The sequence below is a fragment of the Paralteromonas sediminis genome (genome assembly GCF_003820355.1).
Taxonomy (GTDB): domain Bacteria; phylum Pseudomonadota; class Gammaproteobacteria; order Enterobacterales; family Alteromonadaceae; genus Alteromonas_F; species Alteromonas_F sediminis.
Map to the genome: position 1 here is coordinate 749,730 of NZ_RPOK01000002.1, position 103,420 is coordinate 853,149.

A 103,420-nucleotide genomic window follows, 5' to 3' on the forward strand; every position below is an offset into this window, starting at 1 on the left:
CTTCTTCAGCACAAACCGCAGCATCGCCATTTAGACGACATAAGTCGCCGACTGTATCGAACAAGTCCACCGTTTGTGTTGGATCTTCATCGATAGTAGCAATGTCGTTTGTCGGTAACATGTGGAAGTGCGTCATACCTGCTTCAACAAGCTTTTCAAGATGCATGACCGGCGCTGTGCCTTGTTCGGTGAAGGCCAGATATTTACCTCTATTTGCTTCAGACGTACTCTCATCTCTGGCACTAAAGTCGCGGATATGACCTTCATAAATGATGGCATCTTCCCAATTCGCCACTGTCGGGATGGAATGTGAATCCCAGCCTGCTGGTTTAAGATCTTCATCAGCCAGGTTCACAAAACGTGAAAAGCGGCCATTGGTAGACGTTGAGACCGAGTAAGGATCGGTGACCAATAGTGTCTCAACATTACCTGTAACTGGATGGAAAACCGTTACTTCATAACGGTAAAGTGTTCTGTCCAGTGACATATCGCCATTGTAGGACCATATCCCCGTTGCTGGGTCTTCAGTCATGGTGTACGCCGCAGCTTGAGTCTTGTTACTGTTGTAGGTCAACAAGCGCACATTCTGTGCAGTTGGTGCCCACACTGCAGCAGTAATACCGTTGTCTGTGTACACTCCACCCAAATCGGCTTCGTTGGCATCATCGTCACCTAGCGTGTAGAGCGCATCCAGCATTAATGGCATTTGAATGCCGGTCGCAGCAACCAGCGTACCATCAGCATCGTAACCACCTAATACAGCCTGTGCTTTTGCCACAGCTTTGGCATCATTTTCTGACCAGCTTCCCTCAAACGCAGTAAGATTGGCCAGGTGTGGTGCCCGTGCAATCTGTGCGTCAGACAAACTCGTAGACATCAAGTCCACCGCGGTACCGTTAAGACCATTTTCCAGTGTCGCTTCCAAATCACCATCCGCTGAATAGTGTAACTTGACCGATTCAACACCGTCCGGCGCATCCCATAACAATGTAGATGCATCTAACCAGTGCGCGGAAAAACCTTCTATTTTAACCGGTTGAGGCCCTAACGACAGCAGAGGAAATTCAAAGACAGTGGGCTCCCCACTTAGCGTGAAGTTCATACGCGCAAATTTTGGATCGTCCTGATCGAGCTTGCCTTTGAAGTCAGCGCCGCCCATCTCTTTACCCGAATCTTCTGTACCAATATGGATAATGAAATTATGGCAAGAACCGGCTGTACCAGCATACCCAGGTTTTAAATCCAGAATCCAATACGCGCCATAATTTGGATCGACACCATTGTGTATACGGCCATTAGCCCAATCGGTGTCACCATCTGCGTATGCATCGCAGGCATCATTACTCCAGGTGTGCAACCTCCAACCTTCATAGCTGGGGTCATTTGGCGAGTTATCAGCGCCTACCCCTGCGCGGTTGTAGTACAACACGGCCTGATCTTCACTTGGGAAAACAATGGGGTCAGGTAAAGTAGGATCTGCACCCACTACGCAAGCGTCGTTGGTCGCATTAGGCACGGTAGGCGGCGTACACTGAATAGGCGGTGGTGGAACACAACTTGTTCCTGAAGCGTCAGGCACGTTGGGGGCATTACAGGTGAGCAGATCGTTGGTTCCGCTTTCAATGCTAGAACCTCCGCATCCTGCAATCACCAGTGCAGTCAACATCAAGGCAAACAAACTTGATGCACGAGTACGATTAAACATAGGTAAATGCTCCAATGTTATTCTTAAATGGGGTATCAATGTGTTGTGTAAATGACGTTTTTTCATAATGAATACGTTAACCCCAGGAAGTACTGTGTTCCGAAGAACTGAATGGTTCCGGTTTGCTCTTTTGAGCTAAAGAAACTCTTTGTTGGTTCATCCGTTACATTATTGATTTGGAAAAGCACGCTCATATTTTCATTGATTTCATAAGAAGCCTGATAATCAATGACTGTCTCTGAATCAAAGTTCACAGTTTGATCATTAACCGCCACTTGCTCAGAAACAAATTGGTCTCTGTAACGCGCGCTAACCCGTGTTTCAAAACCCTCGTATTCCCAGAACACTGTGAGCTGTGCCACATTTTCAGATAGACCAGGCAAAGCGTCGGCAAAAACGCCGTTACCCAATGTGCGTTGAATTTCACTCTCTGTGAAGGAGTAGCTGGCATTCACGCCCAATCCAGACCACAAACCAGGTAGGTTGCTGTAGATCTCGGTATACGCAATTTCGATACCGCGAATGTAGCCCCCTTCCGCGTTGTTGATCGCGGTTTCATAATTGCCATTTTCGGTCGGTACTGTAACAAAAACAGGCATGCCATCGGCATCGAGCACCAGCTCAGGTTCTTGCCCCGGGAAGTCCTGTTCATAAAATACAGGTACCGCTATCTCGTCAGGCACAATGAAGCCATTACCTTCAAAATCATAAGGGTCTGTACCAATGTTTTCGATGAACGACTCGATATTTTTGTAGAAACCAGCAATGACAAAAGCACCATCAGTCTCGGTGAAATAGTGCTCATATGAAATGTCATACTGAGTTGCATAAAACGGTTCTAAGTAAGGGCTGTTTCTCGAGGAGCCACTGATCTTAGCCGTTTGGCTCGACAGGGTTACCTCGCCGCTGTCTCTGTTTTGGCTGGCCGTTACCGTCTCTACGGATGTCGACGCATTAGCAGCAAATCGGTTGATGGGTGCTCTTCCCATCACTTTTGCCGCCGCTAAGCGCAACTGAGAACTGTCTGTTAAACCAATATTGATATTGATACTGGGTAAAGTGTCAGTATATTCATGGGAAATGATGTCTGGTCTGTAGAAATTATTGATAAGGCCAGCTTCATCCATAATGTTTTGCGCGCCAAGTGTCGGATCACTCACTTCAACCTGCGTACCCGTCACTGGATCTTCAACAAAACGCGTGGCTCTTTGTAGCGTTGTAGATGCCTGTTTGGTCTCAACATAACGTACACCAAAGTTACCGGTTACCGCAAAACCGGCCACTTCTGTGTCGATATTGGCCATAAGATATGCGGCACTGACTGTTTCAAATACGTCGCCACTTTCTTGTACAGACCATGCAGTAGACGGTCCAATACCAGGACCGTTGATAACACCAGCCGCACCCGGTCCCCAAGTTTGTTGAGGCTGCGGGATACCGCCAGGGAACCATGCCGTCAGCGCCTTATCCAAATCAATCGCTAGGTAGTTAGGGAAATAACCAAACTCTCCAGACCAATTGACGATTTCCACCATGTCCTGCGTGAGACGAAGTGGAGGCTGGCTAACGGAAAATGCTGAGTCATTACCAAACTCAAACACTGACCGGTCATTACTGTATTCACGGTCCGAATAACGCCCACCAAATTCAATGCTTGAAATGTAGTCGTTGTCGAGCAAATACTGGAAGTCTAGGCGATAAGCATCTAATTCATCGTCATTCTGGAAAGGATAAATGCCATACTTGCTGACCATTACCCTGTCCAGGTCGGTAAATAAATCAGCCTGATTGAACGCCAAATCGGGTAAATTCAAACCGTTTAATTGATAAGAAATCGAAATATTTTCATCGAATCTAGGGCTGGCAGCATTAGCATCTTCACCCACCAAAGACCACAGCAAACCATTTCTAAAGTCACTTTCTGCTTTGGAAAGTGCAATATCGAACTGAACCGATAGATTATCAGAAATTGCCCAGTCGGCATTAATGCCGTAACTTTCTACTTGGTCAAAGTCCTGGTTGTCATCATTCACCAGTTCAACCCGAGTGAAGCTATCGGCAGTTCGGGTAAAGGTTCCACCAATCACACTACGATTTACAGTTACAGGATTGGTGATAGAGGCATTTACCCCGCCTAATTTAACCCTAAAGCCACGTGCAAACGCCTCTGAGTCAAACTTAGACACAAAGGCATCAGCTTTCAGCGTAAAATTATCAGTAGGAATCCACTCGATGGCAGCCAAATAACCATCGCGGGTTTCTTCCCCTCCTTTATGCTGCATTTCAAACCCTTCACTTATGAGTTCGCACTCAGGGTTGTCCACACATTCTGAGGTAGGAATTTCGCCGTCAACGTCAACTTCACCATTGTATGCCAAACCGATAAACTGGGTCGCAACACTGGGCTGGTAAAGTCTTGCATAACCTAATGCAACGCCTAGGGTGTCATCCATAAACTTACCTTGGTAGGAAAAGCTTATGCGATGACCAAATTCTTCACCGTCGGGTATTTCAGACGCGCGGTCGTTATACATTCCGCGCAAATTTGCATTAAAGGTATGCTGCTTGTCATTTGCCAGCGGGCTGGCAGTTTGCAGTTCTACCGTCCCCGCAACACCGCCTTCGATTAACGATGCTTTTGGTGATTTGTATACCGCGGCTGACGAAATCAGCTCGGAAGGATACTGGTCAAACTCTATGGAGCGTGTACCTGACGTAGAAACCTGCTCGCGACCATTCAAGGTAGAAAAGACAAACCCACCGCTGAGACCCCGAATGTTAATCTCTGCGGCCTGACCACCGGTTCTAACCGCTGAAATCCCCGGAAGCCTGGTAAGCGCATCGGCCATGGAGACATCGGGTAACCCGCCTAAATCATCGGCTGATATCTGCTCGGATACCGTGTCGCTAAATCTTTTTTGGTTCAGTGACTGTATAAGACTAGTACTGAAACCTTTTACCTCAATGCGCTCAATAGCTTGCTCATCAGGCGTCGGTGTCGCATCTGGCTCCTCAGCGTTTTCTTGTGCCAAGACTGGATAGCTACTCAATGCCATTCCACTTGCCAGCAAGGCTGCGTAAATGCTGCTGGGTTTGAATGTTTTCATATGTGTTACATTCCCTCTTATGGCGGCAACATGTCATTAACAAATGCACGACGCCTATTTTGATTTCTACTGTAATAGTAGCGAGGGACAGGAATTAACCACAATCGACTGCATACGTATTCAATAACAAAATGCTACATTTTCTTTACATCTAAAGCCTTTTTATACACATGTAAAACCAACAGAAACTATCACTCATAATTAAATTTAATAAACAATTCATACGGTTAGCTAAAAAATGCTAGTTAAAAGTAAATGAGTTTTTAATAAACTGATGCGGCCAACAGTAAGACTGTTTATAGAATAGTCACTGCAAATCAAATTCAAAAAATTTACACTTTATTTTGTAATTTCAGTTAGTTAGGGAAGTTTAGTATTGATTATCCACCCTGCAAAATGTAAACAATTTGTTTACCAGAAGTGCTGAATACGTATGCAGAAAGTTGTTTAAGCAACTATCCTGAAGTTAGTATCGGCGGCAGTCAGAAGAAGAGTCCAACGCCCTCTTATAGCGGTGAATGGACCTTAGTACTGGTAACCCAAACAGGAAAAACACACATGTCACAATTCAAGAAAAACGTGCTGGCCTTTTCAGTATCAGCCGCACTCACTGGGCTAGGCACAACAGTAGCCATAGCACAAGATAATGCAGATGCTGCGGCAGAAGTCACTGAAGTCATACAAGTCACAGGTATTCGCGGTGCCTTACAACGCGCGCAGGCGATAAAAATGGAACAGACTTCTATTGTTGAGGCGCTTTCAGCAGAGGATATCGGTAAATTGCCAGACACCTCTGTTGCCGAATCGCTGGCGCGGTTACCCGGTCTAGCCGGTGAGCGTCGCAACGGACGTACTAGTGGCTTGTCAGTACGCGGTTTTAATGAAAACTACGTAGCGACCTCATTGAATGGTCGTGAATTGTTGGGCATGGGTGACAACCGTGGAGTGGAGTTTGACCTTTACCCCACAGAAATCGTATCGAATATTCTCGTATATAAAACTTCAGAAGCAGGTTTGTTGGCACAAGGTATTGGCGGCACAATTGATTTGCAGACCGTCAAACCGCTAAATGCAGAGTCTTCGTTTACCGTTAATGGCAATATTGAAAAGAACCAAAGAGACGCAGGCAACCCGGATTACGATAATCAAGGGCACCGTGTTTCTCTTAATTTTGTCGACCAGTTTGCTGATGATCAACTGGGTCTTGCGCTAACCGTGGCGTCCATGGAGTCACCAAGACAAGAGCAGCAGTTTCGTGCCTGGGGTGATGGAGACTGGGCACAAGATGGCGATGGCAATTACATTCTAGGTGGTCACGACTCTTTTACCCGCTCAGCAATGATGGAACGTGATTCTGTTGCCGCAGTTGTTCAATACTCACCTCGTGAAGATCTGATGATCCAGCTTGACGCCCTTTACATCGATTACGTAGAAAACGATGCACGCCGTGGCCTGGAAGAAGGCCTCGCATGGGGTGGCCCAACTACAACAGTCGCTGTTGAAGATGGCTTTGTGACTGAAGGTTATACCGATGGTTTCTATTCAGTTATTCGTAACGATATTCGCAGCCAAGAGTCAGAACTCACTACAGTTGCACTGAATGTTGAATACAATATCAATGATTACTGGTCAGCGATTTTCGACTACTCATCGGGTAAAGTAGATAAAACAATCACCGATGTGGAAAGTTACTCGGGTACCGGCCGTGCAGGCATTGATGGTCGCCCGCTGCCAGCGCGTTCATGGACAATGAACGGTGGTTTGCCTACGTTTGGTCCTCACCCGAATGCGTCGGCATTTCCGGCGGTTGATTTAACCGACCCGTCAATTATTTCTCTGGCCGGTCCTCAGCCGTGGGGGGCTTCACTCGCTCCTGTCGCTCAGTTCCAGGGCAACCCAAATTTTGGTCCTGAAACAGCACAAGACGGTTTTGTAAACCAACCGATATTTGATGAAGAACTGAATACTACAAGGCTAGAATTAGAAGGTTTAGTTGAGTGGGGTATATTCTCCAAGTTAAATGTGGGTGTTAATTACTCTGACCGCTCAAAAACGAAAATTAATGGTGGTGCATACCTAACATCACCTAAATGGCCGGATGCAGATGGTATTCCTAATGTATTGGGTGTTGCAGACCTCAGTTGGCTTGGTCTTGAGGGCGTACTTGCCTATGATAGCCTCGCGTTATACAACAGCGGCTACTACATTTCTACCGATGCACAAGACCTTGAAACTGGCAGATTAGCTGATACTTACACCATTGAGGAAGAGCTGTTAACTGTCTTTGCCAAGTTGGAAATTGACACGGAAATCGGTGACATGTTTGTCCGTGGTAATGTAGGTGTCCAGTTTATAGATTCAGAGCAAAAAGCATCAGGCTTCAGCGTAGTAACTGCAGAAAGCTTGTATGTTGACGCTACCCCGGTCACTGACGGTGATGATTACACAGATATTCTGCCCTCTTTGAACTTGTCTTTTGAAGTGGTTGAGAATCAATTCCTACGTGTTGGTGCTTCAAAAATATTGAGCCGTCCTAGAATGGATGACATGAAGCCCAATAACAATGCGTCATTTAACTTTGCCGCCGGTTCTCAATTCCTTTGGTCTGGTGATGCTGGAAATGCGCGCTTGAAGCCACTAGAAGCCACACAATATGACCTTTCTTATGAAAACTACTTCTCTGACGACGGCTATATTGCGATCAGCTACTTCTACAAAAAGCTGACTAACTGGCACGGTGATGGCAAAACACTTACCAACTTTGAAGATCTCTATATTCCCGGTTATCACGGCATTCGCGATACCAACGGTGACCTTATCCCACTGACATCTCCTGAGCAGTTCTTGGGTGAAATTTCATTCAAGGAAGACGGTGCAAAAGGTTCAGTCGAAGGTTTAGAAATTCAGGGTAGCCTACAACTTAGTGAAATTCATGATGTTCTTGAAGGGTTTGGTGTTTTCGCAAGCGCTACCTTCTTAGACGGTGAACTGGAATTTTCAGATGGCGGAACAGGCTTCGTACCAGGGCTTTCTGAAGAAACCTATTCTGTGACGTTCTACTATGAGAATGCAGGTTGGGAATTCAGAGTAGCGGGCACCAAGCGTGACGAATTCTCTACTGAAACCCGTGGTTTGAGCTTAGCACTGGCTGAAACAAGAGGCGCTGGCGCAACATTGGTTGATGCCCAAATTGGTTACGATTTCAGCGAATCTAATATCGAGTGGCTGGAAGGCTTGCGTGTTACGCTACAGGGTCAAAACTTAACAGACGAAGAAGACGTCACGTTTGCGAATGGCGACCCACGTCAAATCGTGACCTCGCAAACCTTTGGCAGAAACTTCCTGTTAGGCTTTAACTACTCGTTTTAGGGCACCACCAAACATGAATAGCCGCTAACGAATTTGACGTTACAGGCTATTCAGCGTTACAACTAAAGTCCCGATACTTGTGGTATTGGGACTTTTTTATATCGGCAATTAGGAACGTGAATGAACGACACTATCAAGAAAGTCGTGGTAGTAGGCGGCGGAACAGCAGGCTGGCTTTCAGCAGCATTGTTAAAAAAAGTGCTGGGGCAAACGGTCGAGCTTGAGTTAGTTGAATCTGAGTCAATTGGTACCGTCGGTGTAGGTGAAGCTACTATCCCGCCAATTCGTATGCTTAATAACGTATTGGGACTGAATGAAGCAGATGTTATCCGAGAGACTAAAGCCACTATCAAACTGGCCATCAAGTTTGAAAATTGGCGGGTAAAGGGTGAAGGCTACTTTCACACATTTGGTTCACCAGGACGAAGTTATGCGTTTTGTCACTTTCATCATTTCCTAAACCGGGCCCGACAACAGTTGGGGGAAAGCTCTTCAATCTGGGATTATGACCTCAACTATTTAAGTGCCATTGAAGGTCGGTTTGCCAAGATGGATGTCACCGACCCTATACTGGATATGCCTTTCGCCTATCACTTTGATGCATCACTTTATGCAAAATTTTTACGCAAAGTCGCAGAACAAGCCGGAGCAGTGCGAACAGAAGGTACCATTGTAGACGTTACTCAGCACCCAGGATCAGGCTATATTCAGGGTGTCCGTTTAGCTAATGGGCGAGAAGTTACAGGCGACCTCTTTATTGACTGCTCAGGGTTTAGAGGCCTTTTGATTCAGCAACAGTTGAACACCGGATACATTGACTGGAGTCACTGGCTACCTTGTGACAGAGCAATTGCTATCCCTTCTGAACGTCATGAACATACCCTGCCCTATACCCGCTCTATTGCACATACTGCAGGGTGGCAATGGCGGATACCGCTACAACACAGAAATGGTAATGGGCATGTATACTGCAGTAACTATATGTCTGATGACGAAGCCCTGGCTGTACTGAAGAACAATCTGGATACAGCGCCTTTGGCTGATCCTAATTTTATAAAGTTTAAGACCGGAAGACGGCGAAAACAGTGGAATAAAAATGTGATTGCGATAGGGCTCTCCAGTGGCTTCCTGGAACCACTCGAATCGACCAGTATTCACCTTATCCAGTCAGCGATAGTGCGTTTGCTGCACCTCTTTCCTCATCAAGGTATCAACGACAGTATTATGTCAGAGTACAATGCTCAGTCAGCGCTTGAGTTCGAACAAATCAGAGATTTCATTATCTTGCACTATCATGTAAACGAACGCGATGACAGCCAATTCTGGCGTGATGTTAGAAACATGGACGTTCCTGAAAGACTAAGACATAAAATAGACCTATTTAGACAGAATGGGCGTTTATTTAATGAACACAATGATCTTTTCCTAGATGCTTCTTGGCTGCAGGTTATGCAAGGCCAGGGCATAACGCCCCAAGATTACCATCCGATGGCGAAGAGTATTCCCCAAGATAAGCTCATTGACATGTTAAAAACCATTCGCAAGATCAAGCAAGATCCCGTCGCACAACTGCCTACTCACGACGAATTTCTGGCAAAGGTTTGTGGCAATTGATATGAGTACACCGTTACATGTTGTCATTGCAGGTGGTGGCACAGCAGGTTGGATGGCAGCAAACCTATTTGCAGCCCTGTGCCCGAAAGAGCGTGTTAGAGTCACCTTGGTTGAATCACCGGATATTGGCATTATTGGCGTTGGAGAAGGTTCTACGCCTACCCTGAAGCGCTTTTTTGAGATTATAAAAGTACCTGAACAGGTTTGGATGCCAACATGTAACGCTACCTATAAAGTGGGGATTAAGTTTAACGACTGGAGCCCAAAATCAGGTATCCATAGTTACCGTCACCCTTTCATTTCGCAAACGGACATTTTTACGCAACGTGCGTTTGAGGTGAATTGTCATACCCGAAGACTGGGGTTAGACACCCACACTAGGCCAGAAGATTTTTTGATTAATGGCGTATTGGCAAAAAAGAACTTGGGGCCACTCACGCCAGCACATTTCCCGTTTACGATCCAATATGGCTACCATTTTGACAGTGCATTACTGGGCCAGTTTTTGTCAGAACACGCGCAAAAACAAGGTGTTACTCATATTAAAAAAGGGATATTGGCCGTAAAGACCCACCCGGATACGAGCATAGCCAGCCTTTTATGTGATGATGATACAGAAATTTCGGGTGACTTTTTTATCGACTGTACTGGGTTTAGGAGCCTATTACTCCAACAGACGTTAGGCGTGCAGTTCAAAAGTTATAAAAGCAATCTGTTTAATGACTCTGCAGTAGTGTTACCAACAAGTATTAGTAACACTATCCCATCTGAAACTGAGGCGACGGCCCTTTCTGCGGGATGGTGCTGGCGTATTCCATTACAAAACCGCTTTGGTAATGGTTATGTTTATAGTGCTGAGTATCTATCTCCAGACAGCGCAGAAGAAGAATTTAGACGTCACTTGGGTATACTCGACAGCGACGACTCATGTCGCCATTTATCCATGAAAGTAGGTCAGGTTGAACAGCATTGGAAAAAAAATTGCCTGGCATTGGGGTTATCACAGGGTTTTATTGAACCCTTGGAGGCCACTGCGCTTCACCTGGTTCAAATCTGTGCAGAGATGTTCATTTCCAAATGGCAACAGGGCGACTATTCATCAACGCATCAACAAGCGTTTAATGCTTTTGCAAAAGAGCGTTTTGATAGAGTCCGAGACTATATTGTCGCGCACTACAAGCTAAATACACGTGAAGACAGTGAATACTGGCGGGACAACAGAGAAAACGACGCCATTTCATCGTCACTTGCCAACATTATCAATTGCTGGTTTCAACGCAAGGACCTAACACAGGAGATTAAACGTCAAGACATAGGTATGCATTGGGATCCAATTTCCTGGCATTGTTTGTTTTCAGGTTATGGCGCCTATCCCCCACTCGCACCAGACCAACCGGGAAAAGGTGATCACTTTGCAGAAAAAAACATCGACACCTTTGTGCAAGGCTGCGCCCTTAACTTTGAATCGCATAATGCTAATTTGGCATCCTTGCTTGAGTAAAGTGAACACAAGCCTCTAGTCCAAATACCCTTAGGCTGTGTACAGTCTATGATTGTCTTGCGCACTGGTACAGAAATTGGGCGCTCACTCAACAACTTGGCTGAAGAGATAAATCGGGTGACACCATTTCAGATTCGTTTTTATGCTCAGGCACATTCACTTTGCCACAAGCGATCACTTCGCCTTCTTGCCACAACTTCCATTCTCCGCGTTCATAGATATCCCATTGCTCGTCATTCGTGAGTGGTTCTGTTGCAATTATGCTCACTACGTCTTGAGGGGTAGTTTCAGCGGCAAAATCAATTTCAACTTCTATATCTTTAAGACAAGCAGGACCAAAAGGGGCCCGCCGAGTAATACTAGCAAGTTTGGTACTACAAAACGTAAATAACCAATCACCGTTGCTTAGTAGACAATTAAAAACCCCTTGCTGGGCATAATTTTGAGCCAATGCGACTAGTGTTTGTGTAAGCGGCTCTGACGTGGCATCACGTATGAGGGACTGCCTTACATTATTCATAATGTCGCAAAATAGCGCTTCACTATCGGTGTCACCGACCGCCTGATATTCACCACTACTGGGCAAAAACTGAGGAAGCTGCCCGTTGTGCGCAAAAACCCAATATCGCCCCCATAACTCACGTGCAAAAGGATGAGTATTGGCAAGATTGATATTGCCAACGTTGGCCTGCCTGATATGACAAATGGCGTTTTTGCTCTTAATGGGCAAGGTAGACACAAAGTCTGCGATCGGTGATGTAGCACAAGGCTCAGGATCGTGAAACATACGCACCCCCTTACCTTCATAAAATGCTACGCCCCACCCGTCTTTATGAGGCCCTGTTTCACCACCCCTACGTGTTAAACCAGTGAAGCTAAAACACAAATCCGTAGGGGTATTGGCACTCATTCCTAAAAGTTCACACACGGCTTGTTCTACCTTTATGTCAGCTAATACTTGATAGTTTCCTGAGCATACGCAAAGTACGTGTATTAAATCAATTAGACGCTGAAAATCTTCTCAAGTGATGATCCTGCAAGGAAGATGATTCACAACGTTATCAAATATGTTAGTGAGAAAAGAGCTCGAGAATGACTACTTAAAAACTTCTTTGTATCTCCAATCAGAATAAAACGAACAAGCACTAATCGCTTGGGAAACTGCGAATAAGTCCTACAGTATAGGTAACAAGCGAGACTTTTTGCTGGCATCTTAAATTTTAAACGCTCAATTTTCAATTTTGGCCAATATACTGCCGTTTTAGGCCGGGTTTCGACCTAATTCCGGGCTATTCCCGGATTTCAGACAGATCTTGGCTGTCGTCGTAACATCTGGTCCACTTTAAACAGGTTCGCCAAGGTGAATAGCATGGCAAACTGTGAGTCATTTTTCGTCAGTCCTTTATAGCGTGCTTTGATAAAGCCGAACTGACATTTGATGAGCCGGAATGGGTGCTCAACTTTTGCCCGGATGCTGGCTTTTAAATATTCGATGTTGATGATAGTTTTGTTTTTACGGGGATGCTTTTTCAGTGCCCGAACTTTTCCGGGACGCTCAGCAATCAGCCATTCCACATCCTTTTCTTTAAGTTCTTCACGCTTTTCCGCGCCTTGATATCCAGCATCGCCAGAGATGAACTCTTCATCGCCATGCAACAGGTTCTTCATCTGATTCAGGTCATGTTCGTTGGCGGCGGTGGTCACCAGCGTATGGGTCAGGCCACTCTTGGCATCCACACCAATATGGGCATTCATACCGAAGTGCCAATCATTGCCTTTTTTAGTCTGATGCATGTCCGGGTCACGTTCACTCTTTTTATTTTTCGTGGAGCTGGGGGCTTCAATAATCGTGGCATCGACCAATGTACCCTGCGTCATCATCACACCGCACTCCGACAACCATTGGTTGACCGTTTTGAATAATTTGCGAGTCAGCCTGTGCTTTTCCAGCAAGTGACGGAAGTTCATAATGGTAGTGCGGTCAGGAATAGCTTTATCCAGTGACAGTTGCGCAAACTGACGCATCGAAGCTATTTCATATAACGCATCTTCCATCGCTTCATCACCGAGGCTATACCATTGCTGCATACAATGAATGCGAAACATGGTCTCAAGCGCATATGGACGTCTGCCGTTACCTGCTTTAGGATAAAAGGGTTCAATCACTTGCAGCAGTTGAGACCATGGCAGCAGGTTATCCATTCTGGTTAAGAAAATCTCTTTTCTCGTCTGGCGGCGTTTGCTAGAAAACTCACTATCGGCAAAAGTTAACTGTCGGCTCATGGGTGGTAATAGCTGTGATTTACTATGCTGCTATGATCTCACATCGGGGACTTATTCACATCTTCCTTAGAAATAGAGTATATTCGCCGAAATTAGGAAGATTCCTACAGCAAGATCCGATGCGTTTTAGAGCTGGTGATCTCAACATGTATCGATATGCAAGTAATCGTTATTTGAACTTTACTGATCCTCTTGGTCTTCAATGTGGTCCAAGATGGATGGGTGATAGTATGAATTCAATCGGAAGATTTAACGCAAAAGAAGCGTGTCGAGCGCATGACGATATATATGATGATGGCATACTTGACGGAGATGATCCTAACTATCCATTAGACCCTAACTTAATACACGATGGTTGGTATTTTCCTGAAGGTAATGGTGAGAGATATGGACCCGCTTACCGTTTAGGAGACGAGCTACCTAGAAGTGAGGCGGATACCATGTTCCTTGATACTATGAGAGCGAATAACCCAGGTATATGGGGGCAAACATTCTCGTTCTTCTACTACTCTTTGGTTTATTTCTTCGGCTGGTTGTTTTGGTATGAATAAGATAGTTAGGAAACTTACTGTTAAGTTATCGTTTAGCGCTCTAGCACTGATTACTTCCATATCCTATTCTGAGGAGCTAGATCCGACAATAAACAAGCTTAATGAAGTAACCTTACCCGGCAATGGCGCCATTAGCTATGGTGGCGCCTATCCTCGAGAAAGAGGCTTTTTTGTTAATGTTCATATCCGTAATAAAGACAAGACCCTGACAGCGAAAGAGGAAAATAGTACTAAAAGAGGTTATTTTATTGAAACACTTTCGTCTGAGCTGAAGTTTTCACTCAAGGAATATGAAGGTAGGGAAATTCAGCTTACAGACTATAAAACGAAGAAGCCTTACTCAGCTTTTTTAAAGTATCAAGAGCAAGGCCAAAAGAAGTTTATTAACCATTTAGGAGAACAGTTAGAGCTTCCGTACACATCATCGAACTATTTCACAACCTCACCTAGTGGATTAATAAACTATTTATACACACAAGATGAGGGCCACGTAAAGGTAATGCATGCAACAACGGGGGAAGTAATTAATTCGATAGACCTGAAGGTTAGATATCCTAAACTTTACCCAAATAGGCTTAACCTTCAAATCATCAACAACCAGCCATACTTGACCGGCCAAGGCACTGTTATAAAGATTAACAACCAACTTGGTGAAAACGCATCAACAGAAGTAACGTTTAGTGACACAGATTACTCAAGTCTTGTGGTATTGGATGATGAACTATATCTAGCCTACAAGCCGTATTGTATTCTGTATTTATGTCCCGGTTGGTTATCTACATATACCCCAAAGTCAAAGCTACAATTAGATAAAGTTGGCATTGATTTTCGCCTCTCAGGTTTATCTCATGCTAAAGGTGATAACGGAGTATTGATACACGCTTCGGCGATGAGATCAGAGTACGATCGGCTATTAATATATATCGGAAGAAATGGAAAGATATACACGCTAGATAGTGAAGATATAGTCGGCATATTTGCATACAATTCAAAATCAAAAACGTTCTTAGTAAGACTGAAAGCAAAAGACAAATACTCAATTAGGCTAGGTATAATTGAAATAGACCTTTAATGAATTATCAGTATCTGTTTGAAGGAAATGAAAGGTTAACGCTTTGGTTTTCTAACCCAAAATGAAGCTGGGCTTTTTATAGCTTGCATTATTCCTTTTCTTTGGCGCTTTACTGAACGTAACTTAACAAAAGTATCGTTTTTTTTACTAGGGAAACTGCGAATAAGTCCCTGAAAATAGTTTATTAAACTTTCTCATTTTAAGATCCTTTTATTTATTTACAAATCTTCCTAATACAATACTCTCTTTAACAGTCATGTCTTTATTTTCCCTTACATTTTGCACAGTGCTCACAGATAAGGAGTGATGTTGTTCGCAAGTAACTGACATATTGACTTGGGCATCATAACAAAATTGCTCAATCGATATGTCAAATTCTGAAGCCAGTGCTTCAATCAAGTTTACAAGATTTTGCCCTCTAACTCCCCTGAGCACATTATTTTCAATCTCCCAAGTACGTATAAATCCGCTTATGTCAGGCAATGAATCACTTGGAATGATGTTATTAGGTTCATAAAAACAAGCTTCGCTCTTAATAAGATTTTTAGGGAGTGCAAACTCTTTAAAAGAGCCGTTAAAATCCATCCAGTCCTGAATTGTCCGTTGTCCTTCTTTGCATTCATTAGCAAAAACAGAGAAACAGAAACAGAAACAGAACAGAAAAAGAGAAATTAGTGAACTAGAAGTTGCATTTTTCATACATAATATCCTTATTAGTAATGACCGCAGTTCCAATTTAGCAGTTCAAAATAGTTTTTCAAGCAAAAATCAGTTATTCCTAAATTTTCTATTCCATCCTGATTAAAAAAAAGGAATATAAAAATAAAGCTCAATGAGTATGAGAAAGGAACCTAAGTTTAAAAAGCTGCCACTGAGGGGTTCTAGGGAAGATGCGAATAAGTCCTGCAATTTAGAGCTTTAGCGAGGCTCTGCGCTCGCCGTCTAATTTTTGAACGCTAAAATTCCAATTTCGACCGATATACTGCCGTTTTAGGCCAGATTTCGGCCCTGTTACGGGCTAATCCCGGATTTCAGACAGATCTTGGCTGCCGTCGTAACATCTGGTCTCCTTTGAACAGATTCGCCAAGGTGAATAGCATGGCTAACTGGGAGTCATTTTTCACCAGTCCTTTGTAGCGAGCTTTGATAAACCCGAACTGACATTTGATGATACGAAACGGGTGCTCTACTTTTGCCCGGATGCTGGCTTTCAGGTATTCGATATTGATGGCTGTTTTGTTCTTGCGTGGATGCTTCTTCAGTGCACGGACTTTGCCGGGACGCTCGGCAATCAGCCATTCAACATCCGTATCTTGAAGCTCTTCCCGCTTCTCTGCGCCCTGATATCCGGCATCGCTAGAGATGAACTCCTCGTCGCCGTGCAACTGGTTCAGGTCATGCTCGTTGGCGGCGGTGGTCACCAGCGTATGGGTGAGACCGCTCTTAGCATCTACACCAATATGGGCTTTCATGCCGAAGTCCATTCATTGCCTTTCTTGGTCTGATGCATATCCGGATCACGTTTATTCTTTTTGTTTTTAGTGGAGCTGGGGGCTTCAATAATCGTGGCATCCACCAGTAAACCCTGTGTCATCATCACACCGCAGTCCGACAGCCACTGGTTGACGGTTTTGAATAATTTGCGAGTAAGCTTATATTTTTTCCAGCAAGTGCCGAAAGTTCATGATGGTGGTGCGGTCTGGAATGGCTTTATCCAGCGACAATTTTGCGAACTGACGCATTGACGCAATTTCATATAATGCGTCTTCCATTGCTTCATCCCCAAGGCTTTACCAATGCTGCATACAGTGAATGCGAAACATGGATTCTAATGAATAGGGGCGGCGACCATTACCCGCCTTGGGATAGAAAGGCTCTATCACGTCCGGCAGTTGAGACCACGGCAGCAGGTTGTCCATCCGGGATAAAAATATCTCTTTACGGGTCTGGCGGCGCTTGCTGGAAAACTCACTATCGGCGATAAATTATTGGCTCATGGACACTAGTGGTTGTGATTTGCTGTACCGCTATGATCTCACATCAGGGACTTATTCGCATCTTCCCTAAAATACTCTACGCATTTATCACTTCGCTCAATTTCGATTTTAATCGAGACAGGTGTTTTAAGTGAGGTGTCGTAAACTCTGTCACAATCGTCAAATTCTGGAACACGTTGACGCAATCTAGATTACAAAAAATATTACTGCTATAAGTTAGACACTAACGCTTTTAACACCACTATCTATAATTTCTCACACCTTATTCAAAGACGCTGATACTTTTTCTAACCTGTCCCCCCCTATTACCCTTTCCACCGAAATATTTAATTCATTAAGTATTTGAGAAATGAAACTACTTGCCTGTTCGGAGTTTTCGTTGGCTCGAGAGTCAATGTCTTAGCAACAATATCACTGTGTTTTTTGTTTCATGATAGACTTTGACGCTAATTCCTCAATTAAGCAGCATTCAATTATGGATCAGCAGCCTAACAACCCTTTACACGGGCTAACCTTAGAAAAGATAGTGACTCAATTACAGGAACACTATGGTTGGGAAGGTTTACATTATCGTATAAGAATAAATTGCTTCAACAATGATCCATCAGTTAAGTCAACGCTAAAATTTTTGAGAAAAACACAATGGGCGAGAGAAAAAGTAGAGCAATTATATATACAAACATTCTCTTAATAGTGATTAGACGTGGTGCACGTCATGGTTTAACCAACGGCTAAATACTTGGTTTTTTCTAAATGTCGAAAGTGCATTTAGCATTCATAAAAAAACCGCTACCCGATAAAAAGTAGCGGTTTTTAATTTTTGTTTTAGCAGGTTAGCTTACCAACCTGTCGCTTCGCGAAGTGCCTTGCCGATATCAGCCAATGAACGTACTGTTTTCACACCCGCTGCCTCTAGCGCTGCAAATTTCTCATCAGCAGTGCCTTTACCGCCAGCGATAATTGCACCAGCGTGGCCCATACGCTTACCTGGAGGTGCAGTGACACCTGCAATGTAAGATACGACAGGCTTAGTTACGTTTTCTTTAATAAACGCAGCCGCTTCTTCTTCAGCTGTTCCACCGATTTCACCAATCATCACAATCGCTTCTGTGCCATCGTCTTCCTGGAACAATTTCAAGATATCGATAAAGTTTGAACCTGGGATGGGATCACCACCGATACCTACACACGTAGACTGTCCAAAACCTTCATCAGTAGTTTGTTTTACCGCTTCGTACGTAAGTGTACCAGAGCGAGAAACAATACCCACTTTACCAGGCTTGTGAATATGGCCAGGCATGATACCAATTTTACACTCTCCAGGTGTGATAACACCCGGGCAGTTTGGACCGATCATTCGTACGCCCTTTGCTTCAACGTATTCTTTAACGTAAAGCATATCCAAAGTAGGAATACCTTCAGTAATACAAACGATAAGTTCGATGCCCGCATCAGCCGCTTCAACAATTGAATCCTTACAGAAAGGTGCTGGAACATAGATAACCGTTGCCGTTGCGCCAGTCGCTTCTACTGCCTCGCGTACTGTATTAAATACAGGCAAACCTAGGTGCTCAGTGCCGCCTTTGCCCGGCGTCACACCGCCAACCATTTGCGTACCGTACTCAATCGCTTGCTCTGAGTGGAACGTGCCTTGCCCACCAGTAAAACCCTGGCAGATAACCTTAGTGTCTTTATTGATCAAAACTGACATTATTTGCCCTCCGCTGCTTTAACAACTTGCTGAGCGGCGTCTGTTAGACTGCTTGCAGCAATAATATCAAGGTCAGAATTAGCAAGTACTTCACGACCTAGTTCAGCATTTGTACCTTCTAAACGCACAACTACAGGCACGTTTACGCCAACTTCCTTCACAGCACCGATAATGCCTTCAGCAATCATGTCACAACGAACAATACCACCGAAAATATTGACCAATACCGCTTTCACATTGTCATCTGACAAAATGATTTTAAATGCTTCGGCAACACGTTCTTTTGTCGCACCGCCGCCAACATCGAGGAAGTTAGCAGGCTGACCGCCGTGCAAATTAACGATATCCATCGTTCCCATAGCAAGACCCGCACCGTTAACCATGCAGCCTACGTTGCCATCAAGTGCAACATAGTTAAGCTCCCACTGTGCAGCATGTGCTTCACGCGCGTCTTCTTGCGAAGGATCGTGCATATCTTTTAGCTTAGGCTGACGATATAGCGCATTGCTGTCGATACCAACTTTCGCATCTAGGCAGTGCAAGTTGCCGTCATCTTTAATAACAAGCGGGTTGATTTCAATAAGTGCTACATCCAGCTCTTCAAACATTTTCGCCAAACCTAAGAAGATTTGTACGAATTGCTTAATTTGAACACCTGACAAACCAAGTTTGAACGCCATTTCACGTGCTTGATAAGGCTGAGGACCAACGATAGGGTCGATTTCAGCCTTAAGGATTTTTTCAGGCGTCTCTTCAGCTACGGTTTCAATCTCAACACCACCTTCAGTAGAGGCCATGAAGACAACACGACGTGTTGTGCGGTCAACCACTGCACCCAAGTACAGTTCGTTGGCGATGTCTGTGCAAGATTCGACCAAGATTTTGCTTACTGGTTGCCCTTTCTCGTCGGTTTGGAAAGTAACCAAGTTTTTACCCAACCAGCTTTCCGCAAAAGCACGAATCTCGTCTTTATTTTTAACTAGCTTAACGCCGCCCGCTTTTCCGCGTCCGCCGGCGTGTACCTGACACTTGACAACCCACTCAGAGCCGCCAATGCGGTCTGCTGCTTCTACTGCCCCTTGAGGCGTATCTGCTGCGTACCCTTCAGAAACAGGTAGACCGTATTCTTTGAATAACTGTTTACCCTGATATTCATGCAAATTCATGGTGTTTCTTTCCGATTTTCATTAACAGAACAGTCGCTTTTGCGACCTATTTAAGAGAACGAAAAAATGCGGTAAATACCGCATCTTTTCACGTTACTCATATTTACGTACTACACGTCCAATAATAGGCGAGTAGGATCTTCTAGCATTTCTTTTACTGTCACCAAGAAGCCAACAGACTCTTTACCATCGATAATACGGTGGTCATAGGACAGTGCCAGATACATCATTGGTAGAATTTCAACTTTACCATTCACCGCCATAGGACGATCCTGAATTTTATGCATACCCAGGATTGCACTTTGAGGCGGGTTGATAATAGGTGTAGACATTAAAGAACCAAACACACCACCATTAGTAATGGTAAAGTTACCGCCTTGCAGCTCTGCCATAGAAAGCTTGCCGTCACGGCCTTTAAGTGCCAATTCTTTAATGCCTTTTTCTACTCCCGCCATGCCCAGTGCGTCCGTGTCTTTAAGAACCGGCGTCACTAAGCCGCGAGGCGTAGATACAGCAATAGAAATGTCAAAATAGTTGTGATAGACGATATCGTCGCCGTCTATTGATGCATTCACTTCTGGGAAGCGTTTTAATGCTTCTGTTACAGCTTTAACGTAAAACGACATGAAGCCCAAACGAATACCGTGGCGCTTCTCAAAGCTTTCCTGATACTGTTTGCGAAGATCCATGATAGGTTTCATGTTCACTTCGTTAAATGTAGTGAGCATTGCTGTTGAGTTTTTCGCTTCAAGAAGTCGATTGGCAATGGTTTTGCGCAAACGTGTCATTGGCACGCGTTTCTGACTTCTTTCACCTGCGGCTACTGCAACTTCAGGAGCGGCGGCAGCAGGAGCAGACGATGCTGGCGCGGCTTTAAGGTGTTTTTCAACATCTTCTTTAGTAATACGGCCGCCCTTTCCAGAGCCCTTAATATTAGAAGGGTCAATGCCTTTTTCAGCAAGCAAACGTCGCACAGATGGGCTAAGTACATCAGCATCGCTGTCGTCAGATTCAGCAGCGGGGGCAGAATCTGCTTTCGCAGCCCCAGACGCGCCTTCTACAAACTTGCCAATCACTTCTTCTGCGGTAACAGTAGCGCCCTCTTCAGCTAGAATTTCAGCCAAGACACCATCACCAGGCGACACCACCTCAAGAACTACTTTGTCAGTTTCAACATCAACCAGATTTTGATCACGACTCACTGACTCACCGGCTTGTACGTGCCAAGTTGCGATGGTGGCATCAGCAACCGATTCGGGTAACACTGGTACGCGAATCTCAACTTCTTTTCCGCTTGCGGCAGGGGCATCATCAGAGGCTTCTTGTTTATCGTCTGAAGCTGGCGCTGCTGCGGCACCACCTTCTTCCAACGATGCTATCACTTGTTCACCAAGCACCGTAGCGCCTTCTTCATTCATTATCTCACCGATCACACCGTCAGCCGGTGCAACGACTTCTAGCACGACTTTGTCGGTTTCTATATCTACAAGGTTTTGGTCGCGCTTAACGCTGTCGCCTGCTTTTACATGCCAGGTTGCGATGGTGGCATCTGCAACTGACTCAGGTAGCACTGGAACCTTTATTTCTATTGCCATTGTTGTTCCTTATTTGATCGTGAGTGCGTCTTCAACCAACGCTTTTTGTTGTTGGTTGTGAACAGATACATACCCTACAGCAGGTGATGCCGAAGCTTCGCGTCCTGCGTAGGTCAGTGTGGCACCTTCCGGTATAGCCTGCCAGAAATGGTGTTGGCTACAATACCAGGCGCCCTGATTTTGCGGTTCTTCTTGACACCACACCCAATCCTTCACATGAGAATATTGTGCTACCACTTTAGCACATTCTTCCTGCGGGAATGGATACAGTTGTTCAAGTCGGATGATCGCAACATCCGTTTGTTCGTTCTTGCGTCTTTGTTCGAGTAAATCATAGTAAACTTTGCCCGAACACATCACCACGCGCTTAACTTTTTTCGCATCCAGGTCGTCAACCTCACCAATTACGTTGTGAAACACACCTTCAGACAATTCTTCCAATGAAGATACTGCCAATGGATGTCTCAATAATGACTTTGGTGACATAACGACAAGCGGCTTTCTCATGGGCCTAACAATTTGGCGCCTAATCATGTTAAACACCTGGGCTGGTGTAGACGGAATACAGACCTGCCAATTGTGATCAGCACATAACTGAAGGAAGCGTTCCAAGCGCGCCGAGCTATGCTCCGGACCCTGCCCTTCATAACCATGAGGTAATAGCACAGCGAGACCACATAACCGCCCCCACTTAGCCTCACCAGAGCTCAAAAACTGGTCAAATACAACCTGCGCACCATTGGCAAAATCACCAAACTGCGCTTCCCATATTGTGAGACATGAAGGTTCCGCGGTGGCATAGCCATATTCAAAGGCCATAACAGCTTCTTCAGACAACACGGAATCATAAATTTCCATCGTGCCCTGATTGTCACTGATATGTTGCAGCGGCATATAGGTACTGCCATCTGTCTGGTTATGAATAACGGCGTGACGATGGAAGAAGGTGCCACGCCCAGAATCCTGACCGACCAAGCGGATTGGATTGCCTCCGTTTACCACGGTTGCATAGGCCAGATTCTCGGCCATTCCCCAGTCGAGCGGCTTTTCGCCTTCAATCATGGCCTTACGGTCTTGGTACAGCTTGTTTACACGAGACTGTAACTTAACATCTTCAGGGAAGGTGACGAGTTTCCGGCCCAGCCCCTTTAATTCAGTTACACTGATGCTGCCATCGTAGGGCACATCCCAGTCATGGCCAAGATATGGACGCCAATCGACAGAGTGCTCTGTCATTGGGCGCCATTCCTCTACAACACATGCTCCGTGGTCCAGGGCCGCACGATACTCATCGACATACTTGTCGACTTCACGATCGGAAATCACACCTTCAGCAATAAGCTGGTCTGCATATAGCGCTCGTGGCACAGGGTGCTTTTTAATTTTTTGGTACATCAGCGGCTGAGTCGCGTTCGGTTCGTCCGCTTCATTGTGACCGTGGCGACGGTAACAGACCAAGTCAATGACCACATCACGCTTAAATTTGTTGCGGTATTCCAAAGCCAACTTGGTCACAAACAACACTGCTTCTGGATCATCAGAATTAACGTGGAAGATAGGTGCCTGAACCATCTTCGCGATATCTGTACAGTATTGCGTAGAGCGGGTATCTTCTGTTTTAGAGGTAGTAAAACCAACCTGGTTATTAACCACAATACGCACTGTTCCGCCCACTGCAAAGCCACGTGTTTGAGACATATTGAATGTCTCCTGCACCACGCCCTGACCTGCAATAGCAGAATCACCGTGAATGGTAATAGGCAAAACATTGCCAGAGTTGTATTCACGACGCGCCATTCGCGCTCTAACCGAACCCATAACGACAGGGTTAACGATTTCCAAGTGTGATGGGTTAAATGCCAATGCTAAATGCACATTGCCACCAGCCGTAGCGAAGTCAGACGAAAACCCGGCGTGGTACTTCACATCACCTGCGCCTAAAGACTCGTCGTGTTTACCAGAGAACTCGTCGAACAATACAGACGGATTTTTACCTAAAACATTAACCAGCACATTCAAACGACCACGGTGAGCCATTCCGATAACAACTTCTTTAGTGCCAACTTCACCTGCTTCGTGAATAAGACCTTTAAGCATGGGAATTAATGAATCGCCGCCCTCTAGCGAGAAGCGCTTCGCGCCAGGGAACTTAGACCCCAGATATTTTTCCATGCCATCTGCCGCGATCAAGCCTTTCAGGATTGCGACCTTCTTCTCTTTCGAAATTTCTGGTTTGGCTTCTACTGACTCAATTTTTTGTTGTAACCAACGTTTCTGCTCTGTGTCGGTTATGTGCATGTACTCAGCGCCTACAGAGCCACAGTAAGTGCGGTTAAGTGATTTGAACAAATCGCCTAATGGCATTGACTCTTTGCCGATAGCATAAGAACCCACGTTAAAAACGCTGTCAAACTCGCTCTCAGAAAGGTTATGGTGTGAAAGCTCTAAATCTCTGACCCTTTCCTGTTGCCATAAGCCAAGAGGATCCAGATTTGCATGCTGGTGACCGCGAAATCGGTAGGCATTAATGAGCTGAAGAACCTTTACCTGCTTCTCATCAGAGTGTGTGTTAGAACCTGCACTACTTGCTGAAACTCCCACTCTTGAAAGTGGGCCCATAGCGGCTAAAGTCCTGAATTTATCCTTGATAAGCGTATGATTAGTATCCAGTTCGACACCATCAACCTTTGGTAACTTATCGAATACTTCACGCCACTCTTGAGACACACCTTGCGGATCATCCAGATAGGCTTCGTACATCTCTTCAATGTACGGTGCGTTGGCACCCGCCATATGTGACGAATCCCACCATGCTTGCATAACACTTTCTTGCATTCTTTTGCCTTGGTTTGCCAATTTAGGGTCCGGGAATTAATTCCCTTATTTTAATCATTTATGTGGGTTTAACCCAACATTAAATACAGGTTTTTCCTGCTTTTTAAACAAAAATGGCCATCCTAACGGGACGGCCATTTAATACTTACGTCTTGTTTGTTGATAAAACAAACAATGTTGACTACACGGCCCTTTGTAGCAACATAGATTTTATGTGACCGATTGCCTTGGTAGGATTTAATCCTTTAGGACAAACACTGACACAATTCATAATACCGTGACAACGGAACACACTGAACGCATCATCCAGGTCATTCAAACGCTCATCGGTCGCGGTATCACGACTGTCAATTAGGAACCGGTATGCATGTAAAAGACCCGCCGGCCCAATAAACTTATCAGGGTTCCACCAAAAAGATGGACATGAGGTAGAGCAACATGCACACAAGATACACTCGTACAGGCCATCAAGCTTAGCACGCTCTTCAGGTGACTGAAGGTGTTCTCTCGCTGGCGGTTGCTTACTGTCATTAATTAAAAACGGCTTAATCTTTTCATACTGGGTGTAAAACTGTGTCATGTCTACTACCAGGTCGCGCACAACAGGCAGACCTGGCAGAGGGCGGACAACAATTTTACCTTTGCCCAAGGCTGAGAGTGGTGTGATACATGCCAGGCCATTTTTACCATTCATGTTCATACCATCTGAGCCACACACGCCCTCGCGGCAAGAGCGACGGAAAGAGAGTGTAGGATCTTGTTCTTTTAAAAGAAGCAAGGCATCCAACACCATCATGTCCTGACCTTCCTCAACGTCTATTGAGTAGTCTTGCATGCGTGGCGCATCGTCCACTTCCGGGTTGTAACGATAAACAGAAAATTGTAATTGCATCGTCATTGCCTCACATTAATACGAACGTACTTTTGGCGGGAAAGCTTCACGTAGCTTAGGCGCCATATTAACTTCACGACGAGACATAGACTCTGTCTCTGGATTATAGATAGTGTGGCACAGCCATTTTTCATCGTCCCTATCAGGGAAATCGAAACGGCTGTGAGCACCGCGACTTTCTGTACGGAAGTTGGCTGCTACCGCTGTGCTATAGGCCGTTTCCATCAGATTATCGAGTTCTAAACACTCTATACGCTGTGTATTAAAGTCTGCGCTCTTGTCATCCAAGCGGGCGTGTTGCAAACGCTCTCGAATCTCTGACAATTGTTTAAGGCCGTCAGCCATTGCTTCGCCTTCGCGGAATACAGAAAAACTAAGCTGCATACATTCTTGCATGTCTTTCTTAATTTGAACCGGATCCTCGCCCTTGCCTTTTTCAGAGCTTTCCCAACGATTAAAACGCGCCATCGCTGCATCTAGATCTGATTGTGAGGCGTCGCGCATCGGTGCTACTTCATCGAGCTTGTCGCCAAGATGCAATCCAGTAGCACGACCAAACACCACCAAATCAAGCAGCGAGTTGCCACCCAATCGGTTTGCACCGTGAACAGATACACACGCAATTTCGCCGCAGGCAAACAGACCGTTCAATGGCTTCTCGTTACCTTCAGCGTCAATTTGGAGAACCTGACCGTCGACATTTGTAGGCACACCACCCATCATATAGTGACACGTAGGAATGACCGGAATAGGCTCTTTTACAGGGTCAACGTGAGCAAAGGTTCTGGAAAGCTCAAGAATACCAGGCAAACGTGACTCAAGTACGTCTTTACCCAAATGGTCGAGTTTAAGCTTGATGTGTGTACCCCAAGGACCTTCACAACCACGACCTTCACGAATTTCTGTCATCATGGAGCGAGCTACAACGTCACGACCTGCAAGGTCTTTTGCGTTGGGTGCATAGCGCTCCATGAAGCGTTCACCATCTTTGTTCAGCAGATATCCGCCTTCACCGCGACAACCTTCAGTCACCAAGGTACCGGCACCAGCGATGCCCGTTGGATGAAATTGCCACATTTCCATGTCTTGCACCGGTGCACCGGCACGTAAAGCCATGCCCACGCCGTCACCGGTATTAATATGCGCGTTGGTGGTAGATGCGTAAATACGCCCTGCTCCACCGGTCGCTAACACGACGGCACGAGATTTAAAATAAACCACTTCACCCGTTTCAATGTCGATAGCGGTACATCCGACCACATCGCCGTCTTGGTTTTTAACCAAGTCCAAGGCATACCACTCACTGAAAACTTTCGTTTTATTTTTTACATTCTGCTGATAGAGCAAATGCAATAGTGCGTGCCCCGTCCGGTCTGCTGCGGCAGCTGTTCTAGCAGCCTGCTCACCACCGAAATTCTTCGACTGACCACCAAATGGACGCTGATACACCCTACCGTTTTCAAAACGCGAGAATGGCAAGCCCATGTTTTCCATCTCAATTATAGCTTCAGGACCTGTTTTGCACATATATTCGATGGCTTCTTGATCACCGATGTAGTCTGACCCTTTGACCGTGTCATACATGTGCCATTCCCAATTGTCCTCATGAGAGTTTCCCAGAGCTACAGTGATACCACCTTGAGCAGATACTGTATGAGAACGGGTTGGAAAAACTTTAGACAAAAGCGCGCAAGACTTGCCGCTTTGAGAAATTTGTAATGCGGCACGCATTCCCGCACCACCTGCGCCGATTACTACGGCATCGTATTCATGAACTGGTAGATTCATACTACACTCCCCACAACACAAACAAACCAACTGCAACGTAAACAAACGCGATAATGTTCAACACGTATTGCAACGTCGCTCTCAACCCAGTGGGCTTTACGTAGTCTGTTAATACTTGCCAAAGTCCAATTCGGACGTGGATCATAATTGCTACGAGTGCAGCAAGTGTAAACACTTTCATACCAATGGAAGAGAACAGACCCTGCCATACCTCGAAAGTGATGTTGTCGGTTGTGATAAAAAACCACGCTAGATATAGAGTAAACGCAGTGATAATCGCCGCTGTCGCACGCAACGAAACGTAATCTTGAACGCCGTCGCGTTTGATACTGGCCTGATTGGTTACCATAATGCAATTCCTCCAGCAATCGTCAATACAATCCAAAGGCCAATAACTGCTTTGGCACTCGCATTGCCTGACTCTAATTCTTCCCAATACCCCATATCCATAATTACGTGGCGTACACCGCCAAGTAGATGGTAGGTCAATGCGGAAACGGTGCCGATGGCAATAAATTTGCCAATAAAGCCATTCATCATTTCAACCACCTGGTCAAAACCAGCCGATGAAGACAATGATACAGCCCACGCCCAAATCACGAATAACAGGGCAAAAAACATTGCCACACCAGTTACGCGGTGAAGGATGGACGAAATAGCAGAAGGAGGAAATTTGATGGTGTTAAGATCTAAATTTACGGGTCTTTGCTTTTTCACACTAAGATGCCTGTTTTATCCAATTGAGTTACGCAATTAATTTTAACAAAAATTTAATGCGTTCTGCTTGGTGTTACGATTTTGTTAATTTTATTATAATAAATTTTTAAGGCGCACATATTTCGTCTTAAAAGCCTACTGAGTATATCTAGCGACAAATTTAAATACAATTTTTTGTGCTTTATTAAGACCTTAGTCGTATGACAATTTGTACATTCTCTATGCTATACCCTTTGGTGTATCTTAAGGGACATCAAATTTATAAATACCGAATATATATTGTGCATTTATGCATTAAAATTGACTTATTGAGGTAGAATAAGTACAAATACGCCACTTTTCCCAACGATTGAGTCAATTTTAGACTATTTCGCTGCAAACAGAACATTTCTGAGGAGAGCATTTTATGGCAGACCAGAAAGCCATTTTAAAAGCCGGTGATAAAGAAGTAGAACTCCCTATCCTCTCCGGCTCAGCCGGTCACGATGTGATAGACGTAAGGGCGCTGGGCGCAAGTGGATATTTCACTTTCGATCCTGGCTTTATGGCGACAGGTTCATGTGAATCCGCCATTACATTTATCGATGGCGCAAAAGGTGTCTTGCTGCACCGCGGTTACCCGATTGAAGAATTGGCCCGTGACGCAGACTACCTAGAAGTGTGCCATATGTTGCTTCACGGTGAAGCACCAAATGCAGAAGAATACAAAGAATTTAAGGCCACGATCACGCGCCACACCATGGTGCATGAACAAATCAATATGTTCTTTCATGGTTTTAGAAACGATGCCCACCCAATGGCTATGTTGTGTGGTACTGTGGGCGCGTTATCCTCTTTTTACCACAGCGACTTAGACGTTTCTAACCCCGAGCAGCGCGTACGCAGTGCACACCGTTTAATTGCAAAAATGCCGACACTGGTTGCTATGTGCTACAAGTATAACGTAGGGCAACCATTTGTTTATCCTCGCAATGATTTGAGCTATGCAGAAAACTTCCTCAACATGATGTTCTCTGTTCCTGCGGAAGACTACAAAATTAGTCCGGCTGTGGCGCGTGCAATGGACCGTATTTTTACGTTACATGCCGACCATGAGCAAAATGCATCTACTTCAACGGTTCGTCTTGCAGGTTCATCTGGTGCAAACCCTTACGCTTGTATCGCCGCAGGTGTGGCCTCACTATGGGGGCCAGCACATGGTGGTGCCAACGAAGCTTGCCTGAATATGCTCGAGGAGATTGGTTCGGTTGACCGCATACCCGAGTTTATCGAACGCGCTAAAGACAAAAACGATCCTTTCCGTCTCATGGGCTTTGGCCACAGGGTTTACAAGAACCATGACCCACGCGCCACTGTGATGCGTGAAAGTTGTCATGAAGTACTTAATGAACTTGAAGTAAAAGATCCACTGCTTGAAGTGGCAATGGAACTTGAGCGTATTGCGCTTGAAGACCCTTACTTCAAAGAGAAGAAATTGTTCCCTAATGTCGATTTCTATTCAGGTATCGTACTGAAGGCGATTGGTATTCCTACAAACATGTTTACTTGTATTTTCGCCTTATCGCGCACTGTTGGCTGGATTTCTCACTGGCATGAAATGCTGAGCCAGCCGGGTCAGAAGATCGGGCGTCCGCGTCAGCTCTACACAGGTGAAACTGAAAGAAAATATAACCCTATTGAAAAATAAGGGTTTATTACTAAATTAAAATGGCGCCAAATGGCGCTATTTTTTTAAACGAAGAAAATACTATGAAAAATACAGCTTGGTTATTGGGTGTGGCGGGTCTTCTGCCCTTTGTCGGTATTCCTTTGTTGGCAACCACGAACACCATTGACTGGTATTTAGCAGCCAAAGGATTTGTCAGTTACAGTGCAGTAATCCTCTCATTTTTGGGCGGTATTCACTGGTATGACGCAATATGTGGTAATCGGTCGAAGCATCAGATATATGTGGCTATGCTGCCCAGTATTCTAGGATGGTTGTGCCTTGCCTTTATCCCTCAATTAATGGCATTAGGGCTTCTGTCAGTCGGTTTTTTGTTGATCATGTTGTACGATAAACAAGTTCTGACGCTGCCGAAAGATAAGGTAGTCTGGTATACAAAATTGCGTATGACATTAACGACTGTAGTCGTGCTAAGTCATGGTTGGATGATTTTTTCATTAAATTGAACAAGTAATATGCTCATAAACTTCGTAAAAGAGCATCAAGTTTGTCTATAACGAGAATAATAAGTGTGATGAAAGACACAATGAAGCCCGCTTTTACAATGGGACTGTATGATTTATATCGCATCTTCAGCTTTTTAAACATCAGCCCCCCTAGGTAATCTCACTTTGACTCGTTTGAAATAAATCTTAGAGGGCATTATTTATGACTCTTAATCCTGGTGGTTATCAGGCTGCAAGGCTGTAGTTCGGGCTCCGTTATAATAATTGCCACCCGCGTCTTCCAGCGCACCAACAAGTTTCCCAACTGCATAACCTGTCCAATACCAAATGCTAGCACTATAAGCACCAGAGACCTTATTGACTTCCATTTCATCGAGCTCTTTCATTGTTGTTCCTTTAGTCTAATTCTATAATTAATTTGAGAGTGATTATGAGTGGAGACCATCATAAAAGCCTGCTCCTAACTCTTCGCCTATTTCTTTAAGCTCGTCTTTACAGGCAATCAGAATCGTCCACACGGCAATCGCTGAACTTGTTGCGCCACCATTTATCTGCTCAATATCCCTATCATCTAATTCTTGCATCTGTCATTTCCTTATAACATTAAAATTGGTTTTTAACGCATACAACAAAATCGTTGTAATGATTCAACAGTATAGAGATAAGGATGTGGGTAACAGCTGATCGCAAGCACAGCTTCCGATCAGCTTTTTATTGAATAACGCAAAGCAAAGTCAGTGGGCGCTCAGGCCCACCCTTTCATTCGTTTCGGATAATGTTTAAAAGCTCAGCCGTTTTTGCTTCCATTAAGGCTATATCGCCGCGACTTTCCACATTGAGTCTGATAACAGGTTCGGTATTCGATTTGCGTAAATTAAAGCGCCAGTTACCAAACGAAAGACCAATTCCATCGGTTTCGTCACGTTCCACCGCATCACCTTCATAGTGCGCAAGTACGCGAGCTAGTGCGGCATCAGCATCTTTCAGTTTACTGTTGATTTCACCCGACGAGGGAAACGCCTGGATCCTGGCTTCGACCATATCCGCCAATGATGTTTTCGTTGAGCTGATAAGCTCAGCAACCAAAAGCCAGGGGATCATCCCAGAATCACAATACGCGAAGTCTCTGAAATAGTGGTGGGCACTCATCTCACCACCGTATATGGCATCTTCCTTACGCATTCTCTCTTTGATAAATGCATGCCCAGTTTTGGATTTAACCGGTCTACCACCCGCGTCAGCAATAATGTCTTCCGTATTCCAATACACTCTGGGATCGTAGATGATGCTGTTGTCTGAATCTTTAGCCAGAAATGCCTGTGCTAGCAATCCAACAATGTAATACCCTTCTATAAACTGCCCCTTGGCATCAAATAAGAAACAACGGTCATAGTCGCCATCCCAGGCTATGCCAAAATCGGCCTTGTGCTCAAGTACTGCCTTGGCAGTGTCAGCCCGGCACTCCGGCAATAACGGGTTTGGGATCCCGTGCGGAAATGTACCATCTGGAGTGTGATGAACTTTAATGAAAGAGACAGGAATACCTTTTTGCGTAAAGTCGCTCTCAATAGCATCGATAGCTGGCCCCGCGGCCCCATTGCCAGCGTTAACTACAATTTTTAACGGGGTCAACTTGGCAACGTCAATGTAGGACGTAACGTGTGCCACATATTCCTGCATCACGTTTTTGGTAACGTAATTGGAATTCTGCGTCAATGTTGTCACTCGACATTGACCTTGTGTAAATGCATTCTCGTCGTAAGCGTTATCACTTCCATAAGACGCTAATGCAGCCTCAACGTCGGCATTATCATAAGACTCCGCGCGCATTTTAATCGCAGTTAGCCCTGTGTCGCCGCTTATAGGCACTGAATCCCGCTTCACCAGTTTCATCCCATTGTAATTAATGGGGTTATGACTTGCGGTGACTTCAATTCCACCATCGACACCAAGATGTTTCGTGGCGAAGTAGATAAGCTCGGTACCGACCATACCTAAATCCGTGACCTTTGCTCCGCCGTCGATAAGCCCTGCACTCAGCGCTAATTTGAGCGCTTCTGAGGTAAGCCTGACATCGCCACCCACAACAACCGTTTTTGCGTTCAGCTCTTCGGCAAAGCTTCGTCCAATGCGATATGCCACGTTTTCATCGAGCTGCGTGAGGAGCTCTCCACGAATGTCATACGCTTTAAAACAGGTTAATTCCATCGTCATCAATTAACCCTTCTGCTCAGTGCGACCATAACGATCTGAAAAACGTACGATATCATCTTCACCCAAATAGGACCCAGATTGCACCTCGATCAATTCCAAAGGTATTTTCCCTGGGTTTTCAAGGGCATGAATTTCACCTATAGGAATATAAACCGACTCGTTCTCGGTCACCAAGTTTGTTTCTTCACCTATGGTAATATTAGCTGAACCAGACACCACGACCCAATGTTCAGCACGGTGATGGTGCATTTGCACGGACAGTTTTTCACCGGGCTTCACTGTTATGCGCTTAACCTGGAATCGCTCACCGCTGTCAATGGAATCGTAGCTGCCCCATGGTCTGTAGACTTCACGATGGAATTCAAATTCAGGCCGTTTCTCCTTTTTCAACTGAGAGACCACCGATTTTATATCCTGTACTTTATCCTTGTGTGCAACCATGACTGCATCTTTGGTCTCAACCACGACAACATCATCAAGCCCAATCACAGAAATGAGTCTTTCTTCAGCATTGATGTAACTGTTACTCACACCCTGCAGAATGGCGTCGCCAACGACTACATTGCCATTTTCATCTTTGTTGTCAGCGGTTTCCCACAGCGACGACCAGCTACCAACATCACTCCAGCCCGCATCAAGCGGCACCATAGCGGCTTTGTCGGTTTTTTCCATCACAGCGTAATCTATGGAGTCGTCGGGGCTGGAAGCAAACACGTCTTTATCTATTCTGATAAAATCCAAATCGGCCGTTTCAGTCTCGATAGCTCGCTGACATGCACTGAAGATCTCCGGCGCATACTGTTGAAGTGCAGCCAGATACGCACTGGCTTTAAATAAGAACATGCCGCTATTCCAGAAATATTTACCGCTATCTACATAGGCTTGTGCGGTGTTCAAATCTGGCTTTTCCACAAACTCATTTACTTTCAGGCCACAGTCAACGGCAGTGTCAGCATTGATATATCCATAGCCGGTATGGGCCTGAGTGGGCACAATACCAAATGTCACAAGTAAATTTTGATCAGCCAGCTTTTCTGCTTTTGCTATGGCGTCGTGAAATGCCGATACGTCTTTAATTAAATGATCAGCCGCAAGTACTAACAAGTTGGGATCATCGCCCGCTTTTGTCGCATGTAGGGCTGCAAGTGCAATAGCGGGTGCCGTATTGCGCCCGACTGGCTCCAGTAAGATACCGCCATGTTCGATACCCTTTTGACGCAACTGTTCAGCGACTAAGAATCGATGCGCATCATTGCACACAATTATAGGTGCTCCGGCTTGGCTTCCATCCAGACGTGCCAAGGTTTCTTGCAACATGGTTTGATCAGATGTTAGTGAGAGAAATTGCTTTGGCAATGCAGCTCTAGATTTTGGCCACAAACGACTTCCCGTGCCCCCGGCAAGAATAATCGGCGTCATACCTGTTCCTTGTTAGAATTGTAATAAATAGACAAACTGACTAGATGGTAAACAAGCCTACTCCGTCAATCAATCCACTAACGCCGATTTTCTTATAATTGCAATAAATTACCCGATGGTATCTCGTTCATGAGGTGCATTCAGGTCTTGTAGCGGCCCTTTGGGTACAACTCGGGTGGGGTTTATCATATCGTGACTGAAATAGTAGTGACGCTTAATATGATCCATGTTCACCGTTTCAGCCACGCCTTCCACCTGATACAGGTCACGTAAGTAGCCATACAAATTAGGATAATCTTTAATGGATTTTAAATTACACTTAAAGTGACCCACATATACAGGGTCAAAACGCACTAAAGTGGTAAATAGTCGCCAATCAGCCTCAGTAACCGTATTGCCAGTCAAGTATCGTCTGCTAGACAATCTCGCTTCCAACCAATCCAATGTTTCGAATAAAGGGATTACCGCCTCTTCATACGCCGCTTGTGTGGTAGCAAAACCAGATTTATACACCCCATTGTTAACGTCGTGATAAATACGCTCGTTTAATTCATCTATCTCGTTGGCTAAGGCATCAGGATAATAATCGTCAGTGTTACCCGTTAATGTGTTAAATGCGGTGTTGAAGATACGAATAATTTCAGATGATTCGTTGTTCACTATGGTTTGCGTTTTCTTATCCCAGAGAACAGGCACAGTTACACGGGTTGTTATATCGGCTTGGGCCTTAGTGTATACCTGATGCATATAATCAAAATTAAACAAATGATCTTCGGTTGCGCCAGGATAAGGCGCAAATGTCCACCCTTTGTCGAGCATGTCAGGGTTTACCACTGAGACACTAATATGAGGTTCAAGCCCTTTTAATTTGCGAAAAATGAGGGTCCTGTGCGCCCATGGGCAAGCCAAAGACACATACAGGTGGTAGCGCCCACTCTCCGGCGCATATTTTGCGCCAGACTGCGTTGAAATTGTCTCGCGAAATTTAGACTCCTGACGCTTAAACTTTCCCTCATTACCCTCAGTGTCATACCATACATCCTGCCATTGGCCTTCAACCAGTAACCCCATAATTATCACTCCTGCGTTTCAGTCTGTTTACCTGATTCTATTAAAGCATGCGGCCTCTGTTTTGACTGTTTCGTATTATTGAACACACTGTTCGAGTTAATTGGACAGTCTTTGAATAAGGTCATTGGCAATAGGTATAGCACTGGTTGCTGCCGGTGAAGGTGCGTTAATAACATGCAAACTCAATGGCGTTTTAGCAAAAGCAAAATCGTGTACAAGCTCGCCTTTAATAGATACTGCCTGTGCCCGGATCCCTGACCTAAACGGGCCTAGGTCATCCAGTTTTATCGCGTTACAGTAGCGCTGCACCAGCGTTAAATAGTACTGACGACTGAGACTGGAAGCTGCCTCACGAAGCGCGCTTTTTCTGTGCTGCCAGAGCAGTTTCCAGGTACCAGGAAAGCTAAAAATATGTTTAAGTTCAGTCGCAGAAAACGAAAAGTTTTCGTAGGCTTCTCTGCCGCTGGCCAGCACTGCATTGGGACCCACTGTGGTGAAGCCACCTATCATTTTCGTCAGGTGTACGCCCAAAAATGGCATATTAGGATCTGGAATTGGATAGACAAGGTGGTTTGTGATGCCGTCAAATCGCGAAGACAACCTGAAATACTCTCCGCGAAATGGCAGTAATCTGACATCGGGTAGCAATCCTGCCATCTTAGCGACTTCATCGGCATAGAGACCTGCACAATTTACTAATTGTGTTCCTGTGTAGGCTAGATTGCCGGTAGATGCACTTGAAGTGAATACCTTCAATGCATTAGCAGACTCTTCAATAGCAGTAATTTTTTGGTCGTAGACTATCTGGCAACGCCCGCTATGCTCGGCAATATTAAGCATGGCTTGGCATACTGCTTTGTAGTCGGTAATGCCGGACTGCGATACCTTAAATCCCCCTACACTTTGAATATGAGGCTCCAACTCACCAATTTGCTGCTTACTTAGTAAAGTGGGTGACAGGCCGTTTTCTTTGCAACGTGCATACAAATTCTGCATGCCCTCTATTTCGTGGTCAGAAGTGGCGACTAACAATTTGCCACAGCGCTCATGGGGAATATTATGTTGTTGGCAAAAGGACAACGTCTGCTCGCAGCCCTCACGACAATAAACCGCTTTTAAACTACCCGGTGCGTAATAGACGCCGGCGTGGATGACACCTGAGTTTCTTCCAGTTTGATGTTGAGCGGGACGTTTTTCCCGCTCAATAACAATAACCCTGGCATTTTTTTTCTGCAAAACCAGCTGCATTGCTAATGCTGCACCCACAATACCGGCGCCAACAATGATATAATCTGCGGACTTAGTCACCTAACCCTCTGTTGTATCGGTGTTCATTTATGAATAATACTGTCAAAACGCGCTTCGGTGGTATAGCGCGTTTATACGGAAATGCGGTTCTTAGCCGTTTTGCTGAAAGTCATGTCGCCATCATTGGTATTGGTGGTGTGGGTTGTTGGTCTGCTGAAGCTATCGCCAGAAGCGGTGTAGGTAAGATTACACTGGTCGATTTGGACGACATTTGTATCACCAATACCAATCGGCAATTACACGCGCTTTCTCATACCGTGGGTAAGGCAAAAGTTGACGTTATGAAACAGCGCATTTTGGCTATTAATCCAGATTGCCAGGTCAACGCTATTGAGGATTTTGTTTTACCTGAAAATGTTTCAGCACTTATCACCAGTGACCTTGACAGCGTGATTGAAGCCACAGATAGCGTAAATGCAAAAGCCGCCATTATCGCGCATTGCAAAAGGCAAAAGATACACGTGGTAACGGTAGGTGGTGCTGGCGGACAACTGGACCCAACACAGATCACCACAGCTGACTTAGCAAAAACAAAGCAAGACCCCTTAGCCGCCAAGTTGCGCAGTGTATTAAGACGTGACTATGGGTTTAGCAAAAATCTACAGCGACGTTTTGGTGTGCCTTGTGTATACAGTCATGAGCAATTGCGTTACCCACAACCAGACGGCAGCGTGAGTTTCGAGAAATCGGTAATGGACGGGAGTACACGGCTAGACTGTGCCTCAGGATTTGGCGCAATTAGCACGGTTACCGCGACCTTTGGGATGGTCGCAGCAAGTGTGAGTTTATCTCGTCTGGAAACTCTGTCTCGACAAGCGAGTGAGAGTTAAGCACAATAACCAAAAAAGACAGGAAGACGCTATGCAACAAAGTGAACTAGACGAATTGATGAAAGCAAGTGCGGGAGATGCCGTCGCAACCGCACGAGAAGAATTTGGTTTAGAATTAAATTACAGTCCTGAGAGCATCATCCTTGTCGATGATCTTCTATTGGGTTTTATTGATAAATACCACGATGAAGTGCTGGAAGACCAAGCGGTATTCACTTTATGCAATATTTTTGGTGCGTATGTCGGAGAGGTATACAAACAACTCGTGGGCGGTGAATGGCGTTACGACCAATCAAACCCCGAGGCTCCTCATGTATTGCTGGCTTACGCTAACAACACTTATGCTTTTGCAGGCATTTGTTACGAGCGCCTTGTGAACGATAGTCAGGTAAGTGTTAAGGCCTATTTTGATCAGGCCTGTACCCACCACAAACAATAGATGGGAATAGCTTAACCGCGCCAGTCTCTCATCATAATCGCTAAGTGCTTGCTGCGAACGACGCAGACAAGCGCTGTTAACGTCAGCAAAAGAAACGCCCCCTTTAACAGACTGAAACGGCCCTGCTCATACGCAATAAATGCAACCTGTAAAGCAACGTCCGTTATGAGTAGCATGAGGATGACAGGTTTAACCCATGCAACAGAATAATTGCGTTGCCAAAACCATTCTCGCCTACCAATGCCCAACCAAATCAGCAAGTAAATAACACCCAGGCCTATACTGATCAGCCACTGGCTTTGGGACGGATACACAATAAGAGGAATGTTTTCACCGCTTGGGCCAAGCATTATAGTCGCTGCCAGCAATATGAGCGCCCTTGCTCCCCAAAACAGCGCCCAATGTAACCACAACGGCGGCAGTACCCTACCCGCCTCATCATAGCGATTAAGTGGTAAGGGCAATGTGGTTCTATTCTGTTGCATTATTCTTGATTAATTGCTCTGATAACGGCGGCATCTGCGTGAAGTCTCGTGGTGTCGTACAAGGGAACGCCCGTGTCACTCTGCTTAATCAGCATGGCTATTTCGGTACACCCTAATATGATGGCTTGTGCCCCTTTTTCAACCAGTTGATCAATAATATTCAGATAAATTTGTTTAGACTCGGGCACAATTTTCCCGAGACATAATTCATGGTAGATAATAGCGTGTACCTTTTTGCGTTCAACAGCTTCTGGGGTAAGCACTTCAAGGTTATATTTTTCAGATAGCCGTTGCGTATAAAAAGGCTGCTCCATGGTAAAAGCAGTTCCCAACAGACCAACAGTCTGTTTACCATCATGGACCAGTTTATTGGCGGTTGCATCTGCAATATGCAACAGGGGAATAGTGACTTCAGCAGCTACGGTTTCAGCGACGATATGCATGGTGTTGGTACAAATGAGGAAGAAATCGGCACCTGCGCTTTCCAGTGCGCGGGCAGAGGTAATCAATTTGTCGGCAGCTCTGTCCCATTCTCCGTTGCGCTGATCTTGCTCTATTTCACAAAAGTTAACGCTATCCAGAACAATACGGGCGCTGTTCAGGCCTCCCAGGGCCTGCTTTATCCCTTGATTAATCAATTGATAGTAAGTCGATGTGGATTCCCAACTCATGCCGCCAATTAAGCCAATCTTTTTCATCAACGTCTGCTTAGCCTCTATACAGTGAAGCTGATATAATACGCGCATAGTGCAAGATGCAAACAGAAAAATGACAGTAGAAAAATTCACACCAAATCAAACAACAACACTGAGTGCGCCCGTCAAAGTGCTCGACGCAGATACTGCCGAAAAAAAGCGCCGCGTCTCAGGTGACGCCCGGATCGGTTTCGTGAGTCTGGGCTGCCCTAAGAACCTCGTTGACTCAGAACGCATCCTTACGCAATTGAGGACAGAAGGTTATAACGTGGTTCCAACTTACAACGATGCTGACTTAGTCATTGTGAATACCTGCGGCTTTATTGATGCCGCCGTTGAAGAGTCACTGGACACGATCGGCGAAGCGTTGAAAGAAAACGGCAAAGTTATCGTCACAGGATGCCTGGGTGTCAAAGAGGATGAGATTCGTGAGGTTCACCCTAATGTACTAGCGATTACGGGTCCTCATGCCTACGAAACAGTTGTTGAGCAGGTTCATGAACATTTGCCACAGCCTAGCCATAATCCTTTTGTTGATTTGGTTCCCGACCACGGGGTTAAACTTACACCAAGACACTATGCTTACCTTAAAATCTCAGAAGGCTGTAATCACAGGTGTACTTTCTGCATCATTCCCTCAATGCGCGGTGATTTAGTAAGTAAACCCGTGGGCGAAATACTGGATGAAGCACAAAGATTAAAAAAAGCCGGTGTGAAAGAATTATTGGTCATTTCTCAGGATACCAGCGCGTATGGAGTGGATGTTAAGCATCGCACTGGTTTTTGGAATGGCATGCCAGTAAAAACACACATGCAGCAGTTGTGCGAAAAACTGGGAGAAATGGGTATGTGGGTAAGACTGCATTATGTTTACCCCTATCCGCATGTTGATAATCTTATTCCTTTGATGAATGAAGGTAAGGTATTGCCCTATTTAGATATTCCATTCCAGCATGCTAACAAACGAATTTTAAGGCTGATGAAGCGTCCAGGTAGTGCAGAGCGCACCCTAGAACGGATCAAAGCGTGGCGTGAGCAATGCCCTGAGCTGATTATTCGCTCGACATTTATTGTCGGCTTTCCAGGTGAAACAGAAGCAGAATTCGAAGAGCTTCTTGACTTTATTCGCCAGGCACAACTCGACCGTGTTGGCTGTTTTGCCTATTCAGAGGTTGATGGTGCCAAAGCCAACGAATTGCCCGATCCTGTACCCGAGGATGTCAAACAAGACAGGCTGGCTAGATTCATGCAAGTGCAAGGTGAAATTAGCGCACAACGGCTGAGAAGCCGCATAGGCAAAGAATACCTAGTAGTTATTGATGAAGTAACCAGTGAAGGGGCTGTAGGTCGTTGTTTTGCAGACGCCCCGGAAGTAGACGGCGTTGTTCACCTAAACGGCGTTTATGATCTGAACCCTGGGGATCAGGTTTGGTGCGAAATCATTCACTCCAACGAGCACGATTGCTGGGGTGTACTCGTTGAAGAGGAATTAGCAGAGTCAGTTGGCGAATGAGAACCATGACACACGATTTTGTGTGTCACTCCCCCCCACTTTTGCCGCACCCGCAATAACAGCGATACGCCCATTGTAGGACACCGCACCTAACCCATGACGAGGCACCGGCATTTCCCCAGCACGATGCCAAGTATCGTCTTTTATAACGTAACGCCAGACGTCTTTGTAAACCCCACCGTCACCGGTAAAAAACTCTCCGCCAAAGGCAAAAATGTCACCATTAATGCTTGCACACGCGAGACCACCTTGTGCCTGTGGCATCGGGGAGAGCGTTGTCCAGCTATCGTTCTTAGCATCGTACCGTTCATTCGAAGCAACATTGCCGCCACCAACAGTCCGACCACCAAGGATATACCATTGATCATCTACCACGATTGAGCATGTACTGTTACGGGGAGAAGGCAAAGGTTTCGCTGGCAACCATGTCTGAGTATCGGTATCGTAATACCAGTGTACTGCAACATCGCTTTGATGGCCCCACTGGCTATTTTCACTTCCACTCGGCGAACGTCCACCGGCAAGGTGAAGACGACCATGTAATACCGCAACGTTAGACTCTGACAAGGGCATCGGCAACCGACTGTGGCGCACCCACTTTTCACCATCGAGACGCAATACATCATTGCGATTTACCCAGCTTCCCTGTTCAGAACGGGTAAAACCACCAATGTGCAGCAATTCACCTTGCCATGACACGAGTATTCCGTGATGCCAGGGTTCAGGCAGCGAAGGCAGTGACGACCACGCCATGTCTCCCTCGGACCACGCCCACACAGCGGTATGGATCTGCCAGTCAGGTTGTGAAGCATTAATGCCACCTGCAACAACTATGCTTCCGCCGTGAACTGTAGGATAGATTTCCTGTGTCGGCTCTGGCAAGTCAATGCCTTTTTGCCACGTTGATGGCCCGGCCCATGCTGCTGAGCTCACTAAAGCCGCACACAGTAGCGGGAACCATGACTTTTTAATTGGCATGCAGTATATCCTTGTCTTTTAGAAGTAGATTAGACAGGTCTTCTGGTGTATCTATGCCCACAGGAGGGGGTGAAACAGCTTCTTGAACCATAATGCTATCACCGTACCAAAGTGCCCTGAGTTGCTCTAACGACTCTTGTTGCTCAATCGCACTCGGCGCATAATCGACATACTGCTGGATATATCCGGCACGGTAAGCATAAATGCCAATATGTCGCTGAAAATGACTTACGTTGGCTTTTGAAGGGTCAGCGAAGTTGGCCAGCATCGCATCGCGCTGAAATGGGATGCTGGCGCGAGAGAAATATAAGGCCCTGCCATTTACATCGCAGACAACCTTAACAATGTTTGGGTTTGTAATCTCTTCGACGTCTTTAATCGGCGTACTTAAAGTGGCCATGGGTGCTTCATGACTGGCTAACAAAGTAGCAACCTGTTGAATATTCTCAGCAGGTACAAAAGGCTCATCCCCCTGCACGTTCACTACAATATGCTGCTGTGAAATACCACAAGACGTAACGACTTCAGCCAAGCGCTCCGTGCCCGATTGATGGTGAGGCGCCGTCATACACACGGTGGCAGGTTGAGAAACAACCTGAGCAATTCGATCATCATCTGTCGCTACGATAATTTGTGATGCACCAGCTTCCACGGCTCTGTCTACCACGTGGTTTATCATTGGCTTTCCGTTTATATCAGCAAGGGGCTTTCCGGGGAAACGCGTGGATCCAAACCTAGCTGGTATGATGACACTAAAGGCCACACTGTCTGTCATTTTAATGATTCCAACTCTTCGAGGGATAAGCTTTCCGCTTGTTCTTCAATTAATACTGGGATGCCTTCTTTTATGGGAAAACGCAAGCGATCGAAGCGACACACCAATGACTCAGGCTGCTGCGTAAGTACAAGTTGTCCCTTGCACACCGGGCAGGCAAGAATTGAAAGAAGTTGTTTGTCAAATGCCATGATTAATTCTCAGTATAAGTTCATCAAAATAGAATTGCGGTTAATTAGAGGCGATATCTGCGAGTTTATCAAGCAATGCACTTTTCAGCGTATTGGGTAGGTTCGCGCTAACCTCTAAGTACCAACAATCTGGATGGGCAAAGGCAGTACATTTCACCGCATCTTTCTCTGTCATTATGGTTGCGCCCAGAGGAAGGTCTTGCGCTGAAAACGCATGATGGTCAGGAAATGGCAACGCCTCTGTCACCTTAATATGCAGATTAGATAACGTAGTAAAAAAACGCGTTGGGTCGCCTATACCCGCAAGGGCTGTCACACCATCAGCGTATTGTTGTCGAAAGGCGTCAATGGTTAACACCTCTTCGTTGTTTCTTACATTGCGAATAACACTGGGATTGAGTGTCATGGCATAGGCATTATTCACTAAAGGGTTTTGTCCATTATGGATAATCGCGTTAACTGTGGATAATCGCTTAACAGGCTCCCGCAGCGGTCCCATCGGCAACAAAGCACCGTTACCCACTCTTCTGTCATCCATTACGACCCATTCAATGTCACGCCCTAAAGCGTAGTGTTGAAGTCCATCATCACAAACAACAACATTGCAGCCTAATCCTTTTAAGTGTTGCGCCCCCCTGTATCGAATGGGGTCGATGACCACCGGGCACGACAGACGCGATGCCATAAGTTTGGGCTCATCACCTACCCACGCCGCTGTATCGGTAGGCTTAACATGATGCGGGAAAGTGGTACAGTGGCCACCATAGCCTCTGCTTAGAATACCTGGGGAATACCCGGCATCAACCAGCCACTGTGCAGCCTGAGTAACCACTGGCGTTTTGCCGTTGCCGCCTACTGAAATATTCCCCACCACCAAGACAGGAATACCAGGATGCCGTTGCTTCATCACGCCGATTGCAAAAAGGTACCGTCTTAAGCGCGTCAATAGGCCAAAAAGAATGGTAAGGGGAAAGAACAACCACTTAACCGGGTGGTTATCAAACCACATTGCCCTTAGCACTGTCAGTCTCCAAACTGCAACGCATGCAACTGTGCATAAACACCGCCGCTCTCGAGCAGCGCAGCGTGTTTCCCTTGCTCTATCACCTTACCCTCGTCTATCACCAGAATCTGATCAGCATTTTCAATGGTCGACAACCTGTGTGCTACGACAATACTGGTGCAGTGTTGTTGCAGTTTTTCCACTGCGTCCTGAATAAATCGTTCTGATTCCGTGTCCAGCGCCGACGTCGCCTCATCCAAAATCAGAATAGGCGCTTTAAGCAATAATGCACGGGCGATAGCAATGCGCTGGCGCTGACCGCCTGAAAGCATTAAACCGTTTTCGCCAACCACTGTGTCTAAGCCCTTTTCTAAACTTTCTGCAAATTCAGTCACATGAGCAATACGTGCAGCCTCTTCAATATCTTGACGGCTCACTTTATGCAAAGACCCATAGGCGATATTGTTTGCAATACTGTCGTTGAACAAGGTAACGTGCTGAGACACAACAGCAAACTGCTGTCGTAACGCGGTGAGTTTATAAGACTGAATATCTTTACCATCGATTTCAATCACGCCTGATTGCGGTGAGTAGTACCGTGTTAACAAAGACGAAATCGTAGATTTACCACTGCCTGATTTCCCAACAAGGGCAATACTTTGACCAGGCTTGGCATGGAAAGCGACCTGATTGAGCACAGGCTCTTGCGTGTCTGGGTAAGTAAATTCTACACCTTTGAACTGGATGTCTCCTTCAATGCGTTCAGGGGCATAAGAACCCTGATCAGACTCGCTCTGTTCATCCAGCACCGCAAAAATACTGCCACAAGCGGCCAGTCCTTTTTGCAACTCATTGTTAACTGTGGTGAGTTGTTTAAGCGGTTTTAACAACATCACCATACAGATAACGACATTGATAAATATGCCTGCTGTTAATTGCTCTGCCATACCCGGCGTACTGGCAATAAAGAGTACCGTAGCCAGTGCAATAGATGCGATCACTTGTATTGATGACACGCTGAGAATTTGTGTGACGGCCAGCTTCATAGTTTGCTGGCGATTGGTGTTATTCTTCTCTGCAAACCGGTCTTGTTCAAGCTTCTGCCCACCAAACATCAACACTACTTTGTGTCCCTTAACAGCTTGCTCAACCGCAGTGGTCAGATTGCCCATCGCTTTTTGAATATTTTGGCTCACTTTCCTAAATCGTTTGCTGACAAATGACACAATGATCGCAACGACTGGGCCGATGAGTAAAAAAATTAGAGAGAGTTGCCAAGAATAATAAAACATGGCAATCAGTAATCCGAGAACGAGCGCCCCTTCCCTCACAACGATAAGGACCGCTCTACCCGCTGCGGCCGCTACCTGTTCGGTGTCATAGGTAACTTTGCTTATTAGTGTGCCAGCAGACTGTTTGTCGTGGAATGAAACGGGCAAATGAATGTATTTTTCAAATAATTGCTGACGCATTTTCATGACAACTTGGGACCCTATCCAGTTCAGTGTGTAGGTTCCCATAAAGTTAAAAACACCACGCAAAATAAACAAAGGTACGATGGCATAAGCCGCTAATCGCAAATAGCTGTAGTCTTTGTTGGCAAGTGAGTCGTCTATGATGGGCTGTAGTTGCGCAATGACAAAAGTATCTAACGCCGAATAGCCGACCATACCAATAGTGGCAATGAAAAATAGGAATTTATAAGGTTTGAGATAACTCAAAAATCGCCGAGCATTGCTTTTGCTGTGTTCGACACTACCGTGTTCTTGATGCATATTTATAGCTTGTTGTTATCGTTGCAGGGGTAAGTTTACCTAATCAATTCGTTGATAGCGACTTATACCACCTTGGTTGTAAATTTGCTCTGGCAGTTACAACGTTTATTGGCCTTCCGAAGTTAGCGCTGTTGAGCTCGAATCGAACAAAACCGTCTAACGCCGTGTTAAGAATAATAGCGCCAGCCTTCTGATAACGTGTAACAACTTCATCATGAGGAAAGTGCCAGCGATTTAAATACCCTGTTGTAAATACAACATATTGGGGTAAAACAGCATTTATAAAGGGGGAAGTCGATGAAGTCTTACTGCCGTGATGCGGTGCAATAAGGATATCGGCGGACAAGTCATCGCCTAATGCCAGTAACTGTTGCTCGGCCTCAGCTTCAATATCACCGGGAATAAGTATACGAATGCCGTTATCTTCTACCATGAGCACACAAGAACGATTATTGGGCGTAAACTTGGTTGCCTTTGATGTAGGCCACAATACTCGGACGTTTACTTGGCCAAGGCGCCACCGATCGCCACGTTGACACCCTCCATCAGGAGAGCGCCAGTGTTTGATCAAACCAGACTCCATCAAGTATTCGCTGCCTCCAGCATGGTCATTGTCAAAATGGGTAAGCACCCCCATCAAGGATACATTAGGGTAAAAGCGCTGTAAGTTCGGTTGTAATACTGCCTCAGCCATACTGAACCCACTGGGATAACTCGGTCCAGTGTCTACTAACATAGCAGTGTTTGCTGCTCTCACGACCAAGGCATTACCTTGTCCGACATCGTATACTTCAAGGGTCCAAGAGCTGTCTTCAAATGGCGTGCTTTGAGTGCGCATTAAGGTTAAAACAGCGCATATAGCGATTAAGGACATTAGCCTGCGTTGATAAGAAAACCGAGGCAGTAAAAGTAGAAAAAGTAAAAAATATAAGACGACTAACGGTTGGCAATCGGGCTGAACTCGCCAATAAAGCGCATTCATGCTTTGTAACAGGTCAATTAAAAACACTAGCGCGTAAGAGGTTGGCTGCAACACTATGTCTGCTGCAGAAGGGTAAATCAGAAGTAATAACAGACTAATGAAACATGCTGGCACGATCAAAAAAGTAATAATCGGAATAAAAAAGATATTGGCAACAGGTGCTAGCCAGTAAATATTACCAAACACCAACGCACTTATTCCCATCATCAAACTGCACAAACCTATCTGCAATTTCAGTAGTGTCAGCAGACTCGGTAGCCAGCCGGCTTTGGGCTTGTCTTGTAGCCACAGCAACAACAAAATCATGGCAACAGCACTAAAACTCAAATACAAACTGATGCCGTAAATCGAAAAAGGAAATAGCATCAAACATATCGCCAAGCCACATTTAAGCAGCTGAGAAGGCGAAATGTAAGCATTGCTGCTGATAATCAGACTCACAACAGACATGCCACACCAAGCCCTGACCAAGGTCAATGGCATCGCGCAAAGTACCACATAGCCACCCGAGACGATTATCGTCGACCATAACACAGGCGCGGTTATATTTACGGAAGCATTTTGGCGGTGAAATTTCCCAATTGCAAACCAGACAAACTGCGACGCCCACCAGCAAATAGCAAACACAATGCCCATATGAAGGCCGGAAAGTGCGAATAGATGAGACAGGCCAAACCGTTGCAATAAAGACCAATCAGCTTTATCAAACTGACTTCTGTCAGCAAGCATTAGTGCTCTCACCCACTTTTCGCCTGGCAACGCCAGTTTTTGTAACCGCGCGCTTATCGTTGAAGCAAGATCATTTACAGGTTGAAGTAGCGCGTTTTTATCACACCGGATGACATAACCCGTAGCAATAATGCTTTCACTGACCAACCAACGCCAGTAGTCAAAACCCATAGGATTCTGCAGGCCGTGTGACGGTTTAAGACGCACACATAATTGCACCTGCTGACCGCGTTGGAAGTGAATTCCAGTATTGTACCAACTCACTCTCACATTGCCCTTGGCTAAGCGATGATGCAAGGTGTTAAGTGCGATTGTGTATTTGCTGGAGGCCGGATGATGCTGCGCAGATAAAATTTCACCTTGAATTGTGACATCTTGTTGAATTTCTGTATTTGGTAGTTGCCATCCGGCATACCAATGTCCTACACTCGCGAACCAGATAAACCCAATTGTCCCACCTGCGAAATACGGGAAAAAGGGCGTTAAGTATTTTTTCAAGCGATCGTGCAAGGCAATAAGCAAAATCAGCAGTGAACCTATACTTAATAAAAAAGTCTGAGTGGGTAAGACATGCCAGAACTGGGACGTTAGTGCGACGATAATGAACCCAGATAAAGCGTTACCCCATGCATTTAGCATTGTTTATTACCTAGTCCATCTAAAGACAAAAGAGTGGCTATGCCAAAGAAGTTCATAAGACGCTTTTTGCCCGACCATAAATCGGTGAAAGAAAACAAGGCTCTACGTGTCTTTGGCACTCTATTGCATGACCCAAATCTCTGGCATCTAAACCGCAAATCTGCATCGGGTGCGTTTGGCATTGGATTATTTTTCGCATTCTGGCCAGTCCCTTTTCAAATGTGGCTTTCTGCGGCCGTTGCTATTCCACTGCGTGTAAACCTTCCGCTGTCTGTCGCGACGTGTTGGATAACCAACCCTTTTACCATGCCGCCTCTATTTTATGCGGCTTATAAAATAGGTGCGACTGTGCTTGGTGTTCAGACAAAAGGATTTCAATTTGAACTCAGCTGGACCTGGCTAATGAACAGTGTCAGTACAATCGGCCCTGCGTTCTTATTAGGATGTTTTATTTGCAGCGTTATTGCAGGTGTAGCGGGTTACTATGGCCTAAACTGGACGTGGCGTTACTCGGTCAGAAAATCGTGGCAACACAGACAAAGGCTCAGACAAATAGAAAAAAGGGCTAAATAAGCCCCTGTCCTTCTAAAAAAGTGATTAATGCCGCTTCATCCCATATTTCAATGCCCAAATCTTGTGCTTTGGTTAATTTGGAACCGGCAGCCTCACCAGCAATAAGCCGATCAGTTTTCGCAGACACACTTCCTGTGACTTTTGCTCCAGCCCGCATCAACAAGCTCTTTGCATCGCTTCTTGATAGTTTTGAAAGGGTACCTGTGAGCACCACAGTTAACCCTGCCATTGGCAAATCTTCTGAGCGTGCAACTTGCTCTATTGCAGGCCAAGATACACCGGCTTGAATAAGACCGTCTACAACCTGTGTGTTGTGTTCTTCAGAGAAAAAGTTGACGATATGAGCAGCAACAACCTCTCCAACATCCTGCACTTCGATAAGTCGTTCTTTGTTGGCTTCTGCAAGATGCTCAAGCGACGTAAAATGCGTGGCCAAGTTGTGTGCAGTAGCCTCGCCCACTTCCCGAATACCCAGTGCATAAATGAATTTTTCCAGTGTAGTTGTCTTGGCGTGTTCCAATGCTTTCAACAAATTTGTTGCTGACTTTTCCCCCATCCTCTCTAAAGAGATTAACTGCTCAAGGGTAAGACCAAACAAATCAGCGGGCGTGGCAATTAACTCGGCATCCACTAATTGATCCACCAGCTTATCGCCGAGTCCATCTATATCCATGGCTTTTCTGGACGCAAAATGTTTTATAGCCTGCTTGCGCTGAGCACCACAAAACAGACCGCCTGTACAACGCAATACAGCCTCGCCTTTCACACGCTCGACATGAGAATCACAGACTGGACACGAAACAGGAAAGCAGATAGAAACGGCATCCTCTGGCCGTCTCTCAAGTATCGCAGAAACCACTTGAGGAATGACATCGCCTGCACGCCTCACGACAACGTGATCACCAATTTTTACACCCAATCGCTCAACTTCATCCTGATTGTGGAGGGTAGCATTTGACACCGTGACCCCACCGACAAATACGGGTTTTAATTTTGCAACAGGGGTAATTGCCCCCGTTCGGCCCACTTGAAATTCAACATCAACTAACTGTGTAATCTCTTCTTGCGCAGGGAATTTTTGTGCAATTGCCCAACGTGGCGCCCGAGCAACAAAACCCAGCCGCTCCTGAAGCGCAATGTCATCGATTTTAAACACTACTCCGTCAATGTCATACGGCAAGGCTATACGCTGTTGTGCAATCTCTTCATAATAATCAAGACAGCCTCGCGCACCCTCTGCCACACTGACCTCTGGGCAAAGGGGTAGCCCAAAGCGATTTAATAAGTGCAATCGTTCACTGTGTTTATCAGGAAGGTTCAAATCACTGCTCACCTCTCCCAACGAGTAGGCGTAAAAGCGCAAAGGACGTTTGGCGGTTATACGCGAATCAAGTTGGCGCAGGCTGCCTGCCGCCGCATTACGAGGGTTGGCAAACACTTTTCCACCCGTGCGCTTTTGACTTTCATTCAGGCTATCGAAACCCGATTTAGTCATAAAGACTTCACCACGAACTTCCAGCCTTTGAGGTAACGCATAAGTGGCATCTGAAAGTTTCAAAGGCACGTTAGCAATCGTTCTCACGTTTTCTGTTATGTTTTCACCTACTAGGCCATCCCCTCGAGTAGCAGCCTGTATGAGCACACCATTTTCGTAAATAATACTCACTGCCAAACCGTCTAACTTGGGTTCACAACTGAATGACAATTCATTGTCATTTTTCAGTCTGTCAGCAACCCGTTTTGTAAACGCCGTGAGCTCTTCTGCGTTAAATGCATTGTCTAAAGACAACATAGGCACGTTATGCGTAACCTGTTCAAAAGCCGAAAGCGGCTGCGCCCCTACCTTTTGTGACGGCGAGTCAGCCGTCTTTAACGAGGGATATTCAGCTTCAATATTCTGAAGCTCTCTGAGTAACCTGTCATATTCACTATCAGTGACACTGGGTGCATCATTGACGTAATATTCAACATTGTATTTATGCAGCAACGTGTGCAACTCGTCCACGCGTTGAGCCGCACTTTCAAAAGATAATGTCATGAGGGTATAACCTAATTGGAACTGCGAGCGATAATGCGCTGTCGCTCAAACTCTCTGATTTTTTCGCTGTAACGCTGAACACCTTGCTTGGTCAACACTGAACGTCTTCCATCGAGAACTTGCGCACCAAATTCATCGGCAATTTTTCGTGCAGCGTTGTGCATCATGTTGAATACCTGATGCGGGTCGCCCTCAATCGGCAATACCATAAACAATGAAATGCCGGGGGTAGTAAAGTTCTCTAAGTTGTCCAGCTCAAACACGCCAGGTTTCACCATGTTCGCCAGACTGAATAACACAGGCCCTTTTCCATTTGCGTTCACATGACGGTGGAAGATGTCCTGTTCACCAAACTTAAATCCCAAGGTTAGCAAAAGCGGTAGTAGCGCAGCGCCTGATAATGGATTTTCTTCGCCTGCTCTAACGTTCAACACCAAAACCTCTTGTTCTTGGGGTTCTGGCTGCGCAGCCACTTCGGGCTCAATAGAGGCACTTACAGGTTGTTCGTCAACGGCAGAGAAACTGGGTTCATCAAAATCAATTCTCATCTGATCTTCGCCCAATGTTGGCTCTTTGCGTTTTCTTGAAACGCGCTTTTTCAATGTCCGCTTAGAAGGACTCGCCTCTGTTTCTGACATTGCAGGTTGCGCATTGTCTGAGTGCGATAAGTCAAACTGCGGCGTCTCTTTCTTTGCAGATGTTGCAGGCTCAGATGTGGCAGACTCCTGAAGCAAAAACTCGGGGGGCTCGGGAATATCCTCTTCGCCATTGTCTTTGTTTGAAGCCGAGTTGTGCACATTCAAATGCGGCTTGGGTTGAGACACTACACTGGCATACACCGGCCCCTGAACATTTTCCTGTTCTGGCTCGATATCAAGATGCGCTTTAGTCTGCTCCGTGTCTTCGGCTTCTTCCTCGTCTTCCTCGTCTTCATATATGGCGTTTAGCTCTTCTGGTTCGGAATCAGGCTTTTGTGTCAACACGGGTTCAGAGATCACTCGGACAGCACCGACCCCGAGCTCATCAAAGCCCTCGTCATCAGCCGTTTTAGGTTCAATACGTGCCTGATGCGCAGAGTGCATCTCTTGCCTTGAAGCGGACTGTTTGCGCATTTTCCAAATCCCGTGCACCAACACCGCTACGATAAAAAGTGAACCTATGACTAAAAAAGCAATTCGTAACTCTTCCATTATTTTCCCAGTTAATTAGGCCTGTACCATGGATACGGCTTCGTCTACGTCTACTGCAACCATGCGAGAAACGCCTGGCTCGGCCATTGTAACACCTGTTAAATGGCTGGCCATTTCCATCGCTATTTTATTGTGTGTAATGTAAATGAACTGCACTGAATTCGACATTTCAGACACCAAGTTACAAAATCTTCCCACATTGGCATCATCCAGCGGCGCATCAACTTCGTCCAATAAACAAAAAGGTGCGGGATTAAGCCGAAAAATTGCAAACACCAATGATAAAGCGGTCAGCGCTTTTTCTCCACCGCTAAGCAGATGGATTGTACTATTTTTCTTGCCCGGCGGTCTTGCCATTATCGTGACACCGGTCTCTAGTAGATCATCATCAGTCAACGCGAGATAGGCTGAACCCCCTCCAAATACCTTGGGGAAAAGCGATTTTAAATCACTGTTAACCTGGTCAAATGTGGTGCTAAACCGTGTTCGAGTTTCTTTGTCTATTTTTCTTATGGCGGATTGTAGCGTCTCAAGTGCGTCGTTCAGGTCATCATTTTGATCATCAAGATGCTTTTTTCTCTCTGCCTGGACTTTGTATTCTTCAACCGCAGCTAAATTAACCGCACCCAAGCGTTTTAAGGAAGCGGTGGTCTGCTCAAGCCGTTGCTGCCACGTGTTTTCTTGTGCATCCTCGGGCAACGTTTCCATGGTCTCTTTGACCGTATGTCCTGTTTCCTTGAGCTGCTCTAACACCCCTGAGGCTCTTACCCTGAAGCCTTCAGCTTCAAGATTGAGACTTTCCTTAATCGAAGATTGTGCCTCCATCTCTCGTTGGATCCCTTGTTGATCCTGTTGTGCCTTACTCAGCCAAGCTTCTACTTCAGACATTTGCTGCTGAAGCACTAGTAGCTGCTCTTCTGCTTCGGCACGAGCTGCTAACCACACTTGAAGCTGTTCATCGTCTGATTCAACCGGATTCGACAGTGCCAGCTTTTCCTCAGCCAATTGCGATTGTTCATCCTTCCATTCCTGCAACTGACTTTGCAGTCTGCTTACAGACTGCTGCACATGATCAACCTGTTGAGTCAGTGCATTTACTTTGAGCGTAGTCTCGTGATTAGATTGGGTAACAACATCATATTGCGTTCGCGCCTGACTCACTTGAGACTGTAAGTCTGCAAGCTGCTTTTCAACATCATCTTGGGTTGTTTCGAGTTCGAAAATTTCTGCTTCCAGTAATTCAACACTTTCAGACAATTTTTCAAGTTGCATTTGCTCTTGCTCTAACAATGCCGCTTGCTTTTCCAGCTCCTCATCTAGCTTTGTGGCCCTTGCCTGATTCTGTTCCACTTGCATGGCAACAAGGCCGTGACGCTGCGTAACATCAGCTAGGCTGGCCTGACTGTGGCTCAGAGCGGTATTACTTGCATCGAGCTGTTTCTCTAAATCTGCAAGCGCCGAGCGCTCGCTGTGCAATGCTTGCTCAGCATGGTCTAAAGCTGCTTCAGACGTTTTCTTTAATTGGTATTGCTCAGTGAGTTTAGCTTGTCTTTGCAGTGCCCCGCTCGCCAGCTGTCCAGCCCCAAAAATAGCCCATTCATTGCTTAGCCATAACCCTGATCGTGCAATGACACTTTCCTCTGCCTCTATTGATGGCAGAAGCGAAAATGCCTCCTCATCTTCATCAACACAGTGTATGTGATTGAATAGCAGAGGCACGCTGACTGAATCACACTGTTCGGCAAGCGTTCCAGACCGTTTTTGGCTGGTAAAAGCCTCAGAAAACACCACTCGCTTGCTGTTTGGCAGGGTATCTGCTGGGCTATCATCGGTTATCACCGCCATTGATGACGTAATAAGTGGCTCCCCCCAATGCGCCAAGACTTGCTCTACCAATGGCTCAAAGCCCGGTTTAACTGTCAGCGATTGCCAAAGTGGCAAAAACTCATGGTCGATATCTTGTTGTTGTTGCAGTGCCTCCAGCGCATCTATCGTTGCTTGATGTTTGTTGCATAAAGCCTGTGCACTTGCCTTGATGTCTTCAGCCTGTTGCACTTTTTCGCGTTGAACAGTGACTTTCTCTTTTACACGCTCAACATCGGCTTTGCAGCTATCTACCTCTTCCTTAGCCTGCAACTTAAGCTCTTCCAAACTTTCTGACTGCGCGACTAACATTTCATCGGTCGCAGTGCGCTTTTCTTCTTCCAACTCTCTCAGTCGTTGTTGTGTCCGCATCTGCATGGACATAGTTGACTGGATCTTGCCATGACACGCTTGTGCATCGCGTTTTTTCTGGTGATAACGCTCATCGTTTTGACGGCGATTTTCAGTAAATAACTGCAATGCCTCTTCAGCGTCTTCTCGGCGGGCTTGTAATTCGCCTTTTTGCTCAGCCAACAAGGCCTGCTCAGGTAACAAGGCATCTAACTCAGATCGCGCTTCAGATAGCTGCGCATCGAGCAGCGTCTTTTCTTCGGTACCTTTCTCTACTTTGCTCACCAATTGCTGGTGCAAGGCATCAATCTGCTTAATCCGTTGTTCGCGATACTGACCGGCTTCCTCAGCCCGCGTGATTTGTGTGGCGAGCTTGAAAACCGTTTGTTGTGTATCGTCCATAGCAACGTTCAATTGACGTTGCTTTTCACGGTACGTCTCAATACCAGCTTCGTCGCCATGGTAACGCGCTTTCAAGGCTTCAAATTCGTTTTCACTCTGCTTTATCTTGTTGTCAAGCTGTTGTATTTTTTCGTTTAAGCCTAAATAGCGAATGACTGCCAGCTCACTTTTCAGCTGTCTTTCCTGTTTTTTCAGTGTGGTATAGCGTTCAGCTGCTGCCGCCTGTCGCTGAAGTTTTTCTAGTTGCTGACCCAGCTCACTCCTAACATCCGACAACCGGTCAAGATTCTCTAAGGTATGACGAATTCGTGTTTCAGTTTCTCTTCTACGTTCTTTGTATTTAGATATCCCTGCTGCTTCTTCGATGAAAACGCGTAGCTCTTGTGGCTTTGATTCAATAAGACGTGAGATCATGCCCTGTTCAATAATGGCGTAGCTTCTAGGGCCAAGGCCCGTACCTAAGAATAGATCCGTAATATCGCGCCGGCGACAACGGGTACCATTGAGGAAATAGGTTGATTGACCGTCGCGTGTCACTAGACGCTTTACAGAGAGTTCAGCGTACTTAGCGTATTCACCTGATAAGCGACCTTCGGCATTATCAAAGACCAGTTCAACGCTACATTGTCCGACAGGTTTTCGCGACGTGGAGCCATTGAAAATAACATCAGTCATGGCATCACCGCGCAGGTTTTTCGCAGAGCTTTCGCCCAATACCCATCGTACGGCATCAATCACATTGGATTTACCGCATCCATTTGGCCCAACGATAGCAGTCATGCTACCTGGGAAAGGTATAGAGGTAGGCTCTACAAAGGATTTAAACCCTGCAAGCTTGATCCGCTTTAGACGCATTAACGCACATTTATTGTTGTAATCAACTGAATGTAACAAAGTTCAAGGTTGGTAACAATTCAGAATTGGCAGCGCGTGCCTGAGTGATTAAACTGGTAATACAGTACGTTAGAGGAGTTGAATGTGGAGCACGGCGGCTTTCATTATTTTATATCGGGTTTTACCCTTATTCGCACTAAGGGCCTTAAACGGTTTGTGTTTATCCCCATGACGGTAAACCTGATTTTGTTCGGTGTTGCCTTTTCTTGGTTGTTGGCAAATTTAGGTGAAAGTATTACTTGGCTTATGAGCTTTATTCCAGAGTGGTTAGGGTGGTTTAAAGAGGCACTAGCCTTTGTATTGTGGCCACTGGCTATCATCAGCTCACTCCTACTCTTTGCCATTCTATTTGGCACATTGGCAAATATCTTTGCTGCCCCTTTCAATGGCCTTCTTGCCGAGAAAGTAGAACGGCACCTGACACAGCAACCTTTAGGTGATGATGGTTTTATGGCACTGCTCAAGGATGTGCCAAGAATGGTGAAACGCGAAATAGTAAAACTGATTTACTACCTGCCACGAGCGCTTGTTTGTCTTTTTTGTTTACTCTTTATTCCGCTGATTGGCCAATTAATTTGGTTTTTATTTGGCGCATGGATGATGGCCGTACAGTATTGTGATTACCCTTTTGACAATCACAAAATTGGCTTTGATGATATGCGCAATCAATTAAAATCAGAGCGTATTAGAAATGTCTCATTTGGTATGGCTGTGAGTATTTGCTCATTCATCCCACTACTCAACCTCGTTGTTATGCCCGTAGCGGTTTGCGGCGCGACCGCATTGTTTGTTGACAGATACCGTACCAAAGGCCTATCCCCTGACGTAGCGATGAGTACACCCCGCCATAATGACTGATACATAGCAGGAATATTGTTGGTGTCATGATGCTCCATAAACGTCATGCCACCGACGGGTTTGTATGCGGAAACATCACTTTGCTTACAGGTATTGGACTTATAAATACCAGTGTAGAAAGGGTTACGTTGCCACATACTCACCTGTTCCATTGATGAGTAGGCAATCACCCCATCAAACACCAGGTTAGTCGCTTTTATATTTCCACAATAGGCATCTGCATTCCGTTTATTGAGCGCATATTCGTCAACAAAGCCGGCAAAGTGCGCCAATTCATGGACTAGCACACTGTACTCATCGGCGGCATCCAAAAACATCACACCGGTTTGCGCGTTGGCTTTGCCCAGTTGGGCAACGACGATGAGATGTGTCGCTGAACTATTTATTAAAGACTCTGAAAGCGGATTGATATCACACCCTAACCGACGCTCGTCATTCCAGTTAACATCACATTCAAGTGGTTTGGAAAACCATATCGGATCGGATAAACAGATCCCCAGATCAGAAAAACGTTCGTCTTGCCTGAACTTGTGCACCTGTTTTATAGCCGTCATCATAGATTCAATACCGTTTGCAATAACGCCTACTCGCTGGTGACATACCTGTTCGTCAAAAGTGAAGTTGATCGTGTCCTTAATTGCACGTGGCGGTGACGTATTTATCATGTTCAACCGCGCTATGGCTGGTTCATGTTGAAGGCTTGCGGCTTTTGACAAGAGTTCAATACTGCGTTTTTGCTCACCCCTATCCCACACGATTCTGGCCAATGTGGTTTGACTCCGCGGATCAAATTCAGCCGCCCTAACCAACCATGGAAACGCCTGTTCATTTTGCTGTTGAATGAGATGCCAATCGGCCAAAGCAACCTGAGCTTCAGGTAAGCCCGCCTCTGCCGCCTTTTCAAGCCACAATTGTTTTGTTTGTGGATGAGTTTGTAACAGTGCGAATGCATATTGGGCTGCAGCGATATTACTGTTGGCAGCCATAGACAGCCACTGCAGTGACTGCGGAGCGTCTGGATTAGCCTGGTAACGCTGCCAGGCTGACTCAGCATCACCCGTTGCCAGTAGACGGTCCAACCAATAGTTAGCATTGGCCTCTAACGCGTTTTGTCGTAACTGCGTGCGAGCACCATCCAGTGCTAACTCAACAGCAAGCCAGTTCAATTGCAGTCGCGCAGACGGCGCCAGTTCTCCGTTGAGGTTGAATTTGATACTGTCAGGTGAGTGGCTAACGCTTGAATACAGTGCAATTAGCACAACAACACAAAGCGGGACCGCTTTGATAGCAAAAGATAACTTCATCACTGGTTCTGAACTTTTCTCGCTTCTCTGACGCGTGCCAGTTCCAATCTTGCATATCTGTGCTCGACGTATTCAAACACATTGGTACTCAGAGCAAGCTTAAAATAGCTCAGTGCCTTACCAAAATTTCCCAATGCCTGATGATATTTACCCAGATAAAAATAGGCTTCACATAGTCTGTAAGTGAGCTGCTGCTGACTAGTAATACCATCTACTAGGCTTATCAATACTTCATTTTCTGTCATTTCACCCAGAAACAAAGATACCAGCCCATTGGCCCAATGCTGGGGGTCTAACGCCTGTCTATATATGGCCAATTTTTGTTGCGCCTGGATGGGATCAAGCTCCTGAAGCGCGATATAGGCCCAGATTATTCTGAAGGGGTCAGAGGGGTCTTTTTCTATAAAAGACGCCAAATCATTAACCGCCAATGCTGCTCGCCCGCCATAATACAGGGCAATACCTCTATTGAGCAGAGCGAAGTCGTACTCAGGATCAATCTCCAGTGTTGAATCAAATGCTTCGTAAGCCTGCTCAAATTCACTGCGCTGTATATAGTGTACTCCCAGCGAGTTATATACAGCCGCCATATCTGGCTTCAGCTCTAATGCCTGGTTAAAATCAAAACTTGCTAAACCGGTGAGCCCAACACTGTCATAAAGTAGGCCCCGTTGATAGTGCAGCTCTGCTTTATCTTCAGCATTAAGGTCTTGCTGTTGCAGAATGAATGAATATCGCGCAATCGCCATTTGCGCGCGCGGATCAACGGGCGCGGGTTCGGCGAGTAGTAGATTACCCATCTGGGATTGAGATGGCCGCTTTGCCGTTGCTTCAGGTGTTGTCGTGCAACCTGACAACAGGCTACAAGATAAAAAAAGGCCGCAAACCAAGGGTCTAAGAGACATTTACACCTACGTGATTTTACAATTGAGACTATGAGTCTACCTTATTCCATGACGCGAAGGTACCTTTTGCAAGGTGTAAGTCTATTGCATTTTAAAAATCAAGCGGGCTTGCTTTCTAGCATCAATGATGCCGTATTGCTGTTTTAATTGCTTAAGAAGCGTTGCATTTTCAAGTAAAAACGCGTCTAAATCTGCCAGTAATTCGGGAAAGTGAACCGTCGTCAAATGAAAAGCAACCACATCATGAGGTAAAAAAGGCGACATGCGAATATCAGTAAAATCAGGGTGGTTTTTTTTGTGCCATTCAACAACTGAATATTCCAGATCGGTCACCTGTGCTCGTTTTGATACCACGAGACGCAATGCCGCCACCGCGTCTGTAGTTTCCAGTAACATGATGTCACCCCTGTCGATTCTGCTCTGCCAGAAAACAGGCGAAAAACCTGATGGAACACTCAAACGCTCCACGTCATCTATGCGCAAATTATAATCAGAGGTATGCACGAATGATGCACCTAAAACTTCGTAAAACGCGTTGCTATAGTGCTTTTTTACACCTTTAAATTGCTGATTAAACCACTTAGGATTATCTGGAAATACAAAGTCGATACTGCCTGCTAACAGCGCTTTGTGAAGCCGTTTAATAGGCAAAGCAACATATTCGAATTCTATTTGTCGGTCTGCTGCATATAACTCTAGTAGGCGCCAGATCGCTCCGCGTTCTACCTCATTGTCGAAATCATAATGTGGCAGATAGGCGATATCCTGAGCGCCAACCGTATAGGTCGTCTTTTCTTTGGTAGAGGCACTGGCCACAGAAATCATGCATAAACACAACAAAGTGGCCAATTGTTTCATTAGTTTTTGCCCTTGTTAGCTTGTTTAGCCGCGAGTGCCTCAAGCTGTTTTGGTGTCGCATCGCCCTGATAATTAGCTTTCCACTCGCTGTAAGGCATCTTGTAGACGATTTCTCTGGCTCGTTCATAATCCATGTCCACGCCTTCCTGCTCAGCAGCTGACACGTACCATTTTGCCAAACAATTCCGGCAAAAATCGGCCAATAGCATAAGCTCAATATTCTGCACATCCTTGTTGTTGTCAAGGTGGTTCAATAATCGTCTGAAAACAGCAGCTTCAATGTTCGTTTGTTTGTCCGACATAAGGACCTCCAAAAACAATAAAAGAGCGAAACCGCCCTTTTATTCAAATTAACCAACGCAAGGCTTTTACTTAGTCTTGTGAATCAGCGTCTTCAGATGAAGCCTGTTCATTTGACTCTGCCTTTGGCTCTTCCCTAGGTTCAGCCTTAGGCTTTTCAAGCAGTTCCTTTATGCTTAAACGCACACGGTTTTGACGGTCAATTTCCATGACCTTCACGTCAACCATCTGCCCTTCTTCAAGGTAATCGGTCACTTTATTTACGCGTTCATGCGCAATTTGTGAAATGTGTACGAGGCCTTCTTTACCCGGAAGTACTTCAACAAACGCACCAAAATCAACAATGCGCGTAATCTTACCGTTGTAAGTCTTGCCCACTTCAATCTCTGCAGTCACTTGCTCTATCTTGCCAATAGCAATGTCAGCTTTCGCGCGTTCTGTTGCAAAAATCTTAATGGTACCGTCGTCTTCAATTTCTATATTGGTGTCTGATTCTTCAGTAATTTGACGAATCATTGCACCACCTTTACCGATAACATCACGGATCTTGTCCTGATCAATTTTCAACGTATAAATACGTGGTGCAAATTCGGACATTTCTTCGCGGTGGCCACTGATTGCCTGATCCATGACACCCAAAATATGCAGTCGCGCTTCTTTCGCTTGCTTCAATGCGATTTGCATAATTTCTTTTGTGATGCCTTCGATTTTAATGTCCATTTGCAGTGCAGTAATACCGTCTGTAGTACCCGCCACTTTAAAGTCCATATCGCCTAAGTGATCTTCATCACCTAGGATGTCTGACAATACAACGAAATTATCATCGCTTTTTACCAAGCCCATCGCGATACCCGCAACAGATGCCTTAATGGGCACCCCTGCGTCCATCAAAGCCAATGATGTACCACAGACAGAAGCCATTGACGATGAACCGTTTGATTCTGTGATTTCAGATACCACACGTACCACATACGGAAACTCTTCTTCACTAGGCATAACTGCCTGAATACCACGTTTAGCCAATCGACCATGACCGATCTCACGGCGTTTTGGCGAGCCTATCATGCCTGTTTCGCCTACACAGTATGGAGGGAAGTTATAGTGCAGCATGAAACGACTGTCACGCTTACCCTGTAATTCGTCGATCATTTGCGCGTCACGCTCGGTGCCCAAAGTCGCCACAACCAATGCTTGTGTCTCACCGCGGGTGAATAATGCAGAACCGTGAGTACGCGGCAAAATGCCAGTTGCCACGTCAAGCGCTCGGATCATAGCGGGGTCACGACCATCGATACGTGGTTCACCCGCTAAAATGCGAGAACGAACAACGTCGCTTTCCAGATCGTGAAGCATATCCGATGCTTCCTTCATATCTTGTTCAGGATTTGCTTCAAGCAACGCTGCCAACGCTTTTTCGGTCACCTCAGTAACAGCATCTTTACGTGCTAACTTGTCAGAAATCTGATAAGCAGCCGTCATGCCTTCTTTGGCAAGTTCACTGACCTTGGTTTTCAAATCAGTATTTTCAGGTTCTGGCTGCCAGTCCCACGCCTCTACACCCGCTTTTTCAGCGAACTCTTTAACTGCATTAACTACAGTCTGGCTTTGCTCGTGACCAAACATAACTGCGCCTAGCATAACGTCTTCTGAAAGTACGTCTGCTTCAGACTCAACCATAAGAACCGCACTTTCTGTGCCGGCTACAACAAGGTCAAGTTCAGAGGAGGCTTGTTCCTCTGTACGCGTATTTAAAATATATTCGCCGTCTTTGTAACCAACACGAGCTGCGCCTACTGGACCATTAAATGGGATACCAGAAATTGCCAGTGCTGCCGATGTACCAATCATCGAAATAATATCAGTTGGGATATCGGGGTTAGAAGACACAACGGTGATAACCACTTGTACTTCATTCTTAAACCCTTCTGGAAATAGAGGGCGGATTGGGCGGTCTATCAAACGCGCAATCAGAGTTTCGTTTTCGCTTGGGCGGCCTTCACGTTTGAAGAATCCACCTGGGATTTTACCCGCGGCATAGGTCTTCTCTTGATAGTTTACCGTTAACGGGAAAAAATCTTGGTCTGCTTTGGCTTCTTTTTTACCAACAACAGAAACCAGTACCGAGGTGTCATCCATACTTGCCATAACAGCTGCGGTAGCCTGACGTGCAATTACGCCAGTTTCAAGTGTGACAGTATGCTGTCCATACTGAAACGATGTTGTAATAGGAGTCACTTTATGTCCTTTTCAAATTTAATATTATCGCTTTTTAACGCGGCGCATAGTATAGCTGTGAAACTCCCTTAGTTAAAGATTTCATCGCGCGCAGTATCACAAACTGCACTGATAGCTGGGTGAGTTACCTTTCTTTCAGCCGAAATAGCGTAAAACCGATGCTTGATTTCGTCGGTTCTTCCTATAACTTCAACAGCATATGTCTCACAGACCTCCTCTTCGACAATACTGGGCATCATGAAGACACCTAACCCGGTATGACCAAATGCCTTGGTTAGAGCACTGTCATCGAACTGGCCTTTAATCTCGGGTACGATTTCATGTTCAGAAACCCAAATATCAAACAATTGCCTGATCGCATATTGGCGAGTGGGGACTAGCATAGGTGCCTTATTTAGGTTGGCCGGAAAGTCACTGCCAAGTTTTTGCGCCAAAGGAGGAAGTGCAAAAAAAGACACACCACATTCACCCAAAAAATGATTAAAGGCCTTCACACTGTATGCCGCACTGAGAGGCGTATCTGATAAAACCATGTCTACTTCATGAACCGCCAGCTCGGCAAGAATGCTCTCGATCGGGCCTTCTTTACACGTCAAAGTGATATCTGGGCAATCGCGAATAGCAGGCTCCAGCATCTTATACACTATTGTCTTGGGGATCGTACTGGCTGCGCTCACGATAAATTCAGAACCACCCGCCACGACGGAGCCTCTCAGTACATCAGAAAGCTCTTTGCCCAACGCAAAGATATCATCCGCGTACCGAAGCACCAGTCTACCTGTCTCAGTCAACTCCAACCCTCTTCCCACTCTGTCGAATAGCGGCTGATTGAGTCTGTCTTCAAGCAGCGCCAACTGACCGCTTATTGTCTGTGGGGTAATATGTAAACGATTTGCTGCCTTGGCAATACTTCCTTCTTTTGCAACAACCCAAAAATAGTGTAAATGCTTATAATTAATGCTGTCTGCCATGTTTAACACTCAAAATTTAATTATCAGTTTTATATACTAGTTAGAGGGGCTGATTGTTCACTTTTTTCGATCAAAAAGGTGGCAAGCCACAGGGATGGCTCACCAAAGAGGAAGCTGCGCGTTTGTATGCCCAAAACAAAGCCATATTTGAATTGGGTGAGAATGAATTCATAATGCACGGGGCAAAACACCTGGACTAATGTAGCCACGGCTTGTGCCCGTTGCAACCATGCCAAAGGAGCCCTAACGCCAGAAGAAGCGAAAGAGGCGAATATGCCACTTATCGCAGTGCCTTTTGAACCCAACCTTTACGAAAAGTTTTATCTGAAGAACCGACGTATACTCGCCGATCAAATGGCATTTCTCAGTGGGCACTTTACCCCAACCCGACAATGGCAGTAGTAATTACGCTCTTACCTGACCCGAACCGGTGACAACAAACTTTTCTGTGGTTAATGATTCGAGGCCCATGGGGCCGTATGCATGTAACTTAGTGGTTGCAATACCGATTTCTGCGCCTAACCCCAACTGACCGCCATCAGAGAACCTAGACGAGGCATTAACCATAACCACGGAAGCGTCTACTGAACGCAAGAAATCGTCTGCCCGCTGCTCATTTTTAGTACAGATGACTTCCGTGTGATTGCTGCCAAAGCGCTGGATATGGTCCAGTGCATCTGCATAACATTCAACTTGCTTTACGGCTATCTCAAGGCCTAAATATTCCTCACCGAATGCCTCAGCATCAAGCTCTCGCGCTCCCTCAAAAAAAACGAGTGACGCAGCATCACAGTTAACTTTTACATGGTGCTTTTTAAACAAAGCACTTGCCAGAGGTAAGAAATCGGCCGCGATAGATTGGTGTACAATAAGCCCCTCAAGCGCATTACAGACGCCGGTTCTCTGTGTTTTACCGTTCTCTAACAAAGACACTGCCATCTCCAGATCTGCATCTTTGTCGATGTATAAATGACAAACACCTTTAAAGTGTTGAATAACAGGTACTTTACTGTGCTCAGTCACATAGTTGATAAGTCCCTCTCCACCACGGGGAATAATGACATTGATATAATCTCTTTGCTGCATCAGCTCGTGCATCAAGCTTCTATCAGGATTTGGTATCACCGTAATTAATGCTTTGGGTAAACCATGATCGACTAAGACGCCCTGCAAAACTTCAGCGATTTTCATGCTGGTTTGCAATGCTTCCCTTCCGCCTCTGAGAATACAGGCATTCCCTGACTTGAAACACAACGCGCCCGCATCGGCAGTCACGTTTGGCCGGGCCTCATAGATCATGCAAACAACACCAAGCGGCACCCGCATTTTACTTACGACTATGCCATTAGGTCTATTGGTCAGGTGCCGAAGTTTACCTACCGGATCCTCTAATGACACTAACGTCTCTATACCCGCCGCCATTTCTTCTACGCGATGTGCCGTTAGCGTAAGTCTGTCAAGCATCGCCGCACTGAGGTCATTGTTTTGCTCTCGAGCGACTTCAGATTCATTAACGCTTAATATCTTATCTTGATTCGCTCTCAACGCTTGGGCCATACCCGTGAGCACCGCGTTCTTTTGGTCTGTAGAGAGCATTGCGAGCACAGACGCTGCTTCATGTGCTTGTTTGGATAGTTCAGAAACAATAGACATCAATAACCTATATAATTACGTTTAAGACTGTGTTGTGTCAGCATGAACATCATCAAATGTTGCTAATACGCTTTCATCAGTTTGTTTATCTGCCTTAGACATAAGCCAAAGCACTGCTGTATTCACCATAAAACCTGGAACAATTTCGTACATAACACTACTAAGCGCTTGTCCATTATCAAGCACAGGGACATAAATCCAGAAAAGAACGGTTCCCACCGCACTTAGCATACCTGTTAGCGCGGCTTTATGAGTCAGGCTCTTACTGTACAGACAAAACAGAACGAGAGGCCCAAAGGCCGCACCAAAGCCGGCCCAGGCGTTACTTACCAGTGACAATACCGTGCTGGTCTGATCCAATGCCAGCAGCATGGCAACCACTGCAACGCCAAATACACCAAGGCGACCAATCATTACAGTGCGCTCTGGTGACAAAGATTTTTTAGCAACAACCTGATACACATCTTCAGTCAACGAACTGGCAGAAACCAAAAGTTGTGAAGAAATGGTGCTCATTATGGCTGCCAGAATTGCCGCCATCAAAAAGCCAGCAATGAGCGGGTGAAATAACAACTGAGACAACACAATGAATATCGTTTCAGGATCAGAGACCGTTAAGCCAAACTCATTTGCATACGCAACACCCACAAAGCCTGTCGCCAGTGCACCCACTAAAGTAACGAGCATCCATGAAATACCTATATTTCTTGCAGTGCTGACATCTTTTACCGACCGGATCGCCATAAAACGAACAATAATGTGCGGTTGACCAAAATAGCCCAGGCCCCAGGCTAAGGTCGAGATCAATCCCAACACAGTAAGATTTTGAAGCGAGGTGTTCACGTCTGGGATAGATGCAAAAGCGGCGCTGTTCATCTGAGCGAAAGAATCAAACTCCAAAAATGCTACTACTGGAACAAGCACCAGAGCCACAAACATTATGCAACCCTGAACAAAATCAGTCAGACTAACCGCAAGAAAGCCCCCTAGCATAGTGTAGGCAACAACCACACCTAAAGTAATTGCGATACCTAGCTTATATTCAATAGCAAAAGCAGATTCGAAAAGCTTTCCCCCTGCAACTAAACCGGAAGATGTATACAAGGTGAAAAAAAGTACAATGATGGCCGCTGAGACAATACGTATCGATAAGGCGTTATGGCCAAATCGATTGGCAAAAAAAGCAGGTAGCGTTAGTGCGTCATCGGCCTTCTCAGTGTAAAGCCGCAGCTTAGGTGCGACATAGAGGTAGTTAGCCAGTGCGCCCAACGTTAGACCGATACCAATATAGACAGCGTCAAAGCCAGCAGCAAACATAGCTCCAGGTAGCCCCATTAACATCCAACCACTCATATCAGATGCACCTGCGGAAAGCGCAGTCACCTGAGGGCTTACCTGGCGCCCTCCCAAAATATATCCAGAAATATCACTGGTTGAACGTCGGTAGGCAAACAGGCCGATTGCCAACATCACTATGAAATACAACGCTAAAGAATAATATCCTTCTACCGACATCCGTACTGCACCCTTTAATTATTTTGACGCGCAACAGTATCATGACAATACACCAAGAGATCAACAGTAAGGAGTCTGTTCAAACCACTTTAATAAATCGGGCAAAGGAAGCGGACGGCTAATAAAATAACCTTGAGCGTAATGACACCCCCACTCTGAGAGTAAGCTCAACGCCACTTCATCTTCGACGCCTTCTGCAACCACTTCGAGGTTAAACGAATCTGCGAGCTTGAGCACAGTATTGACAATTTGCTGGTCTTCAATACTTTTCGACAAATTAAGCACGAAGCTTTTGTCGATTTTAATGACATCGACCGGTAAATCCTTTAAATAGGCCAGTGACGAGTAACCCGTTCCAAAATCATCGATTGCAACTTTGAAACCGCGTTCACGCAGAGCATCCAAGTTTTGAATTGCCAGATTTTGGTCGGCAACCAAGTCACTTTCAGTCACTTCGATCTGAACATCACTACTATTGAGTTCAAACTGTTCCAGTTTCTCGAAAAAACGGCCCAATAAAGCACTGTTTTCCACATCCTGCGTAGACAAATTAATCGCAATACTCACGGGATGACCAGCTTCTCGAAGGGTTGAGGTATCCACGATTACCTGGTTGATAACCCATTCAGTCACAATTTCAATCAGGCCTGCTTGTTCAGCTATGCCAATAAACTCATCCGGAGGCACAAAACCGAGTTCTTTGCTGTTCCACCTAATCAGGGCTTCAAGACCTTTTACCGTGTTGCTGCGTAAATCGATCTTTGGCTGATAGACCATAGAAAGCTCAGACTGTTCTGAAATAAGCGCTCGTTTTAACTCGGTAATTATATCGAGCCTGCGCAAATATCGTGACTCTATATTGTCGCTGTACCGGGCCAGCCAGCTGCTCTCGTTTTTAGCGGCATCAATCACAATGTTCATTCGCCTAAACAAAAGCTCTGCATTATCTGCATCGTCAGGCAGGTCCATAATACCAAGACTTACTTTTATCGGAATGGACAGCTCCTCTGTTTCGACAGGCTGTTCTAAAATGTACTTAAGTGTTTCTAGTTTAATTTCATCCAAGGGAGACTCAGGGATCCAAATCATATCGCTGCCGGACAGTCTGGAAGCTTCTCCCGGCCAGCGCGTTAAGCGCTCGGAGATACGCTGCAAACATATATCGCCATTTACATAGCCATATAAATCATTAATCTGTCGAAAACCAACAATATTCAAGCCAATTACCTGAATATGCTCGCCTGATTCGAGCTTTTCACCGATCAATGTTTGAATGTGAGTGCGGTTATACAGACCAGTAAGGTCATCGTGCTGAGCCTGATAACGAATGCGTTTTTCACGGCTTGCAATGCTCTCCTGCATGGTAGAGAAAGCACTGGCTAAATGCCGGATTTCCTGTAAGCGGCCCGACACATCGAGTGACTTACCATAGTCACCAGCGGCAATTCGCTTGACGCCTTCAATCAAGCTAGACAAAGGCTCTGTAATCCGCCTTGAAACAAGCAAAGACACACCTAAGGAAGCGAACATGGCGATTACAGAAATCGTCAATATTGACACCTGAAGGCGGGTGAAACTTTTATATTGTGGACCAACATTTGCGGCAATAGCGATATTCACATTCGATTCTGCGTCATCGGTTAAGGTGAGACTTCTCAATACATAAGGTTTATCACCTTCCAGCGTCACATCAATCCAATTGACCTCGGATTGAGCACGACCCAGCAACTTATTTGCACTTTCCTTTGTCAACGATGTCGCAATGAGGGATTTTACAGGGGTATCGGTTAGTGCCCTTCCCGCCTGATATGCAATGAGATCAGCTTGGATGATATTACTTAAATCGGTAAGAAAACTGCCGTCAATCTCAAAGCCTACAATCAAAATACCCTTGATCGTGGGTGCTCTGACAGGGACCAGTATCATCTGATACAAACTGCCGTTGACGATACCTATTGCTTCAGTATTCTCATTGTTGTCTTCCAGTAGCGCATTCACTGCATCTTCAAATTCAAATAACGAACCAGAAGTGAAAATACTGGGTTCACTGGTTTTTACAAACCCATTGATGTCTAACAGCGCCATGACATCGGCGTCTATTCGCCTTGCGTTGCTGCGAAGATTGCTGTTTAGCGTGGCAGTGTCTCCACCTTTAGCCACATCAGCAACTACACCACGAAAGCCGAAATCGCCGGCCAGCACAGTGGCCGAACTGGAGAGAATTTCAGAGCGATTTTCCAATACTCGCTCAAAGACATTATTGGCTACCACAAGACGATTAGCCAGTTGCTCGTCAACCATCTTTGCCGTAGAGGTCCAAACATTAACGAGGATCACCACGGCGGTGACAACGATGCTCCAAAACAACAGCCTGAACAAACTCTGTCGTAGAGTTAAATCCATAGAATTGTCTCCCAGCCCCTATTTTGGGGTGTCTCTACGCTATCGTTTTTAGACTTAAGCACTCGGTATACAAACACAATTTGTCATTTAGCATATAGCCATGCTACCCACAACAGTGCAAAAATCCTAGTACAAATTTGTACTTATGGTAACGCTAAAGGTCGACTAGGAGAAAAGAGAAACAAAAAAGCCAAGTCACAAAGGACCTGGCTTCTTTTGTTTGGTGCGGAAAGCGGGACTTGAAAGCGCCCTTCACCCTCATATACCTTGAAATACGCAGGCTACAACTTGTGAACGAGGTATACAGGGGTATTTGCTGGTATCACAACGATCCAAATGAGATCCAAGTTTATACTCAACAATGCTAAGGTCATATAATCAGATTATGCTGACAACTTACCAAAAATTTCTCTTTAATTCTGTTATTAATTGACCATGTAAACGAGTTTTTAAACAGGTATGATTTTCTACTACCGTCTCATATAACGAGCTCTAATATGTAAACGGGATTTCAACTCCGAAGTGCACCACTCGCCCATTAGGCTGCTTTTCTCATTTCTTCGAAGACCAGAACGATAAACAGAAAAAGATTGAAGTGGACATCACACAAGTGTCAAGGAGTTATCGACGTATACTATGCGCTCTTTGGACCACGCGGCGTAGCAAAATTAATATCGATAAGTTGCCATCCTTGGCTGAGGACAAAAACTAATAGAACCGAAGAAGGGCAAAAGAGAGCAGCGCACGACCATTATCCTCATGGGCGTAACGAGCACGATAGCGTTTTACGCCAAAAGTTACTTTGGTATTGAGCAAGCAACTAAGTAACAGTAGTTCTGCGGCTTGGTAAACTAATGCAAGGGTAATGATTACGCCTTGCAACAAGCCGATAACCACGCAAAGTATTTTCACAGCGTCATTTTGACTCACCAATCATCACCCCAGGCATCAAACCCTGTATCCATACTATCGTTGAAAAGGGAGTCGTTAGTATCACTGAATGGCTCTATGCCCGCGCCAAAGATGTCATTATCACACAAGCGTGAAGACTCAGTTGTTGTTATCTCTTCTATGTCTTGTGTATTGGATTGACCTATGGCATTGCCCATGACATCAATGCAAGCATTTGGCGCTATCAGCGGTAATCCTGTTGCAGGGTTGATGGAAGTTGAAGCTATAGGACTGTCATCTATCTCGGAACACTCATCATGCGCATCACATGCGTCATTATCAGTTTGCCGTGGCGGGATACCTAAAAAGCCAGCAAGGGTAAATTCATGTTTCATTTTATTTTCCTGTAAGTCGTTATCTACACTGGAAAAATTAATGAAATTATGGTAGTTTTCAAATTCTTGACTGCGATGCTCAGCAACAACAATTTGCCCTCATCTAGAGGCTATTCTATAAGTGCTGGGCAAGTAAAAGTGCCGACCAAATGGGCATTTGGCAGCACTGCATTTTATTTTTTGCACCTTATCGTGCATCCTTTTCAAAAAAACGTATTTACTAACCGGTGTCATTTATTGGCATCATAATCACACTCCTTATAGTTGTATGTTGGCAAACGTTGCCACGTTAATGTGTCGATGACAGCGTTTAAATTCGGTGAACCCGTGGCTGTAGAGTATGAAGTTTAAGCGGACGAGAGCGTGCACGGACTCTGCGCTCAGTCTTCATAGGCACAGTGTGCCCCGTGCACGTCATGTCACAAAAGCTTGATTAGGCTAAGTGCTACATATGCGCTAAGCGCATATCTCGCATTTGCGTGGCACGCAAACTGCAAAAACAGCGTTTGTGAAACAAACCAATAAGACGCGAAAGAAAAAACAATGACATTGTGTTTTTCTGAAGCAGGCCATTGTCCGTGGCAGCGGACTACCCTCATTCACGTTTTGCCCAAAGCAAAATGGGGTGGCTGCAATTAAGCAGACAGCCCACCATTACCGCTAAGCAGAAAAGCGGCATGTTGTCACACACTGCCCGTGCAACAATATGGCACAGTGCCAAGCGGCGTTAATGGGGGTAGTACGGTGCAACCGGACAATGGCCTTGGAATGGAAAGGTGAAGGTGAGACAACCACCTTCAGTCAGCGTGTCAATTATGATTGACCGTAGAGCTGACGTGCCTTGCCAGTCCACTTGTCCTCAGTGCCGCGCAATGAGGGCAACTGCCAAAAGGCAGGAAGTGTTGTGATAATCATCACAACATTCATTCGGTTATAGGCGTTATAACGTCTCTTGATGAAAAGCAGGATGTATTTCGTCATATCAACGCCCAAAATTTGTATTGGCAAATCCTTTTTAGCGATATCACAATCAAAAAAAGGAAACATCATGACGCAAATACCGACCCACGTTGAGGCACTGAATCATTTAGCGGGTATTGATATGCGCTACCACCATGGTAGGAATAATCACGAAATAGGGGTAAGCAGGAAGGTACTAAGTATGTGCATCGCCGGCCGATTTTCCATGATAGCGCCTGTACTTATCAGGCCGCTTTACGGCATCACCCAGCGTGCAGCACTTACGCACCTCAACAGCTTAGTAGACCTTGGGTACCTATCCGTCTTTCACACTCACCGCGCCATAGATAACCGGCTCTACGTTTTAACAAGGGATGGGGCAGCCTTTGGCTCCGAGCTTATTCAATATCCCATTCCGTTTCGCTCCAAAGCTACACCATCACTTCAGGTGAATCACAATACCATCGCTCATGACTTAATGAATGCGTATGTACTTTTGCGGGGTGTGAATCGTGTAAGTAAAAACGGTGAGGCCAATCCCTTATGGAGTGGGTTTGTGACAGAGCGAGAATTTGCCAGGCTTTACCCCTCGCATCAAATACGTACTGTGGATGGACTGGTAAGGGAGGTTGGCGACAAAGAGAGCTTTGCAGCGGTGGAGCTTGAAAACAGTTTTAAGAGTCGAGCATTAAGACAAACTATCTTGGAAAAGTATGCCTATGCGCTTAACAGCGGCTACTACAACAAGGTATTTTTGTTCTCGCAGCAGCGTAAAATCTTTGATGATGCCAAACGGCTTCATGACGATATTTTTGAAATGCAGCGACATGCACAAACCCAATCCAAAAAAGGGGCGTCACTGTCACTATCCGATATCGATAGATTAGAGGAAGGCCTGATTTTTAGAACCGTTTTTTGTGATGAGCTACAGCGAGTCTTTTACCCATAGAAAAAGCGCTCAACCGAGCGCTTCAATCATGGCGTATATCCGAACCTTCGTTTCACTGAACGAACAGCAATGGATAACACACCGGCCATTAACGATAAGAGCAATAAGCCCTCATCCTTAACCGGCAAGGCAGGGTGCAACTGAATCTCACAGACGGCCCTTATCCCATAAAGGATAAGAAAGATGTAAGTGAATGCCGTTAACACCTCTGCTAACAAAATACACAGTGCCCTTATGAAAATGTGTTTATCTGTCCTCATGCATTGCTCTCCTTAAAACTAGTCAAATGCATAAATAAGTAGGCGCGTGATAGGCAGAAAAAACACAACCACAAAAAGGTTTGAAGTGATAGATATAAAAAGGAAAGGCGGACCATAAGCCCGCCTTCCCATAGGGATATGTCTTCAACAAGAGGGTTGCGCGACGTCTCTTGCAACGACGTGACTCCGTCAGAACACTTTGGTTGCTGACTACGACATAATAAATTTCCTACTTTTACTATCAGGCCTAATCGCTTGCGCGCAGTAGGTGCGCTAGGCGCATGTTTCGGCCAGTATCGTTGTCAGTTTGTCCTGGTAGGGCATCAATTGATGCCTACATTATTATCTAGTCTCTAGGTAGGGATAATAAACCTACCTTTATTACTAATTCTTGGTAAGACCCTAACTCTCTATTTATGATTAGTAATGAGCTAACGACATTTTTTGGGGAAGTGGACAGTGAGTCGTAATAAATTATGAGGGCAATTGATGTAGAAAAAGCATTCTAGCCAATGGGAAATAACATAAAAATGAAAGAAAGCAGACTTAGACAGCTCTTTTATCAAGCTTGACTTTTGAGAAAGCCCCTAAAAGAAAGAGTGTCAGGGAAGCTGCCCCCTAAACTCGATTTTTGCAGTGTTCAGCTCTTGCTCGTCAATGAAAAGGAACGAGTAAAAAAATACCCAATCCGCTAAATTTTTCATATCCATTAAAATCCGAATTCAAAAATAATAACCCTCTCATAAGATAGATACAGGAAATTACCAGACTTCACATGAGTAGATTGCACCTGCACCAACGAATGGATCTCCACCACTATAAAAACCGCCTGGATATTGAGAACCTTCTCCAATATAAGTTCCGCCAACACCACTCAGCATATTGGCTCTTGTTGAGCTAGATAAGTTGGGATCGCATATATCAAATTGGTTACTATAAGGTGTAGCTGAACAAAAAGCATCAACTCCAAACTTAGTAAAAGCCACCGCAATACTATCTACCGCCATCGTAAACTGATAAAACAAGGTGGAATTGATTCGTTAAAATGTCAGGAAACGCTAGGTCTTCATCACAAAAGTCGTACTGACAGAGCTATTGAATAAATCGTAATCGAATTATCCCTGGCTAATCCTCACATGGGACAATCCAAAGTGTCACGACAGCTTAAATCTGAAAGAGACGTCGACATACACGCTAGTGGCGTGCGCAATATCTGGTTGAAGGAAAATATGAATACCTCTCACTTCGTTGCGATTGGCTAAGCTTGCCGAAGCGCGGCAAAACTGATAGTGTGATTACGTCAAAATCGCTTGGTACTTATACCGTCAGTATCCCTTGGTAACCACACTAATTCCATGAAGATAACCCGACTCATGCAATCGATGTGTTTATCAATTTATTAGATTTGGGTGAGTTAGGTTTTGCGCGTAGCCAACCTGCTAAATCAGGGAGACCTAGTTATTCGCTAGCAACGATGCTCAAAATTTAACTTTATGGCTACCTCAACCGATGCTCTGCTCTATTTACTCATCAGCTCTCACAAGGGAGTCAACCTTTTATAGTTAATCCTATCTTTATTTAAAAATGGCATATCCACTGTCAGAAATTATTTTTTGCTTTGTACTCCCGTCCTTGTTCATGAGGTAGATATTTTTATTTTTTCCGTCTTTGCTTATGGTCGAATACATGATTTTAGTTCCATCTGGAGACCATGTGGGATACCAGTCTGCATCCTCACTAAAGGTAAGTCGCGTTTGATTTGAACCATCAATACTCATCACGTAAATTTCATAGTTGCCATCACGTTCAGACATGAAAGCAATGTGTTTGCCATCAGGTGAGACATCAGGATGCCACTCGTCAGCATCGTTAAAAGTTAGTTGAACAAAGTCACTTCCATCAATATTGGCAATGCTAATTTCAGAGTTTTCATTTTCAAATTGAGAATGAAATACAAACTTTTTGCCGTCAGGGGTGTAAATAGGAGCGCCCCCACTCAGGCCATCTATTCGCTTTTTTTCTGAACCATCGGATTTCATTGTCCAGATTTCATTTTGGACTTTTTCAGTTGCGTCCCTATATGTTCGAGCGAAGGTTATAGTTTTGCCATCAGGAGACCAATCAGGCGCGTAGTCCCATTTACCTTTTTCGTGAGTAAGCCTTTTTCGGCTCGAGCCATCAGATTGCATAACATGAATAGACCATGTTTTTCTGTCATCATATTTCCCATAATAGGAAAACTGGCTACCTTCTGGAGACCACGCTAAGTATCCTCCTTTGACATTTTTTTTCGTTATCTCCTGATTACCTTCGGAATCTACCCTTAGAACTTCAATGAATTCATTTTTACTAGAAATATAAGCAACCTCAAACGATCCTGCTAAATTAGTCGATGTGCCGCTTGAATAACACACCATAGTATTCAGGCTAAGAACTAACACCAGCCATACCTTTAATTTTACAAAACACATAGTTTTCGACACCGAACATTATTTCACAAACGATTCGGTTGAAGTTGAAGTATCTAGAATAGAACTACTAGTTATTTAAGGTGAAAAGGTAAATTTATAAGATATTATGTAATCTCAACCCACTTTAAACACTGTTTAATTTCTTTGTTCATAGAGTCATAGTATATTAAATTGAGGTCTATGAATCACACAATTAATGTTGATTTTTCTCCGAGATTAACAGCTGCCTGCCACTTTTCTGTATCTTGAGGCTTGTGAAAAAAGAACCCTTGTAAAACATCACATCCATGACTAGTTAGAAACTCTGCCTGCCAGTTAGTCTCAACGCCCTCAGCTACAACTCTGGCATTGATGGCTCTGCTTAAATCGATAATTATTTTGACTATGGATTGGCTTGTGACACTGCTTTCCAAATTCATAACAAATGATTTGTCGATTTTAATCTCATGTATGCTGAGTTTCTGTAGGTAAGCAAGAGAGGAATACCCCGTACCGAAGTCATCTATCGAAAATTGAAACCCTTTCAAAGATAATTTTTGCAAAAGTGAAGTAGCAAAGGCCACATCTTTTATTAACGCACTTTCTGTAATCTCAAGAATAAGCCTCTTTGGTTCAACATTATATTTTGTAGTCACTGCCAATAACGCACTCTCAAAAGTACTGTGAGTTAGAAAGTTCGCACTGATATTCACCGCGATAGTAACGTCTTTTCCCTTTTGCTTTACATTGGAAATAATCTCACAGGCTTTATTTAATGCCAATTGACTCAACGCGAGTATTTCAGGTCCGTCTTCCGCTACAGGAATAAAAACTGCGGGAGAGACTAGGCCCAGACTAGGTGACTTCCATCGCATTAAGAGCTCAGCAGAATGACATTCAGAATTCATATCAACTTTTGATTGTAGTACGAATGCAAATTCTGAGGATGCGATTGCCGAGGGGAGGACTTGTTTTACCCGCTCCTTTAATAGGACGCATTCGATTTCTTTTTCAGTTAACCTATGCCCTCTTACCTCGCCATTACCATCGATTACAGCTCGTGCTTCATCAAACAGTGCCCATATCAATGTCTTTGACAATGCATTTGCATCAAAACAAAAGCTACCTATTGTTAGCAAAAACGGAATAGTCGCACCGTCTATATCAACGCCGTCAATTTCTAATACTTTTTTCTCAAATTTTGTCGCTTCCTCACAGGAGACAAGTGCTTTTGTCCCTACAAGGTAAAATGCATTTAATCCAACATGAAACAGGGTAAAACCTTCCGGAACCAAGATATTTAACTTTGTAGCAATGCACTCAATGACTTTTAATTCGGTTTTCTCACCATGCTCTTGCTGGACGCGCTCGAAACGCTCAATACTCACGGCAGCACAATACATTTTCTTGCGGGCTAGTTGAATAATACTAAGGGCATTACTCAGAACCTGCTTAAGCACCGCCATATTGGGCAACTTACTTATTGTATGCCGAGAGGAAAAGGTCTTCAGTTGGTTTTCTAAATGGACGGTTTTTGTAATATTTTGAATATAGCCAAGATAATACCTGTCGTTATTTAAACTTACCTCTCCAACACGTAAGTAAATGCTGATAACCCCCCCTGACTTATGAATAGCCTGCAATTTTCTGCCTCGCCCAATAATTTTTGGAACGCCCGAAGACGCATAATTATCAATGTGCCCCTGATGTTCGGCAGCTTCTTTAGCGGGCATCAAAATCGTAATATTTTCACCAATAAGCTCATTTTCTTCATAGCCAAAAAGCGCAAGCCCTCCCCTATTGACCGATTGAATATTGCCCTTTGCGTCAATGGTAACTATTCCGTCGGGTATGGTGTCATGAATAGCATTAAACATCAGATTTCGAGCTGTTAATGCTTCCAGTGATTTCTCCAATGCAAACGCACTCGATAATGCTCGGATTTCAGCGCCCACTGACTGCGATAGCGAGGTAAAAAGTAACTCAATAAAATCAAGGTTCTTCTTGGGCTGTTTGAAAAGAGCGGCAACTAGCCCTATTCGCTCTCCAGCTTCATTGTTGATGGGGTAGCCTACATATGACTCAATCCCCTGCTCCTTGAGAAGTGTATCTTTTGGAAATGCCTCTGCGACTGCGCCGTTATGAACACAGAAACCCTCTTGTATTAGTGCTTCACAGGGCGTGCCAGACAACGGATAAGCGATATCACCTATAACTTGCCCATCAACAAGATAACAAAATGTATGCGCCTTATTACGTTCTCGCTCAATCAACGCGAACATCAACTGATCAGCATTCACCACTTCGCTCATGTGTAACGCAAGCTTTTCCAGTGAAGCTGCATTAGACAGCATCTCAAGCCACGCCTCAAAGGTGTAAAGAGATAAATCCAAGTGTTGTCCCTATTGATTCAAAAATCAGTTGCATAGCCTGTTCATAATTACACCACCTTTTTATGTTGCGTTAAAGAAAAATAGTATGAATAATGTATTTCTATTACTGGCGGAAGTTGTAAATATCAACGCCCTAAAAAGAGCTGTAAATGCAAGAATCACTAGAACAAATAATCAAAAAATCAAGTACTCCAACACGTCTCGTAGAAGCAAAGCAACATTTAAAAAATTTACTCGAAGAGATGGAATATAAGATTCCTTTTAATATCACTTCTTCGCAAGAGAAGGATTATGACGCTCTGTTAAACAGGCTTCACAGATTAGAGAGAAAACGCCTATCTGAGGACAGCTCCATTCCTAATCTATCAACCATAAGGCAGTGCGTTGCAGATATCCTTCTTCTGTTAGATGGGCATGATATAAAAAAGAAACAGTACACCCCTTCCAATTAAATATACGGCCTCATGGTTGCCAGAGGCTAAGAAGTGCAAAGCATGTTTATTTTAAGGTCTCTATAATGCCGATACCAATCTGTTTCGACCTTCACGTTTTGCTTGATACAGACATTCGTCTGCCGCCTTCAGTAAGGCTCGCCATGTTAAACAATCGCCACCGTAAGTAGCGACACCGGCCGACAGTGTTACTACCCCCATAGGAGACTTTATATGGGGGATCTGTGCTTTTGCGACTTCTGAACGTACCCTCTCAGCAATAGCAATGGCATCTTTTAATTCAGTATCCGGTAAAAGTATTAAAAACTCCTCACCACCATACCTCACGGACAGTTTATCAGGGCCTCTAACACATGACTTCATTATCGAGGCGACTTTTACTAAGCATTCATCACCCGCTTGATGACCATACTCATCATTAAATTTCTTGAAAAAATCAACATCCAATATTGCTATTGAAAAAACGTGACCTTTTCGAAGAGAGCGGCGCTGAATGACATCATCTATAGCACGTCGATTATGCAATCCCGTCAATTGGTCCTGATTAGACGTTTCTTGCAACAAGTCTACGGCGAACTTTAAACGCAACTGTGCCAATACTCGATGCTTTAACGTTATCGCATGAAACGGTTTGCTAATGAAATCCGAGCAATCCACTTCCCAGCATTTTTGCTCTAATGTCTCATCACTGCTACCCGTTATGATAAATATAGGAAGTTGCCTTGATGAGTGAACTCGTCGAACCATTTTGCAAAGCCGCAAACCGGTTCCATCAGGCAAATGATGATCAAATAGGGCAACATCGAAATCATGTTTTGCCAATAAGGAAAGCGCTTCTTTAGCAGAGCCAACGCAGTAGCACTCACCCAACTCACTGAGCATAGATTCATACATTGCGATAAAAATGGGAGAGTCATCAACAATTAAAATCTTTGCTTGCGTGCATCGCTTGTGTATTTGTGTCTCAAAAGTGTCGTGTGCCATTTACTTCTTCTATTGGTCCTAAGCTTTAAGAATGGGCAATCAATCCAGCTATTTCAACCTAAAACCAAATCAAAGTTAGTCATACATTGGCCACAAAATGGCTCTGGTAGCTCCTATTGCCTAATGATACTTTTGAGTTGGTTGATTTTTAGTGGCTTTCGCAGCACTTTTTCGCACACCGAATCAATCAGCCTGTAATCTTGAGGCGTTAAGTTTCCCTCTTCGGCAGTGAGAATATATATCAATGAATGTTTGATCTTCTTGTTTTCCGCCAGCCATTCAATAAATTCTAACCCATTCATCTTGGGCATCTGAATGTCACAGAATATGAAGTCAAATTTCGGTCCTTGGGTAATAGCATCGATAGCCTCGGCACCATCATAGGCTGTAAATACTTCACAGTCCGCATAATCAAACATTTCCTCAAGTACATCGACTAGTGCTGTATCGTCGTCAATCACTAATACGCTTAGCTTTTCATTGTCCGCCTGTTTAGCTTTTTGAAGGTCGAGGAAAAACAGTGCGCCATGTTCAACAGATGAGTCAAAAGACAAAGCGCCATCCATGTCATTCGCAAGTTTATGGCTAATCGACAAGCCTAACCCACTGCCATCACCCACACCTTTTGACGTAACAAATGGCTCGAATATCTTGTGCTTAAAATCATCAGGAATGCCAGGACCGTTATCGGCCACTTTCACTCGCCAGAAGCTATTAAAGTCAACAACTTCCAGCTCAATTTTCCCTCCACCTTGTAACTTCAAAGCATCCTTGGCGTTGTTCATCAAGTTGATGAGTATTTGTTGTATATGTGCGCTACTCGCCTTTACGAGACAATGGCCATCAAAGGGCTTAAGGTAAATTTCTACGTTGTGTTTAGAATATAACTTTGTAAATAGAGGCAGGCATTGCTGCAACTCAGCGAATAAATCCAGGGTTTTGAGCTTTATACTGTCGTCAGACATTGAACTAGCGGCACGAAGACCATGGACGATAGTTGAAATTCGTTCACAGGCCTTTTGGATCTTTCTGAAACCGTCAATAGTTTTATCCGTAGCTAACTTGCCATCAACGAGTCTTGCCTCCATAAGCTCTGCAACCCCAGATATTACTGCTAAAGGATTATTGATTTCATGGGCAACGCCTGCGGCAATCTCACCTAAAGACGCCAGTTTAGCGTTGTTAAGGGCAAGCTTTTTTTGCTCGTCAAGTTCTTGTTTAGCACGTTCTTCATTTGTTCTATCAATATTGACACCCACCATCACCCAGCTGTCATCTAAAACATTGTTGTACAGCTTAGCTTTTGCAGACACATAGACGGGCTCACCACTGATCTTGTTTATTCTGAAGCTGCTTTCCCACTCAAGTTTATGCTCAACCGCTAAAGCTATTTCTTTCTCTACCCTAAGCCTGTCTTCTGGATCAAGGTAAGCCGCCCAATCATTATACTGCAACGCTCCACCGCTGGGCGCTAATCCATATATGGTGTACATCCGCTCGTCCCACTCAATGGTGTTATTTTTTAAGTTCCATGTCCATGTACCTATGCCTGCCGCTTCTAAAGCAAGCTCATTTCGTCTGCGGTAGTTATCAATAGAATACTCTTGACTAATATTTCGCTGCACACTTATCCAGCTCTCATACCAACCTGTTTTATCCACAACAGGAGAGATGGTCAATTCAACTACAAATTTCTCGCCATTCTTTTTATAGTTTGTTAGACGTTGATTGACATGTTGCCAGTTTTTCAAACCGTCTCGAATGTTACGTTTTGCAACGTCCTCCGTTTCTTCACCTTGCAATATTTCTGCTGGAGTTTTACCAATGATTTCTGCCGCAGAATAACCTGTCATTCGTTCAAAGGCATCATTTACATATATGGTAGGCGGACTTGGATGTTCATGAGACTGAGCAGCAGCAATCAGCACAACATCATTCATTGCCTCCAGTAAATTAAAGTTATCCCCTGCACTAAATACAATGTCGTCATAATCTTGCTCAGGCTCAATTGATACGCCTAATGAATCGGCTGACAATAGTGAAAATGTCACTTTACGCGCTTTAACGATTTGCCTTTCACCAGCCTTCACAAGGTAGGGAAAGAAAAATGCGTGCCCCTCTGTGTGCTGAAAACACCATTTACGCGTATGCTCTATTCTTCTGCAAAAGTCAGTCTCTGTCGGGATGAGTAAACGGCTCTCATCCATTGAGCTATGCCATCCTATGCCCTTTTCAAAATAAAGGGCAATCAGACCGTCTTTGTTTGACGAGATTAGCTTTTCGATATTCATGCTTTCACCATTCAAAATGGAGCTCGATCGTACTATTGACGTTCATTAGTTAATATTTCACACGAACTCTCAGAGCGCAGAGCCGACCATTACAATGGCTATTCAAGTATAGTCCAAAATTCTGCCATGCTCTCTGCTTTCAAGCTCTTAAGTTCTAACAGATTACACAAAACACTTTCATGGTGTTTAACCTTACTTAAATCCTGCAAAAATAAATTGCTTTCTACCACTCAGTGACTACCAGAAGCTCCAGCGAGCCCCCTTATGTCTGCGTTGCCAATTGATTATTCATAACATTATAACATCACTTTGATTTGTCAAAGTTTTAACATCGCTCTTAATTGCGAGCCATTTAATCTTTCCAATAATTAGTACCCCAAAAAAGCTATGGCTCTAAAAAACATTAAGCTTCGTTGTCATAGGACGCAAAATACTCGACAAACACACAATATTGATTAGTAGGACTTTCCGCTTCCTTTTCATATTGCTTTACAAAATCCTGATAAACCGGAGGCTTACCAATTGTCATCATCAGTGAGTCTAGGGTTTTCATGCTACTAACGAGCTCATCGGAAAGACCAAAAAAAGCAGCCTTGTGCTCTGGAATGGCTATGGAAATTTTGTCAATAATGAATTCAATTTTCCCATTATTACGTAATATTTCCTTACATATTCCTATCGCTGTCTTGCTAAGTGATGATGCGTCAACTGCATTTCTATCCATTATTGCGTCTCTCTCTACTTTCATTAACTGATACATGTTCAGACTTTGAAGCGAGATACAAGCTGCTGTGTGCGTGACGCCATTTCTGCTAATTCACTTGCCGCTTCTCTTGCTTGCCTTGAACCCTGTTCGGCCTCAACTGACATACTGCTAATGTATTCAACACTCTGAGAGACCTGCAAAGATGTCATATTCTGCTGCTCTGTTGCAGCAGCAACGGACTCACTCATTGAAAGCAAAACATTAATATTCGACGAAAGTTCGTTCATGGCCTTGGTTACAAGCTCAACCAAGTGGATCCCACCATCAGCCGCTCGCTCAGCTTGCTCCATCGCACAGACCGATTTATCAGACGTGTTATTCATGGTCTCCATAATGCGGGCAATCTCAACAGCACTTTGCTGTGATTGGGTAGCAAGCGCTCTCACTTCATCCGCGACCACAGAGAAGCCTCGGCCTGCATCTCCCGCCCTAGCGGCTTCAATGGCCGCGTTAAGTGCCAATAGGTTTGTTTGATCAGCTATACCCGTAATGGTGTTCAGGGCTACAGTAATTTGGTTAACTTCGCTTTTTAACGAAGCAATAATGCCGCTAGAATCCCTTATCAGTCCCACCAATAATGATATGTTTTTAGCAGCAAGATTGACGCGCTCGACGTTTTCTTTAAGACTCGCCTCGGCTTCTATTCCCTTGTCCTTTGTGGTCAATGAGGCTTGAGCAATGTCATTAATTGAGGCTGTTAATTGCTCCATAGCAGTCGCGACAGAATGCGTCTGATCTCGCTGGCGTTCAGAAAGGTTTGCGCCCTGCTCTGTTGTTACACTGAGCTGTTCTGCCGCAGATGCCAAAGTAGCAGCATCTTCTTTTGTGCTAGCAACAATATCTCTAATTTGGCCAATAAATATATTAAAACCGACGGAAATCCTATCAATCTCGGGAATTTTAGATAGCGGTATCGAGACGGTTAAATCGCCCTCTCCTTGTGCGAGTGCATCACATGACTGCCCTAGTGCAGTTAATGGCCTAATAATCTTTTTTGCGAACCAAATGGCAACACCGACAGCAGCCGTGGTGATAAGAAGAAATTCCACCACTGCTGACAACATAAGACGTTTTCCGACTTGAACCGCCGCATGAAGCGATTCCTCCACATCTGCTTCTGCCATGAGGGCATAGGTGTAATCTCCAATCTCGACCGGCGAATATGATGAAAATACGGGCACATCACGATAGTCATTTATCTCAAGGAAACCTGCTTTCCCCTCAAGCGCTTGCTGAGACGCTTCAGTTTCGACTGGCTGGAGACCCACTGATGTTCTTCTTGATGTGATTTCCTTAGCCTCTGCTGGATACTTTTCCTCGATGACGGCTAAATAACTCTCTGAGTCTTCTAAGAAAAAACGACTCTCACTCATTAATACGCCTTTCGGCGAGACAAGATAGGTTTCTCCGGATATACCAAAACCTTTGTCTTGCCACTTCTGTTGGTGTGTTAAGAGGCTGTTAATATGCTCCATTGGCATTTGAAAAATCAACACCGCAATGTTTCGTCCTGTTTCATCTTTAATTGGGCTGGCAGCGAATCCGGCAAGTGCCATGTAGGAAGGAAGGTAAGGCGAAAACTCACTAAATACCACATCATTACTACTATCGAGCTTACGCGCTTTATCAAACACTTCACCAATACCAGTGGCAGAGTAAGGTCCAGTTTCAATACTGGTCGCAAAATCTAATTCTTTGAATACGCTGTAGACAATGTTCCCTGTTTTGATATCAGCAATGAAAATATCGTAGTAGCCAAATTCATTCAGAAACTGACGCAGTGTAGAGTGATATTTACTGTGTGCTTTTGCATAGTCTGTTGAATTCGTTAGATCATGCAACTTGTCCTTTTCGCCAAGAGGGAAAGCGGAACCTGCTATAAAGTCATATTGCAACTGTCGCGAAGTTAACGACAGTGGGTCGAACAATTTTTCCGGCTCCAACAAAGCCCTGGTATTAAGTTCATTGAAACGCGTGGCAAATGACTTTTTATAATATTCATTCAACAACTGCTGCTCGTCCGTTTGCAGTGGCATTCGTTGTGAAGCGTACTTATTAAAGGCTGCTATAAAGTCAGTCGCTGCGTTAACCATGGTTAAGTTATATGACTTGGCTCTTATCTGCGAAGCAATTCCTGAGATGTATGCATCTAGCGCCTCTTTGGTCTGCACATTTTGACTAACCAACTTCTCTTTCGCAGCTTCTTTAAGTGCATGTCTGGACTCATTTACGGCAATATTTACCGAAACAGTAGCCATGACGAGGATTGAAGCTACCGTCAAAGAAATCATGACGACAAGCAATCTAGTTTTTAAAGACATTTTCTGATCTTCTCTCAATCTGAATAGCGTTGATTAACATCGTTGAATTTGACTACCTGCTCATTTGCGCGCGGTGCGTGACTAAGCTCGGCTATGAGGTTCATCCATTGCTCCTTATTCAACGGTTTAGAAAAGAAGTATCCTTGAAATATATGACACCCCTTGCGAGCTAAATAATCTTTTTGGATCTCTCGCTCTACGCCCTCCGCGACCGACCTCACTCCCAAGGCATTGGAGATATTGATAATGGCGTCCACAATTTTATAGCTTTGGTGGGAAGCCGAAGCATTGATGTCATCGACAAAATATTTATCAACTTTCACTTCAGAAATCGGTAACTCTTTAAGATAAGCTAGACTTGAATAGCCCGTCCCAAAATCATCGATAGAAAACTGCACGCCATAATTACTGAGTTCAACCATCACTTGTTTGACAACGGATATATCAAGCACTAATGCTGTTTCAGTCAACTCAATAACTATCAGTTGAGGCGGGACTTGATGGAAATTTATACAACTTAAAAATTTTTCAGAGAAACTCGGTTCAACTATTTGTTTGGCACTGATGTTTATTGAAATCGGGTATGCTGCACCTTGCTTTATACTATATGCTAATGACGAAATGGCTTCATCAATAACCCAATCACCTATCGATATTATTGCTGAGGACTCTTCAGCTAGAGGGATAAAGTCGCCAGGACTCACAAAACCTAGCTTTTTGGAGTGCCATCTCACTAATGCTTCGAACCCGACAACATTAGTATCAACATCGTATTGCGGCTGATAAACCAAGGACAATTCGCCACTGTCGGCAACCGAGTCTAAAGCATCTTTTATTCGAACATAGCGATCGTGCTGGTCAATCCCTTCTTTAGCAATATGGTGATAACCAAATGGCGCTGACAATTTTGACTGCCTTACCGCTTGCTCTAAAATGTTGAGCATAGATTCGAAAGAGTGCGCGCTAGGGTCAAAAATGATGCTTCCCAATGAGGCAGTGAGGCAGAGTTTGTGTTGGCCAATTTGGACATCAAAATTATTTTCTTTTAGCAGAATGTCTTTCAAACCGTCTGATTCAAATTTGTGAATTTCGGTCATCAGAAAAGTAGATTTGGCCAGAAAGATAAACGCGTCTGCGTTATATTTATATAAACTGTAAGCATCACTGCTTACTTTTTTCAGATTTCTTGCAATTTGCTTTAATGCTTCATCGCCAGCGTTGAATCCATACTTGTGATTGAAAACCTTCATTTTGTCAATATCAAGGAGCAAGACAAAAAGTCCATGCTGCTTGCGCCGAGCCTCATTTGAAAGGTTTCTTACTTCACGTTCAAACCATTGGCTATTGCGTAAGCCGGTCACATTGTCAGTAAAAGCCAAATTGTAAATTGTATCTTGTGCTTTAATCCTCTCACTGATGTCTCTTATCACACCAATGTACTTCTTTTCTCCTTCCTCCGTTAACTCAGAAAGAGATAATTCCATTTGGAAAATTTCCCCACTTTTACGTTTTGCAGGCAATTGCCGACCTACACCCATTATTTTTGCATTACCAGTTTCCTTGTAATGCGCCATATAAGTGTCATGCTGTTCGGCGTAGGGCGCGGGCATTAGCACAGCGATATTTGCGCCCAAGAGTTCACGAGATGTGTAACCAAACATATCGAGCGCAACCTCATTTAGGTGAGAAATGACTCCCTTCTGGTCTATAGTGATTAGCGCATCATTAATGTTATTCAGGATATTTTCTATTTTCTGAGCTCTTTCCTCACTTTGAATTCTCAATGTTTTCTCGTCAGAAATATCTTCAAAGGCTCCAAATACGCGAACCACATGGTTTTGTTCGTTCTTCTCACAATTGCCACTTGCTCTCACCCATTTGTGAGCACCTGTTGCATCAGTAAATTCAAGCTCTAATGAAAAAGGAAGCCCCTTAGTGAGAAGAGTATTAAAAGCATTTTGAAGAATGATTCTTGAATCGGCTTTGTAATGACTCATCGCCTGCTCAAGTGTTATGCCATCACGTCTTGAAATCGCATAGATCTCAAATACCTCGTCAGTCCAATAGACGGTGTCTTTCTCAGGGTTATATTCCCAGGCTCCGATTTTTGAGATTGATTGCACTTCTTTCATCAATTGCAACGCGGCTTGCGTATTTTTTTCTTGATACAGACGTGTAAACAGGTTTTCGAAACTTTTGAAAGCAATTGAAAAATGGCGCAATGAAGATTCTTGCACGCGATCAGAAAATAAAGCCACCAAAGCACCTACGCATTGATTAGCAGCGTTTTTGATAAACGCGCTGACGGAGCTCTGTGCATCAAAATGCATATGTGCATGGTCACTCGGGTAACTCTTAAGTGACGGGTATACATGAACCTCTACGCCACAAGTATTTTCGACCTGACCTAACGCGCTGTTCAGTTGATAGGTAAAATGCCTTTGCCCTTTGTCATTTTGTAGCATCGATAGCGTCGATAAATCCTTGCCGTCAACCGTTGCCCAAAATAAGGCATCAGCGCCTATAAAATCTTTTAAAGCTTGGAGCTCAGAAGTCAATGTTGAGTGATACTCCTTTGCAATGTTTTGCATAGTGTCTTTATCAATGACTTTTTTGTATTCGAACATAAATAGACTTTATCCGGTCGCGGTACGCTTTTTGACTTACTTCTCAAAACTCAATGGTAATGACGCCAATGATGCAGAGCGTGCGCCGATTTTTTCGGCATGCAAAGCGACTTCCTCTGCTAAGTTAAGGTTTCTGCTTGCTACATTATTGACATTCACGACGTTGCGACTTATTTCTTCTGCAACGACACTTTGCTCCTCAGCAGCGGTCGATATTTGTGTGGCATAGTCGGCGATGATTGAAACATCCTCATACACTTTATTAATTATCTGAACTGTTTGCTGAGACTGGGCATGGCTATTTTCAGCCGTCTCACGCCCTCGTTGCATTTTTTCAGCCCATTCCAGTAATGTTTCTCTCATCTGTGTCATTGACTGCTCAATCTGCTGTGTGGCTTTATGTGTCCTACTCGACAAGGCCCTAACCTCATCAGCAACGACAGAAAATCCACGGCCATGCTCACCTGCCCTTGCCGCCTCAATGGCCGCATTGAGCGCTAAAAGATTAGTTTGATCCGCGATACCCTGTATTTCTTTTGTGACGTTAGAGATTTCGTCCGCCTCAACGGCTAACTTTTCAGATTGCGTTGCAGATTCCGACACTTCCTGTGAGAGGGCTTGAACAGCAGACATTGTTTTTTCCATTGCTGTTGTTGCTCGACCACACTCATCATGAACAGCACTTACTTTCTCCGATGTGCTTGTCGTATTTTTCGCCACGTCTTTGATAGTGACAGACATTTCTTCCATTGCAGTGGCTAGTTGATGAAGCTCGTGCGTTTGTTGCTCAACACCTTCTTTTGACGTACCCGCTACACTTTGAAGCTCAATGGCGCTTCCCCGCATTGAGTTGGCACCATCCAGTGCCCGCCCAAGAATAGTCTTAGCCCTGCCATCTTGCATGTCATTTTGAAAGAGCATGACATCCATCAGACTAGCTCCTCTATATATAATGCGTGAAACGCTGTCATATTCTCTTCTAAGTTGTTTAATCGCGTGAGGTAACTTAAAGATTTCTTGTTGAAAGATCGCAAGTAAAACCAGAGGTAAAAGCAAGCCAATAAAAGGCGACATGAATACGCCAATGCAAATCAAGATAGATGCAACAAAGAAAATGCCTAACCTGACCTCATGACGTTTCCAAATCGGCTCATCGATACTCTTATCGCTGTTAACGGAATGATACAGTCGACATGCGCGCGCTTTGATGTTCTCTGGCAGCACAGTTCGAACCGATTGGTAGCCTACAAGCTTGCCCGATTCAAAAACGGGTGTCACATACGCATCAACCCAGTAATAACGACCATCTTTACAGCGATTTTTGACCGCACCACGCCACGCCTTACCGGATTTTAGTTTTTGCCACATATCAGCGAATGCGGCCTTCGGCATATCAGGGTGGCGAACGATGTTATGATTCTTCCCTACAAGCTCACATTCATCAAAGCCGGCCACTTTGCAAAACGACGCATTAACATATTTGATAACGCCTCTTGTGTCCGTAACAGAGACCAACTCTTCGCTATGAGGAAAGGTCACCTCTTCGTCTATTACATGTTGATTTCTTTTTGACATTATTAATGCGTCCTGTGACCTGGTCTATTCTTCCAAGAGTTCAAACAAACGTTTCATTTTAAAAGGTTTTTGAAGTACTTCATCGGCTCCTGCATCGAGAAAACGAGAAACAGCATACTCTCCAGTGTCCCCTGTCATCCCGATGATGCGAAGTCTTCGGAACTCTGGGTTTGACCTTATCTGATGGCAAACTTTATCCCCATGGCAGCCAGGTAGAAATAAATCGAGGAGAAGGATGGTGGGATGCCATTCTGCTACTTTCAATCCGGCATCAAAACCGTCAAGAGCAGTTTCAAACTGCCAGCCTTCGTATTGCAAAGATAATTCAAAGTGAAGCATGGCGTTAAAATCGACATCATCATCGACGATAAGTACCTTTTTTGTATCTTGCATCAGTGCATCGTCTTGGCCTGTGAAGATATCTACGTTCGCTTCAGCTAGCGCTAAAACATCACTTTTTAAAAAACGTCGATGACCACCTGGCGTTGTGGCAGCTTTAATTTTTCCGCTGCTCGCCCATTGCCTGAGTGTAATTGGCGAAATCATTAATAGTTGAGCAGCTTTCTGCGGGGACAGCCAATCTTTAGGATTGTTCATGCTTACAATAAATAAAACGATGTTGCCAAACAGTATATATATCGATTTAATCGTTTCAAGCGTTTAAATCGATTTTATGCGCGTATTTCTGTTTAAACTACGCAAAGAGCAGGCTTCGTGGTGAATCGTTTTTGTCGTAATGCAGTGTTGTCGTCATTAAACTTTAAAAGTCAAAGGTTTGAAATTGGTCTATTCTTTTTTTCCTGAATAGTGTGTTAGTAAGACAAGTTAACGCGTGTGGATTTTGAGAGAGATAATTATGCGCCAACCTAAATTATTATCGGTTTAAAGCAAGCAGCGGATATGGGTTTACCTGATCCTAAAGGTTGGTGTGAGGCAGACAATAGACGTCCAACATACATTGTTTGAACATCCGATCTGCGCCTTCGTAGAAATTTGGCTCGCTCATTTGTATGTTCGCTATGAATGATAGAGGCAAAGATAAAGGTTACGTTTGCTACTATAGAATAGATTTAATCTCAAAACATACGCTATCTAGACGAAGTGTTTTGCGATTGTAAAAAGACTTATGATAAGAGTGAAGCCAGCAACCCATAAAGATGATTTTTATCGACGGGCTTTGCGACATGAGCGGTAAAGCCTTGACTTAAATAGCTCGACACATCCTCCACCATCGCATTGGCCGTGAGCGCGATGATTGGCGTATAACTGCTAAATTGGCGGATACGCTTCATTGCCTCAACGCCATCCATTTCAGGCATTTGAATGTCCAGTAAAATTAAATCAAACTCGTCTGTTTCTGCGGCTGCAACCGCCAGTTTACCATTTTCTACAATCTTTAAGGTAGCCTCAGTGCTTTCAAGTAATGCTTCGATGACAACTTGATTTATTTCGTTGTCTTCGGCAATAAGTATTTTCTTGTCGGTTAAGTGCGGTGCAACCAGTGCTTTATATTCAGCTTTACAAGTCGCTTTGTCCGTTTGCTCTAATGGTAGGGTAACGCTTATTGCTGTCCCGCATCCTGTTTCGCTTTTAACATCTATTGAGCCGCCCATCATCTCTATAAGATTTTGTGTTATCGACATTCCCAGGCCACTTCCACCAAACTTACGAGTTGTTGAGTTATCCGCTTGAGTAAAACGTTCAAATAAGCGGCTTTTGGCCTCCTCACTCATACCAACGCCAGTATCAATGACGTCGAAACCAAGTGCCTTTTTGGCATTATGCTGAGTTTCGTAAATATTGACTGTTACACTACCTTTCGCGGTAAATTTTACAGCGTTACTCACGAGGTTAAGAAGGATTTGCTTAACTCTGACAATATCACCCAGCCAACTATCATAAAAATCCGCCTCAATATGACTGATAAGTTGTATTCCTTTATTACTGACGATCCCATCTACATCAAACTTGACGGACTTTATTACCTCGCTAATTGAGAAAGGTGCTTTTTCCAGTTTTAGCTTTTTGCCTTCAATCTTCGAGTAATCAAGAATATCGTTTATGATCGTTAGTAGTGATTTGGCTGATGATGACGCATTAATTAGCATAAGCTTTGATTTAGCGTCGAGAGCATCAGTATTTATCATTTGCAATCCACCGAGAACAGCGTTCATCGGAGTGCGAATTTCGTGACTCATGTTTGCCAAAAACTCGCTTTTCATTTTGTTAGCTTCTTCCGCCTTTTGCTTAGCGGCTTCAAGTTGTTGCTCAATAAGTTTTTGTTTGGAAATATCCTGAATGATAGAGCAGATAAGCTCTTCACCCATTGCACTCGCAATTTTTACGCCAATGAGTTGAACTGGATAGGTGTGCCCTTCCTTGTGTATATACTCTTTATCATAAGGCCCGTAACGACCAGAGGTAGATAAGGACTTCAGCTGAGCTTGCTCCTCTTGCTCATATTTTTTTGGCGTCAATTGCCAGTAGTCCATGTTGTTAAGTTCATCAAGAGTGTAACCAGTGAATCGACTCAACTCTTTATTAACGTAGTCAAATTTCCCATCACTTAGCCTGTTTATCGCAATGCCAACAGGCGCTAGGTTAACCAGCTTCTCAAACTTTTCATTTTCTTCTAAATACGCAGCACTCGCACGCTCCATCGCTTCATTAGCAGAGTATAGTTGACTCTTCGCCTCAACCAGTTCTGTAATGTCCCTACCTATTGCTAAAACCAGATTCTGATTTCCTATTGTTAACGCAGAAAGAGAAACCAAACACGGAAACGTTGACCCGTCCAAACGAGAATGGACCCATTGAAAAAGCTGTGGCCCCTCAGAGTGAGCTTTTTTAATATATTCAACAGCCATTTCCTCGGATGCTTTTCCACAAGGCTGATAGGCCGGAGAGATATCTGAAGGGCTTAAAGTGAGAAATTTATCGGCACTTTCTACGCCGTGAAGAGTAATTGCAGCTTGATTACACCTAATGAACTTTCCTGTAATAAGATCGATGACAGAAAGTGCGTCCCCAGAAACATTAAATAACTCCTTGTACATGATGTTCTCAGCTTGCTGACTAGCGAGCTCAGTTTTTAATCTATTAATCTCTGCGTGTAATGTTTCGTTCCTGCCACTCATATATGACTCTATTTCAAATAGCCTATTCAAAACAATAGAAGACTGTCGTTACATTTAACAGTTAAGTGTTTACTCATTTATTAGTCAAGTTGATAGTGGCCATGCAAATACATGTTTCTAAAAGCTATGTAACTGGCACCTTTCAGTAGTCAACCGCTTTATGGTTGTATCAAACCCGCATTGATTGCAGCAGAGAGCGATAGCAGTTATCCAACCACGTTGAAATGTACTTACGCTACTCCTGACAAAGAGGACATACAGAGCTCTGTCAATACCGACTACAAATGCACATTACAATTACAGGCCTTTTAAAAACACCCTCTAAATACCGTCAAAAAGAAAGACAGAGGAAGTTAACCCAACACTTTGACTACACTTTCTTTTAACTCTTGCAGTTTATATGGTTTTTCAATAATGGCTGATACCTCGCTGGCTTTTTGGGCTTCTATTGACAAGCCACTATCATAGCCGGATGAGATAATAATTTTTACGCTTGGGTTGATGCGCTTTAGCTCTCTACAGGCTTCATGACCGCCCATAATCGGCATCGCTAGATCCATTAATACCAAATCAATATCATGATAGTGCTCACGGTACACCTCGACACCCTCTTTTCCATTGTCGGCCAGTAATATGTTGTAGCCGCAAGCGGTGAGAAAGTCGAAACACAACTCTCTCAATAGCTGCTCATCATCGACAACTAGTATTGTTTTTCTTGCAGATTCTTGGGTAAGTAACCTTTTCTCGTCATCACCCACAGGCGCTGAGGTTTCATCTTTGCAAAGTGGTAAAAATACGAAAACGCGCGTACCTACGTCAGCCTCACTCTCGATGTAGGTAAACCCTTGATGCTGCTTTACAATACCATACACCGAAGCCAGTCCCATGCCTGTTCCTTTGCCGACCGGCTTGGTGGTAAAGAAAGGATCAAAGACCTTTTCAATATGCTCTTTAGCAATACCATCACCATTATCCTCAAAGACAATTTTCATATACTCGTCGGCTATAGCACTACCTTGTTTAGATAGTCTCTTATCATCCGTTGGAGCTAAAATTTCAGTGCTTACACTCAATAAACCGCCCTCACGCATGGCATCTGCTGCATTGATGGCGATATTCAAAAACGCATTTTGTAAACTCGATGTATCACCTTGAATGATGCACTTTTCGGCACTAAAGTGTGTTTGCATATCAATACGCTTGTCGACTGAATGCTTGAGTAACTCAATAGCATCTTCAAGCTCCCCATGAATATCGACTTGCTCATTCACGAGCTTTTGTTTGCGCGAATAATTGAGCATTTGCCGCGTTAGGTCACTGGAGCGTTTCGTCGAAGCAAGGATTTTTGATAGATAACTCTTTGCTTTTTCACTTGAGACTTCCATTTTAAGTAATTCTGCATAACCCGAAATGCCTGCCAACTGATTATTAAAGTCATGAGCGACGCCGCCGGCAAGTTGACCAATGGCATCCATTTTTTCTCGGTGGCGCAATTGGTCTTGAGCATGCTTTTGCTCGGTGATATCAGCTGACACCACCGTCAGATAATCAAGTTCTGCGACGTCGTCCTTAAACACAGGGATGAGAGTGTGAAGCAGCCATACTTCGTTACCTTTGCTATCATGGGCGATAGATTCAAAAGTTACCTGTTTTTTGGCACGCTTCACATAAGCCAATTTTTCTTCCATCAACCGTTTGGCATCGGCTGGAAAAAATGCAAAGGGATAGGGTTGCCCTAGCCAGTCATTATTCATCGGCAAGCTCAGCATGGCAAACCCATTGCGATTCATGTAACGAAGCTTAAAGTCTAAATCGACAATCTTGTGGCACACTGGTGAGTAATCCAGCAGAGCCCGATTGCGTTTCTCCAGGTTTCTGATTTCATCTTCGGCACGTCGGCTCTCGGTAACATCTAAATTTGTACCTACCATACGCAACGCATTACCCGCCTTATCTCTGAGTACCGTAGCGGCTGCTTTGATGTATCGAATTTCCCCACAAGGTCGCTGAATACGAAACTCGATATCGTAATCTTTGACTCCACTTACGCCATTATGAAGGGCTTGGATGGCGCTGGCCTTATCTTCTGGGTGCAAAGCCTCTTCCCAAAGGCTAACTTTATTCTCATCTAGAGTTGCAGGTATTCCATACATCTCAAACATAAGGTGATCCCACACCAACACATCATTTTCAACATCCCAGTCCCATACGCCAATCTGGCCAGCATTTATTGCCTCGCTAAGTTTTAAGTTAACATTTTTAATACTCTCCTGGTATTCCATTATTTCATCAATATTCGATATTGAGCCGGCCATTTCGAGTAATGCGCCGCTCTCGTCATGAAACGGCATCCCTTTGTCCCTGAACCAACTATATTTGCCTGATTTTGTTTTTACTCTGTATTGAATTTCATAGGCCTTTTTGTCATTAATAGCCTGTTCAATGGCCAACTGGATTATACGGCGGTCATCTGGGTGGATCATGGCTTGGTAATTTTCGATGGTTGATTCAAACTCACCAGGTTGATAGCCAAACAAAGCAAATGTTCTATCCGACCACTCAGCGATGGTTGAGTCCACATTAGCCCAGTGCCAGAAGCCATCTTGCGAGCCTTCTGTAATCAGCTTAAGTTTTCTATTTGTTGCCTTTAATTCTTCTTCTTTTGTTTTTAATTCATCAATATCTGTAACGATATATACAAAGTTATCAATCTGACTATTTTGAACAATAGGGGCAATAATTAAGCTCGCCCAAAATGGGTGGCCCTCTTTTTTAAGTAGCTTGAGCTCTTCAAAGATGTGACCTTCATTATTAAGGGCTTTATTAATTTTATTGATGATATTCATGTCAGACTCTGGACCAACAATGTAGTTGATAAGCGAATTGTCCTGACAATCGGCGATGGCGAGGCCAAACAGCTCTTGAAAGCTATCATTAGTTGACAGTAGTTTGTTCTTATTATCAGTGATGGCAAAGCTTGTACCAGAAATCCCTGTCAGATAGCTCAGGAAATTATTTCTGGCTTTTGTTTCTTGTTCTTTTTCAATTGAAATATCATTGACGAATGCAAACAAGAATTCTTCTTTTCCGTGCTCTAATAGATGCCCTCTTATTCTTACTGGAAAAACATGTCCGTTCTTATGCTGATGAAGCGTTTCAAACTGGATATGTTTTTTTTCTTGTAACTCACTCCAAAAAGCAGGCCACACATCTTTCGGAAATAATGGGTCCCACTCCCAAACACGCATGCCAACCAATTCCTCATTTGCATAACCCAATTTTCGACACGCAGAATTGTTAACATACATAATCTGTGAGTCGGAACGCATCCAAAAGACTTCGTCGGCTGCATTTTCAATAGAATATGAAAGAAACTTGAATAGCTCATTAGGGCTGATGTTTTCAGGAAAGTTAGACGCTTCCTGCACGCTTTCAATACAATTAAGTGAGACATTAAGCTGCTGTTTTTCTCTCATTATTTTTGATAGGAATACTCGAAATGATTGTGCAATCAAGCATAGCTCAAATTACTATTCGCTGCACAGCGCCAGTCGAGGGTTTCTGTGCATGGGACTATTTTTGGATCCTAGCAATTGGTAATCTAATTTTCTGCTATCTGGCCCGAAGCTAAAGTTTTAAAAGTCAAGAAAGTATACATAAACAAATTAATGGTTGCTTCATACCACGATAGGGCTGTTTCTGCCTCTTTGAGAATACCACATGCTGTTACCTTTTTTCTGTTCCGAAGCGAAGGGAGGATGCCCGCTTTGTTTTTTAAATACGACGACAGTGCACCAAACCCATGATTTTCTATTAACACTAACTCATTACCTGATTGCCATAGACCGAAGAGTATCAATGGATTTTCGCTGTTGAGGCGTTCCATTTATCAAGTCACCTACCTTTAAAAGAGTGGTTTCTGGATGTGGCAGACACCGTCGGTGTATGAATGACCCAGTTTATCAAATAACTGTTCAAGCTTGTCTTCATGACTATGCTCGTCGTCTGTGACTTCAAACATGTATTTACTTCACTATTCGTTTTTCCTTCTAACAAGATTTCCAAACTAGAATACCGATGCCTTTGTTAGCGGACGACTTAGCAGCCGGTTTATATTTTTATATTTGAAGGTGGCGTTAGGATAAAACTAAGATTCAAGAAGCGTTTTTTTGTCCCTAGTTATGTTCATACAACACTTCTATATCAATGCCCTCGCTTAATTAACAGTCAATAAACTCACTGACTTTTACCCATTTTCCTAGCATATTTAAAGTTTTAAAAAAAGTTGAACTTATGCATTCTCTGAATTAGTTTAGATAGTGGTTTGCGAAATATATAGGCAATAAATGCCGTCATAAAATGAATTGCATTTTCGTTGTCAAAAATGAAAGTGAATTTCAAAAACAGATCAATAATTTTCAAAAATAACCGCGATTACCAAGATCTTGGCGATACTGAAACAAAACGAGAACGGTGTCAGCGTTCCTGACTTACGTCGAGAGCACGGCATGAGTTCAGCCCAGTTTTACAAATGGCGAGCTAAATTTGGCGGTATAGATGCGTCACTGATGAAGCGCCTCAAAAAGATGTATGCGGAGGAGCGATTAGTCGCAGAGATCCGTAAGGAAGCCCTTGAGGGAAAGTTGTAAAGCCATCTCAGCGTAAAGAGATGGCCATTAACGCTGTGGTTGAACACAGTGTCAGCATCCGTTTGGCCTGTCGCAGTCTGGGTATCAGCGAAAGCTGTTATCACTATAACGCCAAACTGAGCGGTGAGAACGCGTTGGTAGCTGATTGGTTATTGCGATTGACCTACGCCAATAAGCAGTGGGGATTTGGGCTGTGCTTTCTGTACTTGCGCAATATGAAAGGACTCCGTTGGAATCATAAGCGTGTTTATCGGATTTACCGAGAGCTGGAGCTTAACTTACGTATTAAGCGGGATAAACCTGAAGCGTTGATTGTGCCTGTCGCTATCAACCAAGTGTGGTCGATGGACTTTATGTCAGATAGCCTGATTGACGGGCGAACACTACGCACATTTAATGCCATTGACGATTATAATCGCGAAGGCTTAGCGATTGATGTTGATTTATCGATACCGAGCTTGCGAGTTATCCGTTCATTGGAACAAGTGATTGAATGGCGCGGCAAACCTGCGGCTATTCGTTGTGACAATGGCCCAGAACATCTGTCAGGTGAATTGGTCACGTGGGCAAATAAGCACAAGATCACGATACTCTATATTCAACCTGGTAAGCCAACCCAAAATGCCTATGTTGAACGGTTCAATCGGACAGTGAGGCATGAATGGCTAAACATGTATGTCTTTGACAGTGTTGAACAGGCTCAGGAATTAGCGACGGACTGGCTGTGGAAATACAATAACGAACGGCCTAATATGGCTATCGGCGGTATTCCACCCAAACAATTATTGAAAGCAGCTTAGCGAATTTCTACGAATTACTGCTGTTTAAAATGGGGGGATTGCACAACACTTCGCGGTTATAATGATCAATGACATTGAACGTACGGAACCGGACTTTGTTATGTAGACTATCGCTCATAAAATCCATAAACCAAGATTTACCTAATGCGCTGGGCATTAATTGAAACAAATTATTAGTCAACTATAGAACTAAGGTTAGTAAGGCCTGAGTTTTCTAGGCACTCTCCATGTCATTAAAATACTGCCTATCATGTTCTGTTGGTGATGTACGTCGTTGGCAGTATGAGGACGCTTCGGATTGTAGAACATTTCGATGTGATGAAACATCCCTTGGTAATCACACCACTACACTTGTACTTATTAATACTCTCATACAACTAGCGTACCATTAGACTTTCTATTTTTTTTTGCGCATTTTCACACCAATGACACCCTTCTTCAGGCGCCAAAGTCAATGACATTCTAAAGCTGGCAAGCGCCAATTCTCGCTGCCCCAGTTGAATATAACCCTCTCCCAAGCTATCCCATAAATTGCCATCATCAGGGTGTAAGTTTACATTTAGTTTTAGTAACTCTAACGCCCAATCTGTGTGTTCATTAAAGTGGAAATAGATTCTCGTCAAGTGATTAATGACTGAAGAATTTATCGAATCATTCCCTGTTTGTAGTTGATAATACGCTAATAACTTAATGTCAGAGACTGTCTCTGTTCTCTTGACATATTCATCAATCACTCGAAAAGGGTTTGGCTCAATCGGGTCAGGTTGGTAAGTATCGTTTGCCAGCATTTTGTCAATCTCATAGGCTAACCAAAGCGTACCTCTCGATTCTGTATTTGACAAAAAAATTACAAGTGAATCTTCATTTGGACGCCACACTATGGATGATCGAAATGTTCCATTATTACCATTGTGAGAAATTATATGTTCTGAATATGTGTTAGATCCGATCTTCCACCCATACCCATAGGAAGTTGAATGTTGAGAAGCATCAACTTGAGCTGGCGTTTGAACGTGCTTTGTAGTTAACAATTGAATTGATTCTTTACTTAAGACTTTATTGTCATCAAGTGCAATAAGCCACTTGTGTAAATCAGATACCGTAGACTGCAAGCCTCCATTCCCAACAAGAATAGGAGATACGCCACCTTCTTCATATCTTTCGATTGATGTACCTCGGTCATAAAAATCTTCATAGTATCCATGAGCAAGTTCTGAGCTCTTCCAATCTGGGAGCAGATATCCTGTTTGCGTCATTTGCAATGGTTCAAAAAATACCTTGCTTAAAAATGTCTCATAACTCGTTTGAGCCACCTGCTCAATGATGGAAGAAAGTATGCTATATCCCACATTTGAGTATTTATAGCGCTCTCCTGGAGTGAATTCTAACTCACTCGAAAATACTGTCTGAAAGTAGTCTTCTTTCGAAACAGAATCAAAATCTCTGCCTGGAAACTCCTTAAAACCAGAAGTATGAGTTAGTAATTGATGAACTGTGATCGGCTTTTTATCGTCTGGTAGGTTACTAAAATAGATATCTAAAGTATCGCTTAACTTAAGTTTGTCTAATTCAACCAACTTGAGTATTGCGGCCGATGTAAATTGTTTTGTTAATGAGCCAATATCAAAGACTGTTGAAGGAGAATTAGCTAACCCAGAATCTCTGTTTGCCAGACCATAGCCTTTATTAATGAGGATGGTGTCATTTTTTACCACCAGAATTGAAGCAGACACTCCTCTGTCGACATTATCAGATAAATACTTATCAATGTTTCCAGCCGAAAAAGATGCCGTGGCTCCAGCTTGCATCGCAACGAAACTAAGAGATAAATATATCGCGTAGCGAAATTGATTAACCTTTTTTACGTAATTCAATTCATTTATTCCTTATTGCCCTGGAGAGAGTCGCAAAATCAGCATGTACATTTATTCATACAGCACATGACGAGATGTAAAACTTCAAGTATAGATAGTGGAAAATCCACTTTGTGCGCAATTAGTTCACAACTTTTGACTCAAAGTTCAAATTAACAATCCAAGAAAAAAACAATCCTAATGTCTTATTGAGCTGACACCAGAAGAAGCTGATATTGAAAGGCTATACTCAAAAGCTTTAGAAATCTTAGCATCACTTTAATAGCCGGATTACACTAACAATACGATCGGTCATGAAAATTGAACCCTCTGTACGTTAATGAGTGAAAAATCACCGCTTATCGAAAGTTCTATCAACTTGAATGATTGGTCAATAAATCTGAACTGAATGTCAATTATGTTCAGCCTTGCTAAGTTAGGATATTTTTATAATCAATTAGAAAAACCTAACTATGAAAAGCTTAATCCCATATCAAATTCTTGAAAACAGCAAAGTTATCGCTCTTGTCGCAATTGTTATATCAATTATTACATGGTGGATGGATATTTCTGGCTTGGTCTATGAATGCCCTTATTGCAGAACGCAGAGGACAGTTATAGGCGTTTTGGGCATGATGCTGTTGTTGCCGTTTATTCATTATTGGTTGCTTAAGTTAGTCGCCATAGAGATTGCGGGTTTTGGCTTTGTTGTAGCTGCCTTTCAACACTTCAGGGGGTGGTCGAAGATTTGGAGCAACGAGTTCCAATTTAATGCCACACTGTGGACAGACCCAACCATATTATCTGCCATCGCGATGTTCATGATCATGTTCTTAGCCTTAGTTATCCTAAGCCAGCAAAAATGAACGCATGATAAAAATTACTTTGGAGTTATATCTATGCCTCGTATTTCAAAACTACTTATAACACTTGGCGCATTATTTTACATTCTCATAATTCCTATATTGGAATGGAACGTCAGCCATGTTTTTAATCCTCAATGGCCCCCTCATGCTATCTTTCACGAGGTCTGGCAGCTGTTTACTCATATAGCTTTAGGCATAATTGTACTGTGGCTGGTTTGGAGAAAAGACCAAATTGTAATACCAGCTTTGATCTCATGCTGCATAATGGGCGGAGTGTTGTTTTCTTACGTGATTTCGCCGTACGTGGGTTCAAGTGTACAAACTGGTAACATTTCCGTGCTCATACTGGGCTTTGAGCTCGCTATCGTCGTTGCAGCTGCAATCGTCTTAACATCGTTGGTTGCCATTCTTTTCACTCGTAAGCGTCACGCCTAACGCGTTGACTCAAGGGTTCGCTTAACTCAACTCCAAACTGAACTAAAATTTTTGAAGGAAATACGATGACTTTAAAATCTGCCACAGTTGCTTTTCTGATGGTTGTTGGAAGCACTTATACTGTATACAGCCAAGCTACTAATTTAACAGGCCCATACTTAGGTCAAGTACCTCCGAAATCAGAGCCCCAAAAGTTTGCACCCGACGTGGTCTCAACTGACCGCTATACTTATGGAGGAACATTCACTCCAGATATGAAGGCATTTTATTTTTTACGCGACTCAGGAACCGATGAAGGTCTCGAATTTGTCGTGTTTGAAAATATTGAAAATCAATGGAAAGAATCTGTGATTTCAAAGCCAGTAGGTCAGCCTATGGTGGCGCCAAACGGCGATTTAATGCACCTGGGGAAGCGATTTAAACTAAAAACTCAAGAAGGCTGGTCTGAAGTAAAACAACTCGGTGAATACTTTGAACCATTTCGAATAATGCGCATGACGAGCTCACTTGCCGAAACCTATGTATTTGATGAAGTGGGCTCTGAGGATGGCGATGGCGTCATTCGATATTCGCGCCTCATTAATGGAAAGCGTGAAAAACCTCGGGCATTCAGTGAAGTTGTGAATACGGGTACTTTTAATGCACACCCTTTTATCGCCCCAGACGAGTCCTACTTGCTGTGGGACAGCCGCCGTAAAAGCGGATTTGGGGGATCAGATATCTACATTAGCTTTAAGCAATACGACGGTTCCTGGGGCAGAGCTATCAACTTAGGCCCAAAGATTAATACGGATGGGTGGGATGCGGCTGCAAGCGTTACTCCAGATGGGAAGTACCTCATTTTTCATCGCTTAAATGATGCTGGTAACGCCAATATTTTTTGGGTGGATGCATCGATTATAGAGCAATTTCGCAATCGCTCGCATAGTGAGTTGCGCCCAAAGGTCAATATTACAACTGCAAACGGGAGCAGTAATGAGCTCAAAGTAAAATCAGATTTAGAATATCTTCATAAGCAATACGATTTAACACCATACCTCTACACCAAGAAAATCCAAGTAGATGAGAAAGCCAGAGCTCCTTATAGTCACCCAGTCCTCACAATGAGCACACAGCCAGAGTATATATCAAGCAAAACCAAACTATTATCATCATACCTTCATGAACAATTTCACTGGCACGTTGTTATGAATGGCAAACCTGAAAAAGAAGCTTTTCGTTCCAGGATTAAGGAGTTTTTCCCCAATATTCAAATAGGCCACCCATTCGGTAGTAGTGACGCCGGAGGAACACTAAGCCACATCATAGTTTGCTATTTAGAGTATATCGCGCTTTCCGAATTAATTGGCGAGAAAAAGGCCTTGGAAAATATATCTACAAATGGATATTACACCTTGGTATATGACACCGTAATTGATCAGGATAATAGAGAGGTTTTGGACGCACTGCTCGTAGAATTCGGTCTGGAGTATCGTGAAAAGCTGCCGTAAGCAACCAAGAAGGCAATAGAAGTACTGGCCTTACCATGAATCCAACATACTGATTAATCATACATTTTTTCTTTCTTTTAACCCTATAACACTACTAAAACTAGGAAGTAAGGTCAATGCAAATTGATGGTTTCCAGAACTAGCAGAAGGGTTGAAATTATTGTTCAGGGAGTGAACGAAAAGCGTACTTTTTTGAACGTTCTGTTAATTTTTTTTGAATAAAAAATATATGATTATCACTTTGTAACATCTATCTAAACCACGTCATGAAAGATAATTCTCGTTTTTTTTTATGTCATACTGAACAAGCTATTAAGCTGCTTCTAGTGTTTTTTCTTCCTGTATTGGTTTGGTCATGCAAAGATGAAACTTTATCTGAGACTCTTGTTCCAAATAGACCAAACATAGAATGGCAATATAAAGGCTTGAAAGGGTTAATCATTCAGGATGTTTTAATTTCTGAACAATTTGTTTTTGCCTCTACAAATAGAGGGTTGTACCAAGCGTCAAGAGTTTCTTTTTTCTCCAAAGACGAAACTAAATGGTCGTTACTGACAAGTAAAGATTGGGAGTTTTTGGATATCATTTTAACCTCGGACTCTTCACTGATCGGTTCGGTTGTACATAGAGGCGTAAACTTATTAGCTCTCAGCCATGATATGGGAAGGAATTGGACTACTAGTACTTCTCAATTCGGGTTTGGGGAGTCACGAAATTTCGAGAACATTAATAGGCTATTTTGGGACCCCGTATCTGAATCTTTGTTCGGTGTGGGTACAGATGTGTTGGCAATTTCAAATGCAGAGGCTAGTTCATGGGAATTATTATCAGGGCTCTGGCAGGGATTTGGCAGAGGCATGTTTGCAGTTACCTATGATCGTGAGAGTAATATAGCATTCTATGGTGGACAGGGCGCTTTCGAAAATCCGATATTAAGGAAGGTAGACTTATCAACTCTTGCAACTGAATTTATTGATGTGACAGATTATCTCCCGCAACCTAGCACAATTGAGTCAATTATAATTATCAAAGAGGGTCAAACTGTTATTGCATCTGGCGAAGGTGGAATTATACGTTCTGACGACTATGGAGAAACGTGGAATAGCCTCTTAAAAAATAGTGAAGCACGATTCTACTTTGATTTTATTGTTGACAAAAACGATAGCGACTCGGTGTTCACAGTTGGATGGAATAAATCATTTGATGAACCCCAACCATTGATTCTTGAATATACGACTGACAAAGGAGCAAGCTGGCATTCTGAGGCTTATGATGAAGACAATATTTTTGGTGGAGGGAAAAGTATTGCTGCCATTCAGTCTGAGCAAACAATCAATCTCGCAGTTGGATTATATAAAGGTGGTATTTTTACCATCACCATTGATAAGTAACCCAAGAATATTAAGGTTCGGGCGAGCTTATCGGCTACCAATCGGTTCGAACTTTGCTGCCGCAAAACAATAAAGAGCAGGACCAAGCGCAAATATTCACTGAGAAATTACTATCCGAGACATTAATTGGAAAAAACTAACAATCGCCATCAAAAAGCCGCTTTGCGGCTCAAATCGAAAAACAAGTCGCTCGCATGTGTAGCGGGCATTATAAAAGTCAAGGAGGTTTTGTGTCAGCATTAACAGTCAGCGATGACAAGTCACTACTTGATATCGCAAAAATTCATCACTTTTTGACAACAGAAAGTACTTGGGCTCTGGGAATTAATTACGAAACAGTAGCTCGTAGTATTGAAAACTCGATTTGTTTTGGCGCTTATAAAGGTAAAGATCAGATAGGCTTCAGTCGAATCATTACCGATCAGGCGACATTTGCAAATCTTGTCGATGTTATTGTTTGGCCCGAATATCGTGGGCTAGGAATATCTCGAAAGTTAATGGAAGCAGTAATGGTCCACTCAAGTGTTAAAGGAGTTCGGCGATTTACGCTTGCGACCTCAAATGCACATGGACTTTACCAAAAATATGGATTTACGGCGCTGCGAAAACCAGACACTTTTATGGAGGTTTATGCCCCTGACATCTACACGAAAGTTCCATAGCAATTCGGGGACTGCGGCCCCTGCGACACTCACAAGTCCGCGCGCATGCGCGGGGCGTTAGCTTCTTTTTATGAAATTCGAAATTTGTGGAATTAATTAAATATTTAAACGAGCACTTCATCACCAAATGCGAATTGCTCGAACTTTCAAAAGTGACTGAAGAATAATTGAAAGAACTTCAGCAACAGGACTTAGTGCCATAGTGTTCATATAAGCTAAAGCTAAACTTGGAAAATGATTCATTTTTTGGTGTTAGTTTCACAAAGTGGTGTTCGCTCAGTTTGGTTACGTCACGGTTTAGCTAACTTCAAAGGCCGTCTGGCCGCACTAGAAGCCAAAATGGCTTCTGACAACAACATCAGTCTGACGGAGTATCAAGTACAAGCACTGGAAAGGAAGAAGCTAGATGATGAAGTCAGTGGTGAAATTGAAACGTCTCATTCTGGCTATCTTGGCTCTCAGGACACGTTTTATGTTGGCACCCTCAAAGGCGTTGGCAGGGTCTACCAACAAACCTTTGTCAATATTATTCCAAAGTGGCCTTTACCAAGCTGTACACGATGAAAACGCCTATAAGCGCCGATATGCTCAATGACAAGGTCTTGCCTTTCTTTCAACATCATAAGCTGCTTCTGCTGCGTATATTGACTGATAGAGGCACTGAATACTTTGGGAAGGTTGATAATCATGATTACCAGATTATCTGGCCGTTAACGATATTGACCACACCAAAACTAAAGTGAAATCGCGACAAACAAATGGTATCTTCGAACGATTCCATAAAACGATACTACAGGAATTTTATCAGGTAACGTTCTGCAAAAACCTTTACACGAACATCGATGAGCTTCAGAAAGATCTGGACGATTGGCTCAATTACAACAACAATGAGCGACCCCCATCAGGGAAAAATTTGTTGTGGCCGAACGCCAATGGAAACGCTTATTGATGGAAAACTGGTTTGGCCTGAGAAGAATCTGAGCGCAAACTAACCTGACGAGCCACCTAACCAAAAACTGATAGTCGTCAGATCAGATGCCGACTTCTACATTTTAAACCACTACACTTTATTCATTATATTGTTAGCAAGATTATTGCCTAGCTGACTGCAAGACGGTACTTACCCACAACACAATATCATTGAGAACTGCTGGATGTTTTTCTAACAGTGGTTCCCCATGTTCGGCCCCAGATAAAATCTTGTGTGTAAATCGAGATTGAGACGATGCTTTCATCGCATAAACATAGTCTAATTCTGGTCGGTCGTATTGCGTATTCTGCTGAACGTGAACACCGATTCTGGCGCATCGTGAACACCTGAGATTTCCCGCATTGGGCGAAGCTTATTTTTACGCTAAGTGTTCACCATCGGTCAACTCTGAGCGTGTT

General features: G+C 44.2%; 77 protein-coding genes and 3 pseudogenes (1 of these 80 running past the window's edge). 23 read left to right on the plus strand and 57 right to left on the minus strand.

All coding sequences use genetic code 11. From position 1 onward, the window contains the following. Together pulA and DRW07_RS08680 are read right to left on the minus strand one after the other, a co-directional pair. On the minus strand, positions 1-1,705 hold the 5' portion of the coding sequence (gene pulA / locus DRW07_RS08675) for a pullulanase-type alpha-1,6-glucosidase (RefSeq protein ID WP_124027479.1). It extends 2,627 nt beyond the left edge of the window; only the first 1,705 of its 4,332 coding nucleotides appear in the window; the start codon lies at positions 1,703-1,705; its stop codon lies beyond the left edge, outside the window. 62 nt (positions 1,706-1,767) lie between these two features. Beyond that, the gene (locus tag DRW07_RS08680) at positions 1,768-4,812 is read right to left on the minus strand and encodes a TonB-dependent receptor (protein ID WP_124027480.1); all 3,045 of its coding nucleotides are present in this window, start codon (positions 4,810-4,812) and stop codon (positions 1,768-1,770) included. A gap of 558 nt (positions 4,813-5,370) precedes the next feature. Here DRW07_RS08680 and DRW07_RS08685 point away from each other — a divergent pair. The 3 genes from DRW07_RS08685 to DRW07_RS08695 all read left to right on the plus strand — a co-directional run bounded on the left by DRW07_RS08685 (position 5,371) and on the right by DRW07_RS08695 (position 11,296). Continuing rightward, on the plus strand, positions 5,371-8,181 hold the full coding sequence (locus DRW07_RS08685; protein WP_124027481.1) for a TonB-dependent receptor: 2,811 nt from the start codon (positions 5,371-5,373) through the stop codon (positions 8,179-8,181). Positions 8,182-8,301: 120 nt separating this feature from the next. Continuing rightward, on the plus strand, positions 8,302-9,795 hold the full coding sequence (locus DRW07_RS08690; protein ID WP_124027482.1) for a tryptophan halogenase family protein: 1,494 nt from the start codon (positions 8,302-8,304) through the stop codon (positions 9,793-9,795). A gap of 1 nt (position 9,796) precedes the next feature. Next, positions 9,797-11,296: a tryptophan halogenase family protein gene (locus DRW07_RS08695; RefSeq protein ID WP_124027483.1), complete on the plus strand. Its 1,500-nt coding sequence runs from the start codon at positions 9,797-9,799 to the stop codon at positions 11,294-11,296. Positions 11,297-11,384: 88 nt separating this feature from the next. On the opposite strand, the gene DRW07_RS08700 is transcribed toward DRW07_RS08695, so the two are convergent. Next, positions 11,385-12,224, minus strand: a complete 840-nt coding sequence (locus DRW07_RS08700) for a class II glutamine amidotransferase (RefSeq protein ID WP_124027484.1) — start codon at positions 12,222-12,224, stop codon at positions 11,385-11,387. 374 nt (positions 12,225-12,598) lie between these two features. Continuing rightward, complete coding sequence (locus tag DRW07_RS08705; RefSeq protein ID WP_124027485.1) at positions 12,599-13,579, minus strand: IS5 family transposase; 981 nt, start codon at positions 13,577-13,579, stop codon at positions 12,599-12,601. 32 nt (positions 13,580-13,611) lie between these two features. Between DRW07_RS08705 and DRW07_RS18610 the strand changes: the two are divergent. The 3 genes and pseudogenes from DRW07_RS18610 to DRW07_RS08715 all read left to right on the plus strand — a co-directional run. Next, positions 13,612-13,767, plus strand: a pseudogene (locus DRW07_RS18610) (RHS repeat-associated core domain-containing protein); the annotation flags it as partial. Between the two features lie 42 nt (positions 13,768-13,809). Continuing rightward, positions 13,810-14,130, plus strand: a complete 321-nt coding sequence (locus tag DRW07_RS18470) for a hypothetical protein (protein ID WP_240630547.1) — start codon at positions 13,810-13,812, stop codon at positions 14,128-14,130. Continuing rightward, a complete protein-coding gene (locus DRW07_RS08715) occupies positions 14,123-15,202 on the plus strand; it encodes a hypothetical protein (protein WP_124027486.1) in 1,080 nt (359 codons plus the stop codon). The genes DRW07_RS18470 and DRW07_RS08715 overlap by 8 nt, the downstream gene beginning before the upstream one ends. A 210-nt stretch (positions 15,203-15,412) precedes the next feature. Here the strand turns inward: DRW07_RS08715 and DRW07_RS08720 are convergent, their stop codons facing one another. Next, complete coding sequence (locus DRW07_RS08720) at positions 15,413-15,901, minus strand: hypothetical protein (RefSeq protein WP_124027487.1); 489 nt, start codon at positions 15,899-15,901, stop codon at positions 15,413-15,415. A 332-nt stretch (positions 15,902-16,233) separates the two neighbouring features. Then, positions 16,234-17,184 (minus strand): annotated as a pseudogene (locus DRW07_RS08725) (IS5 family transposase). Between the two features lie 490 nt (positions 17,185-17,674). On the opposite strand from DRW07_RS08725, the gene DRW07_RS08730 reads away from it, so the two are divergent. After that, the gene (locus DRW07_RS08730; RefSeq protein WP_124027488.1) at positions 17,675-17,890 is read left to right on the plus strand and encodes a VF530 family protein; all 216 of its coding nucleotides are present in this window, start codon (positions 17,675-17,677) and stop codon (positions 17,888-17,890) included. Positions 17,891-18,037: 147 nt separating this feature from the next. Here the strand turns inward: DRW07_RS08730 and sucD are convergent, their stop codons facing one another. The 8 genes from sucD to sdhC form a co-directional block, all read right to left on the minus strand. Further along, positions 18,038-18,910: a succinate--CoA ligase subunit alpha gene (gene sucD, locus DRW07_RS08735; protein WP_124027489.1), complete on the minus strand. Its 873-nt coding sequence runs from the start codon at positions 18,908-18,910 to the stop codon at positions 18,038-18,040. Continuing rightward, entirely contained in the window at positions 18,910-20,076 is a 1,167-nt protein-coding gene (sucC, locus tag DRW07_RS08740) for an ADP-forming succinate--CoA ligase subunit beta (protein ID WP_124027490.1), read from the minus strand. The genes sucD and sucC overlap by 1 nt, the downstream gene beginning before the upstream one ends. A 110-nt stretch (positions 20,077-20,186) precedes the next feature. After that, a complete protein-coding gene (gene odhB, locus DRW07_RS08745; protein WP_124027491.1) occupies positions 20,187-21,671 on the minus strand; it encodes a 2-oxoglutarate dehydrogenase complex dihydrolipoyllysine-residue succinyltransferase in 1,485 nt (494 codons plus the stop codon). 9 nt (positions 21,672-21,680) lie between these two features. Then, on the minus strand, positions 21,681-24,506 hold the full coding sequence (locus DRW07_RS08750; RefSeq protein ID WP_124027492.1) for a 2-oxoglutarate dehydrogenase E1 component: 2,826 nt from the start codon (positions 24,504-24,506) through the stop codon (positions 21,681-21,683). 181 nt (positions 24,507-24,687) lie between these two features. After that, on the minus strand, positions 24,688-25,398 hold the full coding sequence (locus DRW07_RS08755; protein WP_124027493.1) for a succinate dehydrogenase iron-sulfur subunit: 711 nt from the start codon (positions 25,396-25,398) through the stop codon (positions 24,688-24,690). A 15-nt stretch (positions 25,399-25,413) separates the two neighbouring features. Continuing rightward, on the minus strand, positions 25,414-27,186 hold the full coding sequence (sdhA, locus tag DRW07_RS08760) for a succinate dehydrogenase flavoprotein subunit (protein ID WP_124027494.1): 1,773 nt from the start codon (positions 27,184-27,186) through the stop codon (positions 25,414-25,416). Position 27,187: 1 nt separating this feature from the next. Continuing rightward, positions 27,188-27,535, minus strand: a complete 348-nt coding sequence (gene sdhD / locus DRW07_RS08765) for a succinate dehydrogenase, hydrophobic membrane anchor protein (RefSeq protein WP_124027495.1) — start codon at positions 27,533-27,535, stop codon at positions 27,188-27,190. Next, a complete protein-coding gene (gene sdhC, locus DRW07_RS08770; protein ID WP_124027496.1) occupies positions 27,529-27,903 on the minus strand; it encodes a succinate dehydrogenase, cytochrome b556 subunit in 375 nt (124 codons plus the stop codon). Before sdhC ends, sdhD begins: the two co-directional genes overlap by 7 nt. A 406-nt stretch (positions 27,904-28,309) precedes the next feature. Between sdhC and gltA the strand changes: the two genes are divergently transcribed. Then, positions 28,310-29,590: a citrate synthase gene (gltA, locus tag DRW07_RS08775; RefSeq protein ID WP_124027497.1), complete on the plus strand. Its 1,281-nt coding sequence runs from the start codon at positions 28,310-28,312 to the stop codon at positions 29,588-29,590. Between the two features lie 62 nt (positions 29,591-29,652). Further along, the gene (locus DRW07_RS08780) at positions 29,653-30,075 is read left to right on the plus strand and encodes a DUF3429 domain-containing protein (protein WP_124027498.1); all 423 of its coding nucleotides are present in this window, start codon (positions 29,653-29,655) and stop codon (positions 30,073-30,075) included. 209 nt (positions 30,076-30,284) lie between these two features. On the opposite strand, the gene DRW07_RS18300 is transcribed toward DRW07_RS08780, so the two are convergent. The 6 genes from DRW07_RS18300 to lhgO form a co-directional block, all read right to left on the minus strand. After that, positions 30,285-30,461, minus strand: a complete 177-nt coding sequence (locus tag DRW07_RS18300; protein ID WP_165870452.1) for a hypothetical protein — start codon at positions 30,459-30,461, stop codon at positions 30,285-30,287. A gap of 42 nt (positions 30,462-30,503) precedes the next feature. Then, positions 30,504-30,659, minus strand: coding sequence for a hypothetical protein (locus DRW07_RS18305; protein WP_165870453.1), 156 nt, complete (start codon positions 30,657-30,659; stop codon positions 30,504-30,506). 175 nt (positions 30,660-30,834) lie between these two features. Then, positions 30,835-32,289 (minus strand): phosphohexomutase domain-containing protein, encoded by a 1,455-nt coding sequence (locus DRW07_RS08785; RefSeq protein ID WP_205665378.1) that lies wholly within the window; start codon positions 32,287-32,289, stop codon positions 30,835-30,837. 3 nt (positions 32,290-32,292) lie between these two features. Beyond that, positions 32,293-33,708 carry a mannose-1-phosphate guanylyltransferase/mannose-6-phosphate isomerase gene (locus DRW07_RS08790; RefSeq protein WP_124027499.1) on the minus strand — a complete coding sequence of 472 codons (1,416 nt, stop codon included), beginning with the start codon at positions 33,706-33,708 and terminating at the stop codon, positions 32,293-32,295. 108 nt (positions 33,709-33,816) lie between these two features. Continuing rightward, a complete protein-coding gene (locus DRW07_RS08795) occupies positions 33,817-34,779 on the minus strand; it encodes a glutathione S-transferase family protein (RefSeq protein WP_124027500.1) in 963 nt (320 codons plus the stop codon). A gap of 96 nt (positions 34,780-34,875) precedes the next feature. Further along, the gene (lhgO, locus tag DRW07_RS08800) at positions 34,876-36,087 is read right to left on the minus strand and encodes an L-2-hydroxyglutarate oxidase (RefSeq protein ID WP_205665379.1); all 1,212 of its coding nucleotides are present in this window, start codon (positions 36,085-36,087) and stop codon (positions 34,876-34,878) included. A 29-nt stretch (positions 36,088-36,116) separates the two neighbouring features. On the opposite strand from lhgO, the gene tcdA reads away from it, so the two are divergent. After that, entirely contained in the window at positions 36,117-36,917 is an 801-nt protein-coding gene (gene tcdA, locus DRW07_RS08805; protein WP_124027501.1) for a tRNA cyclic N6-threonylcarbamoyladenosine(37) synthase TcdA, read from the plus strand. Positions 36,918-36,948: 31 nt separating this feature from the next. After that, on the plus strand, positions 36,949-37,356 hold the full coding sequence (locus DRW07_RS08810) for a hypothetical protein (RefSeq protein WP_124027502.1): 408 nt from the start codon (positions 36,949-36,951) through the stop codon (positions 37,354-37,356). Between the two features lie 11 nt (positions 37,357-37,367). On the opposite strand, the gene DRW07_RS08815 is transcribed toward DRW07_RS08810, so the two are convergent. Next, on the minus strand, positions 37,368-37,841 hold the full coding sequence (locus DRW07_RS08815) for a DUF2919 family protein (RefSeq protein ID WP_124027503.1): 474 nt from the start codon (positions 37,839-37,841) through the stop codon (positions 37,368-37,370). Continuing rightward, positions 37,841-38,539 (minus strand): aspartate/glutamate racemase family protein, encoded by a 699-nt coding sequence (locus DRW07_RS08820; RefSeq protein ID WP_124027504.1) that lies wholly within the window; start codon positions 38,537-38,539, stop codon positions 37,841-37,843. The genes DRW07_RS08815 and DRW07_RS08820 overlap by 1 nt, the downstream gene beginning before the upstream one ends. Before the next feature lie 70 nt (positions 38,540-38,609). On the opposite strand from DRW07_RS08820, the gene rimO reads away from it, so the two are divergent. Beyond that, positions 38,610-40,049: a 30S ribosomal protein S12 methylthiotransferase RimO gene (gene rimO, locus DRW07_RS08825; RefSeq protein WP_124027505.1), complete on the plus strand. Its 1,440-nt coding sequence runs from the start codon at positions 38,610-38,612 to the stop codon at positions 40,047-40,049. Here the strand turns inward: rimO and DRW07_RS08830 are convergent. The 6 genes from DRW07_RS08830 to DRW07_RS08855 are packed head-to-tail and all read right to left on the minus strand — an operon-like array spanning position 40,035 to position 47,121. After that, positions 40,035-41,027 (minus strand): Kelch repeat-containing protein, encoded by a 993-nt coding sequence (locus tag DRW07_RS08830; RefSeq protein ID WP_124027506.1) that lies wholly within the window; start codon positions 41,025-41,027, stop codon positions 40,035-40,037. The genes rimO and DRW07_RS08830 overlap by 15 nt on opposite strands. Continuing rightward, the gene (gene kdsB, locus DRW07_RS08835; protein WP_124027595.1) at positions 41,017-41,790 is read right to left on the minus strand and encodes a 3-deoxy-manno-octulosonate cytidylyltransferase; all 774 of its coding nucleotides are present in this window, start codon (positions 41,788-41,790) and stop codon (positions 41,017-41,019) included. The genes DRW07_RS08830 and kdsB overlap by 11 nt, the downstream gene beginning before the upstream one ends. 8 nt (positions 41,791-41,798) lie before the next feature. Further along, on the minus strand, positions 41,799-41,993 hold the full coding sequence (locus tag DRW07_RS08840) for a Trm112 family protein (RefSeq protein ID WP_124027507.1): 195 nt from the start codon (positions 41,991-41,993) through the stop codon (positions 41,799-41,801). 40 nt (positions 41,994-42,033) lie between these two features. Continuing rightward, positions 42,034-43,002 (minus strand): tetraacyldisaccharide 4'-kinase, encoded by a 969-nt coding sequence (gene lpxK, locus DRW07_RS08845; RefSeq protein ID WP_124027596.1) that lies wholly within the window; start codon positions 43,000-43,002, stop codon positions 42,034-42,036. Between the two features lie 14 nt (positions 43,003-43,016). Further along, a complete protein-coding gene (msbA, locus tag DRW07_RS08850) occupies positions 43,017-44,771 on the minus strand; it encodes a lipid A export permease/ATP-binding protein MsbA (protein ID WP_124027508.1) in 1,755 nt (584 codons plus the stop codon). A 43-nt stretch (positions 44,772-44,814) separates the two neighbouring features. After that, positions 44,815-47,121: a DNA internalization-related competence protein ComEC/Rec2 gene (locus DRW07_RS08855; RefSeq protein WP_124027509.1), complete on the minus strand. Its 2,307-nt coding sequence runs from the start codon at positions 47,119-47,121 to the stop codon at positions 44,815-44,817. Positions 47,122-47,160: 39 nt separating this feature from the next. Here DRW07_RS08855 and DRW07_RS08860 point away from each other — a divergent pair, with 39 nt between their 5' ends. Beyond that, positions 47,161-47,694, plus strand: a complete 534-nt coding sequence (locus tag DRW07_RS08860) for a DUF2062 domain-containing protein (protein ID WP_124027510.1) — start codon at positions 47,161-47,163, stop codon at positions 47,692-47,694. On the opposite strand, the gene ligA is transcribed toward DRW07_RS08860, so the two are convergent. Genes ligA through smc form a run of 3 tightly spaced genes read right to left on the minus strand, consistent with a single transcriptional unit; the run spans position 47,687 to position 54,393 of the window. Beyond that, on the minus strand, positions 47,687-49,732 hold the full coding sequence (gene ligA, locus DRW07_RS08865) for an NAD-dependent DNA ligase LigA (protein ID WP_124027511.1): 2,046 nt from the start codon (positions 49,730-49,732) through the stop codon (positions 47,687-47,689). The two genes, DRW07_RS08860 and ligA, sit on opposite strands and share 8 nt — an antisense overlap. An 11-nt stretch (positions 49,733-49,743) precedes the next feature. After that, positions 49,744-50,922 (minus strand): cell division protein ZipA, encoded by a 1,179-nt coding sequence (gene zipA, locus DRW07_RS08870; RefSeq protein ID WP_124027512.1) that lies wholly within the window; start codon positions 50,920-50,922, stop codon positions 49,744-49,746. Positions 50,923-50,937: 15 nt separating this feature from the next. Continuing rightward, positions 50,938-54,393: a chromosome segregation protein SMC gene (smc, locus tag DRW07_RS08875; RefSeq protein ID WP_124027513.1), complete on the minus strand. Its 3,456-nt coding sequence runs from the start codon at positions 54,391-54,393 to the stop codon at positions 50,938-50,940. 123 nt (positions 54,394-54,516) lie between these two features. Between smc and cysZ the strand changes: the two genes are divergently transcribed. After that, positions 54,517-55,290 (plus strand): sulfate transporter CysZ, encoded by a 774-nt coding sequence (gene cysZ, locus DRW07_RS08880; protein ID WP_124027514.1) that lies wholly within the window; start codon positions 54,517-54,519, stop codon positions 55,288-55,290. 1,303 nt (positions 55,291-56,593) lie between these two features. Here cysZ and nlpI read toward each other — a convergent pair. The 5 genes from nlpI to nhaR form a co-directional block, all read right to left on the minus strand. Beyond that, positions 56,594-57,499 carry a lipoprotein NlpI gene (gene nlpI / locus DRW07_RS08885; protein WP_124027515.1) on the minus strand — a complete coding sequence of 302 codons (906 nt, stop codon included), beginning with the start codon at positions 57,497-57,499 and terminating at the stop codon, positions 56,594-56,596. Between the two features lie 81 nt (positions 57,500-57,580). After that, on the minus strand, positions 57,581-58,357 hold the full coding sequence (locus DRW07_RS08890; RefSeq protein ID WP_124027516.1) for a hypothetical protein: 777 nt from the start codon (positions 58,355-58,357) through the stop codon (positions 57,581-57,583). Beyond that, a complete protein-coding gene (locus DRW07_RS08895; protein ID WP_124027517.1) occupies positions 58,357-58,659 on the minus strand; it encodes a DUF1244 domain-containing protein in 303 nt (100 codons plus the stop codon). Before DRW07_RS08895 ends, DRW07_RS08890 begins: the two co-directional genes overlap by 1 nt. Before the next feature lie 70 nt (positions 58,660-58,729). Beyond that, positions 58,730-60,892 carry a polyribonucleotide nucleotidyltransferase gene (pnp, locus tag DRW07_RS08900; RefSeq protein ID WP_124027518.1) on the minus strand — a complete coding sequence of 721 codons (2,163 nt, stop codon included), beginning with the start codon at positions 60,890-60,892 and terminating at the stop codon, positions 58,730-58,732. A 68-nt stretch (positions 60,893-60,960) separates the two neighbouring features. Next, entirely contained in the window at positions 60,961-61,863 is a 903-nt protein-coding gene (nhaR, locus tag DRW07_RS08905) for a transcriptional activator NhaR (protein ID WP_124027519.1), read from the minus strand. A gap of 273 nt (positions 61,864-62,136) precedes the next feature. Here nhaR and DRW07_RS18615 point away from each other — a divergent pair, with 273 nt between their 5' ends. Then, positions 62,137-62,265 carry a hypothetical protein gene (locus DRW07_RS18615; protein ID WP_377923178.1) on the plus strand — a complete coding sequence of 43 codons (129 nt, stop codon included), beginning with the start codon at positions 62,137-62,139 and terminating at the stop codon, positions 62,263-62,265. 3 nt (positions 62,266-62,268) lie between these two features. On the opposite strand, the gene DRW07_RS08915 is transcribed toward DRW07_RS18615, so the two are convergent. From DRW07_RS08915 to DRW07_RS18310, 6 genes are all read right to left on the minus strand, one after another. Then, a complete protein-coding gene (locus DRW07_RS08915) occupies positions 62,269-63,516 on the minus strand; it encodes a glutamate-5-semialdehyde dehydrogenase (protein ID WP_124027520.1) in 1,248 nt (415 codons plus the stop codon). A 21-nt stretch (positions 63,517-63,537) separates the two neighbouring features. Next, positions 63,538-65,031 (minus strand): sodium/proline symporter PutP, encoded by a 1,494-nt coding sequence (gene putP, locus DRW07_RS08920; protein ID WP_124027521.1) that lies wholly within the window; start codon positions 65,029-65,031, stop codon positions 63,538-63,540. A 60-nt stretch (positions 65,032-65,091) separates the two neighbouring features. Further along, a complete protein-coding gene (locus tag DRW07_RS08925) occupies positions 65,092-67,434 on the minus strand; it encodes an EAL domain-containing protein (RefSeq protein WP_124027522.1) in 2,343 nt (780 codons plus the stop codon). Between the two features lie 708 nt (positions 67,435-68,142). Further along, positions 68,143-68,364, minus strand: a complete 222-nt coding sequence (locus DRW07_RS08930; RefSeq protein WP_124027523.1) for a hypothetical protein — start codon at positions 68,362-68,364, stop codon at positions 68,143-68,145. Next, positions 68,361-68,720, minus strand: a complete 360-nt coding sequence (locus tag DRW07_RS08935; RefSeq protein WP_124027524.1) for a hypothetical protein — start codon at positions 68,718-68,720, stop codon at positions 68,361-68,363. Before DRW07_RS08935 ends, DRW07_RS08930 begins: the two co-directional genes overlap by 4 nt. Positions 68,721-69,533: 813 nt before the next feature. Continuing rightward, positions 69,534-69,701: a hypothetical protein gene (locus tag DRW07_RS18310; RefSeq protein WP_165870454.1), complete on the minus strand. Its 168-nt coding sequence runs from the start codon at positions 69,699-69,701 to the stop codon at positions 69,534-69,536. Positions 69,702-69,768: 67 nt separating this feature from the next. Between DRW07_RS18310 and DRW07_RS08940 the strand changes: the two genes are divergently transcribed. Beyond that, positions 69,769-70,629, plus strand: coding sequence for a hypothetical protein (locus DRW07_RS08940; RefSeq protein WP_124027525.1), 861 nt, complete (start codon positions 69,769-69,771; stop codon positions 70,627-70,629). A 26-nt stretch (positions 70,630-70,655) separates the two neighbouring features. Here the strand turns inward: DRW07_RS08940 and DRW07_RS08945 are convergent, their stop codons facing one another. From DRW07_RS08945 to DRW07_RS08960, 4 genes are all read right to left on the minus strand, one after another. Then, entirely contained in the window at positions 70,656-70,889 is a 234-nt protein-coding gene (locus tag DRW07_RS08945) for a hypothetical protein (RefSeq protein WP_124027526.1), read from the minus strand. A gap of 761 nt (positions 70,890-71,650) precedes the next feature. After that, entirely contained in the window at positions 71,651-71,896 is a 246-nt protein-coding gene (locus DRW07_RS08950; protein ID WP_124027527.1) for a hypothetical protein, read from the minus strand. A 567-nt stretch (positions 71,897-72,463) separates the two neighbouring features. Further along, on the minus strand, positions 72,464-73,360 hold the full coding sequence (locus tag DRW07_RS08955) for a DUF5050 domain-containing protein (protein WP_124027528.1): 897 nt from the start codon (positions 73,358-73,360) through the stop codon (positions 72,464-72,466). 185 nt (positions 73,361-73,545) lie between these two features. After that, complete coding sequence (locus tag DRW07_RS08960) at positions 73,546-75,732, minus strand: EAL domain-containing protein (RefSeq protein WP_124027529.1); 2,187 nt, start codon at positions 75,730-75,732, stop codon at positions 73,546-73,548. 149 nt (positions 75,733-75,881) lie between these two features. Here DRW07_RS08960 and DRW07_RS08965 point away from each other — a divergent pair, with 149 nt between their 5' ends. Then, positions 75,882-76,184 carry a hypothetical protein gene (locus tag DRW07_RS08965; RefSeq protein WP_124027530.1) on the plus strand — a complete coding sequence of 101 codons (303 nt, stop codon included), beginning with the start codon at positions 75,882-75,884 and terminating at the stop codon, positions 76,182-76,184. Between the two features lie 60 nt (positions 76,185-76,244). On the opposite strand, the gene DRW07_RS08970 is transcribed toward DRW07_RS08965, so the two are convergent. The 10 genes from DRW07_RS08970 to DRW07_RS09015 form a co-directional block, all read right to left on the minus strand. Continuing rightward, positions 76,245-77,168 carry a diguanylate cyclase gene (locus DRW07_RS08970; RefSeq protein WP_124027531.1) on the minus strand — a complete coding sequence of 308 codons (924 nt, stop codon included), beginning with the start codon at positions 77,166-77,168 and terminating at the stop codon, positions 76,245-76,247. Between the two features lie 113 nt (positions 77,169-77,281). Further along, positions 77,282-79,459 (minus strand): PAS domain-containing protein, encoded by a 2,178-nt coding sequence (locus tag DRW07_RS08975; RefSeq protein WP_124027532.1) that lies wholly within the window; start codon positions 79,457-79,459, stop codon positions 77,282-77,284. Between the two features lie 403 nt (positions 79,460-79,862). Beyond that, complete coding sequence (locus tag DRW07_RS08980; protein ID WP_124027533.1) at positions 79,863-80,183, minus strand: hypothetical protein; 321 nt, start codon at positions 80,181-80,183, stop codon at positions 79,863-79,865. 38 nt (positions 80,184-80,221) lie between these two features. Next, positions 80,222-82,546, minus strand: coding sequence for a methyl-accepting chemotaxis protein (locus DRW07_RS08985; protein WP_124027534.1), 2,325 nt, complete (start codon positions 82,544-82,546; stop codon positions 80,222-80,224). Between the two features lie 14 nt (positions 82,547-82,560). After that, positions 82,561-85,173: a sensor domain-containing protein gene (locus DRW07_RS08990; RefSeq protein ID WP_124027535.1), complete on the minus strand. Its 2,613-nt coding sequence runs from the start codon at positions 85,171-85,173 to the stop codon at positions 82,561-82,563. Between the two features lie 36 nt (positions 85,174-85,209). Beyond that, the gene (locus DRW07_RS08995; RefSeq protein ID WP_124027536.1) at positions 85,210-86,748 is read right to left on the minus strand and encodes a methyl-accepting chemotaxis protein; all 1,539 of its coding nucleotides are present in this window, start codon (positions 86,746-86,748) and stop codon (positions 85,210-85,212) included. 24 nt (positions 86,749-86,772) lie between these two features. Beyond that, positions 86,773-87,345, minus strand: coding sequence for a response regulator (locus tag DRW07_RS09000; RefSeq protein WP_124027537.1), 573 nt, complete (start codon positions 87,343-87,345; stop codon positions 86,773-86,775). A gap of 527 nt (positions 87,346-87,872) precedes the next feature. Beyond that, the gene (locus DRW07_RS09005; RefSeq protein WP_124027538.1) at positions 87,873-89,885 is read right to left on the minus strand and encodes a PAS domain-containing hybrid sensor histidine kinase/response regulator; all 2,013 of its coding nucleotides are present in this window, start codon (positions 89,883-89,885) and stop codon (positions 87,873-87,875) included. A gap of 353 nt (positions 89,886-90,238) precedes the next feature. Further along, a complete protein-coding gene (locus DRW07_RS09010) occupies positions 90,239-93,361 on the minus strand; it encodes a hybrid sensor histidine kinase/response regulator (protein ID WP_124027539.1) in 3,123 nt (1,040 codons plus the stop codon). Between the two features lie 125 nt (positions 93,362-93,486). Continuing rightward, positions 93,487-93,771, minus strand: a complete 285-nt coding sequence (locus tag DRW07_RS09015; RefSeq protein WP_124027540.1) for a hypothetical protein — start codon at positions 93,769-93,771, stop codon at positions 93,487-93,489. 538 nt (positions 93,772-94,309) lie between these two features. On the opposite strand from DRW07_RS09015, the gene DRW07_RS09020 reads away from it, so the two are divergent. Further along, a protein-coding gene (locus tag DRW07_RS09020) for an IS3 family transposase (protein WP_124027541.1) occupies positions 94,310-95,334 on the plus strand; the annotation gives its coding sequence in 2 pieces (ribosomal slippage) (positions 94,310-94,523 and positions 94,523-95,334; 1,026 coding nt in all). Between the two features lie 377 nt (positions 95,335-95,711). Here DRW07_RS09020 and DRW07_RS09025 read toward each other — a convergent pair. Next, a complete protein-coding gene (locus tag DRW07_RS09025) occupies positions 95,712-97,208 on the minus strand; it encodes a serine hydrolase domain-containing protein (protein WP_124027542.1) in 1,497 nt (498 codons plus the stop codon). A 452-nt stretch (positions 97,209-97,660) separates the two neighbouring features. On the opposite strand from DRW07_RS09025, the gene DRW07_RS09030 reads away from it, so the two are divergent. From DRW07_RS09030 to DRW07_RS09050, 5 genes and pseudogenes are all read left to right on the plus strand, one after another. After that, a complete protein-coding gene (locus DRW07_RS09030; protein ID WP_124027543.1) occupies positions 97,661-98,053 on the plus strand; it encodes a hypothetical protein in 393 nt (130 codons plus the stop codon). A 500-nt stretch (positions 98,054-98,553) separates the two neighbouring features. Beyond that, positions 98,554-99,978 (plus strand): TolB family protein, encoded by a 1,425-nt coding sequence (locus tag DRW07_RS09035; RefSeq protein WP_124027544.1) that lies wholly within the window; start codon positions 98,554-98,556, stop codon positions 99,976-99,978. Positions 99,979-100,244: 266 nt separating this feature from the next. Continuing rightward, entirely contained in the window at positions 100,245-101,369 is a 1,125-nt protein-coding gene (locus DRW07_RS09040) for a beta propeller repeat protein (RefSeq protein ID WP_124027545.1), read from the plus strand. Positions 101,370-101,599: 230 nt separating this feature from the next. Further along, positions 101,600-102,031, plus strand: coding sequence for a GNAT family N-acetyltransferase (locus tag DRW07_RS09045; protein WP_205665380.1), 432 nt, complete (start codon positions 101,600-101,602; stop codon positions 102,029-102,031). Positions 102,032-102,280: 249 nt separating this feature from the next. Beyond that, a pseudogene (locus tag DRW07_RS09050) lies at positions 102,281-103,023 on the plus strand (integrase core domain-containing protein); the annotation flags it as partial. Between the last annotated feature and the right edge of the window lie 397 nt (positions 103,024-103,420).

Excerpts from the sequence above, each read along its gene's own strand:
- DRW07_RS08680 (WP_124027480.1), bottom strand. The coding sequence starts at position 4,812 with ATGAAAACATTCAAACCCAGCAGCATTTACGCAGCCTTGCTGGCAAGT.
- DRW07_RS08685 (WP_124027481.1), top strand. The coding sequence starts at position 5,371 with ATGTCACAATTCAAGAAAAACGTGCTGGCCTTTTCAGTATCAGCCGCA.
- DRW07_RS08690 (WP_124027482.1), top strand. The coding sequence starts at position 8,302 with ATGAACGACACTATCAAGAAAGTCGTGGTAGTAGGCGGCGGAACAGCA.
- DRW07_RS08695 (WP_124027483.1), top strand. The coding sequence starts at position 9,797 with ATGAGTACACCGTTACATGTTGTCATTGCAGGTGGTGGCACAGCAGGT.
- DRW07_RS08705 (WP_124027485.1), bottom strand. The coding sequence starts at position 13,579 with ATGAGCCGACAGTTAACTTTTGCCGATAGTGAGTTTTCTAGCAAACGC.
- DRW07_RS18470 (WP_240630547.1), top strand. The coding sequence starts at position 13,810 with ATGAATTCAATCGGAAGATTTAACGCAAAAGAAGCGTGTCGAGCGCAT.
- DRW07_RS08715 (WP_124027486.1), top strand. The coding sequence starts at position 14,123 with ATGAATAAGATAGTTAGGAAACTTACTGTTAAGTTATCGTTTAGCGCT.
- DRW07_RS08720 (WP_124027487.1), bottom strand. The coding sequence starts at position 15,901 with ATGAAAAATGCAACTTCTAGTTCACTAATTTCTCTTTTTCTGTTCTGT.
- DRW07_RS08730 (WP_124027488.1), top strand. The coding sequence starts at position 17,675 with ATGGATCAGCAGCCTAACAACCCTTTACACGGGCTAACCTTAGAAAAG.
- sucD (WP_124027489.1), bottom strand. The coding sequence starts at position 18,910 with ATGTCAGTTTTGATCAATAAAGACACTAAGGTTATCTGCCAGGGTTTT.
- sucC (WP_124027490.1), bottom strand. The coding sequence starts at position 20,076 with ATGAATTTGCATGAATATCAGGGTAAACAGTTATTCAAAGAATACGGT.
- odhB (WP_124027491.1), bottom strand. The coding sequence starts at position 21,671 with ATGGCAATAGAAATAAAGGTTCCAGTGCTACCTGAGTCAGTTGCAGAT.
- DRW07_RS08750 (WP_124027492.1), bottom strand. The coding sequence starts at position 24,506 with ATGCAAGAAAGTGTTATGCAAGCATGGTGGGATTCGTCACATATGGCG.
- DRW07_RS08755 (WP_124027493.1), bottom strand. The coding sequence starts at position 25,398 with ATGCAATTACAATTTTCTGTTTATCGTTACAACCCGGAAGTGGACGAT.
- sdhA (WP_124027494.1), bottom strand. The coding sequence starts at position 27,186 with ATGAATCTACCAGTTCATGAATACGATGCCGTAGTAATCGGCGCAGGT.
- sdhD (WP_124027495.1), bottom strand. The coding sequence starts at position 27,535 with ATGGTAACCAATCAGGCCAGTATCAAACGCGACGGCGTTCAAGATTAC.
- gltA (WP_124027497.1), top strand. The coding sequence starts at position 28,310 with ATGGCAGACCAGAAAGCCATTTTAAAAGCCGGTGATAAAGAAGTAGAA.
- DRW07_RS08780 (WP_124027498.1), top strand. The coding sequence starts at position 29,653 with ATGAAAAATACAGCTTGGTTATTGGGTGTGGCGGGTCTTCTGCCCTTT.
- DRW07_RS18300 (WP_165870452.1), bottom strand. The coding sequence starts at position 30,461 with ATGAAAGAGCTCGATGAAATGGAAGTCAATAAGGTCTCTGGTGCTTAT.
- DRW07_RS18305 (WP_165870453.1), bottom strand. The coding sequence starts at position 30,659 with ATGCAAGAATTAGATGATAGGGATATTGAGCAGATAAATGGTGGCGCA.
- DRW07_RS08785 (WP_205665378.1), bottom strand. The coding sequence starts at position 32,289 with ATGACGATGGAATTAACCTGTTTTAAAGCGTATGACATTCGTGGAGAG.
- DRW07_RS08790 (WP_124027499.1), bottom strand. The coding sequence starts at position 33,708 with ATGACGCCGATTATTCTTGCCGGGGGCACGGGAAGTCGTTTGTGGCCA.
- DRW07_RS08795 (WP_124027500.1), bottom strand. The coding sequence starts at position 34,779 with ATGGGGTTACTGGTTGAAGGCCAATGGCAGGATGTATGGTATGACACT.
- tcdA (WP_124027501.1), top strand. The coding sequence starts at position 36,117 with ATGAATAATACTGTCAAAACGCGCTTCGGTGGTATAGCGCGTTTATAC.
- DRW07_RS08810 (WP_124027502.1), top strand. The coding sequence starts at position 36,949 with ATGCAACAAAGTGAACTAGACGAATTGATGAAAGCAAGTGCGGGAGAT.
- DRW07_RS08815 (WP_124027503.1), bottom strand. The coding sequence starts at position 37,841 with ATGCAACAGAATAGAACCACATTGCCCTTACCACTTAATCGCTATGAT.
- DRW07_RS08820 (WP_124027504.1), bottom strand. The coding sequence starts at position 38,539 with ATGAAAAAGATTGGCTTAATTGGCGGCATGAGTTGGGAATCCACATCG.
- rimO (WP_124027505.1), top strand. The coding sequence starts at position 38,610 with ATGACAGTAGAAAAATTCACACCAAATCAAACAACAACACTGAGTGCG.
- DRW07_RS08830 (WP_124027506.1), bottom strand. The coding sequence starts at position 41,027 with ATGCCAATTAAAAAGTCATGGTTCCCGCTACTGTGTGCGGCTTTAGTG.
- DRW07_RS08840 (WP_124027507.1), bottom strand. The coding sequence starts at position 41,993 with ATGGCATTTGACAAACAACTTCTTTCAATTCTTGCCTGCCCGGTGTGC.
- lpxK (WP_124027596.1), bottom strand. The coding sequence starts at position 43,002 with ATGTGGTTTGATAACCACCCGGTTAAGTGGTTGTTCTTTCCCCTTACC.
- msbA (WP_124027508.1), bottom strand. The coding sequence starts at position 44,771 with ATGCATCAAGAACACGGTAGTGTCGAACACAGCAAAAGCAATGCTCGG.
- DRW07_RS08855 (WP_124027509.1), bottom strand. The coding sequence starts at position 47,121 with ATGCTAAATGCATGGGGTAACGCTTTATCTGGGTTCATTATCGTCGCA.
- DRW07_RS08860 (WP_124027510.1), top strand. The coding sequence starts at position 47,161 with ATGCCAAAGAAGTTCATAAGACGCTTTTTGCCCGACCATAAATCGGTG.
- ligA (WP_124027511.1), bottom strand. The coding sequence starts at position 49,732 with ATGACATTATCTTTTGAAAGTGCGGCTCAACGCGTGGACGAGTTGCAC.
- zipA (WP_124027512.1), bottom strand. The coding sequence starts at position 50,922 with ATGGAAGAGTTACGAATTGCTTTTTTAGTCATAGGTTCACTTTTTATC.
- smc (WP_124027513.1), bottom strand. The coding sequence starts at position 54,393 with ATGCGTCTAAAGCGGATCAAGCTTGCAGGGTTTAAATCCTTTGTAGAG.
- nlpI (WP_124027515.1), bottom strand. The coding sequence starts at position 57,499 with ATGTCTCTTAGACCCTTGGTTTGCGGCCTTTTTTTATCTTGTAGCCTG.
- DRW07_RS08890 (WP_124027516.1), bottom strand. The coding sequence starts at position 58,357 with ATGAAACAATTGGCCACTTTGTTGTGTTTATGCATGATTTCTGTGGCC.
- DRW07_RS08895 (WP_124027517.1), bottom strand. The coding sequence starts at position 58,659 with ATGTCGGACAAACAAACGAACATTGAAGCTGCTGTTTTCAGACGATTA.
- nhaR (WP_124027519.1), bottom strand. The coding sequence starts at position 61,863 with ATGGCAGACAGCATTAATTATAAGCATTTACACTATTTTTGGGTTGTT.
- DRW07_RS18615 (WP_377923178.1), top strand. The coding sequence starts at position 62,137 with ATGCCACTTATCGCAGTGCCTTTTGAACCCAACCTTTACGAAAAGTTT.
- DRW07_RS08915 (WP_124027520.1), bottom strand. The coding sequence starts at position 63,516 with ATGTCTATTGTTTCTGAACTATCCAAACAAGCACATGAAGCAGCGTCT.
- putP (WP_124027521.1), bottom strand. The coding sequence starts at position 65,031 with ATGTCGGTAGAAGGATATTATTCTTTAGCGTTGTATTTCATAGTGATG.
- DRW07_RS08925 (WP_124027522.1), bottom strand. The coding sequence starts at position 67,434 with ATGGATTTAACTCTACGACAGAGTTTGTTCAGGCTGTTGTTTTGGAGC.
- DRW07_RS08935 (WP_124027524.1), bottom strand. The coding sequence starts at position 68,720 with ATGAAACATGAATTTACCCTTGCTGGCTTTTTAGGTATCCCGCCACGG.
- DRW07_RS18310 (WP_165870454.1), bottom strand. The coding sequence starts at position 69,701 with ATGACGAAATACATCCTGCTTTTCATCAAGAGACGTTATAACGCCTAT.
- DRW07_RS08940 (WP_124027525.1), top strand. The coding sequence starts at position 69,769 with ATGACGCAAATACCGACCCACGTTGAGGCACTGAATCATTTAGCGGGT.
- DRW07_RS08945 (WP_124027526.1), bottom strand. The coding sequence starts at position 70,889 with ATGAGGACAGATAAACACATTTTCATAAGGGCACTGTGTATTTTGTTA.
- DRW07_RS08950 (WP_124027527.1), bottom strand. The coding sequence starts at position 71,896 with ATGGCGGTAGATAGTATTGCGGTGGCTTTTACTAAGTTTGGAGTTGAT.
- DRW07_RS08955 (WP_124027528.1), bottom strand. The coding sequence starts at position 73,360 with ATGTGTTTTGTAAAATTAAAGGTATGGCTGGTGTTAGTTCTTAGCCTG.
- DRW07_RS08965 (WP_124027530.1), top strand. The coding sequence starts at position 75,882 with ATGCAAGAATCACTAGAACAAATAATCAAAAAATCAAGTACTCCAACA.
- DRW07_RS08970 (WP_124027531.1), bottom strand. The coding sequence starts at position 77,168 with ATGGCACACGACACTTTTGAGACACAAATACACAAGCGATGCACGCAA.
- DRW07_RS08975 (WP_124027532.1), bottom strand. The coding sequence starts at position 79,459 with ATGAATATCGAAAAGCTAATCTCGTCAAACAAAGACGGTCTGATTGCC.
- DRW07_RS08980 (WP_124027533.1), bottom strand. The coding sequence starts at position 80,183 with ATGGATAGAAATGCAGTTGACGCATCATCACTTAGCAAGACAGCGATA.
- DRW07_RS08985 (WP_124027534.1), bottom strand. The coding sequence starts at position 82,546 with ATGTCTTTAAAAACTAGATTGCTTGTCGTCATGATTTCTTTGACGGTA.
- DRW07_RS08990 (WP_124027535.1), bottom strand. The coding sequence starts at position 85,173 with ATGTTCGAATACAAAAAAGTCATTGATAAAGACACTATGCAAAACATT.
- DRW07_RS08995 (WP_124027536.1), bottom strand. The coding sequence starts at position 86,748 with ATGTCAAAAAGAAATCAACATGTAATAGACGAAGAGGTGACCTTTCCT.
- DRW07_RS09000 (WP_124027537.1), bottom strand. The coding sequence starts at position 87,345 with ATGAACAATCCTAAAGATTGGCTGTCCCCGCAGAAAGCTGCTCAACTA.
- DRW07_RS09005 (WP_124027538.1), bottom strand. The coding sequence starts at position 89,885 with ATGAGTGGCAGGAACGAAACATTACACGCAGAGATTAATAGATTAAAA.
- DRW07_RS09010 (WP_124027539.1), bottom strand. The coding sequence starts at position 93,361 with ATGAGAGAAAAACAGCAGCTTAATGTCTCACTTAATTGTATTGAAAGC.
- DRW07_RS09015 (WP_124027540.1), bottom strand. The coding sequence starts at position 93,771 with ATGGAACGCCTCAACAGCGAAAATCCATTGATACTCTTCGGTCTATGG.
- DRW07_RS09030 (WP_124027543.1), top strand. The coding sequence starts at position 97,661 with ATGAAAAGCTTAATCCCATATCAAATTCTTGAAAACAGCAAAGTTATC.
- DRW07_RS09035 (WP_124027544.1), top strand. The coding sequence starts at position 98,554 with ATGACTTTAAAATCTGCCACAGTTGCTTTTCTGATGGTTGTTGGAAGC.
- DRW07_RS09040 (WP_124027545.1), top strand. The coding sequence starts at position 100,245 with ATGAAAGATAATTCTCGTTTTTTTTTATGTCATACTGAACAAGCTATT.